This is a genomic window from Pseudoclavibacter sp. CFCC 13611 (genome assembly GCF_008831225.1).
GTDB lineage: Bacteria > Actinomycetota > Actinomycetes > Actinomycetales > Microbacteriaceae > Pseudoclavibacter_A.
In genome coordinates this window covers 57,672-173,014 of record NZ_WBKE01000001.1, presented here as the reverse complement: position 1 = coordinate 173,014, position 115,343 = coordinate 57,672, and the positions used below count along the sequence as shown (strand labels likewise).

Annotated in this window: 94 protein-coding genes, 2 tRNA genes, 1 other RNA gene and 1 pseudogene (2 of these 98 cut by a window edge); 33 read left to right on the top strand and 65 right to left on the bottom strand. The window is 66.0% G+C overall.

The features are described from left to right. Positions 1-5,631: the 5' portion of a DUF5979 domain-containing protein gene (locus tag F8O08_RS00725; protein ID WP_158042318.1), read on the bottom strand. It extends 1,860 nt beyond the left edge of the window; the window shows 5,631 of its 7,491 coding nt (coding positions 1-5,631); its start codon is at positions 5,629-5,631; its stop codon lies off the left edge, out of view. 219 nt (positions 5,632-5,850) lie between these two features. Between F8O08_RS00725 and F8O08_RS00720 the strand changes: the two genes are divergently transcribed. The 4 genes from F8O08_RS00720 to recR all read left to right on the top strand — a co-directional run bounded on the left by F8O08_RS00720 (position 5,851) and on the right by recR (position 9,006). Next, a tRNA-Ser gene (locus F8O08_RS00720) sits at positions 5,851-5,935 on the top strand. A 16-nt stretch (positions 5,936-5,951) separates the two neighbouring features. After that, positions 5,952-6,048, top strand: an RNA gene (ffs, locus tag F8O08_RS00715) — signal recognition particle sRNA small type. A gap of 111 nt (positions 6,049-6,159) precedes the next feature. Beyond that, entirely contained in the window at positions 6,160-8,364 is a 2,205-nt protein-coding gene (locus F8O08_RS00710; protein ID WP_158042317.1) for a DNA polymerase III subunit gamma and tau, read from the top strand. Positions 8,365-8,418: 54 nt separating this feature from the next. Next, complete coding sequence (recR, locus tag F8O08_RS00705) at positions 8,419-9,006, top strand: recombination mediator RecR (protein WP_158042316.1); 588 nt, start codon at positions 8,419-8,421, stop codon at positions 9,004-9,006. Positions 9,007-9,101: 95 nt separating this feature from the next. Here the strand turns inward: recR and wecB are convergent, their stop codons facing one another. Both wecB and F8O08_RS00695 read right to left on the bottom strand, forming a co-directional pair. Then, on the bottom strand, positions 9,102-10,295 hold the full coding sequence (gene wecB / locus F8O08_RS00700; RefSeq protein ID WP_158042315.1) for a non-hydrolyzing UDP-N-acetylglucosamine 2-epimerase: 1,194 nt from the start codon (positions 10,293-10,295) through the stop codon (positions 9,102-9,104). Between the two features lie 46 nt (positions 10,296-10,341). Then, positions 10,342-11,703, bottom strand: coding sequence for a glycosyltransferase family 2 protein (locus F8O08_RS00695; protein ID WP_192497675.1), 1,362 nt, complete (start codon positions 11,701-11,703; stop codon positions 10,342-10,344). Between the two features lie 219 nt (positions 11,704-11,922). On the opposite strand from F8O08_RS00695, the gene F8O08_RS00690 reads away from it, so the two are divergent. From F8O08_RS00690 to F8O08_RS00670, 5 genes are all read left to right on the top strand, one after another. After that, entirely contained in the window at positions 11,923-13,188 is a 1,266-nt protein-coding gene (locus tag F8O08_RS00690; RefSeq protein ID WP_158030637.1) for an aspartate kinase, read from the top strand. Then, on the top strand, positions 13,185-14,264 hold the full coding sequence (locus F8O08_RS00685; protein ID WP_158038573.1) for an aspartate-semialdehyde dehydrogenase: 1,080 nt from the start codon (positions 13,185-13,187) through the stop codon (positions 14,262-14,264). Before F8O08_RS00690 ends, F8O08_RS00685 begins: the two co-directional genes overlap by 4 nt. Positions 14,265-14,370: 106 nt before the next feature. Then, the gene (locus F8O08_RS00680) at positions 14,371-15,855 is read left to right on the top strand and encodes a malate:quinone oxidoreductase (protein WP_225733481.1); all 1,485 of its coding nucleotides are present in this window, start codon (positions 14,371-14,373) and stop codon (positions 15,853-15,855) included. 119 nt (positions 15,856-15,974) lie between these two features. After that, positions 15,975-17,321, top strand: coding sequence for an MFS transporter (locus F8O08_RS00675; RefSeq protein ID WP_225733482.1), 1,347 nt, complete (start codon positions 15,975-15,977; stop codon positions 17,319-17,321). Positions 17,322-17,778: 457 nt separating this feature from the next. After that, complete coding sequence (locus F8O08_RS00670) at positions 17,779-18,042, top strand: isoaspartyl peptidase/L-asparaginase (RefSeq protein ID WP_158038574.1); 264 nt, start codon at positions 17,779-17,781, stop codon at positions 18,040-18,042. Between the two features lie 43 nt (positions 18,043-18,085). Here the strand turns inward: F8O08_RS00670 and dcd are convergent, their stop codons facing one another. The 4 genes from dcd to F8O08_RS00650 are packed head-to-tail and all read right to left on the bottom strand — an operon-like array spanning position 18,086 to position 23,881. Further along, entirely contained in the window at positions 18,086-18,691 is a 606-nt protein-coding gene (gene dcd / locus F8O08_RS00665) for a dCTP deaminase (RefSeq protein WP_158038575.1), read from the bottom strand. A 42-nt stretch (positions 18,692-18,733) separates the two neighbouring features. Beyond that, a complete protein-coding gene (gene chrA / locus F8O08_RS00660; RefSeq protein WP_158042313.1) occupies positions 18,734-20,020 on the bottom strand; it encodes a chromate efflux transporter in 1,287 nt (428 codons plus the stop codon). A gap of 46 nt (positions 20,021-20,066) precedes the next feature. Then, positions 20,067-22,793 (bottom strand): energy-coupling factor transporter ATPase, encoded by a 2,727-nt coding sequence (locus F8O08_RS10770; RefSeq protein ID WP_192497674.1) that lies wholly within the window; start codon positions 22,791-22,793, stop codon positions 20,067-20,069. Between the two features lie 38 nt (positions 22,794-22,831). Continuing rightward, on the bottom strand, positions 22,832-23,881 hold the full coding sequence (locus F8O08_RS00650) for an enoyl-CoA hydratase/isomerase family protein (RefSeq protein ID WP_158042312.1): 1,050 nt from the start codon (positions 23,879-23,881) through the stop codon (positions 22,832-22,834). A 287-nt stretch (positions 23,882-24,168) separates the two neighbouring features. On the opposite strand from F8O08_RS00650, the gene F8O08_RS00645 reads away from it, so the two are divergent. Beyond that, positions 24,169-24,648 (top strand): acyl-CoA thioesterase, encoded by a 480-nt coding sequence (locus F8O08_RS00645; protein WP_225733497.1) that lies wholly within the window; start codon positions 24,169-24,171, stop codon positions 24,646-24,648. A gap of 41 nt (positions 24,649-24,689) precedes the next feature. Here F8O08_RS00645 and F8O08_RS00640 read toward each other — a convergent pair whose 3' ends face one another. The 6 genes and pseudogenes from F8O08_RS00640 to F8O08_RS00615 all read right to left on the bottom strand — a co-directional run bounded on the left by F8O08_RS00640 (position 24,690) and on the right by F8O08_RS00615 (position 30,333). After that, positions 24,690-25,628: a lipid II:glycine glycyltransferase FemX gene (locus F8O08_RS00640; protein ID WP_158038580.1), complete on the bottom strand. Its 939-nt coding sequence runs from the start codon at positions 25,626-25,628 to the stop codon at positions 24,690-24,692. Positions 25,629-25,631: 3 nt separating this feature from the next. Continuing rightward, on the bottom strand, positions 25,632-26,912 hold the full coding sequence (locus F8O08_RS00635) for a hypothetical protein (protein ID WP_158042310.1): 1,281 nt from the start codon (positions 26,910-26,912) through the stop codon (positions 25,632-25,634). A 219-nt stretch (positions 26,913-27,131) separates the two neighbouring features. Continuing rightward, positions 27,132-27,659, bottom strand: a pseudogene (epsC, locus tag F8O08_RS00630) (serine O-acetyltransferase EpsC); the annotation flags it as partial. 81 nt (positions 27,660-27,740) lie between these two features. Further along, positions 27,741-28,676, bottom strand: coding sequence for a cysteine synthase A (gene cysK / locus F8O08_RS00625; RefSeq protein WP_158042309.1), 936 nt, complete (start codon positions 28,674-28,676; stop codon positions 27,741-27,743). Between the two features lie 113 nt (positions 28,677-28,789). After that, positions 28,790-29,479, bottom strand: a complete 690-nt coding sequence (locus F8O08_RS00620) for a uracil-DNA glycosylase (protein WP_158038583.1) — start codon at positions 29,477-29,479, stop codon at positions 28,790-28,792. After that, a complete protein-coding gene (locus F8O08_RS00615; protein ID WP_158038584.1) occupies positions 29,476-30,333 on the bottom strand; it encodes an SDR family oxidoreductase in 858 nt (285 codons plus the stop codon). The genes F8O08_RS00620 and F8O08_RS00615 overlap by 4 nt, the downstream gene beginning before the upstream one ends. Before the next feature lie 125 nt (positions 30,334-30,458). Between F8O08_RS00615 and metX the strand changes: the two genes are divergently transcribed. Next, positions 30,459-31,664, top strand: a complete 1,206-nt coding sequence (metX, locus tag F8O08_RS00610) for a homoserine O-acetyltransferase MetX (protein ID WP_412973465.1) — start codon at positions 30,459-30,461, stop codon at positions 31,662-31,664. Here metX and F8O08_RS00605 read toward each other — a convergent pair. Both F8O08_RS00605 and F8O08_RS00600 read right to left on the bottom strand, forming a co-directional pair. Beyond that, positions 31,612-32,952: a glycosyltransferase 87 family protein gene (locus F8O08_RS00605; RefSeq protein ID WP_158038586.1), complete on the bottom strand. Its 1,341-nt coding sequence runs from the start codon at positions 32,950-32,952 to the stop codon at positions 31,612-31,614. The two genes, metX and F8O08_RS00605, sit on opposite strands and share 53 nt — an antisense overlap. A 118-nt stretch (positions 32,953-33,070) precedes the next feature. Beyond that, entirely contained in the window at positions 33,071-33,337 is a 267-nt protein-coding gene (locus tag F8O08_RS00600) for a DUF1049 domain-containing protein (RefSeq protein WP_192496930.1), read from the bottom strand. Positions 33,338-33,532: 195 nt separating this feature from the next. Here F8O08_RS00600 and F8O08_RS00595 point away from each other — a divergent pair, with 195 nt between their 5' ends. Continuing rightward, positions 33,533-34,348, top strand: coding sequence for a DUF2510 domain-containing protein (locus F8O08_RS00595; RefSeq protein WP_192497673.1), 816 nt, complete (start codon positions 33,533-33,535; stop codon positions 34,346-34,348). 159 nt (positions 34,349-34,507) lie between these two features. Here the strand turns inward: F8O08_RS00595 and metE are convergent, their stop codons facing one another. Together metE and F8O08_RS10765 are read right to left on the bottom strand one after the other, a co-directional pair. Continuing rightward, positions 34,508-36,856 (bottom strand): 5-methyltetrahydropteroyltriglutamate--homocysteine S-methyltransferase, encoded by a 2,349-nt coding sequence (gene metE / locus F8O08_RS00590; protein ID WP_158038588.1) that lies wholly within the window; start codon positions 36,854-36,856, stop codon positions 34,508-34,510. Beyond that, positions 36,808-37,959: a methylenetetrahydrofolate reductase gene (locus F8O08_RS10765; protein WP_192496932.1), complete on the bottom strand. Its 1,152-nt coding sequence runs from the start codon at positions 37,957-37,959 to the stop codon at positions 36,808-36,810. The genes metE and F8O08_RS10765 overlap by 49 nt, the downstream gene beginning before the upstream one ends. Positions 37,960-38,718: 759 nt before the next feature. Here F8O08_RS10765 and F8O08_RS00580 point away from each other — a divergent pair. Then, a tRNA-Gly gene (locus F8O08_RS00580) sits at positions 38,719-38,792 on the top strand. An 85-nt stretch (positions 38,793-38,877) separates the two neighbouring features. Here F8O08_RS00580 and F8O08_RS00575 read toward each other — a convergent pair. After that, positions 38,878-41,016, bottom strand: coding sequence for a DUF6541 family protein (locus tag F8O08_RS00575; protein WP_158042306.1), 2,139 nt, complete (start codon positions 41,014-41,016; stop codon positions 38,878-38,880). A 164-nt stretch (positions 41,017-41,180) separates the two neighbouring features. On the opposite strand from F8O08_RS00575, the gene F8O08_RS00570 reads away from it, so the two are divergent. Continuing rightward, positions 41,181-43,166, top strand: coding sequence for a polysaccharide deacetylase family protein (locus F8O08_RS00570; RefSeq protein ID WP_192497672.1), 1,986 nt, complete (start codon positions 41,181-41,183; stop codon positions 43,164-43,166). A gap of 21 nt (positions 43,167-43,187) precedes the next feature. Here the strand turns inward: F8O08_RS00570 and F8O08_RS00565 are convergent, their stop codons facing one another. From F8O08_RS00565 to F8O08_RS00460, 22 genes are all read right to left on the bottom strand, one after another. Continuing rightward, the gene (locus tag F8O08_RS00565) at positions 43,188-44,663 is read right to left on the bottom strand and encodes an ATP-dependent DNA helicase (RefSeq protein ID WP_158042304.1); all 1,476 of its coding nucleotides are present in this window, start codon (positions 44,661-44,663) and stop codon (positions 43,188-43,190) included. After that, the gene (locus tag F8O08_RS00560) at positions 44,660-46,687 is read right to left on the bottom strand and encodes a cytochrome c oxidase assembly protein (protein WP_225733520.1); all 2,028 of its coding nucleotides are present in this window, start codon (positions 46,685-46,687) and stop codon (positions 44,660-44,662) included. The genes F8O08_RS00565 and F8O08_RS00560 overlap by 4 nt, the downstream gene beginning before the upstream one ends. 111 nt (positions 46,688-46,798) lie before the next feature. Then, positions 46,799-47,086 carry an HU family DNA-binding protein gene (locus F8O08_RS00555; RefSeq protein WP_158030617.1) on the bottom strand — a complete coding sequence of 96 codons (288 nt, stop codon included), beginning with the start codon at positions 47,084-47,086 and terminating at the stop codon, positions 46,799-46,801. 105 nt (positions 47,087-47,191) lie between these two features. Continuing rightward, on the bottom strand, positions 47,192-47,497 hold the full coding sequence (gene rpsN, locus F8O08_RS00550; protein WP_158030616.1) for a 30S ribosomal protein S14: 306 nt from the start codon (positions 47,495-47,497) through the stop codon (positions 47,192-47,194). 5 nt (positions 47,498-47,502) lie between these two features. Further along, positions 47,503-47,670 carry a 50S ribosomal protein L33 gene (rpmG, locus tag F8O08_RS00545; protein WP_158030615.1) on the bottom strand — a complete coding sequence of 56 codons (168 nt, stop codon included), beginning with the start codon at positions 47,668-47,670 and terminating at the stop codon, positions 47,503-47,505. Beyond that, on the bottom strand, positions 47,670-47,906 hold the full coding sequence (gene rpmB / locus F8O08_RS00540) for a 50S ribosomal protein L28 (RefSeq protein ID WP_158030614.1): 237 nt from the start codon (positions 47,904-47,906) through the stop codon (positions 47,670-47,672). Before rpmB ends, rpmG begins: the two co-directional genes overlap by 1 nt. 205 nt (positions 47,907-48,111) lie before the next feature. After that, positions 48,112-49,932 (bottom strand): phosphonate ABC transporter, permease protein PhnE, encoded by a 1,821-nt coding sequence (phnE, locus tag F8O08_RS00535; RefSeq protein ID WP_158042303.1) that lies wholly within the window; start codon positions 49,930-49,932, stop codon positions 48,112-48,114. Then, positions 49,932-50,828, bottom strand: a complete 897-nt coding sequence (gene phnC, locus F8O08_RS00530; protein WP_158042302.1) for a phosphonate ABC transporter ATP-binding protein — start codon at positions 50,826-50,828, stop codon at positions 49,932-49,934. Before phnC ends, phnE begins: the two co-directional genes overlap by 1 nt. Before the next feature lie 147 nt (positions 50,829-50,975). Next, the gene (locus tag F8O08_RS00525; protein ID WP_158038595.1) at positions 50,976-51,917 is read right to left on the bottom strand and encodes a phosphate/phosphite/phosphonate ABC transporter substrate-binding protein; all 942 of its coding nucleotides are present in this window, start codon (positions 51,915-51,917) and stop codon (positions 50,976-50,978) included. Between the two features lie 219 nt (positions 51,918-52,136). Continuing rightward, on the bottom strand, positions 52,137-53,111 hold the full coding sequence (locus F8O08_RS00520) for an EamA family transporter (protein ID WP_158042301.1): 975 nt from the start codon (positions 53,109-53,111) through the stop codon (positions 52,137-52,139). Positions 53,112-53,345: 234 nt separating this feature from the next. Then, positions 53,346-54,425: an alcohol dehydrogenase catalytic domain-containing protein gene (locus tag F8O08_RS00515; protein ID WP_225733519.1), complete on the bottom strand. Its 1,080-nt coding sequence runs from the start codon at positions 54,423-54,425 to the stop codon at positions 53,346-53,348. Continuing rightward, positions 54,422-55,117 (bottom strand): phosphonatase-like hydrolase, encoded by a 696-nt coding sequence (locus F8O08_RS00510; protein WP_158042300.1) that lies wholly within the window; start codon positions 55,115-55,117, stop codon positions 54,422-54,424. The genes F8O08_RS00515 and F8O08_RS00510 overlap by 4 nt, the downstream gene beginning before the upstream one ends. Before the next feature lie 48 nt (positions 55,118-55,165). Continuing rightward, a complete protein-coding gene (locus F8O08_RS00505) occupies positions 55,166-56,395 on the bottom strand; it encodes a TIGR03364 family FAD-dependent oxidoreductase (protein WP_225733518.1) in 1,230 nt (409 codons plus the stop codon). Positions 56,396-56,520: 125 nt separating this feature from the next. Then, on the bottom strand, positions 56,521-56,937 hold the full coding sequence (locus F8O08_RS00500) for a Fur family transcriptional regulator (RefSeq protein ID WP_192496934.1): 417 nt from the start codon (positions 56,935-56,937) through the stop codon (positions 56,521-56,523). A 36-nt stretch (positions 56,938-56,973) separates the two neighbouring features. Beyond that, positions 56,974-57,849 carry a metal ABC transporter permease gene (locus F8O08_RS00495; protein ID WP_158038598.1) on the bottom strand — a complete coding sequence of 292 codons (876 nt, stop codon included), beginning with the start codon at positions 57,847-57,849 and terminating at the stop codon, positions 56,974-56,976. Next, the gene (locus F8O08_RS00490; protein ID WP_158042299.1) at positions 57,846-58,712 is read right to left on the bottom strand and encodes a metal ABC transporter permease; all 867 of its coding nucleotides are present in this window, start codon (positions 58,710-58,712) and stop codon (positions 57,846-57,848) included. Before F8O08_RS00490 ends, F8O08_RS00495 begins: the two co-directional genes overlap by 4 nt. Beyond that, positions 58,709-59,554, bottom strand: coding sequence for a metal ABC transporter ATP-binding protein (locus F8O08_RS00485; RefSeq protein WP_158038600.1), 846 nt, complete (start codon positions 59,552-59,554; stop codon positions 58,709-58,711). Before F8O08_RS00485 ends, F8O08_RS00490 begins: the two co-directional genes overlap by 4 nt. A gap of 231 nt (positions 59,555-59,785) precedes the next feature. Further along, on the bottom strand, positions 59,786-60,775 hold the full coding sequence (locus F8O08_RS00480) for a metal ABC transporter substrate-binding protein (RefSeq protein ID WP_192497671.1): 990 nt from the start codon (positions 60,773-60,775) through the stop codon (positions 59,786-59,788). Positions 60,776-61,048: 273 nt separating this feature from the next. Then, entirely contained in the window at positions 61,049-62,302 is a 1,254-nt protein-coding gene (locus F8O08_RS00475) for a hypothetical protein (RefSeq protein WP_158042298.1), read from the bottom strand. Beyond that, entirely contained in the window at positions 62,283-63,071 is a 789-nt protein-coding gene (locus tag F8O08_RS00470; RefSeq protein WP_158042297.1) for a TIGR03943 family putative permease subunit, read from the bottom strand. Before F8O08_RS00470 ends, F8O08_RS00475 begins: the two co-directional genes overlap by 20 nt. Beyond that, on the bottom strand, positions 63,058-64,269 hold the full coding sequence (locus F8O08_RS00465) for a permease (RefSeq protein WP_225733517.1): 1,212 nt from the start codon (positions 64,267-64,269) through the stop codon (positions 63,058-63,060). Before F8O08_RS00465 ends, F8O08_RS00470 begins: the two co-directional genes overlap by 14 nt. A gap of 86 nt (positions 64,270-64,355) precedes the next feature. Next, on the bottom strand, positions 64,356-64,988 hold the full coding sequence (locus tag F8O08_RS00460) for an ECF transporter S component (protein ID WP_192497670.1): 633 nt from the start codon (positions 64,986-64,988) through the stop codon (positions 64,356-64,358). A gap of 171 nt (positions 64,989-65,159) precedes the next feature. On the opposite strand from F8O08_RS00460, the gene ykgO reads away from it, so the two are divergent. Next, the gene (gene ykgO / locus F8O08_RS00455; protein WP_028245785.1) at positions 65,160-65,282 is read left to right on the top strand and encodes a type B 50S ribosomal protein L36; all 123 of its coding nucleotides are present in this window, start codon (positions 65,160-65,162) and stop codon (positions 65,280-65,282) included. A 146-nt stretch (positions 65,283-65,428) separates the two neighbouring features. After that, positions 65,429-66,238, top strand: coding sequence for a hypothetical protein (locus F8O08_RS00450; RefSeq protein ID WP_158042295.1), 810 nt, complete (start codon positions 65,429-65,431; stop codon positions 66,236-66,238). 47 nt (positions 66,239-66,285) lie between these two features. Here F8O08_RS00450 and F8O08_RS00445 read toward each other — a convergent pair whose 3' ends face one another. The 4 genes from F8O08_RS00445 to F8O08_RS00430 form a co-directional block, all read right to left on the bottom strand. Continuing rightward, positions 66,286-67,782, bottom strand: coding sequence for a dihydrolipoamide acetyltransferase family protein (locus tag F8O08_RS00445; RefSeq protein ID WP_158042294.1), 1,497 nt, complete (start codon positions 67,780-67,782; stop codon positions 66,286-66,288). Positions 67,783-67,843: 61 nt separating this feature from the next. Beyond that, positions 67,844-68,848 carry an alpha-ketoacid dehydrogenase subunit beta gene (locus F8O08_RS00440; protein WP_158030605.1) on the bottom strand — a complete coding sequence of 335 codons (1,005 nt, stop codon included), beginning with the start codon at positions 68,846-68,848 and terminating at the stop codon, positions 67,844-67,846. Then, positions 68,845-70,038 carry a thiamine pyrophosphate-dependent enzyme gene (locus F8O08_RS00435; protein WP_158042293.1) on the bottom strand — a complete coding sequence of 398 codons (1,194 nt, stop codon included), beginning with the start codon at positions 70,036-70,038 and terminating at the stop codon, positions 68,845-68,847. Before F8O08_RS00435 ends, F8O08_RS00440 begins: the two co-directional genes overlap by 4 nt. Positions 70,039-70,067: 29 nt before the next feature. After that, a complete protein-coding gene (locus F8O08_RS00430; protein WP_158042292.1) occupies positions 70,068-71,168 on the bottom strand; it encodes a histidinol-phosphate transaminase in 1,101 nt (366 codons plus the stop codon). Positions 71,169-71,340: 172 nt separating this feature from the next. On the opposite strand from F8O08_RS00430, the gene F8O08_RS00425 reads away from it, so the two are divergent. Then, positions 71,341-72,555 carry an MFS transporter gene (locus F8O08_RS00425; protein ID WP_158030602.1) on the top strand — a complete coding sequence of 405 codons (1,215 nt, stop codon included), beginning with the start codon at positions 71,341-71,343 and terminating at the stop codon, positions 72,553-72,555. Between the two features lie 36 nt (positions 72,556-72,591). On the opposite strand, the gene F8O08_RS00420 is transcribed toward F8O08_RS00425, so the two are convergent. From F8O08_RS00420 to F8O08_RS00410, 3 genes are all read right to left on the bottom strand, one after another. Beyond that, on the bottom strand, positions 72,592-73,050 hold the full coding sequence (locus F8O08_RS00420; RefSeq protein WP_158030601.1) for an Lrp/AsnC family transcriptional regulator: 459 nt from the start codon (positions 73,048-73,050) through the stop codon (positions 72,592-72,594). A 26-nt stretch (positions 73,051-73,076) separates the two neighbouring features. Then, positions 73,077-74,249 carry a pyridoxal phosphate-dependent aminotransferase gene (locus F8O08_RS00415; RefSeq protein WP_158042291.1) on the bottom strand — a complete coding sequence of 391 codons (1,173 nt, stop codon included), beginning with the start codon at positions 74,247-74,249 and terminating at the stop codon, positions 73,077-73,079. Positions 74,250-74,351: 102 nt separating this feature from the next. Further along, positions 74,352-75,743, bottom strand: coding sequence for an NAD-dependent succinate-semialdehyde dehydrogenase (locus F8O08_RS00410; protein WP_158042290.1), 1,392 nt, complete (start codon positions 75,741-75,743; stop codon positions 74,352-74,354). A 279-nt stretch (positions 75,744-76,022) separates the two neighbouring features. Between F8O08_RS00410 and F8O08_RS00405 the strand changes: the two genes are divergently transcribed. Both F8O08_RS00405 and purB read left to right on the top strand, forming a co-directional pair. Continuing rightward, positions 76,023-76,796, top strand: a complete 774-nt coding sequence (locus F8O08_RS00405) for a nuclear transport factor 2 family protein (protein WP_158042289.1) — start codon at positions 76,023-76,025, stop codon at positions 76,794-76,796. 74 nt (positions 76,797-76,870) lie between these two features. Further along, a complete protein-coding gene (gene purB, locus F8O08_RS00400; RefSeq protein WP_158042288.1) occupies positions 76,871-78,250 on the top strand; it encodes an adenylosuccinate lyase in 1,380 nt (459 codons plus the stop codon). A 3-nt stretch (positions 78,251-78,253) separates the two neighbouring features. On the opposite strand, the gene F8O08_RS00395 is transcribed toward purB, so the two are convergent. Beyond that, positions 78,254-78,916, bottom strand: coding sequence for a GntR family transcriptional regulator (locus F8O08_RS00395; RefSeq protein WP_158042287.1), 663 nt, complete (start codon positions 78,914-78,916; stop codon positions 78,254-78,256). Positions 78,917-79,140: 224 nt separating this feature from the next. On the opposite strand from F8O08_RS00395, the gene F8O08_RS00390 reads away from it, so the two are divergent. From F8O08_RS00390 to F8O08_RS00370, 5 genes are all read left to right on the top strand, one after another. Next, on the top strand, positions 79,141-80,448 hold the full coding sequence (locus F8O08_RS00390) for an NRAMP family divalent metal transporter (protein ID WP_158042286.1): 1,308 nt from the start codon (positions 79,141-79,143) through the stop codon (positions 80,446-80,448). A 164-nt stretch (positions 80,449-80,612) separates the two neighbouring features. Next, positions 80,613-81,389, top strand: a complete 777-nt coding sequence (locus F8O08_RS00385) for a LamB/YcsF family protein (RefSeq protein ID WP_158042285.1) — start codon at positions 80,613-80,615, stop codon at positions 81,387-81,389. Then, a complete protein-coding gene (locus tag F8O08_RS00380) occupies positions 81,386-82,183 on the top strand; it encodes a putative hydro-lyase (RefSeq protein ID WP_158038624.1) in 798 nt (265 codons plus the stop codon). The genes F8O08_RS00385 and F8O08_RS00380 overlap by 4 nt, the downstream gene beginning before the upstream one ends. A gap of 1 nt (position 82,184) precedes the next feature. Continuing rightward, entirely contained in the window at positions 82,185-83,867 is a 1,683-nt protein-coding gene (locus F8O08_RS00375) for a carboxyltransferase domain-containing protein (protein WP_158042284.1), read from the top strand. A 2-nt stretch (positions 83,868-83,869) separates the two neighbouring features. Beyond that, positions 83,870-85,669, top strand: a complete 1,800-nt coding sequence (locus F8O08_RS00370; RefSeq protein WP_158042283.1) for an acetyl/propionyl/methylcrotonyl-CoA carboxylase subunit alpha — start codon at positions 83,870-83,872, stop codon at positions 85,667-85,669. A gap of 124 nt (positions 85,670-85,793) precedes the next feature. On the opposite strand, the gene F8O08_RS00365 is transcribed toward F8O08_RS00370, so the two are convergent. The 6 genes from F8O08_RS00365 to F8O08_RS00340 all read right to left on the bottom strand — a co-directional run bounded on the left by F8O08_RS00365 (position 85,794) and on the right by F8O08_RS00340 (position 91,967). Further along, the gene (locus F8O08_RS00365; RefSeq protein ID WP_158042282.1) at positions 85,794-86,135 is read right to left on the bottom strand and encodes a P-II family nitrogen regulator; all 342 of its coding nucleotides are present in this window, start codon (positions 86,133-86,135) and stop codon (positions 85,794-85,796) included. Between the two features lie 52 nt (positions 86,136-86,187). Continuing rightward, positions 86,188-87,453: an ammonium transporter gene (locus F8O08_RS00360; RefSeq protein WP_158042281.1), complete on the bottom strand. Its 1,266-nt coding sequence runs from the start codon at positions 87,451-87,453 to the stop codon at positions 86,188-86,190. An 18-nt stretch (positions 87,454-87,471) separates the two neighbouring features. After that, positions 87,472-88,095 carry a HutD family protein gene (locus F8O08_RS00355; protein ID WP_158042280.1) on the bottom strand — a complete coding sequence of 208 codons (624 nt, stop codon included), beginning with the start codon at positions 88,093-88,095 and terminating at the stop codon, positions 87,472-87,474. Positions 88,096-88,099: 4 nt separating this feature from the next. After that, positions 88,100-89,239, bottom strand: coding sequence for a tyramine oxidase subunit B (locus F8O08_RS00350; protein WP_158042279.1), 1,140 nt, complete (start codon positions 89,237-89,239; stop codon positions 88,100-88,102). Between the two features lie 288 nt (positions 89,240-89,527). Next, positions 89,528-90,757, bottom strand: coding sequence for an allantoate amidohydrolase (locus tag F8O08_RS00345; protein ID WP_158042278.1), 1,230 nt, complete (start codon positions 90,755-90,757; stop codon positions 89,528-89,530). A 46-nt stretch (positions 90,758-90,803) separates the two neighbouring features. After that, positions 90,804-91,967 carry an FAD-dependent oxidoreductase gene (locus tag F8O08_RS00340; protein ID WP_158042277.1) on the bottom strand — a complete coding sequence of 388 codons (1,164 nt, stop codon included), beginning with the start codon at positions 91,965-91,967 and terminating at the stop codon, positions 90,804-90,806. Positions 91,968-92,106: 139 nt separating this feature from the next. Between F8O08_RS00340 and F8O08_RS00335 the strand changes: the two genes are divergently transcribed. Next, the gene (locus F8O08_RS00335) at positions 92,107-93,057 is read left to right on the top strand and encodes a LysR family transcriptional regulator (RefSeq protein WP_158042276.1); all 951 of its coding nucleotides are present in this window, start codon (positions 92,107-92,109) and stop codon (positions 93,055-93,057) included. 79 nt (positions 93,058-93,136) lie between these two features. Here the strand turns inward: F8O08_RS00335 and F8O08_RS00330 are convergent, their stop codons facing one another. After that, on the bottom strand, positions 93,137-94,777 hold the full coding sequence (locus tag F8O08_RS00330) for a helix-turn-helix domain-containing protein (RefSeq protein WP_158042275.1): 1,641 nt from the start codon (positions 94,775-94,777) through the stop codon (positions 93,137-93,139). 228 nt (positions 94,778-95,005) lie between these two features. Here F8O08_RS00330 and F8O08_RS00325 point away from each other — a divergent pair, with 228 nt between their 5' ends. The 4 genes from F8O08_RS00325 (at position 95,006) to F8O08_RS00310 (ending at position 100,317) form a co-directional block, all read left to right on the top strand. Then, complete coding sequence (locus F8O08_RS00325) at positions 95,006-95,239, top strand: hypothetical protein (protein ID WP_158030564.1); 234 nt, start codon at positions 95,006-95,008, stop codon at positions 95,237-95,239. Then, a complete protein-coding gene (locus F8O08_RS00320; protein WP_158030563.1) occupies positions 95,236-96,711 on the top strand; it encodes a sodium:solute symporter family protein in 1,476 nt (491 codons plus the stop codon). The genes F8O08_RS00325 and F8O08_RS00320 overlap by 4 nt, the downstream gene beginning before the upstream one ends. A 5-nt stretch (positions 96,712-96,716) precedes the next feature. Continuing rightward, positions 96,717-98,273, top strand: a complete 1,557-nt coding sequence (locus F8O08_RS00315; protein ID WP_192497669.1) for an amidase — start codon at positions 96,717-96,719, stop codon at positions 98,271-98,273. Positions 98,274-98,346: 73 nt separating this feature from the next. Beyond that, on the top strand, positions 98,347-100,317 hold the full coding sequence (locus F8O08_RS00310; RefSeq protein WP_158042273.1) for an amidase: 1,971 nt from the start codon (positions 98,347-98,349) through the stop codon (positions 100,315-100,317). On the opposite strand, the gene F8O08_RS00305 is transcribed toward F8O08_RS00310, so the two are convergent. Further along, positions 100,283-101,923: a PucR family transcriptional regulator gene (locus F8O08_RS00305; protein WP_192497668.1), complete on the bottom strand. Its 1,641-nt coding sequence runs from the start codon at positions 101,921-101,923 to the stop codon at positions 100,283-100,285. The two genes, F8O08_RS00310 and F8O08_RS00305, sit on opposite strands and share 35 nt — an antisense overlap. Before the next feature lie 302 nt (positions 101,924-102,225). Here F8O08_RS00305 and F8O08_RS00300 point away from each other — a divergent pair, with 302 nt between their 5' ends. The 3 genes from F8O08_RS00300 to F8O08_RS00290 all read left to right on the top strand — a co-directional run bounded on the left by F8O08_RS00300 (position 102,226) and on the right by F8O08_RS00290 (position 105,640). Then, complete coding sequence (locus F8O08_RS00300; protein WP_158042271.1) at positions 102,226-103,572, top strand: aminotransferase class III-fold pyridoxal phosphate-dependent enzyme; 1,347 nt, start codon at positions 102,226-102,228, stop codon at positions 103,570-103,572. A 67-nt stretch (positions 103,573-103,639) separates the two neighbouring features. Further along, positions 103,640-104,044: a tautomerase family protein gene (locus F8O08_RS00295; RefSeq protein WP_158042270.1), complete on the top strand. Its 405-nt coding sequence runs from the start codon at positions 103,640-103,642 to the stop codon at positions 104,042-104,044. A gap of 303 nt (positions 104,045-104,347) precedes the next feature. Beyond that, entirely contained in the window at positions 104,348-105,640 is a 1,293-nt protein-coding gene (locus F8O08_RS00290) for an MFS transporter (protein WP_158042269.1), read from the top strand. 34 nt (positions 105,641-105,674) lie between these two features. Here the strand turns inward: F8O08_RS00290 and F8O08_RS00285 are convergent, their stop codons facing one another. The 7 genes from F8O08_RS00285 to F8O08_RS00255 all read right to left on the bottom strand — a co-directional run bounded on the left by F8O08_RS00285 (position 105,675) and on the right by F8O08_RS00255 (position 112,796). Then, positions 105,675-107,060 (bottom strand): NAD-dependent succinate-semialdehyde dehydrogenase, encoded by a 1,386-nt coding sequence (locus F8O08_RS00285; RefSeq protein WP_158042268.1) that lies wholly within the window; start codon positions 107,058-107,060, stop codon positions 105,675-105,677. 47 nt (positions 107,061-107,107) lie between these two features. After that, on the bottom strand, positions 107,108-108,280 hold the full coding sequence (locus tag F8O08_RS00280; protein WP_192497667.1) for a pyridoxal phosphate-dependent aminotransferase: 1,173 nt from the start codon (positions 108,278-108,280) through the stop codon (positions 107,108-107,110). 83 nt (positions 108,281-108,363) lie between these two features. Further along, on the bottom strand, positions 108,364-109,290 hold the full coding sequence (locus F8O08_RS00275; RefSeq protein WP_158038634.1) for an NAD(P)-dependent oxidoreductase: 927 nt from the start codon (positions 109,288-109,290) through the stop codon (positions 108,364-108,366). Between the two features lie 64 nt (positions 109,291-109,354). After that, complete coding sequence (locus F8O08_RS00270; protein WP_158042266.1) at positions 109,355-110,098, bottom strand: SDR family NAD(P)-dependent oxidoreductase; 744 nt, start codon at positions 110,096-110,098, stop codon at positions 109,355-109,357. Positions 110,099-110,101: 3 nt separating this feature from the next. Next, positions 110,102-110,863, bottom strand: coding sequence for an amino acid ABC transporter ATP-binding protein (locus F8O08_RS00265; RefSeq protein WP_158038636.1), 762 nt, complete (start codon positions 110,861-110,863; stop codon positions 110,102-110,104). Next, complete coding sequence (locus tag F8O08_RS00260) at positions 110,860-111,762, bottom strand: amino acid ABC transporter permease (RefSeq protein WP_158038637.1); 903 nt, start codon at positions 111,760-111,762, stop codon at positions 110,860-110,862. Before F8O08_RS00260 ends, F8O08_RS00265 begins: the two co-directional genes overlap by 4 nt. An 83-nt stretch (positions 111,763-111,845) precedes the next feature. Next, on the bottom strand, positions 111,846-112,796 hold the full coding sequence (locus F8O08_RS00255) for a transporter substrate-binding domain-containing protein (RefSeq protein WP_158042265.1): 951 nt from the start codon (positions 112,794-112,796) through the stop codon (positions 111,846-111,848). Between the two features lie 262 nt (positions 112,797-113,058). On the opposite strand from F8O08_RS00255, the gene solA reads away from it, so the two are divergent. Continuing rightward, complete coding sequence (gene solA, locus F8O08_RS00250; protein WP_158042264.1) at positions 113,059-114,186, top strand: N-methyl-L-tryptophan oxidase; 1,128 nt, start codon at positions 113,059-113,061, stop codon at positions 114,184-114,186. Here solA and F8O08_RS00245 read toward each other — a convergent pair. Then, a complete protein-coding gene (locus F8O08_RS00245) occupies positions 114,167-115,072 on the bottom strand; it encodes a LysR family transcriptional regulator (protein WP_158038640.1) in 906 nt (301 codons plus the stop codon). The two genes, solA and F8O08_RS00245, sit on opposite strands and share 20 nt — an antisense overlap. 69 nt (positions 115,073-115,141) lie before the next feature. After that, positions 115,142-115,343, bottom strand: the 3' portion of a protein-coding gene (locus tag F8O08_RS00240; RefSeq protein ID WP_158042263.1) for an aspartate ammonia-lyase. 1,250 nt of this gene lie beyond the right edge of the window; 202 of the gene's 1,452 nt are visible here — the last part of the coding sequence; its start codon lies off the right edge, out of view — the gene reads right to left on this strand; its stop codon occupies positions 115,142-115,144.

The following is a 115,343-nucleotide window of genomic DNA, read 5'->3' as shown; positions in this document are numbered from 1 at the left end:
TGTGCCGACGAGACTCGGCGCGATCTTGTCGGTCTTGTCACCGGTGTAGAGCAGACCGAACTGGTTCCAGGCGAACTGGTCGAGAGCGGGAATGTCGGTGGCGGCACCAGTGACGTCCGCGGCGCTCTTCGGTGTGTTGCGGCTCGAGTAGGTGACGTCGGCACCCTGCCCTGGCTTCAAAGCGCCCTGGGAGGAGGTCGTGAAATCGAGTGTGACTCTGATTCCGCTGACTTTCGACCAGTCGGTGTCTCCGTCGGCCGCTGTCCAGTTGTTGGCCGCACAGGCGCTACCCGCTGCGGGAAGGGTTCCCCAGGTGGCGACACACGCATTCGCGTCGCTTGTGACCTCGACGGTCTGCGTCGTACCGGCCGGGGCGCCGATGACCTGCAGATCATCCAGGAGCTGCGGGCGATATGCGCTGCCGCGGTCGTTGCCGCTGGCGACCAGGTACTTGTCACCCGGAACCGGCAGCTGGTCGAAGAACTGCGCCCGCTTCACATCGGTCGTACCCGCGTTGACCATGTGCAGAACCCATTGGTCAGTGCCGTTGATCGTGCTGTTGGCCGCACACGGTGAGCGGTAGTAGCTGCGCCCGTTGTACCCCTGCAGAGACGACGTGCAGTTCTGCGTCGGGTCCAGAGTGTTCACCGCTCCGTCCAGAGCGCCGTTGACGCCCTTGACCACGTAGAGGTTCTCACCGAGAGTCGGCGATACGTAGTCCGAGGTCTGAGCCCCGTCCTCTCCGTCGGCAGTGACCGCACCGGCACCGTTGTTGGGCTTCGCGTCGCTCACGCTGTCCAAGGTCTGCTCGGTGAACGCCGAAACGTTGTTGGTGACTCTCTCGCCGGATGCCGGTCCAGGCTGCAGTTCGAGCCAGATTCGGATCACAGCTGTCTCACCAGGCTGCAGGCGAGAATCGCCCTGCGGCCAGGTGAACACGACTTTGCCTGCCGCGGAGGAATCCGTGGTCGGAGCAGTCTTCAGAGATCCAGGTGATCCGTCCGGCAGGGTTCCGGGGGTGAACTGCACTGGATGCCCCGGATCTGCGGGACTGCCCGAACCGGTGAATTTGAGCGCTGCTGGCAACGTGTCAACGACCTGAGTGAGATCGAGGAAGCCCGTGCCGGCGTTGCTGATCGTGATGTCCCACGGCACCATGGATCCGACAGACGCCGAACGCGCACCGCCATTCGCCAGTTTGTCGATCGCGAGCTTCGCGGTGCCTGTCGTCCAGGTGACCGGAGCCGTCGCAGGCTTCTCATCGCTGGTGTCCAGCAGGCCCGTGCTCCGCGCGGTCACCTTGTCTGTTGCACTGCCCGGGAAGGCGACAGCGGCATCTCCTCCACGCACGGTGTCACGCAGCACGGCGGTAAACGTCGCACCCGCGCTCCAGTTCGGCGTCGTCGTCGAGAACACCGAGCCGTCGGCTCTCGTGAAGGTGAACTTCAAGCCCTGAATCGCGCTGTAGTCGGCTGCGTCGACGGGAACGGCGAACGTGCCCGCCGTCTTGGGCTGCGGCTCGCTGTCCTTCCAGCTCAGAGCGTTGCCCGCGCCGAACGGCCCGTAGGCCGAGACGACCACACGATCGGCACCAGCCGGGAATGTGACTGCGCCGAGCCCGGTGAAGTCGAAGTTCGTCCAGAAGCCGTCCGAGCCGTTGTCTCCGTCAGGCTGATCGGTGATGTCCACGCGAGTCGGAGACACGGATGACGCCCCCTGATCTGCTGTCAGCGTCACAGTCTGGGCAGCCTTCGGATCAACGGCAGTGATGCTGCCGCTCGTGATCGACTTCCCCGGCTTCACATCGATCGTTCCGGTGGTGTAGTTCACGGTTGCATCGTCTGTGTCACCGGTCTTCGTGTCTGGCGCGAGCACCGGATCATATGACTGTGCGAACACACGGTTCTTGGAGACCTTCAGTTCGTCCGCCTTCGGCACGAATTCTGCACCGGTCGTGCGCAGCGTGTCACGCACCTGCGTGTCAATCGTGATCGACAGTGCGTTGCCGGCGCTGATCGTCCCGCCCGTCGAGACGGGGTCGGTGCCCTGATAGGTCACTGAGATCCCGACGACGTCGGCGAGGCTCCCGGCCGGAAGCGCGTTCACCTCGGCCGCGGTCGACTCGCTGAACGAGTATTGTCCGGTCTCGCTGCCCGGAGCCCCGGGGGTGAAGTGCAGCAGCCAGACCTTCGACTTCGTCAGATCCACCTCGTCGGCGACCGAAGCGCTGACGGTGATCTTGGTAATGTTCTGCCGATTGAAGGGGTTGGGCGTGCCCGGGTCGGTGTCCATCGCACCAGACTGCACATCGGCGTTGTCCAGAAATGGATTCGCCAATGCGCCCGCCGCGTCGCCCGCTGACGGGCAGGCGGAGAGATTCGTGTCATCACAGGGAGTCGGGTCGGTCACCCGCACGTATGACGCACGACTCAGAGCGTTGTTGTGAGCCGTCAGCGTGTAGCTGTTGGTCGGGTACTGGGCAGCAGGAACGGTTGCCGGCGCAGGCACCTGAATCGGCTGCTGAGCCCTGGTGTCTTTGGTCACCGCCACTGACGGATCGTAGTTTCGAACGACGATCGTGTCGTCATCTTCGTCGTGCGTGGTGCCGTTGGCCGTCGTTCCGTCGATCGCGACGGAATTGTCGACGGCGCCCAAGCCGTTGTTGAGTGCGCTGTTCGCCGTGACGAACGACCCGTCTGAGCGAGTTTTGTTGCGCAGCGTCCAGACGAGGTCGAACGTGCGATCAGCGCTCGATGCTGCCACGCCCGACCCCGGTGCCGGGGCGTAGGGGTCGGTACCGTTCTCAAGGGCTGCTGTTCGAGCGACGTCGTTCGGCACGACCGTGATCCGCACGGCCGTGGAGTTCGCTTTCTCGTCGGGGGTCAGGCGGTAGCCCTTGAAGCTGCCGTCGGGCTGCTGCCAGGCGCCGCCCGTCGGGGCGACCGTGTGCCACGCTCCGTTGGAGTACAGCTCGATCGACGCGACCGTGTCGTACTTCATGAACCACCCGTTGGAATAGGCGTCGTTCGAGACCTGCACGCCGTTGACAGCGGTGAGGTCGAACGCGTCGAAGACGGTGTTCTTCGGCGTTTCGAGGTCACTCTGCGGGTCTGTGATTCTCGCCTGTGTGATGCCCTTGCTGACACGCCAGTTCAAATGCGTGGTGGCGACGTCACCGGACTGTGCGGCAACGGAGTCACGATCCCACACCTTGCTGATGTGGCTGGCCGGCCCGGTTCCGTGGTCTCCCGGGTAGACGATGACGCCGGTATCGGCCTGGGCGTCGTCGGTGCCGGAGATCTCTGTGCCGTCGTCCGTCGTTCCGGTGCCCTTCGTGGTCGCCGAGTTCTGATACTTGGTCGACTTCTGCTGGGCGTCGTCGTCGCCATCCGTTTGATCCGTCGGCGTCGAAGCATCGAGTCGCGTGTTCTCTCTGGCTGTATAGCTCACGTACGGGCGCACTGTGGCACTTGCGGGGAACGGATCATCGGCAGGCTTCTCGAACGTGAATCGGATGCCGGTCAGAGAGTCGGCGGAGACTCCGTTCAGCTTGGCCGCCAGATCGGCGGCGCTCAGCTGGTACAGCGACGCGTCGGTCTGTGCGTCTTTGGTGTCCAGGGTGATCCAGCTCCCGTCGGCCTTCTGCACCTCGACCGTCAGTGATGCTCCGGCAGGTACCTGGGTCGGCTGAATCGAGGCAAGGTCGAAGGCGTTCCAGAAGCCGTCTGCAGGCTTGTCGTCGGCCCATGAGTCCTCGACGACGATCTTCGTCGGCTTGACGTAGTCAGAACCCGACTCGGCAGTCGACTTCAGCTCGGCGACCACTTCCTGGCCCGGCTCGACGTTGTCGGCCGGCTTCAGAGTCTTGTCGAGATGAACGTTGACAGCGGGCTTGATGATGGTCAGGTCGGCCGAGTCGGAATCGGTGCCGGTCTGGCCGTTCGCTGCCTCGACGTTCGACGTGGCGGTATTGGTCGAGGTCAGCGTGGTCTCGTCTCCGAAATCGACGTCGCTCGTGGTCGAGACCCTGAACTTCACAGTGGTCTGACCATTGCTGATGATGCTGTTCGTCTCTGCGCCGAACACGACGTCGAATCCGGTGACGACGCCAGCCGGAGTCTGCGGGGTGTCTCCGTCGGCGAAGGCGACCTCCTTCGTCGTGCCGTCGCTCATGTGGAAGACGACCTTGCCGCTCGTGGCGCTGTCGGGGTAGGCGATCGGATCGGTGAATCCGGAGAACTTCGTTGTGTCGGAGAAGAACCCGGAGTTGTCCGAGATCGTCAGAGTCTTGACCGGTGATGCGGTGTTCTTCGCCACGATCGTGCCGGTCGTGGTGTTGCCGGCCGGCAGGCGGCTGGGCGTGAACGACTTGTCGACGCTCGTGGCGATCGCGCTCGGAGCCACCGTGTACGTGGCGTCATCGGTCTTGACCTCGCTCTTTGCGTCGCCCTTGGCGGTCTGCGCCTGAGCCACGTTGGCGATGGTCGACGTCTTCGTCGACAGATCGCTGTCGTCGTTGCGGTCGGTCGCTCGCTGCACCAGCTGCAGCTGGATGTCGTCAGCCGCACGGGGCGCGAGGGCACCCTGATATGTGAAACGCAGGCCGCCGACCTCGTCGTTGGTCACACCTGCGGGCAGCACGAAGTCGACGCCGGGTGTGCCGGTGACCCAGTGCCACTGTCCGTCCTCGCCCTTGACGTAGGCATCGACCTGCACGGTATCCGCCCCGGCCGGTTTCTGAGAAGTGCCGAACCCCGTGAAGTCGGTGATGCGGAAGGGATTGTTCTCGGCGAGAGCAGCGGCGCCGTCGGTTGCGTCAGAGGACTGCGGCTCCTGCACGACGAGGCTGTCGACCGTGACGTTGGAGGTGTTCGACGACTTGAGCGTGATGGTCGATGCATCACCAGGATTGTATGAGGCCTTGGCGGGCGTCCAGCCCTTATCGACTGCCGCATCGATTCTCTGATCGACCTTGACGACGACATCGGCGGAGTCTTCGTCAGCGCGTGAGTTGTCGGCGGTGCTCTTCGCAGTGTTGGTGATCGTCTGGCCGTTGCGGGGGTCGTCGGGCGAGAAGTCGGCCGGCACCTGCAGCGTGACATTGATGTGGGCGGTCGTGCCGTCGGCCAGGCCCTTTCCACCGGGGAACGCCTGATTCAGGTCGAGGACGAATCCGGTGTCGGCGCCCACAGTCTGGGGCTGCGGCACGGTGCTCTCACCGTCTTTCCAGGTCACCACACCGCCGACCTCGTTCGGAGTCACCTCGACACCATTGATCCTGAAGCCCTGGAGTTCGGATGGCAGTCGGTCGACAGCCTGAGCGTTCAGGCAGTTGCTCTCAGAGCACTTGAGATCGATCTGATAGGTGAATGACTGGCCGGGCTCAAGCGTCCTGAGATCTGCTCCGTCGACAGACTTGCTGATGGCCAGGTATTCGGGCAGTTCGTCAGCGACCGCTGGCAGTGCCTGCGCCAACGAGCCGATCGCCGGCGCGAAGCCGCTGACGACGAGAGCGAACGCACTGACGATTCCCAGCATCCCGCTCAGGAGGCGTTTGCGCCTTCCACCGTTCGTCGCAGGCTGTTCCTGCACGTGCCTCTTCGCCCCTATGCCCATGTCTCTGTCCTTCATATTCCATCCCCGTGCACGCCAAGGCGCCCTCACTGTCCGAATCCATCGGCTGCGGAGAGGGCAGACGCACTGTGCATGAGAATAGGCAGCGGTTCTCCAACAGAAGTCGGTTTCTGGAAGAATTCACCCCAAGAATCACCCCGCCTTGACAGCTGTCATTCACGGGGTATGGCTATTGGGTATACTCGCAGAGTTGCCGTCTTCGGATGCGCGACGCCTGGAGGATTCGCCTAGTGGCCTATGGCGCTCGCTTGGAAAGCGAGTTGGGTGCAAGCCCTCAGGGGTTCGAATCCCCTATCCTCCGCTGTGCTAATGTTGCAGTCGGCTCCTCGTGTGACGACATCCAGGCCAATTCCCCCAGGGCGGAAACGCAGCAAGGGTAACCGGGCTCTGTCGGGTGCGCGAGGAGTCTTTTCTTTTCTCAGCACACCGGCCCTCGTCTCTGCACACCAGTACGACGTGCGCGTGTTCGCTCACAGATGTACTGCATCCACCGTTCGTGTCGTACCCGACGGGTACTCTTGACACGTGGTCACCGCACTCTATCGACGCTATCGCCCAGACACCTTCGCCGACCTGATCGGTCAGGAGCAGGTGACGGCTCCCCTGTCCACCGCGCTGCGCACGAATCGTGTGAACCATGCCTATCTCTTCTCCGGCCCGCGCGGCTGCGGCAAGACCACGTCGGCACGCATTCTGGCCCGTTGCCTGAACTGCGAGCAGGGCCCCACCGACACCCCATGCGGCGAATGCGCCAGCTGCCGCGAACTCGCGACCGGCGGGTCCGGCTCACTCGACGTCATCGAGATCGACGCGGCCAGTCATGGTGGCGTCGACGACGCCCGCGACCTTCGCGAGCGCGCCGTGTTCGCCCCGGCCCGTGACCGATACAAAGTCTTCATCATCGACGAGGCCCATATGGTCACGGCAGCCGGCTTCAATGCGCTGCTGAAGCTCGTCGAAGAGCCGCCGGAGCATGTGAAGTTCATCTTCGCGACCACCGAGCCAGAGAAGGTCATCGGCACGATCCGGTCGCGCACGCACCACTATCCCTTCCGGCTGGTGCCCCCTGCCACGATGCTGCCGTTTCTCGAGAAGATCCTGTCTGCCGAGGATGTCTCGGCTGAGCCCGGCGTGCTGCCTCTGGCCGTGCGTGCGGGCGGCGGTTCGGTGCGTGACACCCTGTCGGTGGTCGACCAGCTCATCGCGGGCTCTGAGACCGGCACGATCTCGTATGCACGCACCATCGGACTCCTCGGCTACACGCCCGGCGATCTGCTCGCCGAGGTGATCGACGCCATCGGGCGGCAGCAGGCCGAGCAGCTGTTCCTCAGCGTCGACAAGGTGGTGCAGACAGGTCAGGATCCGAAGCGCTTTGCCGAAGACGTGCTCGAACGACTGCGCGATCTCATCGTCGTGCAGGCCGCCCCTGACCAGGCGCAGGCGATTCTGCGCGGCACGAGCCAAGACGAGCTCGATGTGCTGCAGCGCCAGGCTCGCGAGTTCGGCACGGCCGAGCTGTCGCGCGCTGCAGACATCGTCAATCACACGCTGAACACGATGGCGGGCACCACGAGCCCGAGGATGCAGCTCGAACTCATGTGCGCACGACTGCTCGTCCCAGCCGCCGATGCGAACGAGCTCGGCGCCCTGAGCCGCATCGACCGCCTCGAACGCCGCATCGGCGTGCAGGGTGCCGCCGCAAATGGTGCCCCGAGCAATCGTGGAGGTGCACCACAGACTGCTTCGCCAGAGCCCGCAGCACCTCAGAGGGCGCAGCCGGGGCAGGAGACTGCCCCGCAGCCTGCGGCACAGGCCGAGGCTCAGCCTGCAGCCCGACAGTCGGTGCCAGCGCAGAGTGCCGAGCAACCGAAGGGGCCAGCCCGGCTTTCCCCCGCTCCGTCCGAGAGCCCAGCGGGCAAGACCTCAGCCCCGGCCAGCGCTCCCGCGCCCTCGACGACGCCGCCGGCTCCCCCAGCCGGCGCTGCCGCCCCTGCCTCTGGCGAGAGCACGACCGCCCAGCAGCAGCCGAGCGCACCGGCAACTGTGCTCACGCTCGATCAGATTCGAGCCAGTTGGGATCAGGTGCTCGCGCATTTGGAGGGTACGAACCGTCGCGCTTGGATCGTTGCGATTAATGCCAAACCGGTGGCTTTCCACGACGACGTCCTGACTCTGAGCTTCGCTTCGTCGACAGACGCCGAGAGCTTCCGCGGCAGCCGCACCGGGTCGAACCCGGCCGCAGACGGCGTACGCGATGCGCTGCAGCAGATCTTCGGCATCCGGATGCGTTTCATCGCGCACAGCGGCAGCACCCGACCCGCCCCGCAGGTGACCGGCAGTCCCGTCCCTCGCGACGCCGGCACCCCCGGGTCTGCCCCTGCAGAGCCGACGAGTCCGACAGCGGGCGATACAGCCGCATCACCCTCAACAGCGACGGCGCCAGCGAAGAACTCCGCAGAGCCTTCGGCCCCGCCGTCGACCACTCCGCAGCCCGCCTCCGCTGCCGCCGACGCTCCTTGGCCAGAAGAGCTCCCGCCCGAACCTCCCGAAGACGAGTACGGTGGTGCTCCTGCCCCGGACGATCTCGATTCCGAGACCCCGCAGTCGGCCGAACCGCCCACCCCGCCTCCTGCACCGACGCAGCAGTCGACCACCCCACACCACCGAGCGCAGTATGGCGAAGCCGTGATTCGCCAGATGCTGCATGCGAAGCCGATCGACGAGCGCTGAGCGCCCGCCACGCGCCGGGAGTCACCTGTCACGAAGCACGAACAGTAGGAGCACATGTACGAAGGTCTGATCCAGGATCTGATCGACGAGCTGGGGCAGCTGCCCGGCATCGGCCCGAAGTCTGCCCAGCGCATCGCGTTCTTTGTCGTGCAGGACGAGCACTACAATCCGACCAAGCTCGCGCAGACGCTCGCGGCCGTGCGCGAGCATGTGCATTTCTGCAGCATCTGCGGCAACCTCACCGAGACCGACGTCTGCAGCATCTGCAGCGACGCTCGACGTGACCAGACGGTGATCTGCGTCGTCGAAGAGCCCAAAGACGTGGCCGCGATCGAGCGCACCCACGAGTTTCACGGTCTCTATCATGTGCTCGGCGGCGCGATCAGCCCGATCGACGGCGTCGGCCCCGATCAGCTGCGCATCACGAGCCTGATGCCTCGGCTCGCCGACGGCACCGTGCAAGAGGTCATCATCGCGACCGACCCCAATCTCGAAGGCGAGGCCACGGCCACCTATCTCTCCCGGCAGCTCAGCTACCTCGACATCTCAGTGACCAGACTCGCCTCCGGCCTGCCCGTGGGCGGCGATCTCGAATATGCAGACGAGATCACGCTCGGCCGCGCGTTCGAGGGGCGACGCTGACGCATCAAGGCCCCGGCCACACACAGGCCTCGTGAGCGCGCAGCGCAGACGTCCGTCTCACCGCCTGTCGCCGGAGGCGAGAGTCGTCGACTGGCTCACTCGCTTCGTGTGCGAGTGAGCAGGTCGGCAAGTGCAGCCGCCGAGAGTTCGGCTGCGTGCCCGTCGCCATAGGGGTTCGAAGCATGGGCCATCCTCGCCCACGCCTGCGAATCGGTCAGCAGCTGCTCGGTCTCGGCCACGATGCGGTCGCGATCTGTGCCGACGAGCCGAACCGCGCCCGAGGCCACCGCCGAGGGGCGTTCAGTCGTCTCGCGCAGCAGCAGTACCGGCACGCCGAAGGTCGGCGCCTCCTCCTGCACCCCTCCAGAGTCACTGAGGATGACATGGGCTCGGCTCATCGCGTGCACGAAATCGGGATAGCTGAGCGGCGTGGTGACGATGATGTTCTCGCAGCTGTCGATGAAGGGTGCAAGCGTGGCATGAATCATCGGATTGCCGTGCAGCGGAATGAAAATGTCGATCTCAGGATGCGCCGCTGCCAGCGCCGCGAGCGCCGCCCCGATGTGCCGCAGAGGTTCGCCCCAGTTCTCGCGGCGATGCGTGGTCACCAGAATGTACGGGCGCCCGCTGTCCAGCAGGGCTCGCAGCCGCGGGTCTGTGACGGGCAGATCCTTGGCTGTGATGTACTTCAGCGCATCGATCACGGTGTTGCCGGTGACGATCACGCGGTCAGCTGGGATCCGCTCCCCCAGCAGGTTGTGTCTCGCGCGCTCTGAGGGGGCCAGGTGCAGCGATGCCACGAGCGAGATCAGGCGCCGGTTGGCCTCTTCTGGAAAAGGCGAGCGGATGTCCCAGCTGCGCAGCCCGGCCTCCATGTGCACCAGAGGCACATCCCTGTTGAAGGCTGCGATCGCGGTGCCCGCCGCCGTTGTCGTATCGCCCTGAACGACGATGCAGTCAGGCGGTTCCGGCGCCTCGACGATGAGTCTGTCTACCCCGGCGATGACCTTGCTCAACAGCTCGTTCACGCCCTGCCCGTGCTGGAACACGTCAAGATGGTCTGTCAGCGCCGGGTGCAGATCGAGCACCTCGTTGACCTGCTCGAGCATCTCTCGGTGCTGTTTCGTCGAGATCGCGACTGGTGCGAAGAGCGGCGAACGTTCGAGCACGTGGACGAGCGGGGCGACTTTGATGCCTTCGGGCCGCGTGCCGTAGATCACCCAGACGCGCAGCGGATGGTCAGCTGCCGCTGCAGTCGCTGTCACTGTCGTCGGGTCGGGCTGCGTCATGGCGAGAGGATTCCTTTCGATGGCTGATGCCTCGTCCAGGGCGCGGTCAGACGGACAGACTGAGCGCGGGGTCGTCGTCGATCGGCTCTCTCGCCGTCTTCGACCAGGACTGTCTGTGCAGCAGCTGCCGCAGGGCGGCCTGATACACCACCGGATAGATTATCCAGCTGTAGATCACGAAGCAATGCGCCAGCGCGATGGCCAGCAGCACTCGCCACGGGCCGTTTCCACGAAGCGAGGCGAGCATGGCGGCCACGCCGGGCGCGAATGACATGAGATAGAACATGACCCCCGTGATCACTGCGATGTGCAGATGCTCGATGTCGATGGCGACGTAGACGACGCTGAGCGCGACGGTGGCTCCGACGAGCGCCTGGGTGCATGGGGTGAGCAGATACCAGATCTGGTCGGCACGTGCGAGCGGCCTCATGCCGGTGCGCGGCTGGGCGATCAGGCGAAGCGCCTGCCAAGTGCCCTGAGACCAGCGCACACGCTGTCGGTAGAGTCGGCGAAGCGAAGACAGCCCCTGCTGCGACACCCACGTCGAGTTCTCCTGGCGCCCTTTCCATCCCTGTTCCAGAAGACGCACGCCGAGATCCTGGTCTTCGGTCAGACGGTTGCGCCACGGGCCGCACTCGTCGGCGATCGACTGCAGAGCGCTCAGACGGTTGAACTGCCCGTTTCCGCCCATGTTGGCGGTGTCGAGCGCCGAACGGCCGCGTTGATAGACCCAGCCGAAGACGGCGAACTCCAGATCCTGCACCCAGGGCAGCACACGAGCGCGGTTGTAGATGCGCACGAGCACCTGCACGCCGCCGACACGCGCGTCGTCGAAATGAGGAGTCACCGCCCGGGGAGCGTCAGGCTCCAGACGACCGTCGGCGTCGACGATGACGATGACGGTGTGCGCCTCGTCGAACTGCGCGAGAGACGAGGTCGGGTCACTGCGCTCGGCCAGCAGATGGCGGTAGGCCGCGTTGAGCGCTGCTGCCTTCCCTTGGCGGGCACTCGGTGGTCTTCTGGTCAGTACCAGCACGTCGTCAGAGGCCGAGGTGATCTCGTCGAGCACCGCGCCTGTGCCGTCCTCTGACCCGTCGTTGACCACGAGGATGCGTCGGTGCCGCACGTCGACCGCCTGCAGCCGCGTGACCGAGTCGCGAATGGTGGTCTCCTCGTTGAGTGCGGGGACGACGAACACCCAGAGATAGTCGTCGGTCGCCTGGGCCGGCCCTGAAGAGCCGTGGCGCGAGGTCGCCCGAGCCCCCTTGGCCATCAGCCACAGCTCCGAGAGGATCGATATCAGAATCGTGACGAAGACCACCCAGTAGACCGTCTGAAGAATCGGAGGCAGCCCGCTGAAGGGGTTGATCGCGACAAGAATGTCACGCAGTGACTCCAGCTGCGACATTTCGGCACCGCCTCGTCGATGTTCTCGGGGCACAGGTGTCATGCCCCTCATCACAATAGTTGCTCAGTATGAGAAAGTCGTGTGCGACGACCCACCCTGCCGTGGGCGTGCAGCACCGGTTAGACTGGAGTTCGGCAGTCATCCGACGCGTGGGGCCTCGACGGCGCTGCGCGCAGAGATCTCGGCCACCGCAGACTCAGACAAGGCAGGGAAGACCGCGTGGCACTCGTCGTACAGAAGTTCGGGGGATCATCCGTCTCGGACGCAACGGGCATCAAGCGCGTCGCCAAGCGCATCGTCGAGACGAAGAAGGCCGGCAACGACGTCGTCGTCGTCGTCAGCGCCATGGGTGACACCACCGACGAGCTCATCGACCTCGCACACGAGGTCTCGGTCACTCCCAGCGGCCGCGAGCTCGACATGCTGCTCACCGCCGGCGAGCGCATCTCGATGTCGTTGCTCGCGATGGCCATCATCGCCCTCGGGCAGGAGGCCCGGTCGTTCACCGGGTCGCAGGCCGGCCTGGTCACCGACGCCATTCACGGCAACGCCAGCATCGTCGACGTCACGCCCAAGCGCGTGTTCGAAGCCATCGAAGACGGGGCCATCGCCATCGTCGCCGGCTTCCAGGGGTTCAACCGCAGCACCGGCGACATCACCACGCTCGGTCGAGGCGGCTCGGACACCACCGCCGTCGCGCTGGCCGCGGCCATGCACGCCGACGTCTGCGAGATCTACACCGATGTCGACGGCGTCTTCACCGCAGACCCGCGCGTCGTGCCCACCGCGCACAAACTCGACTTCGTCACCAGTGAAGAGATGCTCGAACTCGCCTCGTCGGGCGCGAAGGTGCTCTACATTCGCGCCGTGGAGTTCGCCCGCCGTCATCACGTGACCCTGCACGTGCGTTCGTCGTTCAGCAACAAGGCCGGCACCATCGTCGCCGAGCCCGAAGAGGGAGAGACCGTGGAAGCACCCATCATCACCGGAGTCGCCACTGACAAAGACGAGGCGAAGATCACCGTCATCGGGGTTCCCGACAAGATCGGTCGCGCCGCCGACCTCTTCAAGGTCGTCTCTGACGAGGGCACCAGCATCGACATGATCGTGCAGAACATCTCGGCCGCGGCGACTGGTCGCACAGACATCTCTTTCACCCTGCCGACCGGCGACGGCCCCCGGGTGGTCGCATCGCTGCGTCGTCATCAGGAGGCGCTCGGCTTCGAGTCGATCCAGTACGACGACCAGATCGCGAAACTGGCAATCGTCGGCGCGGGGATGCGAACGCATCCCGGTGTCTCGGCTCGCTTCTTCTCTGCGCTGGCTGACAACGACATCAACATCGAGATGATCTCGACCAGTGACATTCGCGTGTCAGTGGTCACCCGGCTCGACAGCCTCGACGAGGCCGTGCGCGCCGTGCACACCGCTTTCGGCCTTGACGCCAACGGCGAGGCCGTGGTCTACGGAGGAACAGGACGATGAGCACCTACACACATCCCACCCGCCCGCTGAACGTCGCCGTGGTCGGCGCGACCGGCCAGGTCGGCGGTGTCATCCGACGCCTGCTCGACGAACGCGACTTCCCGGTCGATCAGCTGCGCTTCTTCTCGTCACCACGCTCTGCCGGCAAGACCCTGACCTGGCGCGACCGCGAGATCATCGTCGAAGACGTGACCATTGCATCCGCCGACGATCTCGCCGGCATCGATCTGGCGCTCTTCTCGGCAGGCGGCGCGGCGTCACGCGAGTACGCGCCGAAGTTCGCAGCCGCCGGTGCGATCGTGGTCGACAACTCATCGGCCTGGCGTGGCGATCCGGATGTGCCGCTGATCGTGCGCGAGGTGAACCCGCATGCGCTGGCTGGGCTGCGCAAGGGCATCATCGCGAACCCCAACTGCACGACCATGGCGGCCATGCCGGTGCTCAAGCCGCTGCACGATGCGGCCGGGCTCAAGAAGCTCGTCGTGAGCACCTACCAGGCGGTGTCGGGCTCCGGTCTCGGCGGCGTCGAAGAGCTCGCTTCGCAGGTCGAGGCCGTGGTGAAGCAGGACTTCCGCCAGCTCACCTTCGACGGCGACTCGGTGGAGTTTCCGACACCTCAGAAGTACGTCGCGCCGATCGCCTTCGATGTCGTGCCGCTGGCCGGCAACCTCGTCGACGACGGCTCGCTCGAGACCGACGAAGAGCAGAAGCTGCGCAACGAGAGCCGGAAGATCCTCGAGCTGCCCGAGCTGCGTGTGGCGGGCACCTGCGTGCGCGTGCCGGTGTTCACAGGCCATGCGCTCTCGATTCATGCCGAGTTCGAACGCCCGATCTCACCAGCGGATGCCGAGCGCGTTCTGGCAGCCGCGCCTGCCGTCGAGCTGAGCGCGGTGCCGACCCCGCTGCAGGCCGCCGGAGCGGACCCGAGCTTCGTGGGTCGCATTCGGCAGGATCAGACCGTCGACGACGACCGTGGCCTCGTGCTCTTCGTCACCAACGACAACCTGCGCAAGGGCGCGGCCCTCAACACCGTGCAGATCGGCGAACTGATCGCCGACGAGCGCTTCGGCGCCTGAGCAGCGCGATTTGACCCGGCGCTATGATGGATGAGGTGTCGGCGTGCTCGACACCCCGTCGGCGAAGAGGCCGGCACGAGGCCGAAGTGAAACTGGAGACCCGTCAGTGACTACACCGCTTTCCCGCAACGACCGCGACGTGATTCTCGTCGGGGCGGGCATCATGAGCGCAACGCTCGCCACCTTCCTGAAGATTCTGCAGCCCGATTGGTCGATCGAGGTGTTCGAGCGCCTGCCCGGCGCTGGGCGTGAGAGCTCAGACCCGTGGCACAATGCGGGTACCGGCCACTCGGCGCTGTGCGAGCTGAACTACACACCGCAGGCCGCAGACGGCACCGTCAGCATCGACAAGGCCGTCAACGTCAACGAGCAGTTCCAGCTTTCGCGCCAGTTCTGGGCGCATCTCGTGAACGAAGGCCACCTCGAGGCCGACCGTTTCATCCACACCGTGCCGCACATGAGCTTTGTCATGGGCAAAGAGCACAGCGACTTTCTGAAGGCACGCTATGAGGCGCTGAAAGACCACCCGCTGTTCCAGGGCATGGAGTTCACCGGCAACAAGCGCACCATCCAGCAGTGGGCGCCCCTGCTGATCAAGGGCCGCGACGGCGAACAGCAGGTCGCTGCGACGCGCACCGAGGCCGGCACCGACGTCGACTTCGGCGCACTGACCAAGAGCCTGCTCAGGTTCGCCGCCGAGCGCGACACCTCGATCACGTACAACGCCGAGGTTCGCGACGTCCAGCGTCGGGGCGACGGCCGTTGGTCGCTCAAGGTCAAGAACCGCGGCAACGGTGCAACCGAGACGTTCACCGCGAAGTTCGTCTTCATCGGGGCCGGCGGCGGTGCCCTGCACCTGCTGCAGAAGAGCGGCATCCCCGAGATCGCCGGCTTCGGAGGGTTCCCGATCAGCGGTGAGTTCCTGCGGGCCAAGACCCCAGAGATCGCCAAGCGACATCACGCCAAAGTCTACGGTCAGGCTGCTGTGGGCGCACCGCCGATGTCGGTGCCCCACCTTGACACCCGCTACGTCAACGGCGAGCAGCATCTGATGTTCGGCCCGTACGCGGGCTGGTCTCCGAAGTTTCTGAAGAGCGGCTCCTGGACCGATCTGCCCGGCTCGATTCGCTTCGGCAACATGGTGCCCATGATCGACGTCGGCCTGCACAACTTCGACTTGGTGAAGTACCTCGTCGGCGAGGTCGCGCAGAATCACACCAAACGTGTCGAGGCCCTGCGCCAGTTCTACCCCGAGGTGAACGGCGACGATTGGGAGCTCATCGTGGCCGGCCAGCGGGTGCAGGTGATCAAGAAGAAGGGCAAAGGCGGCGTGCTCCAGTTCGGTACCGAGGTCGTGGCATCGTCAGACGGCTCGATCGCCGGCCTGCTCGGGGCTTCGCCGGGCGCCTCGACGGCAGTGCCGATCATGCTCAAACTGCTGAAGCAGGCGTTCCCGTCTGAGTTCGACGGCGCCTGGGCCGAGCAGATCAAGACCCTCGTGCCCACCTACGGCACGAACCTGAGCGATGACGCAGATCTGGCGGCGAAGACGTTCGCGTCGACGGCGGAGGTGCTCGGACTCACTGCGTAGCCCCTGACCGCAGTCTCTCAGCACGTCCGACGGGGGCGGCCCGCGATGCACATCCGCGCCGCCCCCGTCTCGTCTGTTCCGTTTCCACACCTGTAACAGCGACGGTCTACACTTGGCGGGTGACTTCCACACCCCCAAACTTCTCTGAGAACCCAGACGCCCAAAAACGCGCTGGAGAGGCTCCCCTGCCGTCAGAGCCGCCGACCACGACCGGTGCGTTCGACATCCCCATGCACACCCGTGTGCTCAGCGGGCCGATGCGCACCATCGCCCTGCTCTCGCTGGCCCTCGGCGGGTTCGGAATCGGCATGACCGAGTTCGTCACCATGGGCATCCTGCCGCAGCTGGCCGAGGGCCTGCTGCCCGATCTCGCCGCCAGCGACCCCGAGGCCGCGAACGCGAGCGCGGGACATCTCATCTCGGCGTATGCGGCCGGCGTCGTGGTTGGGGCTCCGCTGATCACCGGGCTCACGGCCCGCTGGCCGAAGAAGCGTCTGCTGCTGGTGGTGCTGACCTGGCTCGTGCTCTCGAATCTTGCCGTCGCACTGCTCACCACGCTCGGGCAGGTCGCGATCGCGCGTTTTCTCTCGGGCCTGCCGCACGGGGTCTACTTCGGGGTGGCGTCGATCATCGCCGCGCGACTGATCGGCCCGGGAGCGCAGTCGCGCGGAGGCGCGTTCGTGCTCGGCGGCCTCACGGTGGCCAACGTGATCGGCGTGCCGCTGGGCACGTTTCTCGGGCAGCAGACCTCATGGCGCTCGGCATATCTCGTGGTGGCGGCGACGTTCACGCTCACATTCGCCTGCATCGCCGTCTTCGTGCCCAGCGACCGGGGCAATCCGGATGCCAGTCTTTCGACCGAGTTCAGTGCCTATCGCCGTGTGCAGGTGTGGCTGACGATCGGCATGGGTGCCGTCGGGTTCGGCGGATGGTTCGCGTTCTACAGCTACATCTCGCCGATCGCCACAGAGGTCGCCGGCATCGAGCCGGTGTGGGTGCCTGCGGTGCTGGTGGTCACCGGGTTGGGCATGACGTTGGGCAACATCCTCGGTGGGCGCTTCGGCGACCGCAGCATCTTCTTCACGATCCTCGCGTCGTTCGCGCTGATGCTCGTGCTGATGTTCGCCGGTCAGTTCGTCTTGGGGCTGAAGTACACCGGCAGCTTCTTGATGCTCTTCGCGTTCGTGTTTCTCATGGGCATTGGGTCTTCGATGCTCGGGCCGGCCGCCCAGTCGAGGCTCATGCAGGTCGCACCGGGCAGCGAGACGATCGCGGCGGCCAGCCATCACGCGGCGTTCAACATGGCCAACTCGATCGGTGCGTTCTTAGGCGGGCTCGTGGTGGCATCCGGCGCCGGCTATCTGTCGACGCTGCAGCTGGGCATCTGGCTGACCCTCGGCGGCATGGTGTTCATGTCTGTGTCGTTCGGGCTCGATCTGCGACCGCGACGGCAGCGTCTGGCCTGACCACTCGGGATGCCCCGGCAGTCGGGAGCCCGCCAGCGTCAGGTGCAGGTGCGTTCAGCGTTCAGCGTTCAGCGTTCAGCGTTCAGCGTTCAGCGTTCAGAATTCAGAATTCACGGTTCACGGTTCACGGTTCACGGTTCAGAGTTCAGAGTTCACGATTCAGAGTTCATGGTTGACGGACACCGGCCCCGACCGGCATCCAGACATGGCAGATGTCGTCTCCCTCACATCTAGACATGCCAAATGTCGCCCCCACGCATCCAGACATACCAAGTTCCATGTCTCGATTGTTGTAGCTGACATTTGGCATGACTGGATGCCCCAGCCGGGCGTCGTGGGGGCTGACAAGCGACATTTGGCATGACTGGATCACAGGGACCGTGACCGTGTGCGCCACGCCATGCCCGCCGACCATGCCGTTTGCGCTCAGCGGCCCACGAGGTGGAAGAATGTGAGCATGACTGAGAACTACGCCAACGATGAAGCCGTCGAGAACGCCCTGCACCGGTACAAGCAGGTGCTCTGGAACGCCGTCGACGAGGGTTCGACGGTCGATGACGCGATTGAGGCCGGTCTTGAGGCGATGGAAGACAACGACACTTTCCAGGAGCTGCTCACCGACGACCCAGACGACCTGATTCAGGCGGTCGATGCCGAACTGGCTCGCGATGCCGAAGAGGACGAGGGCGACGATCTTGACGACTCACTCGACGACGAGTGACCTCGGGGGCCAAGCCGCTCGCACCAAGTGACTTGGCAGTACCTCAGGCGCCGAGCGAACCTGCATCGGTCGTGCTGACGTCGATGCGCGAGAAGTTCAGCCATGACCGCGACGCCGTCGGCCCACGCTGTCCCTGGTAGTGCGACCCGTAGCTCTTGGAGCCGTACGGGTGCTCCACCTCGCTCGACAGCCTGAAGAAGCAGAGCTGTCCGACTTTCATGCCCGGCCACAGCTTGATCGGCAGCGTCGCCATGTTCGACAGCTCGAGCGTCACGTGGCCGCTGAACCCGGGGTCGACGAAACCGGCCGTCGAATGCGTCAGCAGCCCGAGACGGCCCAGCGAACTCTTGCCCTCCAGCCGGGCGGCGATGTCGTTCGGCAGGGTGACCTGCTCGAATGTCGCCCCCAGCACGAACTCGCCGGGGTGCAGCACGAACGGCTCGTCACGATCGACCTCGATCAGCCGGGTCAGCTCTGACTGTTCCTCGGCCGGGTCGATCACTGGATATTTGTGATTGTCGAACAGACGGAAGTATCGATCGAGACGCACATCCACGCTCGCAGGCTGCACCAGTTTGTCTTCGCTGGGCTCGAGTTTGATGCGCCCTTCGGCAAGTTGACGGCGAATGTCGCGATCGGAAAGCAGCATGTCACCAGTGTAGACGGCGCATTCCCCATCGCTCTCCACCGATCAGCCGATCGCCTGGAGCAGGATGCCCCCGACTGCGCCCAGAATCACCACGGCCCACGCCGGGGTCTTCCACGTCATCAGCAGTGCGAAGCAGACCAGCGCGAGCACGAACGAGGTCGGGCCGGTCACCCCGGTGATGAAGACCGGGCTGTAGAGCGCGGCAGCGAGGATGCCGACCACTGCTGCGCTGGCACCGCGCATCAGACCGGCCGCCCAGGCACGGGTGCGCAGGCGATCCCAGAACGGAATCACACCGAGCACCAGCAGCATGCCCGGCAGGAAGACGCCCGACAGCGCGATCACACCGCCGACCACGCCGCCAGGGCCGAACGACGAGATCGCTCCCAGATAGCCGGCAAAGGTGAAGAGGGGACCCGGCACGGCCTGCGCGGCACCGTAGCCGGCGAGAAACTGCTGCCCGTCGACCCACCCCGGGTCGACCACACCGGCCTGCAGCAGCGGCAGCACGACGTGGCCCCCTCCGAACACCAGGGCACCCGACCGGTAGAAGACGTCGAAGAGCGACACTGCGGCCGACCCAGTCGTGATGGCGACCACTGGGCCGAGCACGAAGAGCAGGGCGAAGATCACCAGGCAGCCCGCCCCAAGACGGCGCGACAGACGCAGCCCGCCCACCGTCGATGTCGTGCGCACCGCGTCACGGCACCACAGCATCCCTGTGACGGCGCCCATCGCCAGCGCCACGATCTGCCCGAGCGACCCGGCCAGCAGCAGCGCACATCCTGTCGCCGCGACCGCCACGCCCACGGTTCGGCGGTCGACGAGCAGCGACCGGGCCATGCCCATCACGGCCTGAGCCACGATCGCGACAGCCACGATCTTCAGCCCCGAGAGCAGCCCAGCGCCCAGCGGCCCCGTGAACCACTGTGCGCCGAAGGCGAAGGCGATCATCAGCGCAGCCGAGGGCAGCGTGAAGCCCACGAATGCCGCGAGGCCCCCGAGCAGCCCCGCACGCCGCACGCCCAATGCGAAGCCGACCTGGCTGCTCGCCGGCCCGGGCAGAAACTGACAGAGCGTGACGAGATCGGCGTATTCGCGATCGCTGACCCACCGTCTGCGCTCGACGAGGTCGGCGCGAAAGTACCCGAGGTGCGCGACCGGGCCGCCGAATGAGGTCAGCCCAAGGCGCAGAAACGCCCAAGCGACCTCCCAGACGCCGCCTTCAGCTGTCGAGCGAGCGGGCGCGTGACCAGAGGCAGCGTCGTCAGACGACGAGTCATCAGCAGCAGGGCGGTCGGCGTCGAAGTCACAGGCGTCAGGGCTCACCGCAGCATCGTGCGACACGCAGATGAACGCCCGCTGAACGATCCGCTCACACCGAGATCGGCAGCAGCACGGCGCCGGTCAGCAGCCCGGCCACGACGAGCGCCCAGAACCCGACGACGAACGTCAAGTCGCGGGTGCGCCACGGAATCTCATATCGCTCGGTGCGCGAAGATCCCGCACCGAATGCGCGCGCATCCATCGACAGGGCGACGCGCTCGGCATGGCGGATGCCGCTGGCCAGCAGGGGCAGCGCATACCCGGCCGCCCGACGCAGCACGGCGATCGGCCCGCGACCGTTCGAGACGCCGCGCACCCGATGCGCCCGCCTGATCTGCTCCAGCTCCTGCCCGAAGCGCGGTACGAAACGGTAGGCGGCGAGCGCCGTGTAGCCCAGCCGATAGGGCACGTGCAGCCGCCGCACCAGCGCCCGAATCGTGTCGACGCCGGTCGCCGTCAGCCCCGGCAGCATGCCGAGCGCCGCCACCGTGCCGACGCGCAGGGTGACGCCCAGGCCGATCAGCCACATGCCGGTGGTGAACCGCCAGTCGCCGATCTGCCAGAGCGTCTGCTGCTGCTCGGCTTTGGTGGGATCCATCCACAGCCCCACGCTGATCGAGAGCGCCGAGACGCCCACCACGATGCCGCCGATCACCGCGGTCAGCCGCCGCCAGCCCGCACCGGATCCGACGATGACGACGAGCAGCACCACGGTCAGCATGCCGAGCAGCGCACCGATGTCGTGCAGGGCGAGGGCGACGACGGTCAGCGGCAGCATCGCGATCAGCTTCGCCACCGGGTTGAGTGTGGCCAGCGGCGCCCAGCGGGGTCGCTCGCTCGCCGGAACGGCCGGGTCGAACATGCTGGTCGTGGTCGGTCGCGGCCGCGGCCGTCGTCGCGGCCGTCGTTCGGCGGATGCCGTGGTCGCCTCGTCTGGCAGCGACGGGCCCGACGATGATCGGCTGATTCTCGCCGCTGCCGGCAGCGAGAGCCCGTTCCTGCCGGTCGGCCCTGTCTGCAGCTGCTCGAGCTGCTGCAGCCTGGCGACCATGTGCCAGCCCGGAGCGCGCACTGCGGCCATGGCTCGTGCCAGCGGCGGTCGCAGCAGACCCGCACGTTCGAACGCATCACCGGCCAGCACCTCGGCGGTCGGGCCGAAGGCCTCGAGCCGACCGTCGTTCATGACCGCGACGTGGGTCGCCTGCTCTGTCACGAGCTGCATGTCATGGGTCACGATCACCACGGTCGAGCCCGCATCGACGAGTTCGCCCAGCAGCGCGACGAGTTCGGCCGCCCTGGCCTGATCCTGCCCGTAGGTGGGTTCGTCCAGACAGAGCACGGGAGCACCGGTGATCAGCGCGGTGCCCACCGAGAGGCGGCGTTTCTGCCCGCCCGAGAGCAGATACGGGTGCATCTCGCAGAGGTCTTCGAGCCCGAGGCGTCGCAGCATTGCGTCGACTCGCGCTGCGATCGTGGGCTCGTCGAGTCCCTGCAGATGCAGGCCATGAGCGAGTTCCTCGCGCACCGTGGGGGTGATGAACTGATGCTCCGGGTTCTGGAAGACGAAGCCCACTTCACGCGCGAGTCTCCGGGGTGAGGCCGTCGCCACATCGAGCATTCCCCGATCGGAATATATCCGCACGCTGCCCTTCGGCGGCGACACCACTCCGGCCATGCGGTGCAGCAGCGTCGTCTTGCCTGCGCCGTTGCGGCCGACGATCGCCACCAGCGAGCCGTGGGGCACCTGCAGCGACACGTCGTCGACGAGCGGCTCGTCACGTTCGCGAGCATGTACGCTCAGATGCCGCACGTCGAGTGCCACGCCGGCGGCGGCCGCGTCTTCGCCGACGGCAGTGCGGGTCTCCACCGTTTGCGACGCCGCACTCGGCTCTGCCGGCAGCGCGCCGGAGGCGACCCCGGCATCCACCGCGGCCGTCAGCTCGGCCGGAGTCAGCGGCAGCGGCCGCAGCCCGAGCCGTCGACCGGCCACCGTCGAGACGGGCAGCCAGACGCCCAGTCGGTCGATCTCGTCGGCATGGGCCTCGAAGACGCTGCGTGCGGGCCCGTCAAATCGCACGCGTCCGACCGCGTCGAGCACGATCACCCGGTCGACGATGCTCATCGCCTCGTCGAGGTTGTGCTCGATCAGCAGGATGCCGTGGGTGCGTTCAGCGGCGATCTCACGCAGCAGCGCGTAGACGTCGACCACGCCCTGCGGGTCGAGGTTTGCGGTGGGCTCATCGAGCACGATCACCGGTGAGCCGAGCGCCAGGGCGCAGGCGATGGCCAGCCGCTGCCGGCCTCCCCCGCTGAGGTCGCCCGGGTCGTCGCGGCGGCGATCCCACAGGTCTACGCGACGCAGCGCGCTCTCTGCGGCGACCAGGATCTCTGCACGAGGTCGCTGCAGGTTTTCGAGTCCGAAGCAGACCTCGTCGAGCACGGTGGCGGCGACGATCTGCGCGTCTGAATCCTGAAAGACCATCGCCACGTCGGTGGCGATCTGCGCGACACGAGCACCGGCGACGTCTGTGCCCGACACAGTGACCGAGCCGGTGACCGTGGCCGACACTTCATGCGGAATCAGGCCGTCTAGCGTGAGCGCCAGTGTGGACTTTCCCGCACCGGAGGGCCCGAGCAGCAGGGCCACCTCTGCGGTATGCAGATCGAAGGTGACGCCGTCAGGCGCAGCCTGTGCGCGCTGCGGGTATGTGACGCCGAGGTCGTGCACCTGCACGATGGTCTCGCCCCCGACGAACGGGGAGGACCGGGCACACATGTCTCAATGGTCGCAGCGCCGGCCGCTGCGCACAAGTGTCAGCTCTCGGCGTCTCCGAAGAGCGCATCGATGTCGGCCTGGTCGACGTCGATGAGACGAGACGGGTTCCAGACGGGGTTGCGATCTTTGTCGATGACCTGGGCCCGCACGCCCTCGCGGAAGTCGGGCCGAGCCGTCAGACCGGCGCACAGCCGCAGATCGGTCTCGAACACCTGCTCAAGCGTGCTCTCGGCTGCCAGTCGCAGCGCCCTCTCGGTCACGATCAGCGAGAACGGGCACATGCCGGCGATCAGATCGGCTGCCTCGTCGGCGGAGTCTTCGCCGTGGTCGTGCAGCGCGGCGATCACCTTCGACGGCGACGGGTCGGCGAAGGCCTCGTCGATGCCGGCCTGGTTGCGCACGAGCACCGATGCCGGCGGCTCGACCGCCGAGGCGCCGATGATTCGACGCGTGTTCTCGACTGCCTCGTCACCGCTTCCGACGCCGGCGATCAGACCGTCGACGACGTCGCCAAGGTAGTCGCTCGGTACGAAGTGGCCGGCAAAGCCCATCGCCATCGCATCTGCTCCGGTCATCTCTCCGGCGGTGTACGCCAGCAGGTGGCCGAGCCGCCCGGGAGCCCTGGCCAGCAGCCAGGTGGCGCCGACGTCGGGCATCAGCCCGATGCGCACCTCGGGCATCGCCACCCGTGAGCGCTCGGTCACCACTGGGAACGCGCTGTGCACGCTGATGCCGACGCCCGCCCCCATCGTGATGCCGTCCATGAAGGCGACGACGGGTTTGGGATACCGTGCGATGCAGAGGTCGAGCGAGTACTCGGCCTCGAAGAAGTCGTAGCGTTCGAAGGCGGATGCCTGCGAGAGCGCTCGGATGTCTGCACCGGAGCACAGGCCTCGCGCACCGGCACCGCGAATCAGCACCGCCTGCACCCGGTCGTCGTCGATCCATGCGTCAAGCTGGCTGTGAATGGTCGCGATCATGTCGGCGGTCAGCGCATTGATGGCCCGTTCACGGTTGAGCAGGATCTCGCCGAGGCGGCCGCGCACAGTGGTCAGCACATCTGTCTGTGTCGTCTGAACAGTGCTCATGACCCCGATTTAAGCACGTGCTGCCGAGAAGCGCTGCACCAGCCGATGATGATATACGCTCACCGGCATGCCCCGGCTCAACGCCGCTGTCTCACCGCGGCGTCCGTCGATGCTCGTGCAGCGCTCACGACTTCATCCGAACGTCACGTGTGTGGGCTAGGTTTAACCGCATGAACGCACACACTCCCGACCACGACGCCTCCTCGCGGCGAGGCGGCACCGGCGCTGCCTTCGACGCCCACGACGCCGAGCACTACGACGATCGCCCGCTGGGCAACCGCCATCACATGAACTTCTACACCCGCCGCTGGGTACGCCCCGAGGATCTCAACGCGAACGGCACGCTCTTCGGCGGGTCGCTGCTGAAATGGATCGACGAAGAAGCCGCCATATATGCGATCGTGCAGCTCGGCAACGAACGCTGTGTCACGAAGTTCTACTCCGAGATCAACTTCGTCTCGAGCGCCTGGCAGGGCGATCTGATCGAGATGGGTCTGGTCGCCACGAAGTTCGGCCGCACCTCGCTGACGATGAGCTGCATCGTGCGCAACATGATCACGCGCAAGACGATTCTCACCATCAACGAGATCGTGTTCGTGAACCTCGGCCCCGACGGCAAGCCTGCCCCCCATGGCTACACCGAGATCACGTATCTGCGCGACCGCATCCCCAAGCGCACCGGCGGGTCGATCCCCCGCGCACCCATCACCGAAGTGCTCCCGGTCATTCATCCCGAAGACGCGCACTCAGTCGATCTGGATCAGTAGGGCTGAGCTGCTGACGAGACGGCGATCCCGCCGGGTTGCCGCTACTTGTGTGCGATCAGCTTTCGCCCTGTCTCATAGATCCAGTAGTGCAGAGGCCTCACGGGCTTCTCCCAGGTGCCGAGGTAGTGCCGCGCCTGGCCGCCGAATGACTTCTTGAACTTGGTGAATCCCTGCCACGGGTGATCCGCGGGCGCGTCGTCCGGCGCGATCCCATAGAAGTCGAACCACTTCTTGCCGTCTGCCTGGGCGTCGAGGATCATCTGCACGAGCAGCACTACGTTCGCTGCCTGTTTGCGGTACTGATAATCGGCACCAGCATGTGCGTAGTAACGGGTGTCTCCGTGGTCATAGGCCAGTGAGGCAGCGGCGATGGCGCCGTCGACGGTGGCCAGATACAGCTTGGCCGTGCCCGACGGCATCAGGGCGGCCGCCTGATCGGCGATGTACTCGGCGTCGCGCAGATGAATGTCTTTGCGCTCGGAGACCTGCCCCATGAGATCGGTCAGCAGACGCACGTCGTGCGGATCGGTCGAAGCCCGCACGACCACGCCATGTCGTTCGGCCGACTGATAGGCGCGCCGCTGCCCGCCCCGGATGCCTTTCAGAATCGCATCATGACCGACCGAGAGATCCAGCCGCCAGGTGTCTTCGGGCTGCACATGATGCACGCGGTGATAGCCGCGACGCGTCAAGACCTGCTTCGCGTCGGATTCGGCCTGCTCGTCGACGCCGACCGGCTCGACGCGCACGAAGACGGCGCCGCGGCTTCGGCTCTGACTCTCGAGCGCCTCGAGCCCCGCGTCGAGGCCTTCTGCCGAAGCGAAGCTGGGGCCGTAGGGGGCGTACACACGCCGAGTCCTCATTGGCCCGGTCTCGACCAGACCGCTCACGCTCCAGTCGTTCCCGGCAGCGGTGAGGCCGTTCACGCCCTCGCTGCGCTGAAAGGCCGCCCAAGCAGCTGACTGCAGTACATGTGTCATGGTTCAGAATCCGGTCTCAGTCGTCTCGGGGTAATACTTGCGATACTTGCGCCGCTGGTTGGCCGACGCGAGCATCAGGTAGAGCCCTCGCCTCAGCGAGCGTTCCACCCGAGGATACTTCAACGGTTCGACCACCTGTTTCGTGCGCAGCAGCCGCCGTACCTCCTCAGACTGTGCCCCCGTCAGATACTTCAGCAACAGACCTGTCGGCACTGTCGTGTACAGCACCCGTTGCGAGACGACGTCTGGGCTCTGCGGGGACTCACCGGCGATGACGTCACGGACGACGGCGGCAGCGGGACTCGTGCCGCCGGCGCTCACGTAGTAGTTGTTGCGACCGATGCGCGGGTTCACCTCGAAGAAGACCGCGCTGCCGTCACGCGGGTCGATCTTGGCGTCGAAGTTCGCGAAGCCGTGATAGTCCACGTGCTCGAGAAACCGTCTGGCCTGGTCGAGCAGTTCGTCGTCGCGATCGCTGATCATCGCGGCGGGGATGCCCATGCCTGCCGGGGTGTGGTCTTCCAGAAGCACCCGTGCGCCAGAGAGCATCGTGACCCGGCCCTCGCCGTCGACGTAGGCGGTCACCGACCGTTGGGTCGTGTCGTCGCCGGGAACGAGCTCCTGAACGAGGAACTCGCCGCGGAAGCCGCCCGTGCGCAGGGTCTGCCAGAGTCGTTCGAGCTGCTCCGCAGTCTCGACGAAGTAGATCTTCTTCTTGCCGTCGAACGACATTGTCTGCCAATACGAGCTGACCGCCGGCTTGCAGACGAGAGGGTAGCGCAGAGTCACCGCCTCCGGCTGCCAACCGGCGTCGTCGGCCGGTGAGAAGTCAATGGTCTGAGTGGTGGGCACACGCATGCCGACCTCGCCTGCGATCCGCGCGAACTGCTGCTTGTCCGAGACCTCTTCGAAGGTCTGCAGCGACGGAAACGGCAGCTTGTAGCCGGCGTTCTCAAGCTCGTCGCGAGCGCCGACCAAGAGCCGTGCATACCAGTCCGAGTTCGTCAGCAGCACCAAGTCGACCTGGTCGGCGCCTGACGCCTCCTGCTGTTCACGTGCGCAGGCCACCAGGGCGTCGATGAGTCTCTCGGGATGCTGCCCGACCGTGATGATGCGCAGGTCGATGATCGAAGATTGCCCCACTGCGCCGGTCTCAGCCTCGGCGAGAACGATTGAGCGCACACCATAAGTCTCATGGAACGAGCGGACGAGTGCGTACACCCCGATGTCTCCGCCGACGATGACTGGCTGCAGTCGTCTCGCAGCCGTCTGATTCGAATTCATCCCTGCCTCCCGGTCGCCACGATGGCGGTGACCAGTCTAACCGAGGGGTCTGACCGTTCAGATGTACATCGCCGGGTCGCGGAACTGCTCCATGTCTTCGGGTTCGACATTCGCCGACGAACGGCCCGACCCCGTCGCTGCGCCGGTGAGCCCGTCGGTCGTGGCCCGGTGCGCGGATGCCGCGCCGAGCCCGTCGCGCAGACTCCCCTCGTCTCGCGGTCGGGTCTGCGGACGCGGGCGCGGTTTGGCCGGAATGCCGACCAGCAGCGAGTCGGGCGGTGCGCCCTTGACGACGACGGCGTTGGCTCCGATCGACGAGTGCGAGCCGATGGTCACCGGCCCGAGCACCTTGGCGCCCGCGCCGATCAGCACATGATCGCCGATGGTCGGGTGCCGCTTCTCGGCTGCCAGGCTGGTGCCGCCGAGAGTCACCCCGTGATAGATCATCACGTCATCGCCGACCTCAGCCGTCTCGCCGATGACCACGCCCATGCCGTGATCGATGAAGAAGCGACGCCCGATGCGTGCGCCAGGATGAATCTCGACACCGGTGAGAAAACGGCTCAGCTGTGAGACGAACCGCGCAGGCCCCTTCGCGTGATGGTTCCACAGCCAATGGGCGAGACGATGGTTCCAGATCGCGTGCAGGCCCGAATAGAGAAAGAAGATGCCGGCCGCGGACCGCGCCGCAGGATCGTGTCGACGAGCGTTGTCGATGTCTTCGCGAAGTCTGCTGAACACGCCCACGACTCTATCTGCTGTGCCGTCGACCTGGTCAATCGACTCGGCAGACGCAGCACCGGTCACGACCGGCATCTTCGCATCGACTCAGTCGACCAGGTCGCTGTAGAGCGACGTCGACAGGTAGCGCTCCCCGAAGTCGGGGATGATCACCACGATGGTCTTGCCCGCAGCCTCGGGACGCTTGGCCACCTCGAGCGCCGCCCATGTCGCGGCCCCCGCCGAGATACCGGCGAGGATGCCCTCCTCGCTGGCCAGCGCGCGTGCGGTCGCCGTGGCGTCGGAGAACTCCACGTCGATGATCTCGTCGTAGAGCTCGGTGTCGAGCACATCGGGCACGAAGTTCGCTCCGATGCCCTGAATCTTGTGCGGCCCGGGCTTTCCGCCGTTGAGAATCGGCGAATCGCTGGGCTCGACGCCGATCACCTTGGCCTCAGGGTTGGCTGCCTTGATGATCTGGCCTGCGCCGGTCAGCGTGCCGCCCGTGCCGATGCCTGCGATGAAGTAGTCGACGCGCCCCTTGGTCGCCTCGACGATCTCGGGGCCGGTGGTCGCACGGTGCACGGCGGCGTTCGCAGGGTTGGCGAACTGGCTCGCAAGAATGGCGTTGTCGCTCTGCTCGACGAGCTCCTTGGCCTTTGCGACAGCACCTTTCATGCCCTCGGAGCCGGGCGTGAGCACGATCTCGGCACCGTAGGCACGAGCGAGCACGCGGCGCTCGACCGACATGGTCTCAGGCATCGTGAGAACGACATGGTAGCCCTTGGCAGCGCCGACGAATGCCAGGCCGATGCCCGTGTTGCCGCTGGTGCCCTCGACGATGGTGCCACCGGGTTTCAGCTCGCCGCTGCGTTCGGCGGCCTCGACGATCGCCGAGGCGAGGCGGTCTTTGACGCTGCCTGCGGGGTTGGTGAACTCGACTTTGGCGAGCACGTCGGCAGCGCTGTCGCCCGGCAGCCTGTGCAGGCGCACCAGTGGGGTGTTGCCGATTGTAGAGAGGATGCTGTCGTGGATCTCAGCCATGTCGTGATGCCTTCCGCCGGTCTCTTCGCACACGCCGAACGGCGCGCCTCTCGCAGACTATCGAGCGCCTGCGGCATCCCGACGAACCGGCCGTCGCACTTCGTAACAGAGAGTCAGACCGGCAGCGTCCAGTCGACGCCCTGGCCCTCCTGCTGCTGCAGCCAGTCTGAGGCGCGGCTGAACGGGTGCGATCCGAAGAAGCCTCGGTAGGCCGAGAGCGGGCTGGGGTGTGCCGACTCGATCAGATGTGCGTTCGGCAGCATCGGCGCCGCGCTGCGCGCGTCGCGGCCCCAGAGAATGGCGACCAGCGGGCGATCGCGCTCACCGAGCGCCCGAATGGCGCGCTCCGTGACCTGCTCCCAACCGATGCCGCGGTGCGACGCCGGTCGGCCGAGTTCGCAGGTGAGCACGCGGTTCAGCAGCATCACGCCCTGACGCTCCCATGGCGTGAGGTCGCCGTTCGCCGGGGCCGGCGCACCGATGTCGTCGTGCAGCTCGGTGAAGATGTTCTGCAGTGACTTCGGCAGCGGCCGCACGTCGGGCCGAACCGAGAACGAGAGCCCCATCGCATGACCGGGCGTCGGATATGGATCCTGCCCCACGATCAGCACCCGCACGGCGTCGAGCGGCTGCTGAAAGGCCCGGAACACGTCGGGGCCGCCGGGGGCGTAGTGGCGCCCGTCGAAGACCTCGCCGCGCAGGAACTCGCCGATGTGCGCGATGCGCTCAGTCTCAGGGGCGAGCACCGGTGCCCATGACGGGTCGACGAGGTCGGCGACCGGATGCGGCTGAGGGTCGGTCACGACAGTTTCGGGCGCAACGGGCCCCGATGCAGCTTGTGCTGCGCCGACTGGGCGACCGGACGCACCACGACCAAGTCGAGGTTGATGTGCGGCGGCAGCTCGATCGTCTGCACGTTCACCAGAGCGACGTCTTCGGCGCTCAGCGGATGATCCACATCGGCGTAGACGTCGTCGGCCTTCGCCTGGTCGCCGTGCAGCCGCTTCAGTGAGAACTCCTCAGTGTGCACCAGCCCCGGAGCAATCGCGATGACACGGATGGGCTCGCCGCTGAGCTCGAGCCGCAGCGTGTCGACGAGCGCCTGCTCGGCGTGCTTGGCGGCGGTGTACCCGCCACCGCCTTCGTAGACGCCGAGCCCGGCCGTCGAGGTCAGGGTGAGGATGCTGGCCCAGCCGTGCTCGGCGGCGGTGCGTCGCAGCACCGGCAGCAGCGCCTGCGTCACGCGCAGCGTCGCGACGGTGTTGATCTCATACATCTGCACCCAGTCTTCGACACGACCGCGCTCGATCGGGTCGACGCCGATGGCTCCACCGGTGATGTTCAGCAGTGCGTCCAGCCGACCATGCTCGTCGACGAACTCGGCAAGCGCCTGCACCTCGGCCGGCGACGTCAGGTCGGCGGCGAACGGAATCGCTCCGGTCTGCGCCGCAAGCTCGTCGAGCCGCTCGGCACGGCGAGCCACGGCGATGACCTGCCAGCCGTGTTCACGCAGCAGTGCCGCCGTCGCGCGCCCGATGCCGCTGCTGGCGCCGGTCACCAGTGCCGTGCGCTGTCGGTCGTCGGTCTCGTCGAGCTCGACCACGCTCGCGCTGAGCGGAGGATGGGATGCCTGCGGTTCTGGAGTCGCTGGTGTCATGCAGAACATCCTAGATGCTGCCCTTCGCAGAATTGCCGACTTGATAAAATACGGTGATTCACCCATTCGGCAGAGGCGGCCTTCACATGCAGCAGTACGGCGACGGCCGAGCACACGCGCACCGCATCGATCGGGCACGCGACAACGACAGCGACCTCTTCTCGCCGGTCACCGACCGCATGATCGCGCGTGTCGCCGGCAAGCCGCCGGTGACCGGGGCCTGGCTGGTCGGCGATCCTCCGGGGCGCCGACAGTTCGTGCACGTCGGCAAGCAGGATCTCGAGTTCGGCGGGCGCCTCGACTGCGTGCGCGTCGCATACGAGACGTGGGGCGAGCTGAACGCCGACCGCAGTAACGCCGTGCTCATCCTGCACGCGCTGACCGGTGACAGCCACGTCGCCGGCGTGCGAGAACTCGGGCATCACACCGCCGGCTGGTGGGCCGATCAGATCGGCCCTGGGCGCCCGATCGACACCGATCGCTTCTATGTGGTGTGCGCGAATGTGCTCGGCGGCTGTCAGGGTACGACGGGCCCGAGCACGATGCGTCCCTCGGGCCAGCCGTGGGGGTCGCAGTTTCCGTATGTCTCGATCCGCGACATCGTGCACGCGAGTCACAACTTCTCGACCACTCTCGGCATCGACCGCTGGCACACCGTGATCGGCCCCTCGATGGGCGGCATGCAGGCGCTGGAGTGGGCGATCATGTACCCCGACGACGTCGAACGACTCGTGGTCATCGCCGCGCCAGCGGTCACGAGCGCCGACCGCATCGCCGTGAACTCGGTGCAGGTCGACATGATCCGCAGCGACCCCGACTACCTCGGCGGCGACTACTACGACCTTCCTGAGGGCCGCGGCCCATGGCATTCGCTCGCGCTCGCCCGCCGGGTCGCCGTCACCAGCTACCGCAGCGCCGAAGAGTTCAACACCCGTTTCGGCCGTTCGGCCCAGTCCGGCGTCTCACCGCTGGGCAAAGGCGGACGCTTCGCCATTGAGTCATATCTCGACTTTCACGGCAACAAGTTCACTCGGCGTTTCGATGCGAACACCTACATCACCATGCTGGAGGCGATGAACTCGCACGACATCGGCCGTGACCGCGGCGGGGTCGTCGAAGCGCTCGGCAGCATCACGGCGAAGTCATTGGTCGTCGGCATCGACTCCGACCGCCTCTACGGCATCGACGAGCAGCACGCCATCGTCGCAGGTCTGCGCACGCACATCGCCGGCGACGAAGCGGTCGTGGTGCACTCCCCCTACGGGCATGACTCGTTCCTCATCGAGCGAGAGGCGATCGGGGCGCAGCTCGAACGGATCCTCTCGGCCTGAGCTCGACCACGGCCCAGATCAGCAGCGCGACCAGCAGCAGGTTGCGCACGGTGATCACCCACAGCATCCACGCGCTCAGATTCAGCAGGTAGCCGTACCATGACGGGTAGATCACCTGTGTGAGCACTCCGATCAGGGACGTCAGCGCCATCGGCACCCACCAGCGCGGAGGACGCACCGCGGCGAGCAGCAGCACGGGCGCCACCAGCCACGCCTCGAACTGCGGCGACCCCACCTTATTGCACACGATGAAGGTCGTCACGAGCGCAAGCGACGCCCAGGCGAACACCTGCAGCCGGTCGACGCCTACGCGCTGCAGCCGCCAGGCCAGCAGCGCGATCGCCAGCACCATGATGCCCATCAGCACTGTGACGGTCGTCGCGATGACGGGTGACGACGCACTGATCAGCTCGTTGGTGTATATCTCGTGGTTGTAGACGACCGCACCGTCGCCCGAACGCGCCCTCCAGAGTCCGGCGGTCGCGCCGACCGCCTCGATCTGCAGGTTGCGCGAGGCCTGGCCGCCGACGAAGCCGAGCAGGTTGGCGACGTCTGCGAAGCCGCGCCCGCTGACGAGGGATGCGATGGCGGCCACGACGGCGAGGCCTCCGGTCAGCGCGACGCCGGGTGCGATCAGCGCGCGCAGCATCCGGCGGCCCCGCCCCCAGAACGACGAGACGGCAGCCGCGAGCACAGCCGCCGGCCAGACCTTGACCCACGTGCCGACGGCCAGCAGCAGCCCGGCAAACGCCGGGCGGTGTTCGAGCAGTGACAGCGCGATGACGACGAGGGCGAGCGCGACCGTGTCGACGCGCCCCAACGCGACCGGTCCGAGCAGCAGCAGGTAGACCGCCCACCACCATGCGGCACGCATGCGGCGCTCGTTGCGAAACCCCTCGGTGAAGACGCCGAGCGCGACGACGTTCAGCAGAGTGACCATGATCAGCCAGCTGAACGTGTAGTCCAGCCCGGTCGAGGCCCAGAGCGTCAGTGGCAGGAGCATCGTCACCAGAGCGAGCGCCGGATAGACCCATGGGTCCGTGATGCCGTACCAGGTGCCGTTCCGGACTGCGTCGAACGACCAGAGGTGATAGACGCTGGTGACGTCGCCGAAGGGTGCGCCGTACTGATGGCGGCCGCTCAGTGCGAGCCAGAGGTGCACCACGAGGAACGCCACGATGAGCACGGTCGGTCGTGCGGCAACTCTGCTGACCACGGTCATGAGTCTCGGTCGCCGGGACGCGGCCGTCTCTTCGGTCGAATCCGTCTTCGGTGCGCTGCTGGTCATTGAAGGTCGAGTTTACCGGGCGCTGCCGACGTGCTCGTCTGGCAGCGCCGTCTCAGGTTCCGTGCTCTCCACCCCAGCGGCGTCTGACGACCTGATGCGGGTGAGAGCAGGCAGCTGGTCAGTTCTTTCGGTCAGCTCTGCCGCCGCGGCCCAGCAGCCAGCCGATCAGAATGCCGATGAGCAGCAGGATCACCGTGAAGATCCAGAAGGAGCCGCTGATCTGCATGCCGAAGAGCACCAGCGTCACCGTCGAGGTGTTCTGGAAGATGAAGATCAGGGCGAGCACGACGAGCACAAGCGCGGGCCACGTCTTCTTGAGCCACCCACCGACCCGCTCGCCTGCGGTGACCTCGTGATGCGGTGTGGGGTTTCTCTTGTCAGCCATGGTCTCTTCCTGCCTGTGTCTGGAGCTGATCGCTCGATCACCCCACAGTTCCCTGTGCTCAACAGTATGACCGTTCCCACGCTCTTGCACAGGAATACTGTCGTATGCGATGCGCTCTGCGAGCGACGGCTTTCGATACACTGTGGATCAGAGACGTATGCCGTCCGTCATGTTCGCCAGATGAGAAGGATCACGATGAGTTCCGTTCCCCCTGAAAACCCGACGACTCCGCCGGCGAACTGGTATCCAGACCCGGCTCAGACCGGCTGGCTGCGCTGGTGGGACGGCTCCCAGTGGACCGAGCACACCGCACCCGACCAGCCGGCGGCCGCTCCAGGATACGGCTCGCCCGCCCCGCGCAAGGGCAAGACCGGGCTCATCGTCGGCATCGCAGTGGCCGGTGTGCTGCTTCTGGCCGGAATCACCATCGGCCTGTTCGCGGTGATCGGCAATGCCACGAGCAGCCCCAAAGAGGTCGTCGCGAAAGCCATCGCATCGGCCGAGAGCGGAGACTGCGACGGCGCCGCCGAGTACTACACGTCGTCTATGGCCTCGCAGCTCAAGGCAGGCTGCAGCCAGATCGGCAGCCTGCCGAACGGTCTGAACGACAGCGGCTCGGGCTCTGGCACCACGAACGGCATGAACATCTCGAACGACTTCTCGTCAGAGAACATCACCGGCGACTCCGCCACGGTGACCTACGCCGTCGACGGCGAGTCCGGCTCCGGTCTCACGAAGGTCACCGTCTCAGGCACGTACGACTACAAGCTGGTCAAAGAGAGCGGCAGCTGGAAGATTTCGGGCATCGACACCTCGAACATGAAGATCGACACGCCGGGACTGGGCGACCTCAGCAAGCGCTACGGCGACCTGGGCAGGCAGTACAACAACGATCTGAACGATGACTACGGCGACCTGGGCGATTTGGGCGACCTGGGTCAGTACGGCAGCGGTTCGGGCTCCGGAGCAGGCACCGGAGCGAGCTCCACCCGCCTCGGCGCCACTATCTGACCGCAGGCCGCAGAGCCGGCGCACCCACCGCATCCGCCCAGACCGCGACAGCAGAGACGACGCGGCAGAGACGGCGACAAAAGACGAGCAGGGCCGCACCCACCGCATGTGGGTCGCGGCCCTGCTGTCATCTCAGCCGATCAGGCGACCGGCCAGCGCTCAGGCCTCGACGCCGAGCTTCTCACGCTCGGCACGGGCGGCGGCGACCATGTCGGTCAGCGCAGGCACCACCTCTTCGTATCGACGCGTCTTCAGCCCGCAGTCGGGGTTGACCCACAGCAGCTGGTCGGGAATCGACTCGAGCGCGATGTCGAGCAGCCCCTCGATGTCGGCCTCAGTGGGCACGCGCGGCGAGTGGATGTCGTAGACGCCCGGCCCGACCCCGCGGCTGAAGCCGGCGGCCTTGATGTCGCGCACGATGTCCATCTTCGAGCGCTCGGCCTCGACCGAGGTCACGTCGGCGTCGAGCCCGTCGACGGCGTCGATGACCTGGCCGAACTCCGAGTAGCAGAGGTGGGTGTGAATCTGCGTGCGGTCGGCGGCGCCGGCGGTCGCCAGACGGAACGACCCGACCGACCATTTGAGATAGTCGGCGTGGTCTGCCCGCTTCAGCGGCAGCAGCTCGCGAATGGCCGGCTCGTCCACCTGCACGATGTCGATGCCCGCGGCCTCGAGATCGGCGATCTCGTCGCGCAGCGCCAAGGCGACCTGGTCGGCGGTGACGCCCTTCGGCTGATCGTCGCGCACGAACGACCAGGCCAGAATCGTCACGGGGCCGGTGAGCATGCCCTTGACCTGCTTCTCGGTGAGCGACTGCGCATAGCTGATCCACTCGACCGTGAACGGCTTCGGGCGCACCACGTCGCCCCAGAGGATGCTCGGGCGCGTGCAGCGCGACCCATACGACTGCACCCACCCGTTCTCGGTCACGTCGAAGCCCTCGAAGTTCTCGGCGAAGTACTGCACCATGTCGTTGCGCTCGGCCTCGCCGTGCACGAGTACGTCGAGACCGATCTCTTCCTGCAGCTTCACGACGTCGGCGATGTGCCCCTTGATCTGCTCGTTGTAGGCGGCCTCGTCGATCTCGCCCTTGGTGAACTGCGAGCGCGTGCGGCGGATCTCCGGCGTCTGCGGGAATGATCCGATGGTGGTCGTCGGCAGCAGCGGTAGGCCCAACTCGGCCTGCTGCACCTGCGCGCGCTCGGCATACGGTGTGCGCGTGAAGTCGGCGTCGGTGAGCGCTGAGATGCGTGCGCCCACCTCGGGGCGGTGCACGCCGGCATGCTCAGCGCGGGATGCCAGCGCGGCAGCCGCTTCGTCGAACGCTGCCTGCACCCCCGCTTTGTCGCCGTCGTAGGCGCGGGCGAGCGTGACGATCTCGACGACCTTCTCTGCGGCGAAGGCCAGCCAGGAGCGCAGTTCGTCGCTCAGCTTCGACTCGTCGTCGAGCGTGTGCGGCACATGGAACAGCGACGTCGAACTCGAGGCCACGACTCGACCCGCCAGCGGACGCAGCTCTTCGAGCTTCGCGAGCGCGGCATCCAGATCGGCACGCCAGATGTTGTGGCCGTTGATCACTCCGGCGACCACCACTTTGTCTTTGAGCCCGGTCACGCCGGGGGTGTCTGCGGCAGGCACGTCGCCTTCGACCAGATCGAGCGCGATGCCCTCGATCGGGGCCTCGGCCAGTGCAGGCAGTGCCTCGTCGAGAGCGGCGTACGACGCCTGGGCGAGAATCTGCGGGCGCTTCTCGAGCGCGCCGAGCACCTCGTAGGCGTGCTTCGCCGCTGCGATGAGCTTCGGGCGGTCACTGGGCAGCAGCTCGCTGACCAGCGCCGACTCGTCGAGCTGCACCCACGGCGCATCGAGCTCGGCGAGGCCGGCAAGCACCTCGGCGTAGACCGGCAGCAGGTCGTCGAGGCGGTCGAGCGGGTCGAAGCCCTCAGGGGCGTCGGCCGTCGGCTTCGCCAGCGCGAGCAGCGTGACCGGGCCGACGATGACCGGGCGGGTCACGAACCCGTGCGAGAGCGCCTCGGCGAAGAGCAGGGCCGGCTGATCGCTGCCCTGGCGGAAGGTGGTGTCGGGCCCGATCTCAGGCACGAGGTAGTGGTAGTTCGTGTCGAACCATTTGGTCATTTCGAGCGGCTGCACGCGGTCCACCCCACGGGCGGCGGCGAAGTAGCCGTCGAGGCTCAGGCTGCCGTCTTCGTCGACCCACTGGTCGAAGCGCTTCGGAAGGGCACCCACGAGCACGGTGGCGTCGAGCACCTGGTCGTAGTACGAGAAGTCGCTGGGGATGCTGGCGTTGTGCGCCTCGAACCCGAGATCGTGGAGACGGCGCCAGTTGGTCGCACGGATCTCGGCTGCCGTCTCGGCCAGCTCCGGTGCCTCGATGCGGCCGCCCCAGTAGCGCTCGAGCGCCTTCTTGAGCTCTCGGCTGCGACCGATGCGCGGGTAGCCTAGTGCAGTGCCGCCTTCAAGGCCGGCCCCTGTGTGTTGAGTAGCCATGGTTCTCTTCCTGTGTTCTGGCCGAGCGCGCCTGCAGGCGAAGAGCTGAGGGCGTCGAACACCCTGAGCGCGGTCGGCTCGTCATTCATGGTGAACAGCTGTATGCCCGGGGCTCCGGCTCGCGCCAGCTTCTCAGCCAGCTCAACTGTGTTCTGCACCGCGATGTCGCGGCGAGTCTGTGCATCCGGTGCGGCGTCGAGCGCTGCAGCGAGCGCAGGCGGCGGGGTCAGCCCGGAGAGTTCTGAGATGCGCTCAAGACGGCGCACCGTGGTCGTGGGGGTGAGCCCGGGAACGATCGGCAGCGTCGCACCCGTCGCAGCGACCAGGTCGAGAAAGCGTGCGTAGTCTTCGGCGTCGAAGAAGTGCTGCGTGATCGCGAAGTCGGCGCCCGCCTGCTGTTTGCGGGCGACGTTTTCGGCGTCTTCGCGCAGATCTCGGCTGTCTGGATGCCCGGTCGGGAACGCTGCGACGACGATGCGGATGCGCTGCCCCGCCGCTTCGGCACGCTGGCTCACTCGCGCGATCAGGTCGGTGGCGTGCGGCAGCACCAGGCCGCTGCCGTCGTCGCGGGCGTCGCCGCGCAGAGCGAGGATGCCTGTGACGCCGGCTTCGAGCAGCTCGTCGATCGTCTCGTCGAGCTCACACAGGGACGCGGCCTGGCAGGTGAGGTGTGCATAGGTGGGCACCCCGGACTGTGCGATCCAGGTGACCAGCTCTTTCGTGCCAGCCTGACGGCTGCCTGCTGCGCCATAAGTGACCGTGACGAAGTCAGGACCGAGCTTCAGGAGCTTGCGCACAGCGGTCACGTTGCGACGCAGCTGAGGCACTCCCCTAGCCGGAAAGACCTCGAGCGAGAGCGTGGGCGCCGCGACGGTCGGCAGAGTGTCCCAGGCGGGCGCGACGTGTGGTGCGGGCTCGTGCAGAGCATCCGCCGCATCGTCACCGTCGTCAAAGGCGTCATCGACCGACAGACCGAAGCGACTCGCGCTGAAGCGGCGCTCGGCGACAGGCTCTTCGGCGCTGGCCTCGGTCGAGACGGCAGCATCGTTCGACCGCGCGACCTGGGGTCGACGATCTGCTGCGGGCTGCGCACTGGCGGTCATAGTGGCTCCATCGTATTCTGCGTCGCTGCGCCGACGCCACACGTGTGACGTCACGTTACATCGCGGGGCGCTGCTTGTGCGCAGATTTCGGGGACCTGGTTTCGGTGCGGTTGTCGGCGAGGTCGTCTCAGTGCGATTCGGGCACAGCACTTGTGCGGCCCTGCTGCAGAACCTGTATTTCGACCGATCAGTGCGATTCGGGCATCGAGAGCACAGAAGACGCTGCCAAAACCGATTGATACGCACGTCTTCTGCACTCTCGCCGACATCGAACAGGTTCTGCACTCTCGAGGAGGCACCCACGGGGCTCAGCACAGGTTCTGCACTCTCGGGGCGGCATCCCCGGGGCCCAGCACTGGTTCTGCACTCTCGGGAGCTGCCGCGATCGCACCGCGCCGCCACGGATTGGCAGAAAGGGGGCATTTTCGAGCGATCCCGGTACATTCCGTGCAATCCGTGGCGGCTACACTCTGGGCGATCCGTGCGGCTGTATTCCGTGCAATCCGTGCGCCTACATTCCGTGGAATACGTGCGCCTACATTCCGTGCAATCTGTGGCGGCGCCGACCAGCCGAGGCAGCTCAACAACCGAGTTTCTGAGCAGACAGAGTGGCCTGTAGCTGAACATCTGAACTGTTGCGCGGCTGAACGCCGAAGCTTGAGGCACAAGGCCACGGCTGCCGGAAGAGCGACCAGAGAAAACGCGCAGGTGGCTGAGCGACTCACGGTTCTGATACCCTTACAGGCGGTCACAGACCATGCGGCTGTAGCTCAATGGTAGAGCGCACGCTTCCCAAGCCTGATACGCGGGTTCGATTCCCGTCAGCCGCTCCATTCCGCCCCATCAGCAGCAGCATTCGCATCGGGCAGCCGCTCAGATCGTTTCCGCAGGTGCGCTCGTACCAAGCAGTCACTCCGCTCACTCCCAGCATCCGGTCAGCTCGACCAGTCGCGCCCTCCCCTGCGAGTACACCACTGTGCCCACTTCGGACGGAATGTCGCTCAACCCGGGCTTCTTCACGTTGTCGACGATCGCGTCGCCGAAGTCGAGCACGAAGTGCAGATCGTTCGCACGCACGATCGGGCAGGTGCGATCCTTCCAACTGGCATCGCTCAAGTGCCAGTCCAGCGTCTGCAGGTCGTCAGACACATCGCTGAGAATGTGCACGCGCGTCACCGGCACGTTTTCAAAGGCGTAGGCGAGCGCACCTCCGTTGCCCGGGTCGACCAGCACGGTCTGCCCCGCCGGCACGAAGTCACGAAGATGTGCGAGAACATCACGCTCATCGGTGTTCAGCAGTTTCGACGTGGGCGAGATGACATAGTCACGCTGCGCCCAGCTCACCACCTGCGCGATCGCCCCGTTGCGAATCGGCAGCACGAGCACCGCGGCCAGCATGAGCAGGACCACCCCCACCACCGCCCGCCGCATGGCCTGCGCCGATCGTGACAGTCGATGAGAGTGCTTCGGCCCGATGCGCATGACCACGATTGTCACCAACGCCCAGACCGTCGTGAAACCGATGACGGCCAGCGGCAGAAAGCCGAACACCGTGAGCCCGGCGATGCGCTTCGGGTCGCGGTAGAACCCGGCGGTGAGCACGTCGCGCAGTAGCGGAATCGGCGACGCCACCACCACCAGATACAGCACCACTGTGAAGCCGAACACGATGATCGGCCACCACCGCCGCGAGCGCAGGCAGCGCACCAGCCCGATCAGTGCCAGCACGCTGACTGCGATGGCCGCGGGACGGTCGACCGGCCCGTTCGTCACGATGTCTGCCAGAGCGTCGCGCAGGTTCTCGTCAGCCTTCCACGGTGCCACGTCGAGCCCGGTGCGCAGCACGCCCCACAGCAGCACGAACACGCCGGCGACCGACCAGATCGCGATGCGGGTGCCGCGCACGCCCAGCCAGTCGACGAGCGTTTCGGCGGATGCCCCGCTCACTCCCGCCTCTGCGCCGCCGGCCCGCAGTCGGCGCAGCTGCGGTCCCAGCGTCGCGAAGACGATCATGGCGGCGAATCCCACGGCGGCAAGCAGCGAGTTCGGGTGTGCGAGAGCGAGCCCCGGCAGCACGAGCAGCAGGGCCGCTGCCGCATTCAGACGGTGCTGCACCAAGTCAGGCCGCTGACGGCAGATCGAGAGTGTGAGCGCCAGCGCCGCGGCGATCAGCGAGTTGCCCAGCAGGTTCGGGTAGAGCGGCCCCCAGTGCAGAAACAGCCAGGGGAACGCAGGAAAGCACGCGCTCAGCAGACCGCCGGCCAGGCTGCTTGCCAGGTTTGGGCCACCGATGGCCTGTGCAAGCCAGATCACGCCGAGCGGCCAGATCACGGCGCTCACCACAAGCGCCACGACGTTCGTGGCCTGCGGCACGCCGATTCCGCTGAGCTGTGCGACCAAGGCCACCACGTCGTGCCAGGCGGCCGGGTAGAACGACGAGTTGTTGGCCTTGTTCGTGATCGACCACAGCGTCAGCGACGAGCCGTCTCCGCTGTCGAGAATCGCGCGCACGGCGTTGAGATGAAACGTCGTGTCGAACAGCTGCATGATGTACTCGGCGTCGGGCACCAGCCTGAAGAAGGTCGTCGAGATCAGCACCACCGCGGCGACGAGCGCAAGCAGCCCGGGGATCACACCGCGGCGCCAGGCCCCGGTCATGAGCCGTGATCTGCCCCGCTGCGTCGAGCCAGTCGACCCCCTCGAGGCCAGGGCCACGGCGTTCTCCGGTGTCGAGACGCTCCGGGCACCGACCGCCACCGACGCCGGACGACGAGCCAGCATCCACCGAATGACACGACGAAGCACGACGACCAGCGCGAGAGCGACCGCCCAGCCGATCAGCAGGCACCACAGCGACCAGTGCAGGCCGAGCCGAGGTGTGACGATCGCACTGACCGCGATCACCGAGACCGATATTGGCGCGGCGGAGCCCCAGACAGCCATACCGCGCAGCCCGAGCACACGGGCGAGCACTGCGCCCGGCACGAGCAGCAGTGCGACAGCGACGAGCATGGCGGGCACCAGCTCGACCCAGGTCTGCGCCTGTGTGAGGTCCATCGTCGTTCTCTGCTCTCGTTCGCTCCCTGAGCACCTGCTGTGCACGGTCTTTCCATTCTGCCCTGCACGATACGCTGATGTATGCAAGCGCGCGTGAACGCGCAGCCATGCACAGCACCACCACAGAGCTCGAATGGCTTCTGCATTCGAAAGGCGATTCACACATGACCGACAGCTCGACCGACGCGTCCACCGACCAGCCGGAACTTCCTCGGCGACGGTTTCTCGGGCTCGTCGTGGGCACGCTCGTCGTCGGATCCGGAGTCGCCGCAGGCGTCGTGACCGCGGTGCAGAACCATCAGCGAGGCGCGCTCGGGTTCGTCCAGACCGGCGACACTGCCGATGTCGACGCCGCGCCGGTGGTCGACGCAGGATTCGGCGAAACGGTGCCGGTGATCGCGGCAGCGGTGACCGGCCTCGGTGTGCAGCGCACCTTCACGCTCGATCCCTCAGTGTCGTTCGCCGGCCGCTGGCCCGTGCTCACCGGGCAGGATGCGTTCAACGGCCGCGTCGAGGCCTGGGTTCGCCGGGCGCTGCAGGACTACGCCCACGAGTACGCCCGTTCCGGCGACTTCTCTCCAGTGCTCACGCCGGTGCCCGGCCATGCCGACGACGGCTCATACGTCGCACCGGCAGAGGCGGTCGACACCGCCGATGCACTGCGCGCCGGCACCTCGACCGCTGGCTCGACCTGGAGCCGCCCCGACGCCGCCCAGGTCGTGGGCTTCAGCGCGGGCAGCCTGCTCGACACCGTGCCGCTGCCCGGATCAACGCGCAGCGATGCCAACTCCAGGCTCACCGACCGTGCCGAGTTTCCCGAGCCACAGGCGCACGGGCACCTGCTGGCCGTCAGCTGCGACACGACGCAGGCCACCGGCTCCGTGCTCGGCGTGCAGCTGCGCGCCACCCGCGCCGCCACCGTCGACAACGCTCATCACACGCTCTTCGAGCAGCGACAGAGCGTGTTCGTCGACATCTCGAGCGGCACCGCCGGAGTCGGCGGCAGCCTGCTCACCTCCGCCGGGCGCAATCGCGCCATCGCCGCCCTCGCCACCCTCTTGGGCACCGATCTCGATGCACCCATCGGCTCGTCGAAGAAAGACGCGCCGGGCTACGACCCGCTGCGCGACGCGATCGACCGCGGCACCCTGCTCGACGATGTCTCGTTCGACCACAGCGGACAGCTCGTGCTGCGTCTGGCCGTCGAGACCGGGCGCCTCGGCGACGAGCAGCGCGAGCAGTGGGCGGCCGGTCTCGCCACGCCAGGCCTGCTGACCGTGCGTGTGGCGGTCGCAGACGACGACTGCACCGAGTTCGGTCGTGTGGTTCGGCAGGCGGCCGTGCGGCGGATGCCGTGGTCGGGCCCGGCTCGCACCGGCGCGACCGATGCGCAGGCGGCTCGAACGCAGGTGTCGTTCGTCGCACCTCTTGCGGCGGAGGTGACCCTGGCATCCGCCGTCAGCACGCTGAGCGCCGACCAGAGCGCGCAGGCCGAACCACACGACGACGGGCCGGTGCGCCCCAGCGCATACGTCTGGCCGACGCCGGCCGACCTCGTCGCATGTGCCGCGGTGACCTTCGACGACGGGCCGAGCGACTACACCGACACGATCATGGGCGACTTCGCCGCGGCAGGGTCGCACGCGTCGTTCATGGTCGAGGGACAGCATGCCGTGATCTACCCGCAGCAGATTCGCGACGAGATCGCGCAGGGGCACACGGTGTGCAACCACACATGGGATCATCCTGCGCTGACCGATCTCACCTCGGCGCAGGTTCGAGACCAGCTGACCCGCACCGATGACGCGGTCGAACGCATCTGCGGGGTGCGCCCAGCCCATGTACGGCCGCCGTACGGGTTCTACGACGACACGGTCGCGCAGGCGTCACCGCACCCGTTGGTGCTGTGGGACGTCGACTCGCTCGACTGGAAGGAGCCCGGACAGAGCGTCGTGCACGACAAGATTCTGCGCGAGGCGAAGGCCGGGTCGATCGTGCTGATGCACGACGTGCACGAGCCGACGATGGAGATGATGCCGAAGCTGCTGCACGATCTGCGCGCCTCGGGCCTCACTCTGGTGAATCTCGACACGCTGCTGGCCCGCGTGCCCGAGCAGCAGACGCAGAACGTCATTCACCGTCTCGGGTAGCTCCGCGGTGTGCCGGCCCGGTCAGAACATCGGAGCGGATGCCGTGCGCATGAACTCGAGCACGCGACGGTCGACGATGATGTCGCCTCGTCGCACCGGCCGCGCCAGGTAGAGCCCGTCGAGGCTCGTCAGCCGACTCAGCGCGACGTAGGTCTGCCCGGGGCTGAACGCTCGCGTGCCTAAGTCGATGACCGCGCGGTCGTAGGTCTGCCCCTGAGACTTGTGCACGGTGACGGCCCAGGCGAGCCGCAGCGGAAACTGCGTGAACTCGCCGATCTGATCCTGCTCGATCGTCTTCTCGTTCGGGTCGAAGGTGTACTCGTAGCGTTCCCAGACCACCGGCTCGACCTCGACGTCCTCGCCGTCGAGCTCGACGACCACAACGTCGGGGCGGATGCTCACCACTGTGCCGATCGACCCGTTCACCCATCGGCCGTCGGGGTCGTTGCGCAGAAACATCACCTGCGCGTCGACTTTGAGCTCGAGCTCGGGGTCGGCCGGGAACGCGTTGCCGAACTCCCCGTCGATCTGCGCCCGCGCGACCTTGGTGCGCCCGGGCAGCCGCGCGAGCTCGGTGGCGTTGCGCTCGTCGACGATGCGGTTCGTGGTGGCCAGCGTGATGATCGGCTGATCGGGATCGGGGTCGCGGTGGCCGATCTGATTCAGCCTCGCGATCCAGTGATCGGGCACCGTGCCCTCGCGCACCGCGTTCAGCAGCTGCTTGAACCCGTCGTGGTTCTGTCGGTGGATGTTCGTCAGTTCGTAGACGCTCACCGTCGCCTCGGCCCACACGTGAGCGTCGAAGAACCACTGGCTCGCATAGTGCTCGGTGTAGAACGCACGCTCGTCGGTCGAGCGCGGCGGCACCGGCGCCAGCTGGTAGGGGTCGCCGAACATCACGATCTGCGCCCCGCCGAACGGCGTTCGACTGCGCTTCTTGGCCAGCCGCAGACTGCGGTCGATTGCATCGAGCAGGTCAGCCGACACCATCGAGACCTCGTCGATGATCACAGTGTCGACGGCAGCGAGCACCTCACGGGTCTCGCGGCTCATGTACCGCGCGATCTTGGCGACGTCCTGCACACCGACGCGCAGCCCGAAGAGCGAGTGGATCGTCTGACCGCCCACGTTCAGCGCCGCGACACCGGTCGGGGCGCACACCACGACTTTGCCCGGCAGCTCGCGCATGAGCCGCGCGAGCAGAGTCGACTTGCCGGTGCCCGCCCGCCCGGTGACGAACACGCTCTGCCCGCGCATGGCAGCGTCGATGACGGCCTGCTGTTCGCCGGTGAGCGTGATGCCGTCGGCGGATGCCGCAGCACTCTGATGCACCCCGGTCGCGTCTGTCGTCGGGTCGGCTTCCGAGCCGGCTCGCCCGCCGGTCGTCGTCTCGGACGCCGTCTCGACTTCTGTCTCAGCGCTCACCGCAGTCGCCGCGACGTCGTCTGCCTCGCTGCTCTCGGTCGTCGCGCCTTCGCTCGCTGCGGGGTCGCTCATGCTCTGCTTCCCTTCGAGCTCTCAGCCTCTGCCGACGCCTCGTCAGCAGACTTGTCGGGCTCGTCAGAGACCGGGCGCCTCAGACCGGCCAGCATCTCGTTGTAGGCGTTGAGCTCCGCCTCGTCGGTTCGAGCCGCATTGCGGTCGCTGCGCCGGCGCTCTTTGGCATCGCTGCGTGACCACAGCAGCCCGACCAGCAGAGCCAGGACGATCGTCGGGAACTCGCCCAGCCCCCACGCGATGGCACCGCCGATCTGCTGGTCACGAATCGCGCTGTCTCCCCAGGTGCGACCCATGGCCCCGTACCAGTCGGCCTCCTGCAGCCCCGTGCCCATCATCATGAAGATGCCGAAGAAGGCGTGGAACGCCATCGTGACCACCAAGAAGAGCAGCCGCACGGGATACGGCGGCCGGTTCGGCCCCGGATCGATGCCGATCAGCGACTGCACGAACAGGTAGCCGCTGATCAGGAAGTGCACGATCATCCACTGATGACCGAGATGGTCGCGAGTGGCCCAGCCGAACAGCGGCGTGTAATAGAAGACCACGAGTGAGAACGCGAAGATGAACGCGGCGACCACAGGGCCGGCCACGAACTGCCCCCACGGGCTGTGCACGGCCCAGAGAATCCACTCGCGACCTCCCCTGGAGCCGTCGGTGCGTCGGGTGATCGCCCGCATGCACAAGGTCACCGGCGCCCCGAGCACCAAGAAAAGCGGAATCAGCATGGTGAGCATCATGTGCATCGTCATGTGCACGCTGAACAGATACGTCTGGTAGAGGTTGAACGCACCATTGGTCGCCCAGAAGAGGAAGAGCACGCCGATGCTCCACAGCAGCGTGCGATGCCACGGCCAGCGGTCGCCCCGCCGATGCAGGCGCCACGCGCCGATGAAGTACAGCACGAGGGCGAACGCGCACACGACCAGCCAGATCGGGTCGATGCGCCAGACCGTGATGTACGTCAGCCAGGTGGGTTCGGGCGGCACCGGCTCGCCGGTGAGCAGCTCGGCCGGCGTCGGATCGCTCGACAGCTGCTGCGGAATCGGCGTCGCCGTGCGGCCGAGAGCAGCGGAGAAGCCGCTGACCATTCCCATCAGCGCGAACTCGCAGGTCACGATCCATCCAAAGGCCCGCTTCGCAGTCTCAGACGCGTTCAGTCGCCTGATCAGCCGCAGACGGTTGACCGCACCTGCGGCGCCGAGCAGGATCAGCCCGATCGCCTTCCAGATCACGATCTGGCCGTAAGCGGTGCTGAACAGCTGATCCCAGGTTCCGACGCGCAGCACGGCGTTGGCTACGCCAGAGAACGCGACGAGCAGGAATGAGACCAAGGCGAGCGACGAGTAGCGTTCGGTGACCGCCTGCAGATGTCGCCCCAGCTTCGGCGACACCGCAGCGAGGACGACGAGACCGCCGATCCAGATGGAGGCTCCGCCCAAGTGCAGCAGCATCGCACTGACCGCCAGGTTGTGGCCTGCGGTACCCGCAGCGTGCCCGGCAGAGGCCAGCGGGATCAGCCCGGCGAACGCGGCGAGGAGCACGAAGAGCACGCCGATCTGGCCGCGTACGCCGGCTGTCAGCACCGTGACGACTGCGGCGATGCAGATGCTCCACAGAGCGAGCTGGCCGACCTGCACCTGCGTGAGGAACAGCCAGAGTCTGGCCCCGAAGGTCTCTGAACCCCAAGAGTCAGGGTCGAGCGAGATGTACGTGAGGATGGTCGACAGCGCACCGCTGATCGTCCAGAGTGCGGCGGCGACCGCCGCGATGTTCAGCGATCGGTTGTAGGCGCTCTTCCATTTCGGCGACAGCGCCCAGACTGCCATGATCAGGCCACCGATCGTGACACCGATCGAGATGTTGTTCAGAGCCTTGGTCGCGGGCAGCCCCCACCGCACGACCGCACCGGGGTCGAGCAGCACGGACGTCGCCGCCGCACCGCCATGCACCAAGGCCAGAACGAGCCCGATGCCGGTGGCGACGACGCCGAGAAGAAGAGAGAGAAGGGTCTTGCGCTGCACCACACCAGCCTAGTGCCACCCGCAGACGCACGCAGATCGGGTGCAGCCCTCCTGCAGACGCAGAAAGGGCGCATCCCAGAGGATGCGCCCTTTCGAACGAAGCGGTGCAGACTACTTCACTGCAGCCTTCAGCTTGCTGCCTGCCGAGATCTTGACACCCTTGCTTGCGGGGATGTTCAGGGTCTCGCCGGTCTGCGGGTTGCGGCCGGTGCGTGCGGCACGGTTGGTGCGCTCGACTGAGAGCCAGCCGGGCACGCTCACCTTGACGCCATTGGCGATGTTCTCTGAGATGGTCGCGAAGACGGCATCGAGAACGCCGTTCACAGCGGCCTGGGTCTCGCCGGTCTTGTTCGCGACCTCAGCGACGAGCTCGCTGCGGTTCAGGGTGTTGTCAGCCATGAGTGCTCCCTAGTGTTCAGTTCGATTTTGGCTACGGACAGTTCGTTCTGTGCTTGAGATCCGCGGTCCAGCGCCGAAACGCTGCAGAACCGGCGGATCATCAGGCTACCAGCTGGACTTGGTGATGCCGGGAAGCTCACCGCGGTGAGCCATATCACGGAAGCGCACACGAGAGATACCGTAGGCGCTCAGGTGGCCGCGGGGGCGACCGTCGATGGCGTCGCGGTTGCGCACGCGCACCGGCGATGCGTTGCGGGGCAGCTTCTGCAGGCCGACGCGGGCCTCTTCGCGCTGCTCGTCGGTCGAGTTGGGGTCGACCAGCTGCTTCTTGAGCTGAGCACGCTTCTCGGCGTACCGCTCGACGATCACTTTGCGCTGCTCATTGCGCGCGATTTTGCTCTTCTTAGCCATGCTTCTTAGCGCTCCTCGCGAAACTCGACGTGTTTGCGAACGACTGGATCGTACTTCTTGAGCACGATGCGGTCAGGGTTGTTGCGGCGGTTCTTGCGAGTCACATAGGTGTACCCGGTGCCTGCGGTCGAACGCAGCTTGATGATGGGACGAACATCAGACTTCTTAGCCATCAGAGCTTCACCCCTTTAGCGATCAGTTCCTGCACGACGGCATCGATACCGCGGCTGTCAATGACTTTGATGCCCTTCGCCGAGACGTTCAGCGTGACCTTGCGGCGCAGTGAAGGAACGAAGTACGTCTTCTTCTGCACGTTGGGGTCGAATCGGCGCTTGTTACGCCGGTGCGAATGCGAGATGCTGTGTCCGAAGCCCGGCGTGGCTCCAGTCACCTGGCAGACTGCTGCCATGGTTTCCTCCTGTACCGTGACCGCCCCAATGGCGCTCACCCAAGATCTCTTGTCGGCTGTGATGCGGGGTTCCGCATCACGCGATGCAGACGTGGAAGATCTGCAACCTATTCAGTCTATTGGTTTTCAGGCCCAGACCGCAACAGACACCAGTGTTCCGACGGCCGTGCGTCGTCTGCGTCGTCTGCGCCGTCAGCGGCGCAGATCAGCGAAAGACCCGGCGCAGCCAGATCGACAGCGCCTCGACCACCAGCACGACGCCGAACACCAGCAGCACGATGACTCCAACCAGCCCGTAGTTCGCACCCTGTGAGGCGTTCAGCAGGTAGTAGCCGACGCCACCGGCGCCCACGACACCCAGCAGCGTGCCCGCACGGATGTTCGTATCGAGCATGTACATCGTGTGCGCGATCAGCGAGCGCCGCCCCTGCGGCAGCGTAGCCGCCGTGTAGACCTGAGTGCGCGTCGCACCGGTGGCCGACAGTGCCCGCTCAGGCCCGGCATCCACCTCTTCGAACGAGTCGGCGATGAGCTTGCCGAGCAGGCCGATGCCGCAGAAGCCCAGCGCGAGCGCACCGGCCTGGCCGCCCAGACCCGTGACAATGATCAGCATGATCGCGAGAATCGTCTCAGGAATGCCCCGGATCACCACCAGCAGAAACCGGTTGAACCCGCGCACTCCCCCGTTCGGCGCCACGTTGCGAGCGGCGAGCGAGCCGATGATCACCGAGAAGAGCAGGCTGATCAGCGTCGCCGCGAGGGCGATCGCGATCGTCTCGCCGAGCGCGCCGGCGATAATCTGCGGCCCGTACGAACCGAAGTTCAGCGGCCAGAACTTCGCCAGCGTCGCCGGCAGTTTGGCCCAGAACGTGGCGAAGTCGCCCCACTGGATGTCGCTGACGATCACCGCGAGCACAATGACCACGACAGCGACCCAGCCCCAAATCGTGTTGCGCACCCGCGAACGGGTCCACGGGCGCCGCAGCGCTGCAACGACCGTCGGGCTGGCACCGCGCTGGCGCAGCGACCCGGCGGGCTCGGCGACGGCGGATGCCCCGCTCTCCCCCACCTGAACGCCGCCGGCCCGTGACGTCGTCGGCTGCGTTCTCGACCCGACGATTCGATCGAGCAGACGGTCGATCACACTGCGGCGCTGAGCTGCCGCGCCCAGCATCACTTTGCGGATGCTGCTTGAGATGATCTCCATCACCACGCAGAGCACGAAGATCACGATCGCGATGCCGACGCCCTTGGAGTAGTCGAGCTGCGAGAACGAGTTCGCCATGTCGTAGCCGAGACCGACGATGCCGACGTAGCCGAGAATGACCGAGCCGCGCAGATTGATGTCGTTGCGGTGCAGGGTGGTGGCCACCCATGAAGGGGCGACCTGCGGCAGAATGCCCGAAACGAACTGCTGCATGCGTCCGCCGCCAGCGGCGCGGATGGCCTCGACCGGCCCCGGATCGATCTGCTCGATCGCATCGGCGAACATCTTCGAGATCATGCCGACCGAATGCAGACCGATCGCGAGGATGCCGGGAAGCGCCCCGATCGAGAACATGAGCACGAAGACCATCGCGAGCACGACATCCGGCAGCGCGCGGGCGAACACACCGATGAACCGGCCGAGCACCTGGCAGAAGCGGTTCGGAGCCGTGTTCGACGCGGCGAGATATGCGACTGGAACCGAGATCAGCGCCGCCATCAGTGTGCCGAGAATGACGATGCCGAGGGTGATGCCGGTCAGAAAGAGCAGGCGGTCGGGCGCGGGAAAAGTGATCGACCCAACCCGACGCAGAAAGCGCTGAGCGTTGGGGCCGCTCTCGAGAAAGGTGCTGACCGAGAGGTTCAGCCCGAAGATCGAGGCGATGGCCAGCACCAGCAACACGGCCAGCGCGGTGATGGCGAGGCCCTGTGAGAGCGCCTGCGACAGCGGGCGACGTGAGCCGCGCGCACGGTCCCGCAGCGTCTGGGCGTCGGCCTCGCTGAGCGTCGCCCGTACTGAGGCGGGAGTGAGCGCGGTCATCAGCGCACGCCCTCGGGGGTGCTCTCGACCAGCGGATGCGACTCGTCGGGCTTCGCCGCCACACCGGTCGCGATGAGCTCGTGTTCGATCGCGTGCAGTTCGGTCGTCGAAGTGGCAACGCGGCCGTAGATCTCCATGACCTCGGCCTTGTCGAGGCCAGCGGCCGGGGTGTCGAGCACGATCTCACCTGAACGCAGGCCGACGATGCGGTCGCCCCAGCTGAGCGCGAGGTCGACCTGGTGCAGGCTGCAGATCACGGTGAGCCCCTCGTCCAGGGCGATCTCGCGAATGAGGTTCATGACCTGCTCGCTCGACTCCGGGTCGAGTGAGGCGACCGGCTCGTCGGCAAGCAGCACCTCGGGATCCTGCATGAGCGCCCGGGCGATCGCGACGCGCTGCTGCTGGCCCCCCGAGAGCGTGTCGGCGCGCTGGTACGCGCGCTCGAGCAGACCGACGCGTTCCAGGTGCACGAGGGCCTTGAGCCGCAGCTGTTTGGGGTATCCCCAGAGCCCGAGTCGAGGGCCTTTGATCTTCGAGAGCGCACCGGTGAGCACATTCTCGAGCACCGTCAGCGAGCCGACCAGCTCGAACTGCTGGAAGATCACGCCGACGCGCGCGCGCAGCGACCGCAGCGCCTTGCCCTTGAGCGAGCTCACCTGCTGTCCGAGCACCGTGACGGTGCCGCTGGTGGGCTCTTCGAGCGCGTTGAGGTGACGCAGCAGCGTCGACTTGCCCGAGCCCGACAGGCCCAGCAGCACGACGACCTCGCCCTGCTCCACTGTCACGTTCACGTCATGCAGGGCAGTGTTCGTTCCGAAGCGCTTCGTGAGGTCTCGCACCTCGACGACCGTCTCGCCGGCGTGCGGCCGGTGCGATAGAGCGGATTGGCGGGTCATCGTGTTCTCCTTGAGTCTGCGCCGAGTGAGATCTGTCTCGCGCGGTCGTCGATGGATGTTTGTTGCGTTGGTGTCTGAGACACGAGCGCGTCGGCCGGTGGCGGAGAGCCGCACCGGCCGACGCCGTCGTGATCAGAACTCAGGGAGTCAGCCCTGGCACTGCTTCGCGTTGGTCTTCGAGCAGATGTCGCGAATCGTGTCGTAGTACTTGTCGTCGACCGGCTTGGTCTCGTAGAACGCCGAGGCGAAGCCCTCGCTGGTCGCATCCTTGATGCCGGCGTCGGCGATCTGCTTGATCGTGACGTCGCTGAGCGTCTTGGTCAGCGAGTCTTTGACATCCTGCGGCAGCGCGTCGTTCATCACGATCGGAGCGCCGGGCACGAGCACCTTGTCGATGACCCTGACCTTGTCACCGGCTTTCTCGACCTCGCTGTCCTCGGCGAAGCCCGCCTCGCACTCAGTGCCCTCTGAGACCTTCTGCACGCTGACATCGTGCTTGCCCGCGAACACGGCGGTGACATCTGACTGCGACGGGTCGTCGGCGTTGACCTTGATGTTCTGGTTCAGCAGCTCATAGCTGGGGAACAGGAAGCCCGAGGTGGAGCTGGGCGAGACGAAGCAGACCTTCTTGCCCTTGAAGTCGGCGACGCTGTTGATCGACGAGTTCTGAGGCACGATGGCCTCAGAGTAGTAGCCGGGCTCCTGGCCTTCTTTGGTCACGATCGACGAGATCGGGGTGAGCTCCGCACCGTTGTTCTTGGCGGTCACGTAGGTGAAGCCAGAGAACGATGCGACGTCGATCTTGCCCGAGACCGCGGCCTCGATGAGCGCTGCATAGTCAGTCGACTGCTTGTACTCGACCTTCTTGCCGGTCTCTTTGGCGATGTAGTCCATCAGCGGCTGGTAGTTGGTCTCGGTATCGGCTGAGTCAGGCACGGCTCCGAAGACGAGCGTGTCGGAGTTCTCGGCGAAGCTGCCACCGGCATTCGACGACGAAGCCGAGTCCGATGAGCTGGAGCAGGCTGCCAGGCTCAGTGCCGCGGTGGCAGCGAAGCCCAATGCCGCGACCTTGGTGAACAGTTTCTTCATGGAGAATCCTCATCCGATCTGCGCCACAGGGCGCGCTCTTACTGGTGAACGACTCGAATCTAAGGACGCCATGTGAACAGACCTCACCGCAGGAGTGAACGCACACCGCAGCAAAAGTGAACGGGGCACGTCACGAGGTGAATGCCGGGTGAACCTGACGGGGTACCGCTGACGATGCCGAGGTGCCGTTCGGAACGTGAGGTCGACGGCCACATGGAGTCAGAACGCCAGCACCATCACACCGGCGAGCACGACCATCGCGCCGATCAGCCGGCGCACTGGGCTCGGCTCGCGAAAGATCAGCCACGAGGCGAGTGCGACGAAGACGACGCTCACCTCTCGGGCAGGTGCGACGAGCGACACCGGTGCGATGCGCATGGCCATCAGCGCGGCCACATATGACAGCGGCGAGAGCACGCCGAACACGAGCGCCGACCCCCACGAGCTCCGCACGATCGCGGCGATCTGACGCCGGGCGTCGTCAGCTCGTGTGCACAGGCGGTCTCCCTTGCCGCCGCCGAGAGCCGAGAGTCTGCCTGCGTCACTCCTCGACGACGCATCCGCGCTGCGGGCCGGGCGTGATGGGCGGCGACCGAGCAGCATCCACAGAAAGGCGATCGACTCGCCGAGGCTGCAGCCGACCATCAGCGCGACCGGAGGCACCCCTGCGCCGTTGACCATGTGAGCGTCCCAGATCGTGTACATGGCGATGGTGACGCCGGTGAGCGTACCGAAGACGACGCCGACGCGGGTACGTGCGGCGTTCGTCGTGCGCAGGTCGCTCAGCCCGATGAAGAGCACGCCTGTGATGATGAGCGCCACGCCGATCAGCGCCGATGCGCCGGGCCGTTCGCCGAAGAGCACGATCGCGAAGATCACCGAGAGCAGCGGCCCGGAGCCCCGTGCCGTCGGGTACACGACCGAGATGTCGCCCACCAGGTAGCCGTGCTGCAGCAGCAGCATATAGCCGACGTGCAGCAGCGCCGAGACCGCGCTGCCGATGAGCAGAGCAGTCCACGAGGTCGGGGTTGCGACGAGCGTCCAGACCGCGACAGGAGTCCAGACGAGGGTCGACGCAAGCGCGCCGACGAGCAGAAAGGCGACGCCCCCGGCGGCCGCGCGCTTCGAGATGAGGTTCCAGGCGGCGTGGGCGAGTGCACCGACGGTGATGAGGGCGATGGCGAAGAGAGACAAAACGGGAACCCAACTGCACGGCGCGGGCGCGCCGAACGGGCTCCTCCGGGCTTTTGTCCTGTCAGATGACGACGTTCGATGGCGACCGTCGTGGTGCCGCTCGGACCAGTCGTGCGCGATGCACCGGAACCCTAGGCACTGTCGCTCGCAGACTAGTTGGCAAAGGTGAACGCCCGGCAAACGGGTTCCGGCGGGCGTGGTCGCGGGTGCCCGCAGCCTCCGACGCCCGAATCCTCAGCTCTGAGCGTCAGCTGCCACGGTGCGCCGCAGCACACGGGGGTCTGCAGCGGGCTCAAGCAGCGCGTCGTGCAGCTGCGTCAGCGGCAGTGGCGTTTCGACCAGCTCTTCCCAGAGCGGGTCGCGCGCCAGAAGCTCGACCGCGCGGACCAAATGCCGGGGTTCGTAATTGTGCACCCCGGTGATGGTCAGATGGTCGCGCACCACGTGTTCGGGGTTGAAGGCGACCTCGCCGATCGGAGAGACCGCGCCGACCAGCACCATCACACCGCCGAGACGCAGGCCTGCGAGCGCGCTTCGCACGCCCGACGGGGTGCCGGAGAACTCCAGCGCGACGTCGAAGCGCTCATCCGCGTCAGATTCCGAATCGTGCACTCGAGCGCCGAACCGACATGCCGTGCCCAGCCGCTCGGCAGAGAGGTCGGAGACCGCCACCGCACCGCCGATCGCGACGGCAGCAGCCGTCGCGATCGTGCCGAGCCCACCAGCGCCGACCACCAGCACGTCGAGACCTGAGAGATCCGCACGTCCGAGCATCCGCGTGGCTGCTTCGATCGCCGCAACGGCCGTGCCACCGGCGCACGAGGCGAGAGATGCGGCCCGATTCCCGAGGCCGTCGGGCACGCGTGTGATCGCGGTGCCCACCGGCAGCAGCATGTGCGATGCATAGCCGCCGGAAAGAGGCCATCCGCTGTCGACACGCTCGTGGCCGACTTTGCGCAGATGACGACACTTGGCGGTGATGCCGGCTCGACAGCGATCGCAGTGTCCGCAGGCGACCGTGACCGACCAGACGACGCGGTCGCCGATCTGCAGACCGCCGCCGCAGACGTCCGTCGGAACCGGGGCATCCGGCGCACACGGCCCCACCGCCACGACCTCGCCGACCGATTCGTGCCCGAGCACCGAGGGGCACGGCGCGTCACGATGACCGAGCACGGTATGGCGGTCTGAACCGCAGATACCCGCGACGAGAACGCGCACCAACACCTCGCCGGGTCGCAGCTCGGGAAGATCGACCCGATGTGCGTCGAAACGATCTTCGCCGAGCCAGACCATCTCTGTCGCAGCGGTCATCTGGTCGCCGCGGTCGCAATGTCAACGGACAGATCGATCACTGAGTCGACCACGACGTCAGCCCCGGCCGCCTCGAGCTGCTCTCGGCTGCCTGCACCGCTCAGCACGCCGACGGCGCGCACACCCGCGTGACGAGCGGCCAGCACGTCGGCCGCAGTATCGCCTGCAGCCACCACCTGCACGACGTCTTCGACACCGGCGAGTTCCATGGCGTGCTGAATCAGATAGGGCGCAGGTCTGCCGGCACGCACTTCAGTGGCACAGATCAGGCCATCGAGCGTCGCATCCGCGTCACCCGCTTCGACCCGCCAGCCCAGCCCCTCGAGAAGCGCATCGGCGACGGGGCGAGCGAAACCTGTGGTGAGCACGACGGCGGCTCCGGCGTTGCGCGCCTCGCGCATCCACGTCTCGACGCCGGCCACCGGGCGCGGCGGAGTGTCTCGGTAGGCGCGCTGCAGCATCGCGGTGAACGAGGCGAACACCTCGGCGACCCTGGCGTCATCGTGATCGGCCCCGCCGAGACGCAGCAGGTTGCGAATCGCCCACTGCTTTTCGACGCCGGTCCAGTCGGCGAACGCACTCTCGTCGATCGTGGCGCCCGCTTCGGTCACTGCCCGGCGCAGCACGTCATAGACGATGTTTCCTTCGTCGACGGTGGTTCCTGCGATGTCAAGAGCGAAGAGCCCGTGCATGATGGTTTCCTTTCAATGGTCTGCTGCTCGAGATTGGTGTGTTGGGTCTCAGAGATCGAGCGTCACGTGTGCCAGACCCAGCGCCGTGGTCATGCCGATGCCGGTGGTCACCGTCGAGACCTGCACGCCCGCGCACGGAGACTCCACGAGATACTCGCGCTCCGGTGCCGAGGCGTACACGCCCTGCCACCGCTGCTCGACGTGGAGATCGTCGACCCCGAACAGGTCGCGAGTGAACGCCAGCAGCGTCTCGAAGCCACTCTCTGGTTGGAACGGTTGCGGCGCGACGGTGCGCAGGTGTGTGTCGCCGATGTAGAGATGGCCGGTCGAAGACATGGTGTGCATGTGGTTCAGATCGAGCTCGGCGGCGACCGGATGCTCGGCATGCAGCCGCGAGCGTACGGCAGCGGCCGCCTCGCACTCGGCGAACGCCGAATAGCGCAGCATCGACCAGCCGGTGAAGAGCGGATGCTGCAGCGCGAAGCGCAGACGCGGTCGAGCCCGAATCATCTGCAGATGACAGCGCAGCACCCCGGTGCGCTCGGCCATCTCGGGAAAGAGTTCGTCAATGTCGTGATTGACCGCGACCACGATGCGATCAGCGTGCACTTCGCCACGCGAGGTGCTGACGACTCCCTCGGCAACGCCGGTCACTGCAGTGCGCTGCAGAAAGCGCACACCCTGCGAAGCGAGCCAGCGGGCGATCGCTGGCGCGGCGGTGCGGGGGTCGACCTGCAGATCGAGCGGCAGCAGGGCGCCGCCCACAGTGGGCTCCGGCCGGACAGGAACCAGTTCGTTCGTCGCAGCTGCGTCAAGCAGCCGGACTTCGCCGTCGCGCGTCGCTGCGAACTCGTCGAGCAGCGCCCGCTCTTCGTCGCTGCGGGCGACGACCACGGTTCCGGACTCCGCCGCTGCGAAGCCCGCCTCGCGCGCGAGACGCAGCCAGCGAGGTCTGGCCAGATCCGCGTACTCGCGCGCGATGCCCGACTGGGCGGTGATACACGCGTGGCCGAAGTTGCGCACCGAGGCGCCGCAGATCTCGGCGGCACGGTCGATCACCATAACCCGGGCACCTCGCTGCAGCCCCTCGTAGGCGTATGCGAGACCCACGATTCCCGACCCCGCGACCACGAGGTCGAAGTGGTCTGCGTCTGCTGCCGACAGAGAGCGAGCACCAGCGTCATCGATGAGGGCTGGCTGCTGTCGCATCGAAGTCGTCGTGCCGGAGCCGATGACGCCGAAGTCGGTGGAATCAGTTGCGAAGATGTCGGGGGTCACAGCAGAACCATGCCACCGCCGGCCGGGCAGACACTGCCGATCGTGACTCTCTTCGTGAACACTTCGCCGAACAGTCACCTGCTGGTCACCTGGGGGCAGCCTGTTCGTCCGACAGGCTGCAGTACTCAGCGCAGCTGCCCAGCGCGCTCCGCGGTGCACTTGGGGCACAGACCGATCACGTCGATCACGTGCGCCTCGTCGGTGTATCCGTGTTCGGCGGCCACGGTATGCGCCCAGCGCTCGACTGGAGGAGCCGAGATCTCGACAGTGGCCCCGCACTGCCGGCAGATCAGGTGATGATGGTGAGCTTCGTTGCCGCAGGCCCGAAAGAGCTGCTGCGCATCGGCGTCGATGTGCACGTCGGCCTCGCCGTCTTCAGCCATACGGCTGAGCGCACGGTAGACCGTGGCGACGCTGACCGTCGACCCGGCATTGACCATGCGCAGGTGCAGCCCCTGCGCGCTGATGAAGCCGTGCTCGCGTTCGAGGGCTTCGCGCACCGCGGTCTGCTGCCAGGTGTTTCGCCGTTTCACATCGGTCATGATGCCTCCATTGTGCCACCCGAACACGTTGTGTCGTCAGTGATTCGTCGACGCACCCTCTGGCAGCGGCGTCCTCTGCAACCGCCTCAGACCGCTTTGGCGCACCAGCCCGAGTGCTCGGCGCACCGCCCACGACACCAGCAGAATTCCGGTGGCGCTGAGCACGATCGCCGGCCCCGCGGGCACCGGCCACCGTGCCGAGATGAGCAGCCCGATGACTCCGCTCGCCGCGCCGAGGATCGGAGCGACGAAAAGCATCCCGCGCATGCTCACGGTCAGCTGTGCTGCCGCGAGAGCCGGGGCAGCCAGCAGCGCGATCGCTAGAATCGCGCCGACCGCGGGCATCAGCGCCACCACGGTGGCGGTGATCAGCACGAGCACCACCGCATCGATGCGCCAGCCGCGGAACCCGGCCGCCTCGTAGCCCGCCGGGTCGAAGGTCGAGAACAGCAGCTGCCGTCGCAGCAGCACGACCGCAAGAATCGAGATCACCAGCAGGATGCCGGCGAACTGCACATCAGGCAGGGCCACCGACAGAATCGACCCCGTGAGAAATGTCTGGACCCGAATGGGCAGCGACGGGTTCAGCCCGGTGAGCACGGTGCCCAGGGCGAACCCGCCGGTGAGCACCACACCGCTGGCGACGGCGGCTCGCTGACGACACCAGGTCGTCAGCGCGAGCATCACCAGTGTGAGCACGACGGCGAAGATCGCGTTGCCGATGAGAACGTTCCAGCCGAGCAGCACGGCGATGATGCCTCCGGGAAAGGTGGCATGCGTCAGCGCCGTCGCGAAGAAGGTGCGCTTGCGCAGCACCACCAGCACGCCGACCAGCCCGGCGAGCGCGCCGACCAGCACCGCCTCGACGAGGGCTTGGCCGAAGAACCCGATGGCGTCGGTGAGCACGTTCATGATGCACTCCCCCGTCGCAAACGGTGCAGCCCGGCCCGGCGCACGGCACCGATGATGAGCGACGCGGCATAGATCGCCACGAACGCCCCGACCACCGCGCCGCTCGGCGACAGATTCACACCGCGTCCCACCGAGACGTCGAAGGCGACTGCCAGCCCTGCCCAGCCGGCCACCAGCGTGAATACCCCGGAGAGCACGACCATGCCGATGATCCCGGCGCCGAAGTTGCGCGCAGACGCGGCCGGAATGATCAGCAGCGCAAGCACGAGCAGGTTGCCGAGCACCTGCGAGCCTGCGACGACCGCTACGGCCAGCGACATGTTCAGCACGAGGTCGGTGGCGACAGGTCGAAAGCCCGCTGCACGCGCGCCCTCTGGGTCGAACGCCCGATAGAGCTGCCCACGTCGCGTCACGATCATCGCGACCACAGCGACTGAGGCGACGATCGCGATCGACCAGAGCTGCGCCGGACGAATCGCGAACATCTGCCCGAAGAGCAGCAGCTCGAGCTGCCCGGGAAAGCCGCTCGCCGAGACGGCGATCACACCGATGCTGAACGCCGTGGTCAGCACCACCGCGACCGGAGCGTCCGCCTGCCTCACCCGGGTCGCAGTCAGCGTGAGCACAGCGGCCGCGATCGCCCCTGCGATGATCGCTCCGGGCAGCGCGCCGTCACGACCGAGCGCGAGCGCCCCGATCGCCAGCCCGGGAAACACCGCGTGCACCAGGCCGTCTGAGACGAACTCGAGGTCGCGCAGAGCGACGAATGGGCCGATGGCGGCGGCCAGCACGGCCAGTACGACGAACGCGAGCAGCGCGCGCAGCATGAAGTCGTACTGCAGAAACGGGACGATCAGATTCATCGATGGTCTCCGAGCGGCGCGATGTGCGGATCGGCCCCGGTGTCATGCGTGCCCGAATCCGGGTGGTGGGGGCGCCAGCTCGACGAGAAGGCCTCTGCCACGTCGCTGCCACCGCTGTAGGCCTCTTCGATGACCTCCGGGGTGAGCACCTCGTCGATGGGCCCGAAGGCGACCTGTCGTCCGGCGAGCACCGCCACGTGCGAACACACCACTCGCGCGAGGCCGATGTCGTGTGTGGAGAGCACGACAGAGAGACCGTCTGCGAGCAGGGTCTCGAGAATGCGTTCGAGGGCGGTGCGGTTGGTCTCGTCGAGACCGTTGAACGGCTCGTCGAGCAGCAGGATGCGCGGGTCGCCCGCCAGCGCACGTGCCAGCAGCACTCGCTGCTGCTGGCCGCCGCTCAGCAGGCCGAAGCGCCGACTCGCCAGCCCGGTGAGCCCGACCCGGTCGAGGCTGTGCTCGATGACCGCGCGGTCGGCCGCGCTCGCCCGACGCACCCACCCGAAGGCCCGACCGGTCTGTCTGCGGTAGCGCCCCATCGCCACCACCTGGCGCACCGTCACCGGAAAGGCCGCATCGATGTCAGTGGTCTGCGGCAGGTAGCCCACGTCTTCTCGCGCCTCGGCCGGGCGGCGACCGAGCACGGTGATCGAGCCGTGCTGCACGCGAATCAGTCCGAGAACGCCTTTCAGCAGCGTCGACTTGCCTGAGCCGTTCGGCCCGATCAGCGCGAGCGCCTGCCCCTCGCACAGCGTGCCGTCGACGTCGGCGAGCGCGGCGGTGGTGCTGTCGTAGCCGAGATCGACATGAGAGAACTGCAGGGTCGGCTTGGGGGCGTGCATGGTGTTCACTGTATCGGCACTCGGTTCTGATCTGCTGAGGGGTCGGTACGCCACGTCGCCGTGGCGTCGAAATGGTCGCCGGAAAGCGCAAACCGCCCGGTCGCGCGCAGTGCTGCGCGTGATCGAGCGGATGCGCTCACCAGCCGCGAGCGCATTCGCGTCGCGACGATGGCGGTGTGACGAGCATGAAGACCATGCCCGTCAGGCGCGGGGCAGAGACCCCGATGACGTTCAGAGGCCCTCGGGAGCCTTGGGGTCGAGCCCCCACGACTGCCCGATGAGCGTGACGTTGTGCACGGTGGCCTTCAGGTAGGTCTCGCCCTCTGAGCCGGCCTCGCCGAGCGAGTCGCCGTAGAGTGCGTCATCACCCGAGTAGAGCTTCACGCCCGACTCGTCGGCGATGCGCTGCACGATCTTCGGATCGACCGAAGCCTCGGCGAAGACGGCCTTGACCCCGGTGCCCTTGATCTTGGTCACCAGAGACTGCAGCTCGGCTTCGCTGGGCTCGGCGTGGTCGTCGAGGCTGTTCAGCACTGAGTCGTCCTGCGTGATGTCGAAGGCCTTCACGAAGTAGGCGAATGCGTCGTGCGTCGACACGAACTTGCGTGCATCGGGCTGCACCGGGGCGAAGGTGTCTTTGATCCACTTGTCGACATCGTCGAGCTTGGCCTCGTAGGCCGAGGCGTTGCTCTTGTAGGCGTCGGCATGGTCAGGGTCGGCTTTGGCCAGCCCGTCGGCGATGTTCTGCACCTGGATCTTGGCGTTCGCCGGGTCTGTCCAGATGTGCGGATCGTTGACCAGCTCGGTGTGGCTGTGGCCCTCCTCGGCCTCCTCTTTCTCATCGTCGGTCGCAGGAATCGGCGTGACACCCGTGCTGGTGTCGATGATCTTGTCAGCCGGTGCGGCATCGCTGACGACCTGGTCGAGACCGAATCCGTTCACGATGACCGCGCCCGAGTCGGCGAGCGCAGCCGAGTTGGCGGCAGTGAGCTCGAGATCATGCGGGCTCTGGTTCGGAGCGACGATCTGCGTCACTTCGGCACCGGTGTCACCGACGACCTGCTTGGTGAAATCGCCGAGCTGCGTGGTCGAGACCGTGATCTTCAGATCGCTCTTGGCCGGTGCTGCCGACGGGCTGCTGCTCTGGCTGCTGCAGCCGGCGAACAGCAGAGCGCTCGCGGCGACGACACCGATGACTGATGCGGTGCGGGTGTACTTCATCGAGACTTCTCTCCAAAATGCTGGTGTGAAATGTGCGGTGCCGTTCATGACGATGCGAATGCTCTGCGGGCCAGCTTCTGCCGCCCAGAGCGCAGCACCGTCAGAGTCGAGACCGAGTCTGACGACAGATGTGCCGCCCCGACGCAGGCCGCCGAGCAGAGCATCCTCGATGTCTGCGGCAGGCCGGCGCCGGAGCGACGACAACCACGCGCCCACTCTAAGCGCTAATGGGAATCGATGTCAATTAGAGGCGGCGCGCGTCGTCGCCTGCGCTCAGTACAGCCCGGCGGGCACCCGCTGATATCCCTGACACCAGCTCGGGCGAAGCCCGGGCAGAGTGCCGATCGACACCGGCTGATCGGCGGCGAAGATCTCGGTGTTCGCACCGGTCACATTCGGCATCATCACATAGCCGTCGTCCGCGGCGTCGTCAGGCGCCGTCGTGACTGCGATGAACCTTCCCGATGGTGATGCGCACGCCCCAGAGACCGACCCTCGCCCAGGCGATGTGGCGATGCGACGAGCACCGTCGCCGGTGAGTGCGTAGACGGTGTCTGTGGTCTGGTCTCCAGAGCTGCTCTCGTACACCGCGACAGCGCCGAACGACGCCGGCGCGAGCTGCACGAGCCGTGACCCGCTGTCGACGCCCTTCGGCTGCGAGGTGTCCAGGTGCTGGCGCCCGCCGCTGACCGGGTCGACCAGAGCGAACGTCCCGTTCTGATCCGACATCAGCAGCCGCTGCTGCGCGGCCGACCCGAGCACCTCGGTGTAGCTGCCCAACGGCAGCGGGGCCTGTTCTTCGTCGTCGTACTGCTGGTCGGTGCGCACTTCGAAGAGCGCGACGCGCAGCATGGTGTTGTCCCACTGCCGAACGACCGCGAACCGACCGTCTTCGGTGAGCACGACCTGGTTGCCCTGCACCAGCTCGCCGCCCGGAGTGTGCACAGGTGTGCCCGGCACCGAGTCGTCCGCACCGGCCAGATTCCAGGCGACGACCTGCCCGCCGGGCTCGCCGTAGTCGAGGGGGTTGATCGTCGCCGAGACTGTGTCTCCTGAAAGAGCGAGACCGATGACTGTCGCCTCCAGCGGAAGCACGAGCTCGCGGGCATCATTGGAGGTCGCGTCCGAGGCCTGACGATCGAGCAGCTCCAGCTTCGTGGCAGCCGTCCTGCGATCGGCCACGGCGACCACGATCCAGCGGTCGTCCACCACGAACGTCTGAATGCGCGGCGCAGTGAACACGGTCTGCATGCCCGTGTCGCTGATGCCGGAGCGCACGATCCGGTCGTCGCCGCGCAGTGCGCTGTCATCCTGGTATCCGCCGCCACGCCGCAGCGAGAGCACCGGTGCCTCGTCGGCGACAGCCGCCGCGTTGGCATCGGTCAGCACGGTGTTCTCGCGCTGCCCGTACCATTGGGCGCCGACGAACACCGCGACGAGCAGCACAATCGTGCCGATGACCCCGAGTCGCCAGGGCCAGCGTGCACGATGCGTCACACCAGAGCGGTCAGTTGAGATACGGGTCACCGGGCTCCTCGATGCTGTGCAGATCGGTCGGCGCGAAGACGACGGCATACGGACTCGACTGGCTCGCGTTCACCGCGAAGCCGCCGCTGCCCTCAACCCACGACTGCGGCGGATACGTCGCCTGCCAGCCGGGATGATAGACAGGAATCGACACCGGCTGAGCGTCGAGCGTGCAGCAGGTGACCATGAACCGCGTCACGAGCATGACGTTGTCGGGATCCTGTCGATCCGGCGTCACGAAGCCCGAGAACGTCGCATTGTGTCCGTCGTAGAACGACAGATCGCCACGCAGCTGCATCGTCGACGCCCAGTCCGACATCGTGAACGACTCGGGGCCGGCGCCGACCGTCGCGATGTCGCCGGTCATCGTCTGGGCGAGCGTGGTGCCGCCGACGGCGGCGTCTCGCGTCACAGCCTGCGAGGCACTGAGCGTCGTGGGCTGCGCGACGGCCAGCATGGCCACGATGACGGCGGTGGCGACGCCGCTCACCACAGGCCAGCGTCGGATGTTTCGCGTGGGCGGCCGCGCATCGTCGCCTTGACTGTGGTCGTCGTGGTCGTGATCGTGATCGTGATCGCGGTCTGGCAGCACGACCGCGACCACGCCCAGCAGCAGAGCGACCGCAGCCATGGCCACGGCGAACCAGACGTACCGCGGGTTCACATAGAGATCGAGATGATGCTGCGCTGCCAGCCACAGGATGAAGCCTGAGAGCGCGACGGCGATGACGACGCCGTGCCAACGTCGAAAGTGCTCAGGCCAGTGCATTCATCCCCGATCCGAGTACCAGGACGAACAGTGCCACGATCGCCGTCAGCCAGATCAGCGTCCGCGTCGAGAAGGTGGTGCGCAGCAGCGCCAGCATCTTGATGTCGATGATCGCGCCGAACACGAGAAACCCGACCAGAGCGCCCGGCAGGAACGTCGAGCCCAGTGCGAGGATGAAGAAGGCGTCGACGTTCGAGCAGATCGAGACGATGAATGCCAGCAGCATCAGGGCGACGACGCCCCAGACCGGGTCGGCGCCGAGATCGACGAGCACATGACGCGGCACGAACACCTGAATGGCCCCGGCGATGAACGCGCCACCGATCAAGGCGACCAGCATGGCCTGCGTCTCAGTGCGGAAGACACCACCGCTGGAACGCAGCCGCCCGACGAATCCGCCCCCCGCATGCTCGTGCGCGTCAAGTCGGCAGGCCTCGTCGAAGGCAGGGGTCAGCAGACGGCGCTGCTCGGGATAGAGGCTGAACAGCCAGCCGACCAGATTGGCCAGCGCCAGGGCACCGGCGACACGACCGACAAGCACTCCGTTCTGCCAGCCGAAGGCCTGATAGGTCGTGATGATCGTCACCGGGTTCACGATCGGGGCGGCCACCAGAAACGTCAACGCGTCGCCAATGTTCATGCCGCGACTCAGAAACCCTCGGGTCACCGGAACGTTGCCGCATTCGCACACCGGCAGCAGGATGCCGAACAGCGAGATGATGATTCGGCGAATGAAGCCGTTGCGCGGCAGATGATCGAGCAGCAGGCCCTGCGGCAGCCAGAAGCGCAGCGCGATGGCGATGATGATGCCGAGCACCACGAAGGGCGTCGACTCCACGAGCACGCTGAGCGACAGAGTGACCCAGTCGCTCAGCGCATCGCCCAACGTCACATCCTGCAGCGGACTCGCGATGCGGATGACGATGAAGACCGCCAACGCGAGCAGCGCGATCAGCGGCCAGAGCATCCGTCGTCGAACGGCGCCAGCACTCTCGCGACTCGAGCTCGTCATGTCTTCGTCGTGGGCGGGCCCGGCAGCCGGCTCTGCGGCGAATCGCTGCGCCGCGACCGCACGCTGCTCCTCTGCGTGTTCGGCAGCCGTCCGCAGGTCGACCTCGACCGGAGGCTCTCGAAGAGCGCTGCGGTCGCGGCGAGTGGCGGGCCGAGACCTGCTCTCACTATCGGATGCGGCTGACACGGCGCTCATTATTCCACGGGATCCTGTGCACAGCCCAGCGGCGTCAACGTCGGTTCGTGCTCAGGCTCGGGCCGCCTGCCCAGACGTCAGGGCTGACGCGTGCGCACCGCCCGAGCCGTCGAGGCCAGCCCGGCGCGACGCAGCGCCGCTGCGAGCCAGACGCCGATCTCTGCCCAGAGCAGCTGCCCGACCAGCAGCGAGAGACCGGTGCCGATCTGCACCCAGAGCGGAGTGCGCGCCAGATGCCACACGAACCAGTGAATGCTGAAGAGGAACGCCGCATTGATCAGGGCCGCAACCACACAGCTCAGCAGACCGAAGCGTCGGTACCGTCCGATGAGCAGAGCAAGCTCGACCGCGATCGCGACCACGAGCGCCGCGACCATGTTTCGCGGGTTGAAGCCGCCGAACGGCGTCACCACCACGGCGGCGACGAAGCCGGCCACCAGCGCCGCTCCCGGGCGCCGAATGAGGCTGGCCGCCAAGACGCCCACGAACAGGGCCGTGCCGGTCATCGGGGCGGCGAGCATGGGCGAGACGGCATAGAGGGCAACCGCCGCGACCTTCGTCGCCGCAGTGATGGCGGCTCCGAATGCCCCGATCACCGCGGCGACGAGCAGCTCGCGTGTCGACCAGTGCCAGAGTCCGCGCGCAGAGCCAGCCTCGACACCGTCGACGTGCTGTGATCGAGAAGAACGAGAAGAGCTACTGCGAGTCATACTCACTAGCATAGGGGTGCAGTCAAATCGAGACGACCGTTCGCCCGCTCATTGCATCATGCACCGAGGCGGTTAATGGGCTATGCTTGAGCGTCGGGTTGCATACCCACACAGCTTTGACGTATTTGCCGCCTCGGTAAATGACGTACAACCGAGAAGAGAGGAGTGACCATGAAGGTGCGCGCATCGCTCAAGTCACTGAAGAACAAGCCGGGCTCGAAGATCGTTCGTCGCCGCGGCCACACCTACGTGATCAACAAGAAGAACCCGCGCTGGAACGGCCGTCAGGGCTGACCCACACGAGACTTCGTCATCGGCTTCGCCGGTGACATGATGAACCCCCGATTCATTGGATCGGGGGTTCATTCGTGTCTGGCCTCGCCGTCGAAGCCTGCACGTCAGAACCAAGGCGGTTCACACTATCGACAGGAGCCAATTCGATGTCATCCATCCCACCTCGCATTCCGCCGCGCATTCACTCACCCTCGAATGGCGGTGGGCCGGCTCGCCCAGAGGTCGCGCTCGAACAGCAGCTCAAGAGCGACCCCAAACGCTTCGGCGACGTCGTGGCCCCGAGCTCGGCGTGGAGTCTCGTGGTCGGCATCGGCATCATCGCAGGCCTCGTGCTGCTGGTGCGCAACGTCATCTCGGCGTTCGTCTCGCTTGGCAATGCCAGAAACAAGGCGGCCGGAGCCACGTTCTTCGACCTGTTCGCCTCGACCACCGGCCGCGACGGCAGTTTCTCACCGGGGCTCTGGCTGCTGGTCTGGGGCCCGCTGATCCTCTTCGCTATCGCGATCGTCGCCGCGCTGATAGACAAGGCCACATCGGCCGGCCGACTGCAGCGCGCCCAGCAGGCATTCGCACAGAGCGGCTTCGTCGTCGACCCGATCGTGATTCCCGTGCAGCTGACCCGCACCAACGACGCTTCGGTCACTCCCCTGCTGCTCGTCGGGCCCACGGCCTCGGCGCAGCAGGCCGAGGCTTGGGTCGCAGCCTTCGCGAATCGCCTGCAGACCTCGCCCGACGAGTTCGCAGCCTTCTCGAAGGCGGCGTTCTCGGCGCTCGGATCCAGCGTGAAGAGCGGAGACTGCGAGAAGGCCGTCGCCGCCGACACCCTGGTGCCCGATGCACCGGCGGGCGCGTTCTTCAAGATCAGCCGGGAGAAGGGTCTGAAGATCGGCCGCTACGTGGCAGTGTGGGCGTCGAAGCCCTCGGGCCCGTTGCGGGCCGTGCACATCGCCGCCTGACCGTCGTCTGCGCGGTCGGTGCGAAGCCTTCGCGCCGACCGCACCGCTCAGACGTCGAGCAGCAGGGCAGGCTCTTCGAGCACTGAGGCGACGTCTGCGGTGAATCGGCTGGCGACATCCCCATCGACGCAGCGATGGTCGAATGAGGCCGACACCGTGGTGACGAAGCGCGGCCGCACCTCTCCGTCGACGACCCACGGCTTCTGCCTGATCGCGCCCATCGCTGTGATCGCGACCTCGCCCGGGTTCAGAATCGGGGTGCCCGCGTCGACGCCGAAGACGCCGATGTTGGTGATGGTGATGGTACCGTGCTGCATCGCCTCCGGCGGTGTGCGCCCGGCACGAGCGGTCGCGGTCAGATCGCCGAGCGCCTGGGCCAGCTCGCGCAGGCTCAGCGACTGAGCCTCTTTGATATTCGGCACCAGCAGCCCGCGGGGGGTCGCCGCTGCGATACCCAGGTTCACATAGTGGTGAATCGTGATGCGTTCGTCGTCGAAGCTCGAGTTCACCTCGGGGTTGCGCTGAGCAGCCCAGATCACGGCCTTGGCCATGATCAGCAGCGGCGAGACCTTGACGCCGGCGAACGCCGACGAGTTCTTCAGCCGACGAACGTACTCCATGGTACGAGTCGCATCGACGTCGACGAACACGGTCACGTGCGGCGCGGTGAACGCCGATGACACCATCGCCTTGGCGATCGATCGGCGCACCCCGTGCACTTTGACCACTTCGTCACGGCCGCTGGTCGGCACCACCTGCTCGCGACCGGCCGGCCACTCCGGTGTCTCAATGTTGCGGAACACGCTCATCTGCTTCGCGTTCGCGACGACATCCTGTCTGGTGACCTCTCCGCCGTGCCCGGTTCCGGTGACCTCTGAGAGCGTCACACCCAGGTCTTTGGCGAGCTTGCGGATCGGCGGACGGGCGATCGCGGGCAGGCTCGGACTGCCCGTTCGCGGATGCTGTGTGTGCACCCCGGCAGTCGACGCACGGGAGGCGGCGGCTCCGTTGTTGGGCGAGCCTCCGGTATGCGCATCCGTCTGTGTGTGCTGCGAGGTGCTGTGGGCCGCAAGACGACGTGTGCGTCGCGACTTCGGCCGTTTGCTCGCGCCGTAACCGACCAGATTGGCGCCGCCCTCGTCGGCGTCGGCAGATCGACCGGCCTTCGGTGCGACCGCGGCCGCGGTCGCAGCCGCAGACCGTTGCTCTGCGCGGGGCGATGAGGATGTGTCGGCAGTGGCGGGCACCGGCTCGGCTGGCTGCGGCTCGCTTGGCTGCGGCGCCGATGCCGACGGCGCGGCCGCTGCTGTGACGCCGACGGTGACCAGAGGCTCGCCGACCTCGACGATGTCGCCGACGTCGGCGTGCAGCTGCTCGATGGTGCCGGCGAACGGCACCGGCAGCTCGACGACTGACTTCGCCGTCTCGATCTCGACAACCGCCTGGTTCACCACGACAGAGTCGCCGGGCTTGACCAGCCAGTTGACGATCTCGGCCTCGGTGAGGCCCTCTCCCACGTCGGGGAGCGCGAAGGTCTCGCTCATGCGTCGTTCCTCACTTTTTGTCTGCTGCCGACCGCCAGCGTCGTCTCGCACTTCACGTCGATCAGTACTCCAGCACACGATCGACGGCGTCGAGCACACGATCGGCGTCGGGAACCTGAAAATGTTCGAGCTTCGCGGGCGGGAACGGCACGTCGAAACCGGTGACGCGGGCAACCGGCGCCTCGAGCGAGTAGAACGCCCGTTCCCCGAGCTGGGCGGCGATCTCGCTGGCGACCGACACCGACCCCTGGGCCTCGGCCACGACGACGGCGCGCCCGGTGCGCTCGATCGACTCCACCAGAGGCCCGTAGTCGATCGGAGAGATGGAGCGCACATCGACCACTTCGAGGCTGACGCCCTCTTTCGCGGCGATCTCTGCGGCATCGAGCAGCACGGGCAGCATCGCACCGTAGCCGATCACCGTCACCTGATCGCCCGGACGCACGATGCGCGAGCCATGCAGTTCGCCGGGAGCGGCATCCAGCGAGACCGGCCCCTTCTGCCAGTAGCGACGCTTCGGCTCGAAGAAGAGCACTGGGTCGTCGCTCGCGATCGCCTGCTGAATCATCCAGTAGGCGTCGTTCGCGTTCGAAGGCGCCACCACGCGAAGACCCGGGGTGTGCGCGAAGTACGCCTCGGGGCTCTCTTGGTGATGCTCGATGGCGCCGACCCCGCCGCCGTACGGCACGCGGATCACCACGGGCATCGACAGCGTGCCTTCGTGACGGTTCGTCTGTTTGGCCAGCTGGCTGGTGATCTGATCGAACGCAGGAAAGATGAAGCCGTCGAACTGGATCTCGACCACCGGACGATAGCCACGCATGGCAAGACCGATCGCCGTGCCCACAATGCCCGCCTCAGAGAGCGGCGAGTCGTAGACGCGACGCACGCCGAACTCCTGCTGCAGCCCGCTGGTAACGGTGAACACGCCGCCGAGTGCGGCGACATCCTCGCCATAGAGCAGCACGCGGTCGTCATTCGCGAGCGCCTCACGCAGCCCGGCGTTGATCGCCTTGGCCATCGGCAGCTCGCGCACGCGCTTCTGCGTCTCGGTCTGGGCGCTCATGCCTGCTCCTCCTCGTCTGCGAAGCCCGCCTCGTAGTCGGCCAGCCAGGCGGCCTGCGCCTGCATCACCGGGTGCGGTTCGCTGTAGACATGGGCGAACATGCTCGCAGGTTCGGGCTCGGGCAGGTGCAGCACGGCCTCGCGCACGCGTGCGGCCTCATCGCCCGCCTGCTGCTCGACCTCGTCGAAGAACGCCTGCGGCACATCGCGATCGGTGCGCAGCCAGGTCTCGTAGCGAGTGATGGGGTCGCGGTCGGCCCAGCACGCCTCGAGCTCCCGGGTGCGATACTTCGTCGGGTCGTCGGATGTCGTGTGGGGCCCGCGACGGAAGGTCACCGCCTCGATGAACCCGGGCCCCTCGCCCGAGCGGGCGTCGTCGAGCAGGCTGCGAGCGACGGCATAGCTCGCGAGCACGTCGTTGCCGTCGATGCGCACAGCGTTGAGTCCGAAGCCCGCCGCGCGGTCGGCGAGGGGACGTGCGGCCTGGATGCCCACGGGCACCGAGATGGCCCACTGGTTGTTCTGGCAGAGAAACACCTCGGGCACGTGCAGGCTCTCAGCGAAGATCATCGCTTCTGAGACGTCGCCCTCGCTGGTCGCGCCGTCGCCGAAGCAGGTGAGCACCGCAGTGTCGCGGTCGAAGTCGCCGGTGCCGACCAGCCCGTCGAGCGCCACACCCTGCGCATAGCCTGTGCCGTGCAGTGACTGGGTGCCGATGACAAGCGTGTAGAGATGAAAATGCGTGCGCTGCCAGTCCCAACCACCGTGGGTGTTGCCGCGCAGCATGTCGAGCATGTCGACGAAGTCGACGCCGCGGATCATGCCGATCACATGTTCGCGGTATGACGGCATCACCCAGTCTTGGGGACGAGTCGCGCGACCGGCGCCGACCTGCGCGGCCTCCTGCCCCACTGACGGCACCCACAGCGCGAGCTGCCCCTGACGCTGCAGCGCGGTTCCCTCTGCATCGAGACGACGCATGATCGCCATGTCTCGGTAGAACTGCTGCAGCTCGTCGAGCGACAGACCGTCGACGAGGCCTTGGTAGGGCTCATTGCGGTCGTTCCGCTGTCGTGCCCCTGAGGGGTCGAGCAGCTGCACTCCGGTCGCTGAGTCGAATGGCGCATCTGACGTCGCGGTGTGCTCGGCCTCAGCCGGGCGAAGCGTCGAAGCGGACGAAGTCGAAGTCATGCTCCCCAATCTAGGCGCGCACTTCTGTGTTAATTCTCCAGACCACGCACAATTTCAGCGGTGGCGCTTAGGAGGGGTTCTATAGACTGGCGTTCTCCGACCGTCACACGAATGCCCTCGGGAAAGACTCGCGCGATGATGCCGTGCCCTTCGAGGATCTCAGCGGCTGACTCGGTCTGGTCACCGGTCGGCAGCCACACGAAGTTTCCCTGTGACTCGTGCACCTGCCAGCCCTGGTCGACGAGACCGGCCTCGATCTGGTTGCGCCGGCTGACCAGAATCTCGAGTCTCTCGTCCAGCTCTTCACGGGCGTCGAGCGCAGCCTTCGCAGCCTCGATCGTGGCGGTCGTGAGTTCGAACGGGAGCCCCGAAGCACGCACTGCGGCGATCACGATGGGATCGCCGACGGCATAGCCGACACGCAGCCCGGCCAGCCCGTACGCCTTGGACAGGGTTCGCAGCGTGACCACGTTGCGGTGGTCGGCGATGATCGCGAGCCCGTTGACGGCGTCCTCATCACGGACGAACTCGGTATAGGCCTCGTCGATCACGATCAGCACGTCGCGTGGGGCGGACGCCACGAAGCGCTCGACCTCGTCATGAGTCAGCGTGGTGCCGGTCGGGTTGTTCGGGCTGCACAGCAGCACCGCGCGAGTGCGGTCGGTGATCGCATCGAGCATCGCATCGAGATCGTGCCGACCGTCGTCAGTGAGCGGCACCTGCACCGAGGTGGCGCCGTTGAGGGTGACCACCGAGGGATAGCCCTCGAACGAACGCCAGGCGTAGACGATCTCGTCGCCGGGCACGGCCACCGCGGTGATCAGCTGGCGCAGCACCGAGATCGATCCCGGGCCTACCGCGATCTGATCGTCGTCGACGTGGTTCAGCGCCGCCAGGCGGCGCACCAAGTCGGCGGCCGAAGAGTCAGGGTAGCGGTTGATGCTCTCGGCAGCTCCTTCGATGGCCGCCACGACTGAGGGCAGCGGGGCAAAGGGCACTTCGTTCGAGCTGAGTTTGAACCCGCCGGTCGGAGCGGGGCGTCCCTGTCGATAGGCAGCTGCGCTGGCGATCTCGGGTCGAATCTTCACTGGAGCCGTCTCGACGGACGGCTGTTGTCGCGGGTCATCCATTCTTTCAGTGTATGCCGTCTGCGCACGATTCGCCCGCCCCACACGCACCGAAGCCCTCTGTTCTGTGCGACAATCAACAGCGTCATGCCGATCCGAGCCGCGGCTCCTCGACCTGATCTTCCCTTTCAACTGAGTGATCTGTGGTTCACGCTGTCGTGTCTGCGAGGTTTTGATGGCTTCTCTCAGCGAGGTCGTGCGCGTCGACGGCCTGGTGCGCCTGATGGGCTCGCAGCTGATCGCACGCATGCCGCAGGGCATGCTGAGCATCGCGCTGCTCATGCACGTCGAGCACGTCCTCGGACGATATACGGACGCCGGACTCACCGTCGCCGCCTTCTCGATCGGCGCGGCGGTGTCCGGCCCTTTGATGGGGCGCTGGATGATCGTGTTGGGCGCCAGGCGCCTGCTCGGGGCCACGCTGCTGCTCAACGCGGCGGCCATGACGGCCATCGCCTTCGGCCCGCATCGGCTGTGGGCGTTCATGCTGTTGGCGATCGTGCTCGGCTTCTGCACGCCGCCGATTCTGCCGATCACGCGCAGCCTCTATCCGGTGCTGGTGCCGCCCCGGCTCAGTGCGCAGGTCTATTCGCTCGATTCCATCACGCAGGAGCTGATCTGGGTGGTGGGCCCGGTGCTGGTCACGGCGGTGGCACCGCTGGCCGGCACCAGCATCGCACTGGCACTGGTCGCCGCCCTCGGCTTCGTCGGCGGCGTGCTGCTGCTGACGGCTCCGGCGATTCGACTCGCGACTTTTCCCGTCAGCGGCAAGAGACTCGGCGGTGTGCTGCTCAAATGGCCGGTGCTGATCGCCATCGTCTCGTGTGCGCTGCAGAACGCCAGCTACGGCGCCGTCGAGGCTGCGGCGGTCGCCATGTTCGACGGGCAGCAGTTCACCGTGGGCATCATCATCGCGGTGTTCGCGATCGGCTCGATCGTCGGCGGCATCGTGATGGCGCGGGTGGCCATGCGGCCCTGGTCGATGGCCACGCGGCAGAGCGCCCTGGCGATCGGAACGCTGGCGGCTGCGCTGTCGCCGAACCCGTGGTGGGTCGGGGCCGCGCTCTTCGTGGCCGGACTCGGGACCGCCCCTTCGCTTGCGGTGATGTACAACGTGGTCTCGTCGAGCCTGCGCAGCGGGGATGCCACAGAGGCCTTCGGATGGATGTCGAGCGGGCTGCTCGCCGGCATTGCCATGGGCAGCGCCGGTTCAGGCGTGTTGGTCGACCACGTCGGGGCGCAGTCGGCGATGCTCTTCGGTGCGGGGCTCGCCGTCCTGGCGGTGCTGCTGCCGGCGTTCGGAACGTCCAAGCTGCCTGATCTCACGGTGCGCTCAGGGCCGCTGCTCGACACCAGCGCTGTGCCGGTGATTCATATCGGCGAGCGCTGACCGCGCTCGGACCTCACCGGCACGGCAGAGGCGACCTCAGTCGCGCTGCGGCTCGCCGACAGGCTCGGGCTCACCCTCGAAGTACGTGCGCAGCACCACCATGGTGCGTGTGCTGACGTTCGCCACACTGCGAATCTGCTGCAGCAGCTCTTCGAGCACACTCGGAGCCGCAACCCGAACCAGCAGCAGATAGCTGGCATCCCCCGCAATCGAATAGCAGGCCTCGATGCCCGCGACGCCCCGCAGACGTTCGGGGGCATCGTCAGGGGCGGCCGGGTCGAACGGCGTGATCTCGATGAAGGCGGTCAGCGGCCGCCCCACAGCCTCGTGGTCGATGACCGCTCGATACCCGCGAATCGTGCCGTCTCGCTCGAGACGCTGCACCCGCGACTGCACAGCCGAGGTGGAGAGCCCGGAGACCTCGGCGAGGCGCGCGAGGGTCGACCGCCCCTCGGTCAGCAGTGCGGTGACGATGGCTTGGTCGATGCTGTCCATGACTCCGAGTCTACGGCTCGCACCGCTCAGCCAAGCTGATTGGCGAACCTGACCAGCCGTCCCATGCCCTCGACGATCTCATCGAGATCGCCCGCATATGAGATGCGCACGAACCCCTGCCCGAGCGGCCCGAACGCCTCACCCGGCACGACGGCCACGTGCTCGTGCTGCAGCAGACGGCTGCTGAACTCGGCAGAGTCCAAACCGCTGTCGCGCACGTCGACGAACACGTAGAAGGCGCCGTCGGGCGCGACTGCGCGCAGGTTCGGCGCATCCTGCAGAGCAGAGAGCACCGCGTCACGGCGCACGGCATATGCGTCGCGCATGCGTGCGATGTCGGCGTCGAGGCCGTTGAGCGCCGCGACGCCGGCGAACTGCGCAGGGGTGTTGTTCGACGAATGGATCAGCTCGGCGATCTTCGCCGTCTCTTCGACCAGAGCGCTCGGCCCCAGCAGGTAGCCGATGCGCCACCCGGTCATCGCATACGTCTTCGACAGACTGTCGACGATGACGGTCTGGTCGCGCATGCCCGGGCACGACGCGATTGACGGGGCGACCGGGGCGTCACCGTAGACGAAGGCGTGGTACACCTCGTCCGAGATCACCCACAGACCATGCCGCTGACAGACCTGGGCGATACGCTCCAGCTCGGCCGCCGAGGTCACCGCACCGGTTGGGTTTCCGGGCGAGTTCACGATCACGACCTTGCTTCGTGAGGTGACCGCGCGCTCGATGTCTTCGGCGTTGAGCCTCATGCCGTTCTCAGGCCGGAGCGGCACCGTCACCGGCCGCCCCTCGCAGAGCAGCACCTGCGCATCGTACGAGGTGAAGTGCGGTGAAGGAATGATGACTTCGTCACCGGGGTTGAGCAGCGCCCGCAGAGCGAGATACAGGCCGAAGGTCGCTCCAGGCACCGCCTGGGCCTCGGTCTCGGCGTCGTACTCGAGGCCTTTGGCGCGTTTGGTGTATGCGACTGCGGCGGCGCGGAATTCGGGCACGCCGAGCACGTTGGTGTAGTGGGTGTCGCCTCGGCTGATCGCCTCGCATGCGGCCTTGGCCGCGCGTTCGGGCACCGACTCCGCCGGCTCGCCGACGGCGAAGGTGATGACGTCGGGAATCAGCTCGCAGTCGTCGAAGACGTCACGAATTCCCGAGCGCGGCGTGCTCTGTGCGACGAGCGAGAGATCTCCCGGAACCATCTGCGTCCTCCTGAACCTGCGAATGAGTAAACAACCACATTCAGATTACGGAAGAATTCCGGTGTCTGCAATATCTGCCGGATATTTTCCGGCCAACTGTGTTCAGCTCAGCAGATCGGCGTCTCCAGAGCGGATCAGCTTCTTGTTGACGAACTCCTGAATGCCCAGCGAACCGAGTTCGCGGCCGTTGCCTGAGCCTTTGACCCCGCCGAACGACAGCTCAGCCGAGTCGGCGCCCACTTCGTTGATGTACACCATGCCTGCGTCGATGCGATCTGCCACGCGCAGCGCCTGGGCGCGATCCGTCGTGAACAGGTAGGAGCCGAGGCCGTACTCCGTGTCGTTGGCGATCTGCACCGCCTCGTCTTCGTCGCTGACGCGATAGACCTGCGCCACCGGGCCGAAGAACTCCTCACGATAGGCGTCGTTCTGAGGCGTCACCCCGGTGAGAACTGTGGGATCGAAGTAGGCGCCGCGGTGTTCGGGGCCGCCGAGCACCGCAGTGGCCCCCTGGTCGAGTGCTCGCTGCACCTGATCGCTGAGCAGCTCGGCAGCCGACAGCGAGCTGAGCGGCCCGAGCGCGATGTCCGGCGCCACTGCGGGGTTCTGCGCATGCACGTCGCTGAGCGCCGCGACGAAGCGCCGCAGGAACTCGTCGTACAGGTCGTCGACGATCAGAAAGCGCTTCGCCCCGTTGCACGACTGCCCGTTGTTGTCGAGTCTCGCGGCAACGGCAGCTTCGACCGTGGCATCGAGATCGTCGGTGCTGAGCAGAATGAACGGGTCGGAGCCTCCCAGCTCCAACACGACTTTCTTCACGTGCTGCCCCGCGAGCGCAGCCACCGCCGCACCGGCACGGGCAGAGCCGGTCAGCGAGACTCCGCGCACACGTGGGTCGGCGACGACCGATTCGATCTGCTCATGAGTGGCGAGCACCGAGACGTACGCCCCGTCGATGACTCCGGCTTCAGCCATGATGTCTTCGATCTGCTGCGCCGACTCCGGGCACTGCAGAGCGGGTTTCAGCAGGATCGTATTGCCGATGATCAGGTTCGGGCCGGCGAAGCGAGCCACCTGATAGTAGGGAAAGTTCCACGGCATGATGCCGAGCAGCGGCCCCAGCGAGGCCTTGCGTACGAACGCCGTGCCGGGATTGGCCGGCTCGATCGGGTCATCCGCCAGGAACGCTTCGGCATGGTCGGCATAGTAGTCGTAGATGTCGGCCGAGAAGTCGACTTCGCCCAGCGACTGCTCGAGTGGCTTGCCCATCTCGCGGGTGGCGATCTCAGCCAGCCGATCTCGGCGTTCCCGATGCAGCGCGGCGACGCGGTGGATGGCCTGGACGCGCTCGGCGATCGAAGTCGTGCTCCAGCGTGCGTGCGCCTCGGTGGCTCGACTGATCGCCTCGGCGAGCGCGGCGTCCTGGATGGCCGGGTACTCGGCCAGCTTCTCACCCGTGGCGGGATTGGTCACAGCGTATGTCGACGTTGACATAGTGAGGTCTCCTTGTCGTTGGGGTCGGTTGGCGGCCATCCTATCCGCCGCGTCATCGGAGTGGACGGAATGGGAGGAATCGCCGGTGATCGTATACGTACCGCCTCGGTCGAGGGAGCATCGCTTAGGCTGGCCGCATCCGGGCAGCCCGCTGACGTGCCACCCGGCCCACATCTCGGTCGCCTCATCGACGATTCGTGCAGGGCCTTTTCACACAGCAGGCGATGCCTGAGCACCAGCAGCTCGCTGTGCCGCGGATTCTTCTCAGAAAGGCCCGACATGACTGCAGCAGAGACCCTCGAGCTCGTCGTCACCGCCCACCAGCGCCTGTTCGGCGACCGAGACACCAGCGTGCTCGACACCGACGCCTTCGCTCCAGACTTCATCGAGCACTCCCCACTCGTCGCCGACGGCCGAACAGGGCTGAAGCAGCTGGTCGAAGAGGCACCGACGCTCAGGTATCGACTCGTCCGACAGTTCGTCGACGGCGACCTCGTCGCGCTGCACGGCCGATACACCGGGCTGGACGACGAACCGCTGATCGGATTCGACATCTATCGGGTGGCCGACGGGGCAATCGTCGAGCACTGGGACGGCCTCGTTCCCGAAGCGCCCCCGAATGCGAGCGGCAGAACACAGCTCGACGGGCCGGTGCACACCGACCGAAGCGTCGACACCGAGACCAGCCGCCGCCAAGTCGCTGATTTCTTCCAGACCGTGCTGATCGAACAGCGGTATGACGAGTGGGCGACGTTCAGCAACGGCGAGGGCTTTCGCCAGCACAGCCCCGACATCGCCGACGGCACCGAGGCCGTCGTGGAGTTTCTTCACCAGCTCAAAAGCGAAGGCACTCCCCTCGTCTACGACCGCACGCACCGACGCGTCGCGCAGAACGACTTCGTGCTGACCCAGTCAGAGGGCAGCATCGGCGGAGTCAGACACGCTTTTCTCGAACTGTGGCGCGTGGCCGACGGCAAGATCGTCGAGCTGTGGGATGCGATCGCCGAGATTCCGGCAGACAGCGAGGCTGTGCATCCCTACGGTCTGTTCTGACTGCCTCGCACGGCTCCCGCACTAAGCTGGTCATGTTCACGCAGACCAGCCATCGCATCCACAGGAGCCACCTCTTGAGCACTCTCGACCACCAGCCACTCAGCCCTCTCGACGGCCGCTACCAGAAGGCCGTCAGCGGCCTCGGCGAGTACCTCAGCGAGGCGGGCCTGAACCGCGCGCGCGTGCACATCGAGGTCGAGTGGCTGATCTTTCTGACCGAGAACGGTCTGTTCGGCACCAGCCCGCTCACCGCGGATCAGAAGGCCGGTCTGCGAGCGCTGGTCACCGACTTCGACCAGAACAGCATCGATGAACTCGCCAAACTCGAGGCCGTCAAGAAGCACGATGTGAAGAGCGTCGAGGTGTTCATCCGCCAGCATCTGCCTGCCCTGGGGCTGGCCGATCGCGCCGAGCTGGTGCACATCGCCTGCACCAGCGAAGACATCAACAATCTCTCCTACGCCGTGATCGTGCGCGACGCGGTGCGCGAGGTGTGGCTGCCGAAGGCGGATGCCGTGGTCGCCCAGATCGCGGAGCTCGCCGAGCGCTACGGCGACGTGCCCCTGCTCGCCCACACGCACGGGCAGCCGGCGACGCCGACCACGATGGGCAAAGAGCTGGCCGTGTTCACCCATCGACTGCGTCGCCAGCTGGGGCATGTGCGCGAACAGCAGTACCTGGGCAAGTTCAACGGCGCGACAGGCACCTACGCCGCGCACGTGGTCGCCGACCCGAGTGCCGACTGGCCCGACGTCTCACGCGACTTCGTCGAGGGCCTGGGGCTCACCTGGAACCCGCTGACCACGCAGATCGAGTCGCACGACTGGCAGGCCGAGCTCTACTCGACGGTCGAGCACTTCAACGGCATCCTGCACAACCTCGCCACCGACTTCTGGACGTACATCTCGATGGGGTACTTCCATCAGATCCCGGTCGCAGGAGAGGTCGGGTCGTCGACCATGCCGCACAAGGTCAATCCGATTCGCTTCGAGAACGCAGAGGCCAACCTCGAGCTCTCGAACGCGCTGCTCTCATCACTCGCTCAGACGCTCATCACCAGCCGCATGCAGCGCGACCTCACCGACTCGACGACCCAGCGCAACATCGGCGTGGCCTTCGGGCACTCGCTGCTCGCGCTCGATAACGTCGCCAAGGGGCTGAACACGGTCGAGCTGGCTGCGCCGACACTGCTCGACGATCTCGACCACAACTGGGAGGTGCTCGCCGAGGCCATTCAGACCGTGATCCGCGCCGAGGTCGCCGCCGGTCGCTCGAAGATCGACGACCCCTACACACTGCTCAAGGGGCTCACTCGCGGGCATCGCATCGGTCAGGCCGATCTCGAAGAGTTCGTACAGGGCCTCGACATCGGCGACGAGGCGAAGCAGCGCCTGCTCGCTCTGCGCCCCGAGACCTACATCGGGCTCGCGCCTCAGCTGGCGAAGACGCGGTGAGGGTCAGACCGAGGAGACTCGCCCGGAGACGTAGGCGTTGACGATCTGCTCTTGGGCGTCGTGCAGGTATGCGCGCATCTCTTGCGCCGCATCCGCTGAGTCGCCCCGCTGAATCAGGCCGACGATGTGCTCATTGCGGTCGATGTACTGCTCATGCATGTAGCGCGGGCTGCCGATCAGCCCGAACATCAGCCGCAGCTGCGCGGCGAGCGACCGATACAGGTCTGCGAGTATCGGGCTGTCGGCGAGGGCGATCACCGCCTCGTGAAACGTCACATCGGCCGTGCCGACAGCGCGCCAGTCATCGGCCTCGGCCGCGGCTCGAGCACGCAGCACGCAGTCTCGCATGCGCTCGAGCGACGGATGCCCCGGTGCGGCACCGGCGATCGCCTCGGGTTCGATCAGCTGCCGCACCCGGAAGACGTCGAAGACCTCGGGAAGACCGGGACGGCTGACGAACACTCCGCGATTGGGAACGTGCTCGACCAGGCGCTCGCGAGCGAGCAGGCGGAAGACCTCTCGCAACGTGTTGCGAGACACGCCCAGTCGCTCGGCCAGATCGGCCTCTGGAAGCTTGTCTCCGGGCGAGACCTCGCCGTCGGTGATCAGTACGCGCAGAGCCTGCGCCGCCTTCTCAGGCACGGAGAGTGGGAGCGCTTGGGTCACAGCAGAAATTCTACCCGCCCCGTTTCGGCTCCCGGCTGCGCCCTGGTGGCACGTGCAGCGCGTCCGGCCTCAACGGGTCGGTAATTGTTCACTTCACCTACTTGTAACATGAACGAAACTCCGATCATATTTCAAGTGTTCATGCTCTTTGTTGAACAACCTGTACGATATCGCACAGTCAACGACGACCGCGGGCCGACGCCCGCCTGTTCGAATGGAGCACCATGAGCGCAGAGACCTCCCCCGGGTCGGAAACCCGAGAGCCCTCATCATCGAGCGTCAGTCCTTCTGCCTCGAAGGGCAGCCAGACCGCTCAGTTTCTGAAAGAACGCCGAAGCTCCCTGATCGGCGCGGTCTTCCTGATGGCCATGTCTGCAGTCGGCCCCGGCTTCATCACGCAGACGGCGACCTTCACCGTGCAGCTCGGCGCAGCCTTCGGATTCGGCATCCTGCTGTCGATCGTCATCGACTTCATCGTGCAGCTGAACGTCTGGCGCATCATCGGGCTCTCGGGCAAGACCGCCGGAGAGCTCGCCAACGCCGCCATTCCGGGCACCGGCTACGTGCTCGCCGTGCTGGTCATCTTCGGCGGGCTCGTGTTCAACATCGGCAACATCGCCGGCATCGGCCTCGGGCTGAACGCCGCGATCGGGCTTGACCCGAAGATCGGCGGGCTCATCGGCGCGCTCTTGGCGATCGGCATCTTTCTGTACAAACGCGCCGGAAAGGTGATGGATCGCGTGGTCATCGCCCTCGCCGCGGTCAAGGTCGCCATCGTGGTGGTCGTGCTCTTCGTCGTGCAGCCCCCCGTCGGTCACGCGCTCACCGAGACCGTGATGCCCGACAACGTCAACCTCGCCGCACTGACCACGATCGTCGGCGGCACCATCGGCGGCTACATCACCTATGCCGGCGCGCATCGTCTGCTCGATGCGAAGATCACCGGCAGCGAGAACATCAAGGCCATCAGCACGGCATCGTTCTGGGGCGTCACCATCACCGGCGTCATCCGCTACCTGCTGTTCCTCGCCATTCTCGGCGTCGCAGCCAGCGGAGTCACGATCGATCTCGCAAGTCACACCGCCAACCCCGCCGCGCAGGCCTTCCAGGTCGCGCTCGGCGAATGGGGATTCCGCATCTTCGGTGTCATCTTCTGGGCGGCCGGCACGACGTCGACCATCGGCGCCGCGTACACCTCGGTGTCATTCTTCAACGTCTTCAGCCCGAAGTTCCTCGAACCGCGTCTGCGCAACATCACCACGATCGGCTTCATCGCCGTCTCGCTGGTCGTCTACCTGCTGCTCGGCACGGCTCCGGCAGCGCTGCTGGTCTTCGCCGGCGGCTTCAACGGACTGATCCTGCCCATCGGCCTCACGCTGATGATCTACATCGGCTTCGCCCGGCGCGATCTGCTCGGCAACTACCGCTACCCGATCTGGCTGCTCATCCTCGGAGCGCTCGTCTGCGTCTTCACCTGGTGGATGGGCATCTCGTCGATCCAGCCGATCTTCGCTCTGCTCGGCCTCTCGTAGCCTGACCGTTCAGACCCGACATCAGACCGGGTCGGTGGGTGCGCTTCCCCTCCCCCAGCGCATCCACCGGCCCTCCATCACCGCGGTGACCTCGCAGCATCATCACCGCAGCACCACACCTGCACCGCCCGTCGTCGAGACTTCGGGCGCAGAATTGGAGCATCATGACAGCAATAGATCTCAACAGCGACATGGGCGAAGGCTTCGGCCGGTGGTCGCTCGGCGACGACGACGCCATGCTCGACATCGTCACCAGCGCGAACATCGCCTGCGGCTTTCACGCCGGCGACCCGATCGGTCTCATACACACGACGAAGTCGGCCGTCGGCCGAGGCGTCGTCATCGGCGCCCACCCTGCATACCGAGATCTCGCCGGCTTCGGGCGTCGCGCGATGGATGTCGCCTCGCCGGAGCTGACCGCCGACGTGCTCTATCAGATCGCCGCGCTCGACGGCATCACGCGTTCGGCCGGCGGGCGCATGCGCTACGTCAAGCCGCATGGCGGGCTCTACAACCGCATCGCCGTCGATCCGGTGCAGGCTGCGGCTGTGGTCGAGGCGATCCGCGAGTACGACTCAGACCTGGCCGTGATGGCACTGGCCGGCTCGGTCTTCGCCCGTGTCGCCGACGAAGCGGGCCTCCGGGTGATCGCCGAGGCCTTCGCCGACCGGGGCTACCAGCCCGATGGCACGCTCGTCTCACGTCGCGAGCCCGGTGCTGTCCTGAGCGATGCGGATGCCGTGGCCGATCGCATCGTTCGTCTCGCCGAGACCGGCACGCTGATCGCCGTCGACGGCAGCCAGCTCCATCTCGATGCCGAATCGGTCTGTGTGCACAGCGACTCGCCGGGTGCCCTCGACATGGCCCGGGCGATTCGTGACCGCTTACAGCACGAAGGAATTGCCGTTCGTTCCACGCTTGACCCTGAGGAGGCCGCATGAACTCCCCCATCGCATCCGCGCAGCTCGAAGCCCGAACGGCCCGCGAGCGCTACCGCGCCGGCGAGTGCCTGCCCACGGCGGGCGTCGCCCCAGGCATGGCGCAGGCGAACCTGCTGGCCGTGCCACGCGAGTACGCCTACGATTTTCTGCTCTTCGCCCAGCGCAACCCGAAGCCGTGCCCGGTGCTCGACGTGACCGATCCCGGCTCGCCTCGCACGGTGCTGGCGCCGACCGCCGATCTGCGCACCGACCTTCCGAAGTATCGGGTGTGGCGCGACGGCGAGCTGGTCGACGAGCCGACCGATGCGACGGAGGCCTGGGCGGAGCACCCTGATCTGGTCGCATTTCTCATCGGCTGCAGCTTCACCTTCGAGACGCCGCTGCAGCGGGCGGGCATCGAGGTTCGGCACATCGCAGAGGGAACGAACGTTCCCATGTATCGCACGAATCGGCAGTGTCGCCCCGCGGGGGCCTTCCACGGCGAGATGGTCGTGTCGATGCGGCCGATCCCCTCGGATCGGGTGGCCGAGGCGGCGATGATCTCGGGTCGCTATCCGGCGGTGCACGGCTCGCCCGTGCACGTCGGCGACCCGGCCGGCCTGGGCGTCGCCGATCTGGCGCGACCCGACTTCGGCGATGCAGTGCCCGTGCATGACGGCGAGGTGCCGGTGTTCTGGGCGTGCGGCGTCACTCCGCAGGCGGCCGTCATGGCCTCGCGGCTTCCGTTCGCGATCACGCACGCCCCGGGATACATGTTCGTCTCAGACGTCTCCGACACGACGTACGAGGTCTGAGATGCGCGTGCTGCCGGTCAACACCGATGTGCTGTTAGTCGAGCTGGACGAGCTCTCGCAGGCGGTGGCTCTCAACCAGTCGCTGCTGGACGATCCGATTGCGGGAGTGCACGAGCTCGTTCCTGCCGCTCGAACGGTGCTCGTGCGTTTTCACCCGACCCGCATCGATGCCGCCGAGCTCACCGCGCTGCTGCTGGAACGCGACGTAAGTGCGCCGCTCGGTGCCGACGGAGAGATCGTCCAGATGCCGGTCAGCTACGACGGAGACGACCTCGCCGAGGTGGCGGATCTGCTCGGCGTCACTCCTGCAGACGTCATCGCCATGCACACCGCCTCGACCTACACCGTCGCGTTCACCGGATTCGCTCCCGGCTTCAGCTATCTGGTCGGCGGCGACCCGAGGCTGAACGTGCCGCGCCGAAGCACCCCGCGCACTGCCATTCCCGCCGGAGCCGTCGGTCTGGCCGGTACGTACAGCGGGATCTATCCGCGCGTCAGCCCCGGCGGCTGGCAGATCATCGGCACCACCGAGCTGCCGATGTTCGATCTGCGCCTGGATCCTCCCGCGACCCTGCGCCCCGGCATGCGCGTGCGCTTCGTCGAGGCCGAGAGATCGACGCGGCAGCAGCCGACTGCACCCCAGACCGCTGCCGTCGCAGGCGACGACAGCGGCTCGCGAACCGCACTGGAGGTCGTCGAGCCCGGGCTCGGCTCGACGCTGCAGGATCTGGGGCGACCGGGGCACGCCGATCTCGGCGTCTCACGTTCCGGTGCTCTCGACCATGACAGCGCCCGGCTGGCGGCCCGTCTCGTCGGCAACGCCTCCGATGCCGCAAGCATCGAGACGCACGGCGGGCTGCGACTGCGAGCGATCGGCGAACTGGTGCTCGCCGTCACCGGCGCGCAGGTGTCGGCCACCGTCCGCCCCGCGTCGACGCCGGAGACGGAGACGGAGACGGACGCTGAACGCCCGGCTGCCCGGATGCCGGCTCCCCGCTCGGCTCCCGAGCTGCAGGCCTTCGCTCTGCGCGACGGCGAGACGCTCGAGCTCGGCTTTCCCACGCGCGGCAACGTCGCATACGTCGGCGTACGCGGTGGGTTCGCCGTCGCCCCGGTGCTCGACAGCCTCTCGACCGATGTGCTCTCGGGCCTTGGGCCGGAGCCTCTGCGCGCCGGTGACGTGCTGCCGGTGCGCCGTGCCGCAGTCGCTGCGGTCGCACAGATCTGGGGTGCGGATGCGCCCGACGACACTCTGCACAGCCGTCTGCCCGCCCCGGGCGACGTGGTCACTCTCGATGTGGTGCTCGGGCCGCGTACCGAGATGTTCGCCGATGACGCGGTGCAGGCACTCTTCGATCAGCAGTGGGAGGTCACGGCGCAGTCGAACCGCGTCGGTCTGCGCCTGCACGGGCCGACGCCGCTGGAGCGCCGCGACCACCGAGAGCTCGAGTCTGAGGGCACCTCCTCTGGTGCTCTGCAGGTGCCGCCCAACGGGCAACCGGTGCTGTTCATGGCCGATCACCCGCTGACCGGCGGCTACCCCGTCATCGGCTCGGTCGCCTCGTATCACCTCAATCTCGCCGGGCAGGTGCCGATCGGCGCCAGCATTCGCTTTCGTGCGGTCACCGACCCTCAGGGGCAGGCATCCGCCACCGACGACGCATCTCTCACGAAGGAGAACTGAACATGATCAGCAGAGTGCTCATCGCCAACCGCGGCGAGATCGCCGTGCGCATCGCTCGAGGCTGCGCCGCCTATGGGGTGACCTCGATCGCGGTGTACTCCGACCCCGATGCCGATGCGCTGCACACCCGCGTCGCCGACGAGGCCTATGCCCTGCCCGGGGCCACTGCCGCTGACACGTACCTCGACATCGACGCCCTCATCGACGTCGCACGACGTGCGCATGCTGACGCCGTGCACCCCGGTTACGGCTTTCTGTCAGAGAACGCCGACTTCGCTCAGGCCGTCATCGACGCAGGACTCATCTGGATCGGCCCGCGGCCGCAGACGATCCGCTCGCTCGGCGACAAGGTGACCGCTCGCCAGCTGGCCTCCTCGGTCGGGGCCCCACTCGTCGAGGGCACTCCCGGGCCGGTCGCCGACGGTGCCGAGGCGCTGGCGTTCGCACAGCAGCACGGTCTGCCGATCGCGATCAAAGCCGCGTTCGGAGGCGGCGGACGAGGCCTGAAGGTGGCTTGGAGACTCGACGAGGTGGTCGACCAGTTCGAGTCGGCCGAACGAGAGGCGGTCGCCGCGTTCGGCCGCGGAGAATGCTTCATCGAGCAGTACGTGCCTCACCCGCGACACGTCGAAGCGCAGGTCGTCGGCGACGCCGACGGTCACGTCGTCGTGGTCGGCACTCGTGACTGCTCGCTGCAGCGACGCAATCAGAAAGTCGTCGAAGAGGCACCGGCGCCGTTTCTCACCGACGAGCAGCGCAGCGCGATCGAGTCGGCGGCGAAGCGCATCTGCGAGGCCGCAGACTATGTCAGCGCCGGCACGGTCGAGTTCCTGGTCGGGGCGAACGGCACGGTCTCGTTTCTCGAAGTGAACACCCGCCTGCAGGTCGAGCATCCGATCACCGAGCTGACCAGCGGCGTCGATCTGGTGCGGCAGCAGCTGCGAGTCGCCGACGGGCTGCCGCTCGAGATCGACCAGACTCCGCTGCCACGGGGCCATGCCTTCGAGTTCCGCATCAACGCCGAAGACGCCGGGCGTGGGTTTCTGCCGGCACCCGGGAGCATCAGCCGCTTCGACGCTCCGGGCGGCGAGGGCGTGCGTCTCGACTCCGGGGTCGTCGCGGGCAGTGTGGTGAGCGGGCTGTACGACTCGCTGCTGGCGAAGCTCGTGGTCTGGGGTGCCGATCGCGACGAGGCACTGCGCAAGGCCCGCCAGGCGCTGCGGGAGTTCCAGGTCGACGGTGTGCCGACGCTGCTGGACTTCGACCGGCGCATCGTCGACGATCCGGCGTTCGCCGCCGCCGATGCTGACGACTTCGCGGTGCACACGAGGTGGATCGAGACCGAATGCTCCTGGCTCGACGAGCTGCACCAGCCCTTCTCTGACCCGATGCCAAGCGAACCGCTGACACGCACCTGGATCGAGCTCGACGGCCGCCGTGTCGAGCTCGGGCTTCCGGCACAGCTGGTCGGCTCGCTGGCAGGCGGAGTCTCTGCGGCCGCCGTGCTGCAGAGCGGCCCCGGCGACGAGGCGGTCGCAGGCAGCGCATCCGCCGCGGATGCCGCAGCCGACGGCGTCGGCTCGAACGAGCCCGGTGCGGTGTGCGCGCCGATCACCGGAACGCTCGTCGCGTGGAAGGCGGAAGACGGAGCGTCGGTCGCCGAAGGCGAGGTGCTCGCCGTCATGGAGGCGATGAAGATGGAGACACAGGTGCTCGCGCCGTGCGCGGGGGTGCTGCACCGCGAGGCAGAGGTCGGCAGCGCGCTGATCAGCGGCGGAGTATGCATCGCTCTCGTGCGGTGAATACCGGCCGCGGGCGGGCATGTGCTGCTCACCCCGCAGACGTCGGAGGGGTGCCGCGGAAAGGTCGGTCAGACTTCTCAGCGGCACCCCAGTCGACAGCGCGGCTCTCTGGTGTCGGGGACGATCAGCTCACAGCTGCGTCGCCCTGCTCACCGGTGCGTACGCGTACGACGTCGAGCACCTCGGTGACCCAAATCTTGCCGTCACCGATGCTGCCGGTGCGCGCAGTCTCTTGAATGGCGTCGATCGCGGCAGTGGCCTGCTCGTCTGCGACGATCACTTCGATGCGAATCTTCGGCACGAAGTCGACGCGCACCTCACGGGCGCGATAGACCTCAACCTTTCCGGCTTGTGCCCCGTATCCGCGGGCGTCCACAACTGTCAGGCCTTTCACCCCGACGTGTTCCAGCGCACTCTTAATCGGCTGCAGCGTTCCAGGCTGCAGAACTGCGGTGATGAGTTTCATAGTGTTTGTGTTCCTTTCGACAGGACGTCGGTTCGGCGATGCCGCCGGAGGATCAGGCGTCCTCTTTTTCGTAGGCGGTCTCAACGTGCAGCGATGAGTCGAGACCGGCATTCTCTTCAGCGTCGGTGACGCGCAGCCCCATGGTGACCTTGAGCACCCAGGCGATGAGCGCGGTGACTACGAACGTGTAGGCGAAGACTGAGACGACACCGATGATCTGGGGGGCGAACAGCTCACCGCCTCCGCCGTAGAAGAGCCCTGCGGCACCCGCTGGGGTGGCGGGATCGGCCAGAAAGGCGATCGCGATGGTTCCGAAGATGCCGGGGAACATGTGGATGGCCACGGCGTCAAGTGCATCGTCGTAGCCGAGCTTGGCCTTCAGCGACAGCGCCCAGTAGGCGATGGCTCCGGCGATCAGACCGATCACGACCGCTCCCATGACCGACACGGAGTTCGCTGCCGGAGTGATGCCGACAAGGCCGGCCAGCACGCCCGAGATGGCTCCGAGCGAGGTGGCATGCCCGCCGAAGATGCGCTCCACGATCAGCCACCCGAGCATGCCGACACAGGCGGCGACGAGGGTGTTGGTCAGAGAGAACCCAGCTGCCTCGTTGATGCCGCCGGCAGAACCGCCGTTGAACCCGTACCACCCGACCAACAGCAGGCCGCCGCCGAGGATGGCGATCGGCAGGTTGCCCGGTCGCCCGACGGCCGGGAACCCTTTGCGCTTGCCCAGAAACATCGCGAGGACGAGCGCGGCGACGCCGGCGTTCATATGCACCGCGGTGCCTCCGGCGAAGTCGAGCGCACCAAGCTTGTTCGCGATCCAGCCACCGGTCGTACTGCCATCAGCGGCGTCGAAGGCGAACACCCAGTGTGCGACCGGAAAGTACACGAGTGTGGCCCACAGCCCGGCGAAGACCAACCAGCTTGAGAACTTCATGCGCCCCTCGACTGCACCGCCGACGATGCCGACGGTCAACCCGGCGAAGACCAGCTGGAAGCCGGCGATGAGAATCCCAGGAACGGCGCCTTCCGGAGTCTCGGCACCGATCAGATCGACCAGTCCGAAGAGTCCGCTCGGGTTGCCGATCAGACCAGCTCCGCCCACGGAGTCGCCGAGGGTGAGGCCGTAGCCGAACAACACCCAGAGCAGCGCGGTGACGGCGAAGCCGCCGAACACCACCATGATCGTGTTCAGAATGTTCTTCGTTCGTGAAAGGCCGCCGTAGTAGAGCGCGAGCCCCGGCAGCATGAGCGTGACCGCGACGGTCGCCGCGAGCATCCAGGCGGTGTTCACCTGTGAAGTGATGTCCATAGTGTGATCCTGTTCTTGTCACAGTGAGTGTGGTGCCGACGGTTTGCCTCCGTCAGCCAGGGTGATGTGCACGTGCAGCACATGCGTCGGAGCAGTCGCTGCGAGATCACTCCTGGTCGGCTCTGTCACGAGACTCCAGGGGGCGACCTCGCCTGATGCGCCGGTGAGCCAGCCGTCGAGAACGACCAGCGCATCCAGCTCGCCGGGGTGTTCGTCACCGCTCGGTCTCGCCGAAAGCGGTGTCAAGCGAGGCCCGAGAGCCTCCCCCGGTTCGAGTGTGTGCCGATGCAGTCGCATGTCGACGACATCGGTACGCGCCATGATGTTGAGATTGTGTGTGGTCTGCTGGTGCTGCCGGGTGCTGACTTGGTCAGCTCCGTTGAACGAGAGCACGTCAAATGGGGGCAGGCGATTGTGCTGCTCGCCGACGGTGACCTCGATCTCATCGGTCAGCGGAACGAACCAGCGGCTGAGCCCGCGAAACGTCGAGAAGGCAGACGAGCCGACGATCTCGGCGACGCTGAGCCTCCAGATGACCTCGGTCTGCTCGGCATGCGCCGGATGCTGCAGCAGGGTGACCGTGTGGCCGCCTCCGTTTGACCATGGAGTGGTCGTCTGCTCACCGAACCGGATCACCCACATGGCGTCAGACCAGCTTCGGCGTGTTCCAGAGGTTCAGCTTGGTGCCGATTCCTTTCTCGACCGCGTGTTCATAGACGGTTTTGCCCCAAGCGACGTCTTCGACACCCATGCCGCCGACGCTGAACAGCACCGGCTGCTCCGGGAACTCGCGCCCGGGTACTTTGTCAGCAAAGACATCGCCGATGTTGACGACTCGGTCTGACTCCAGCTCGCCGGCCACGATGAGATCCTGCCAGTTGAGTCCGATCATTCCGAACGCGGTCTCATGGCACGGTGCGGGGTACTCTTCGGCCCAGGCCTCGTAGATGGCCTTCGCGTCGGCTACCAGACGGGCCTTGCCACTGAGGGTGTAGTCCTTATCCATCTTCAGGTTGGCCGGCAGACTCAGGAACGCGCCTGGCTTGATCCAGTCGCCGTTGATGTACGGATAGTTCTCCGAGCCGACCATTCCGGTCACCGCGACGCTGACGATGTCGGAGTCGCGCACGGCTCTCTCAGCGCTGTCGACGATTTCGATGGTGGTGAACTGCGGGAAGTTCTCGCGCACCCACTCGGCATACTTCTCAGACGTCGAGCGACGACGTCCGTTGATTCGCACGGTGTCGAGTGTGGGCCGCAGTCGCGAGAACGTGTCGAGGGCACTCTTGTTCATCGCTCCCGGACCGATCAGGCCAAGCGACTTGGCATTCTCTGGTGCCAGCTTGCGAGCTGCGGCGCCCGGAACTGCGGCAGTGCGGTATGCGCTCTCCAGGTTGCCCGACATGATGGCGAACGGCGCTCCAGTGTCTTTGTCGTTGAGCACGATGAGGTGAATCGAGCGCGGGAGTCCTTTCTCCCTGTTCTCGATGTTCGAGCCGTACCACTTGACGCCAGCGGTGTCGAAGCGACCGCCAAGGTAGGCGGCCATGGCCATGAAGCGACGGTCTTCAGTGTCTTTGGGAAACTCAGGGAACGGCGAGTGCTCCGGAAAGGTCACCATGGCCCCATGAGAATTGGCGCTGCTGCCAGCCATGCGGTACTGACCGTTGGCCACGAGCACCAGCACTTCTTCCATCACGTCGATGCATTCATCGATGTTCATCACACCGGCATCGATCACATCCTGCTCACTCAAATACAGCATGTCGATTTTTGTATCGGTCATTCTGAGAGTCTCCTTCGGTCGACTGTCACATCCTGAAGGCACGTCACCGCCGTGTGATGTGTTTACAGAGACAAGTACAAATGAGAATTGTTTCTTCGGTGTATCGCACCAGCGTCTTTTGCGTGAAAACACGTTTCGTTTGCATGAGATACCCGCAGACGAATACCTGTGCCATACAGTCGTTTTATGGCAGAAATCCGCGAATGCCGAACACCAGAATGATTGTCGTCATTCGTCGTGTTCAGCGCTCACACCAGCAACGCCGGCAAGGCAAAACTCTCGCCTGAATCAGTCTTCTGTCAACAGTCCCTGCAGAACATCGGCGAGCGCAACCGCGCCAGCATCAGCGTCTTCAGGATCGCAGTGTTCCAGCGGAGAATGCGACGTCCCAGTCATATTTCTGACGTAGAGCATGCCAGTGGGCAGCATCGTGGAGAGCACTCCAGCGTCATGCCCCGCCCCAGTGTCAAGCATGGGAGCCAGAGGTAAAATGGCCCCAATCTTCTCACGAATTCCTTCATGAAATTGAACCGTGGGACTGAACGACTCACGCGTTATTTGAAACACACATCCATCACGCTCTGCAGCCGTGTTCACATGTTTCGCAATCGATCGAACGATCTCAAGAGTCTGATCATCATTGAAGTGGCGAACATCAAGCCAGAGCTCGACACTCGAGGCAATAACGTTTGTTCCACCAGGAACGGCACGGATGCGTCCGATGGTGCCGCGCGCGCCTTCGACGGCCAGGGCCTCACGACGTACGATGCCGATTGCCTCCCCAGCCACGACCATGGGATCTTGACGGTCCGCCATCCGAGTGGTGCCTGCGTGATCTCCGCGTCCCGTGATGACCAAGTGCCAGCGCCCATGCCCCAGAATCGATCGACCGATTGATACCGGCTGGTCGAGTTCGGCCAGCCCTCGCCCCTGCTCGATGTGCAGCTCGACGAACGAACGAAGTCGGGCAAACCCGTGAGGGTCTGCCCCGATGCCACTCGGGTCGATCCCAGCGGCTCGGCTCGCCTCGGCATAGCTGACGCCATCGGCGTCTCGCAGACCCCGGACGTACTCTGGATCGGCGACCCCGGCGGCCAGCCGCGAGCCCAGGCATGCAAGCCCGAATCGAGACCCCTCTTCTTCAGGAAAGACCATCACGGCAAGCGCCCGCTTCGGCTGAACGCCGCGCGCGCGAAGGTGATCGACAGCGCTCAGCGCCGAGACCACGCCAAGAGGTCCGTCGAACGCCCCGCCGCCGGGCACTGAGTCGAGGTGGCTGCCGGAGCCGATCGCGTCTGTTCGCTTACCTCCGGGAACATCCCACCAGGCCCAGGTGATACCGTTGCCGTCAGTCTCGACATCGAGTCCACGTCGCCGTGCCTGATCGACGAACCACTCAGTGAGTTGCCGTTCGGGCTCTGAGAACACTGGCCGGGTGTATCCCCCGCGTTCGGAGTCTCGACCGATCTCGTGGATCTCGGCGAGCAGGGCGCTCGGTGTCGCGACGTCATGGCTCATCGTCGGTTCGTCTCTCTGTCGTCTCGGCCTTTGGCGTGCATAGCTGTCAGAAACGCTGCCCGCGAGCGCGGAACTGATCGGGAACCCCGCGAGCGCCAGTCACCAGATCGGTGATGAACTCGCCGAGCAGCGGCGTGAACTTGGCCCCCTGCCCTGAGCACGGCGACACGATCGTGACGCCCTCGCACGAGTCGATGAGGATGTCTTCGTTCGGCACGTTGGTGAAGAGGCAGGTGGTCTCGGCATACGGCTCAGGAACGAGCCCGGGCGCGAAGCGCTTGACGAACTCGATGACGCGCTTTCGATTCGCAGGATCAATCTGGCCGTCCTGGTCAAGCGCGGAGGGCAGCACCTTGCCGCCGTTGTACTCAGCGACCTTCTGTCCACGGAAACCGGCATCCCGACCGCCAGGCAGACCGTAGGTCTTGATGTCAGCGCCCTTGTAGATGAATGTCGGCCACGAGGTGTGCCCACCAGCCGGGATCTCACCAGTGTCAGCCGAATCACGGTACGGAAAGTGGTACGCGTTCTCCTGCCGCACCTGGAACTCCGGCACACGGTCGACGAAATCGGCCGGCAGATCCAACTGACCGAGCAGAGCCGGCAGCCACCCTCCGGCAGTGACGACGACTTTCTCTGCTGAGACGGTGCGCCCGTCGGCTCCGGTCAGCACATAGCCAGCGCCACTGCGGCTCACGCTGGCAACCTCCCAGTCGCTGATCACCTGTGCGCCGGCATCCGCAGCGAGGCGCAGCAGCGTCCTGACCGTGGTCTCTGCGTCGATCACGCCGGCTCCCGGGTGCCAGAGTACTTCGGTGTCGAACGTGAGCTGAGGCCAGCGTCTGCTCGCCTCATCGACAGACAGAAGTTCGTGCTCGACGTCCTCTGCCCCCAGTATCTCCGCGAGACGCCGTGGGTTGCGCACAGCCCCCGAGTCAAGCGAGCCAGCCGGTGTGATCAGACGCGTTCCTCCGGCGGTCTCAAGCTCGTCCCAGCCACGGCGCGACTCAACGACGAGATGGGTGTAGAACCGGTCGAGGTACGGGTACCGAAAGATGCGGGCCGATCCATGAGAACTTCCCGAGGCGTTGGCCGGCTGGGTGCGCTCGAGCACCAGCGTTTCAATGCCCTGCTGCGCCAGCCGCCACGCTGCTGACGCACCCGCAAGTCCTGCACCAACGATGACGACCTTGGCTGACTCCACACCCATTCTGGTTCTCCGTCCGTGACCTGCCACGGCCTTTTCGTGGCATGCCACCAGTCAAGTCGCGCTTCTCTTTCACGTCCAATACTTATTGGAGCGCTATTATTAGGCAATTCCTATCAGTCTCACGATCGGGTTGGTCTCAGTGGAGCTTCGACAACTGCGTTACTTCGTCACTGTGGCCGAGGAGCTCCACTTCGGGCGGGCGGCGAGGCGACTCCACATCTCGCAGCCGCCCCTGAGCGTGCAGATCCAGAAGCTCGAAAGCGAACTCGAAGTCACCCTGTTGCGCCGCTCAACGCGGCACGTGGAGCTTACGCCGGCCGGAACGGAGCTGGCCTCCAGACTCAGGCCGGTACTCGCCGACCTCGATGAGTGCTTCGTCGATCTGCACGAGCTCGAGAATGGGCAGCGCGGCCGACTCAGCGTCGGCTTCGTCAGCTCAGCGAACTACACGTTGCTGCCGGCTGCTGTCCGGCAGTTCCGCAGTCGGCTGCCTCGGGTCGCACTGGAGCTGCGCCCGCTGACCAGTGCCGAGCAGATTGATGGGCTCTACAACGGCGACATCGACCTCGGAATCGTCCGCGACACCCCGCCCTCAGCCACGTTGGCCGTCACGGAGCTGCTCGCCGAACGACTGGTCGCTTGTGTTCCGTCCGCACACCCATTCGCGACACGAAGCCAAGTGCGTGCTGCAGAGCTGCTGGCCCTTCCCATGATCACGTTTCCGCACAGCATGATGCCCGGGTACGTCGATCAGGTCAGGTCGTTGTTCGGTTCGGCCATCGGTGATCTTCGCGTAGCCCAGCAGGTCATTCATCAAGAGACCGCGCTGAGCTTCGTCGCCGCAGGCGGCGGCTTCACAGTGCTCCCCGAATCCGTCACCCACCTGCAGCCGGCATCCATCTCGGCGGTGCCCATCTGCGAAGCTCCCCTGACATCATTGGGATTTGCGACCCTTCCCAAACACGAAGCGCCCGCCACTGCAATCTTTCTCGACTGTCTCAGAAACTCATCAGCACACCTGAGTGAGACGACCGTCCCGGAGACCACCGCGCTGGAGGGTGCAGACGGTCATCTGTCTGCGCCGCACTGACCGGGCAGCTCAATATCATGCACGCCTCAGGCCGGTTCCAGTTCGACCCTCGACGAACCTCCCATGGAGCGGGTCTGTCTCATGCAGTGAGCGCCTGCAGCGCGAGCCACAGCTCGTGTCGCACCTTCGGATCGCGCAGATCCACATCGAGCACCCGCGCGCACTTCTCGATGCGGGCTCGCAGTGTGTGACGATGCACCTGCAGCCGCGCCGATGCCGCCTCCCACTGTCCCCCGGTCTCGAGCCACACACGCAGGGTCTCGAGAAGCGCGTCTGACCGACCGCGGTCGACATCGATGAGCGGCTGCAGCAGGCTGCGGGCAAGGTCTTCCATGCCCGGCACCCGCTGCACGGCGGTGAGCACATCGTCCAGCACCGCCGGCTCGTAGCGCACTGTCGGCTGATCGCCCGCGAGCGCTCGTCGAAGCGCATCCATCGCCTGATCGAGGCCGCCGCTCATCGAGTCGTAGAGCACCGGCTGAGAGACCCCGAGGCGCAGGTCTTCGTGCGTGTCACCGTCGACGTTGAGATCGTGGGATGCGACGACCAGCAGAACCGTTCCCTCGTGCACCGTCGTCAGCGAGCGTGTGCCGCGATGCGCACGCCCGAGCAGGCTCGCCACCTGGTCGACAGACATGGTGTTCGAGCATCCGGCAACGACGACGACTGGGGAGTCGGGCAGCGGTGAGAACGACGCCGCGGTGTGGTGCGCCGCCTCGACCGCGCCGCTGAGCAGCAGCCGCAGCACTGCTGCGCTCAGCCCGGACTCGGCCCGACGCACCTCCTGTGTGCGCACCAGCGACAGCGACAGCAGTGCGCGGGCTCTCGAGAGAAGGTGCCTGCCCGCGTCGCGACGGTCGGCGTCCGCCCAGTCGACAGTGCCGACTGCCACCACTCCGACGAGCCCGTGCGAGGGGCCCAGCGTCTGAAGCTCTCCCTGCACATCGCTCACGTCGAGGCGCATCGCGCCTCTGAGACCGCTGCCGAGCACACGAGCGGCCGCCGACTGCAGGGCCTCGAGCTGTGCCCCGGTCAGGTCATCGGCACGAGCTGAGCGATACCGGGCACGTGCCATGTCGTCGAAGCACACCACCCACGATCCGAGCTCTTCGGCCAGCTGCTCGACCACAGCGGCCGGGCCTCCGTCGGTCAGCGCGGCGTCGGTGATGCGCTGCTGCGCGTCGGTGAGCCAGGCATCGGTTCGATGCTCATCGGCTCTGATCAGGGCGCCGAGCTCGCGTGCGAACTCGATGAACACGGTGTTCCTGCCCCAGAGCAGCGGCATCCCCTGCGCAGCACAGGCGTCGATCAGGTCGTGCCACTGACTCTCGAACAGCCGTCTCGCCTGTTCGTGCTCCCCCGACGACGTGTCGCCTCCGTCCGGATGCACCGGGCCGACCACGATTCCGGCAGCACCGACTTCTCGAAGACGCCGAACGTACTCCCGGGCCTGAGCCCCCTGCAGAGTCGCAGATCGGCGGATGCCGTCCTCCGCTGATCCCGATGCGCTCGAATCATCGTCTGCGTCGCCAGGAATCGGCCCCGTGGTGAGCACCAGCTCTCCCGCTCTCAGATACGGAGCCGGGTCGATCAGGTTGGTGTATGTCGTCCATCGAACAGGGCTGTGCATCGCCTGCTGCCACTCCGGAGCTGCACTGCCGACGATTGGCTGCAGCTGCCTGGCGAAATGTGAGATCACGTCGCTGATGCACAGGGTCATGGGGCACACCGTACGGTGTGAATTGTTTCAACGGTGTAAAGCTCCCGTAACAGGTGTTCAGAGGTGCCGTTTGACGAACCCCTGATCCGTAGGCATGGAGTCTTCTCACTGGACATTTCGGCGTGTCAGGGCAGTGAATCCGAACAAAGCGTCCAGATTCGCCTCCGGCCAGGCCCGTAAGTTCGTCAGCAATCACGCAGCACAGATGAGAAAGCCCAGGAATCCACCATGCATCTCACGAAAGCGCACCTGGCGCTGATCCTGCCGATCGCCGCCTTGGTCCTCACCCCGTTCTTCCCGTTCATCAACACTCCGGCCAGCGTGCTCGGCCTCCCACCGATCCTCTTCTGGGTCGGCGGCTGGGCGATCGCCACCACGCTCATCCTGTCGATGCTGTACCGCAGCGAGCCTGAGCTCGACGACACCATCGCAGACACTGCCGAACAGGAGCCCCACGCATGATCTTCGCAACAGTTCTCGGTCTCGCCGTCATCGCGACGCTCGGCTTCCTCGGTCGACGAAGGTCGCTGAACACCAACAGCGGCTGGGCGATCGGCGACCGCGGCATGAGTTCGCTGACCACCTTCTTTCTGCAGGCGGGCGCGATCTTCACCAGCTTCACATTCCTCGGAATGTCCGGCCTCACGGTGCTCGGCGGGGTCTCTGCCGCCTACCTGCCGGCTTACCTCGTCATCGGCTACATCGGCATGTTCCTGCTCGGCCCGATCGTGTGGAAGCTCGGCAAGGTCTTCAACTACCACACCAACGCAGACATGGTCGGCCATCAGTTCTCCAGTCCCTTCCTCGGGCGCCTGGTCGCATTCCTCGCGGTGGTCTTTTTCATGCCGATCGTGCAGGTGCAGATCGTCGGGCTCGGAACCATGGTGTCGTTCGGCACCGGGTACAAGCAGGCCGGCACGCTCAGCATGATCGTTGCCACCGTGCTGATTCTGCTCTTCGTCTCGTGGGCGGGCCTGCGCGGCGTCGCACTGACCGCGTACTTCAAAGACGTCGCGATGGTGGTCGCTCTCGTGATCATCCTGATCGGCTCCCTTGCGACGTACCACGCGGGTGACGTGATGGCCGACGTGATGACCAACGCCGAGAAGCTGCTTGTGGTCAGCCCGGGAACGCAGACCTACGGGATCGTCTGGTTCGTCTCGAGCGTGATCATCAGCGGCATCGGGCTCGGCGCGATGACTCTTCCCGAGAGCTGGCCGGCGGTGCTGGCTGCGAACAAGTCTCGTGCAGTCTCGAAGAACCACATCATGCTTCCCCTCTACACCCTCGCAACGTTCATTCCGATCGTGCTCGGCTTCTTCGCCGTCAGCCACCTGCAGATCAACAAGGGCGAAGAGAACTCCGCGATTCTCACCCTGGCGTCAGACTCGCTGCCCGGGTGGCTCATGGGCCTCGTGATCATCTCGGGTCTCGCCTGCGCCATCGTTCCCGCAGCGCACTGTGTGCTGGCGATCGCCACGCTCGTCTCGTCGAACCTCACGCCGACGGGCATCAGCGAAGAGCGCAAACTGCTCGTCGGTCGCGTCTCCTCCGGGGTGATCCTGCTCCTGTCGCTCGGCCTTGCGCTCTCACGGCCCGATCTCATGGCGAACCTCTATCTGCTCACCTATGCGGGGCTGGCCCAGCTCGCTCCCTCGAACGTGCTCTCGGTGACACGGCAGAAGTTCGTGAACGCCCGGGGCCTGATCGCGGGTCTGATCGTCTCAGAGACAGTCGTCATCGTCTGCACATTCGGCAAGATCGGCATCTTCGGTCTGAACATCGGCGTCGTCGCCCTGGTCATCAACATCATCGTGATGCTGGCGGTGTCTGCCGCCACCGGCCCGGCTGTGCGCCCGGCATGGCCGCAGGATCGCGGGGCCGCACGACCGTCCGCGAACCGTACACCGCAGATCGCTGACTTGGAGGCATGACCGTCATGAGTGATTCCAGATCTGCTGAGCCTGCGGCGTCGCACATCGCGTCATCGCACGAAGAAACGGCGGTCGGCCGCACGTCCCGGGCCGACGAGGCGCAGATAGCCGCAGCAGGCGCGGCAGATCTGGTGCGGGCCTATCGCAGCGGAGCGCTGCGGCCTTCGACCGTCGTCGACACTCTGCTGCAGCGTGTCGACCGTCTCGAACCGCAGCTGAACGCAGTCACCGAGGTGCTCGCCGATTCGGCTCGAGCGCGAGCGGCCGAAGCCGACCGATGCTACGCACAGGCTGACGGCGGTCAGGCCGATCACGTGGATGCCGAGGCCGCGAAGACGAGCAGGCTCGCGTCACAGCCTCTGTTGGGTGTGCCGGTCATTCTGAAAGAGAAGCATGCGCTGGCAGGCCATGCGCTGACCCAGGGCGTCATCGAGCTGGCCGAGACGCCCACCGCCGACCATCCGATCGTCGAGCGACTCATCGCGGCCGGCGCCGTGCCGATCGTTCGTTCGACGGTGCCGGAGTTCTGCGCCGCGACCGTCACCGAGTCACGTCAGTGGGGCGTCACGCGCAACCCGTGGAACGGCGAGTGCACCCCGGGTGGCTCATCCGGCGGCTCAGGTGCGGCGCTCGCTGCCGGATATGCCCCGCTCGCGACGGGCTCGGACATCGGAGGCTCGACGCGCATCCCGGCCTGCTACTGCGGCGTCGTAGGTTACAAGGCGCCATACGGCGTCGTACCAGGCCTGCAGCCCTCGAGCATGGACTGGTACCGGAGCGACAGCGCCATGGGACGAACCGTCGATGATGTGCGCGTGATGCACAACGTGATCGCCGGGCAGCATGCGGCAGACCAGCTCTCGATACCGTCGACGCCGGTCGCCGCGCTTCCTGGCGACTCAGCCGAGCTGCAGACGCAGCTCGCCGGCCGTCGTGTGGTGCTCAGCTCGCACCTGGGCGACTACGACGTCGACGCCGACACCCTTCGCGAGCTGCATGCCACGGCTGAGGCCCTGGCGAACTTCGGCGTCGACGTCGTCGAGCGCGAGCCCGCCTGGCACGCCGATGCGCTGATGGAGCTCGCCTTCGCCCACTACGGGCACATGCTCGCTCCGTCGATGAGCGACGAGATCGACCGTGCACACGCCGCAGTGTCTCCGTACATCACGCAGTTCGTGGAGCACGCGCTCGCAACCGCGGCGCGCATCCCGCTGCACGAGACGCTGCGTCGCGAAACGGCCGTTCGAGACGAGCTGAGCGCCACGATGAACGGTGCGATCGCCCTGCTCGCACCGGTTACGGCGCGAACAGCGCTGCCTGCGCAGGCTCCGATAAACTCGGTCGACGAGCATGGCCGCCATTACTGGCAGCAGCAGATGGCCGTGCCGTTCAACATCAACAATCGCTGCCCCGTGCTTGCGGTGCCGACTGGCATCGGTGACGCAGGCGTACCCACCGGCCTGCAGATCGTGGCGCACCCCTATGCGCAGAACGACGCCTTCATGATCGGAGCCGCCGTCGAATCGGTCCGTCCCTGGGCCGGTCGCCACCCGGCGCTCTGACCCCGACTGACGCGCTCGGCGCGCCGCACGGCATCCGACCTCACCACCACCCATCGTTGAAAGGCACACGCCCATGACCCGTTTCGACATCGTCGAGAAAAGCATCGCCGAACTGCTCGCCGCGCTGAGCAGTGGGGAGGTGAGCAGCGTCGATCTGGTCTGCGCCTATCTCAACCGCATCGCCTACTACGACCGCACCGGCCCGTGTCTGCACGCCGTCCCGGTGCTCAACCCGAACTGCCTCGCCGAGGCAGAGGCATCAGACCTCCGCCGAAGCGAGGGGGTCGCAGGGCCACTCGAAGGCATCCCCTTCACGATCAAAGACAGTTACAAGGCGAAAGGGCTGACCGTCGCCTCTGGCAGTCCGGCATTGGCAGATCTGATCGCGACTGAGGATGCCGCCTCGGTCGCACAGCTGCGAGCGGCCGGTGCGGTGCTTCTCGGCAAGACGAACATGCCGCCGATGGCGGCCGGAGGCATCCAGCCCGGGGTCTACGACTACGCACGCAGCCCCTACCATCCCGAGTATCTGACCGCAGCCTACGGCTCAGGGTCGTCGAACGGCTCGGGCACCGCGACGGCTTCGAGCATGTGCGCCTTCGGCATGGGCGAAGAGACCGTGTCGTCGGGCCGCTCGCCTGCATCGAACAACGCCCTGGTGGCGTATACGCCGTCTCGCGGCGTGCTGTCGCTGCGCGGCAACTGGCCGCTGCGTCCGACCTGCGACGTCGTGGTTCCGCACACTCGGTCGGTGCACGATCTGCTGCTGCTGCTCGATGTGCTCGCCGTCGAAGACCCCGATACGACGGGCGACTTCTGGCGTCAGCAGAGCGCGGTTGCGCTGCCCTCGCCGAAGGAGGTCTTCGACCACCCCTCGGCACGCGAGCGCCCCACAGATCTGCGAGGCGTGCGCATCGGCGTGCCGAAGCTGTACATCGGCGAGGATGACACGACGACCGATGCTCCGGCGATTCGCGACTCGGTTCGCGCACTGTGGGATCGTGCCGCCGACGATCTGCGCGACCTCGGCGCCGAGGTGGTCGAGGTCGACTTTCCGGTCGTCTCGAACTACGAAGAAGACCGTCCGGGAGCTCGCGGGCTGCCGGAACGAGGGCTGGTGCCTGCGAGCTGGCGCGCCATCGAGGGCGACACTCTGACGGCGATGGCTCTCGACGCCTTTCTGCGCACGAACGACGATCCCGACCTCAGCACTTGGGCCGATGTCGACGGCGACGATGTCTTCCCGTTGGAGGACGAGCCGGTGCCGCTCTGGGTCACTCGCACGCGCGGCGGCTTCGACTGGCAGCGACTCGCCGAGTTCGTCAAGCAGGGCCTGCCCCAGAGCTACGACGACGTGCCCGAGCTCGATCATCTGCTGAAGGGCCTCGAGCAGGCGCGCAAAGACGACTTCGAGGCGTGGATGGCGCAGTTGGAGCTCGACTTCGTCGTGTTTCCCGCCGCAGGTGACGTGGGCCGAGACGACCTGTTCACACGCCCCGAGAGTCTGCAGGCGGCGTCACGAAACGGCGTGGCGTATTCCAACGGCAATCGGGTGATTCGTCACCTGGGCATTCCAACGGTCACCGTGCCGATGGGCGTCATGGCCGACATTCGCATGCCTGTCGGGCTCACCTTCGCCGGGGCGGCGTACAGCGACGACCATCTGATCGATGCCGCCTGGGCATACGAGCGAGCGACACGGCGACGCGAGCCCGCATTCCTCACCCCGACCCTGCCGAGCGACCAGATCGAGGTCGGCACGACGAGTCGAACGCCCGCATCTGCGGCCGACGTGGTGCCCGAGGTGAGCATCTCACGGCACGCACGATTCTGGCAGGTGGAGGTGCGGCTGCCCGCAGATGCGGATGCCCAAGTGTGGGCCGACGGGCATCTGCTTCGCCCTGTCGCCGATGGCGAAGGCACCTATCGTGGCACCATCTCAGTGCACCGGCCACGTCTTGACGACCAGGTCATGATCGTCGTCAAGGCCGGGCATGCCTCGGCCTCGCTCACGTTCGAGGCGCTGCCGACGCAGGACCGCTGAGCTCGGCCTGCACCGCAAGTGCGAGCCACGTGACCCGACAGGCGTCGGCGTCGTGTTCCAGGTCGCATCCGAGTGCGGCGCCTAAGGTGCGCACGCGACGCACCACGGTGTTGCGGTGCACGCCCAGCCGGTCGGCAGCCGCCTGCCATTCGTACATGCAGTCGCACCAGACCGTGAACGTGGCTGCCAAAGCGGGATCGGCCATCGTCGCGACACGCTGCAGCACCGCGGCGGCATCCGCATCAGTCGACAGCGCACGCAGCACGGCTGTCTGGCCGGCATCGAGACGTTCGATCACTCCTGCCGCGTCAGGCAGCTGCCGGTATCGCCAGAGTGCGGCGGCGAACGAAGCCGACAGGCCATGGATCTGCGCCGGACCGAATGCGGGCAGGTCGACCGCCACCACCGGCGCACGCCGGGCCGCGCTCTCGACCGGCCCGTTCGAGTTCACCCGCGCGAGCCGACGCAGCGTGTCGTCGGGGTCTTCGTTCAGCGGCGTCGCGACCAAGGTCACCCAGACACCGGCGGCGACGTCGCGAACGCTGAGCGCAGGTTCGCCCCGCGTCGCCAGCGCACGCCCCGAGCACACCAGCTGCCACTGGTGCGCCCCAGCGTCGAGTCGACCTCCGTCGGCGAATGAGCGCTCGAGCAGGGCGCGGCCCGTGCCCACTTCGTCAGTCAGCAGCGCGCGCAGCCCCAGCTGAACCACTTCGTCATGGTCGACGCCCCCCGGCGGTCGGCTGGTCAGCGCCAGCTGCAGCATGGCGACGGCCGTGTTGACGATCATGCGCTCATCACGATCGTTCGCCTCGGCGCTGCGCCGCTGCGAAGGTCGCCTGGCGAGCCGCCCTGCTGCCGGTGCGGCCCACAGCAGGGTGAGAGCCCCGATGGGCGCGGTGCTTTCGGGCGCGTTGAGCATGTGGATGATCAGGTGCTGACCGTCGTGCTCCTCACGTCCCGACTGACGGCGACGCCGGGCGTCATGCATCCGATCTCGCACAAGCGGCTCCACCCAGCTCGGCGGAGGGTCGACCGGGGCGACTCCGAGCAGACGAGCTCCGCCTCCCCAGAGCCAGACGGAGCAGCCCAGCAGCAGCGCGAGCTCACGAACGAGCGCCTGTGCGGGCATGCGCTCGAGAGAGGCGAGGGTGAGGGCGTGCTGCGCATGCAGCACCTTGCGCAGGCTCTCGCGCTCGGGATCCGCACGCCCGGAGCTGATGGCCTCGCTGATGCTGATGAAGGGGGTCGAGAAGGGGGCTTCGAGCAGCGGCATGCCCGCTGCGACGCAGCTTCGCCGCAGCACAGCCTCCCATCGGGGGTCAGGGTGCTCAAGGGTGTACACAAGACCGACCGCTCCGCCCCGTGCGATGCGCTCGACATAGTCGCGCGTCACGGTCTCGACGTCTGGTGCCGACAGCAGCTGCTGCCCTGTGGTGAGAATGAGTTCGCTGCCTCGCAGGAAGGGGGTGGGATCGAGCAGATCGGTGCTGTACCCCCATCGAATCGGGTGATCGAGCGCGCCGTTGCCCTCGTCGGTGATCGCGCTCACCAGCTGCAGCGAGAGATCCTGACGCTGCAGCAGCCCGCGCAGAGTGATGGCGTTCATGCGTTGCTCCTCTGACTGCCTGCACGTGAGCGCGGCATCGAGCGGTCCGACGGCACCCTGTAACCCAGCCTTCATATGCCGAGGTGGGTCTCACCCCCGCTGTTGTGGCGTGACTTGCCGCGCTTTTTCGCCCGACCAGCACCCCAGATGCAGCATATCGCTTATATTACAGCACCAAGACGAACGAAATCATGCGCGTCATGACACCTCAAGCCTCATATCGTTGACAGCAATCAGCCCGCGCAGCCGACACGCCACAGGCACTGTCCCACTCGCGATGCACCACACAGAGAGGTTCACTCATGACTGAGCTCGATGCAGCAACCGTCGTCGAAGAGGATGCACGCTACGTGCTGCACTCCTGGTCGGCGCAGAAGAAGATCCACCCCATTCCAGTGAAGACCGGGCATGGGGTCTACTTCAGCGATTACGACGGCAACGAATATCTCGACTTCGCGTCACAGCTGGTGAACCTGAATCTCGGCCACCAGCATCCCGATCTCATCCAGGCCATCATCGACCAGGCTCAGACCCTGGCGACCATCGCCCCGGGATTCGCCAACGACAAACGCAGCGAACTGGCTCGCCTCATCGTGAGCAACGGCCCGATCAACGACGGCAAGGTGTTCTTCACCAACGCCGGAGCAGACGCCAACGAGAACGCCGTTCGACTGGCCCGCGAGTTCACCGGCCGCAGCAAGGTGCTGGCCAGCTACCGCAGCTACCACGGGGCGACCGGCACGGCCATCGCGCTCACGGGCGAGGGCCGCCGCACGATGCAGCCTGTCGTTCCCGACCCCTCGGTCGTGCATTTCTGGGGCCCCTTCGCCTACCGCTCGGCGTTCTACGCCGAGACCCCGGAGCAGGAGACCGAGCGCGCACTCGCCCACCTCGAACAGACCATCCTCTCTGAGGGCGCCGACACCATCGCGGCCGTCATCCTCGAGACCGTCGTCGGCACCAACGGCGTGCTGGTGCCGCCGCCCGGCTATCTGCAGGGCGTGCGCGAGCTCGCGACCAAGTACGGCATCCAGTACATCGCCGACGAGGTCATGGTCGGGTTCGGCCGCACCGGCTACCTCTTCGCCGTGCAGGGCTTCGACGTGACACCGGATCTGCTGACCTTCGCCAAGGGCGTCAACTCGGGATACTCGCCTCTGGGCGGCGTGATCATGAACGGCGCCATCGCCGCGACGTTCGACGAGCGCAAGTACTCAGGCGGCCTCACCTACTCGGGGCACCCGCTCGGCGCGGCCATCGGCGTCAAGACCTTCGAAGTGTTCGAACGCGATCACCTGCTCGAGCATGTGCGCGAGCTCGAGAGCACTGTGCTGGTGCCGTGGCTCGAGCAGATGCAGGCGAAGCATCCCTCAATCGGCGAGTTCCGCGTCAAAGGCCTGTTCGCCGCGATTGAGCTCGTGAGCGACCGCACCACCCGCGAGGCACTGCCCGCAATCGAGGCCGGCGGCGAGAACAACCCGCTGGTCGCTATCGAGAAGGCTGCGATCGCGAAGGGCCTGTGGCCGGTCGTGCACGGCAACCGCGTGCACATCGCGCCTCCCCTGATCATCACCGCCGACGAGCTGAAGAAGGGCCTCGACATCATCGACGAGACCCTGTCGATCGCCGACGAGGCCGCTCAGGCCTGATCAGCGGGCCGCACACCACTCACGTAATTCCGCATCCGTTCGAACATAGAGAAAGAGAATCCCCAACATGCCCCTCGTCAGAATCGACGTGAACAAGACCCGCGACGACGCCAGCGTGCGCGCCATCGCCGACAGCATCCACAGCGCCATCGTCGACGTCTACAAGATCCCGGTGCGTGACCGGTTCCAGATCATCACGAAGCACGAGCCGGGCGAGATCATCGCCGAAGATGCCGGGTTGGGCTTCGAGCGCAGCGACGGCGTCGTGATGATTCACGTGTTCACGCAGGGCGGCCGCACGCCAGAGGCGAAGCAGGCGCTCTACGCGAAGATCGCCGAGAACCTCGCGGCTGTCGGAGTGGCAGGCGAAGACGTCTTTCTCGGCTACTTCGAGAACACGCCCAATGACTGGACCTTCGGGTTCGGGCGTGCCCAGTATGTGACGGGCGAGCTGGGGGTGCCGAAGCGCTGACGCGCGACGCCTCGGCAAAGCAGCTGCCGGCCTGCTGACGACACAGCCGGCTGGGATACAGCCAGCTCGCTGAAAGAGCCGTCGGCATCACCTCGATGCCTGACCGCCTTTCACGCGGCTGGCTGTATTCTTTTCGGCCAGGTGTGCCGAGAGTTCATCGCCTGCCGCAGCCAGTCGACAGGGCGGAATGCGGCAGAGGCGTGCCGCTTGTCACACCGCAGAAACACAACGGCAGTATGATCGTGCCGGTTCGCGAATCAGAATGTCTGCGTGCGGGCCGCGCACTCTCACACAGGAGCTTTCATGCCCGCCAAATCGCGGCCAGACGCGACCGACGCGCTCTTCCACCGCATCGTCTTCGCACTCTTCGCAGCCGGCTTCGCAACTTTCGCCCAGCTCTACAGCGTGCAGTCGGTGCTGCCAGAGATCTCAGCCGACTTCGGTGTCGATCCCTCCCAGGCCGCGCTCACGATCTCGATGGCGACCACGGGCATTGCGATAGGCGTGCTCCCGTGGGCATTTGCGGCAGACCGCTGGGGGCGAGTGCGTGTGATGAAGGTGTCGGCCGTGTCTGCCGCCGTCATCGGTCTCGTCACTCCGTTCCTGCACTCGCTGCCGCTCATTCTCGGCTCTCGCCTGATCGAAGGCCTTGCGCTTGCCGCCATCCCGGCGATCGCTGTCACATACATCGCCGACGAGCTGCCCGCACGCCGCGTCACCGCAGCAGCAGGCGCGTTCGTGTCGGGAAACAGCATCGGCGGCCTGCTCGGGCGTCTCATCGCCGGTCTCGTCTCAGAGCACTTCGGCTGGCAGCTGGGGCTGATGACCGTCGCGGTGCTCTGCGTGGTCGCCTGCTCGATCTTCGTGATAGCCGTGCCTGCCCCGCACGGCTATCTGCCCTCGCGGCTGCGCACAAAGGATGTCACTGCCGCCGCCGCCGCGCAGACGCGGCAGGAACGCACCGTCGCATCCCCCGTCCCATCGCTGTCTGCCTGGCAGCGGTTCACCATGGCGCTGACCACGCCTGCGCTCTGGGGCACCTACGCGCAGCCCTTCCTGCTCATGGGATCTTTTCTGTCGCTGTTCAGCTTTCTCGGCTACCACCTGCAGGCCGCGCCATATGGTCTGAGCACTGCCGTCACCAGCATGGTCTTCACGGTGTATCTCGTCGGCACGTTCACGGCGAGGTGGTCGGGGTCAGTCGCCGGACGCTTCGGGCATCGCCGCCTGCTCTACACCGGCATCGGCATGATGATCGGTGGCGCTGCGCTCACCCTGACCGCACCATTGGCCGTCATCGTGCTGGGCGTCGCCCTCTTCACCGCAGGATACTTCGTGACCAGCCCGGTCACGTCTGCCATGACCTCGTTGATCGCCGGCCCCTGCCGCTCGCAGGCGACCGCGATCTACCAGCTCGTCTTCTACGTCGGCAACAGCGTGTTCGGGTGGATGCTCGGGCGCGTCTTCGAGGAGTTCGACTGGGCGGGTGTGGCGCTTGGCATCATCACGATGTGTCTGGTGGCGGCCCTGATCGCGGCAACCCTGCTGCCGAAGCGGCCGGGTGCGGCTGCTTCGCGGAGCCCAGCGTCGAGCTGAGCTCTCACGAGCGAGCCGCACTGCGCGATTCGGCTCAGCCGTCGATGTCGCCGACGCCGACGACCTTGAGATTCACGAACTCCAGCAGCCCCAGGTCTGTGAGCTCACGCCCGTAGCCGGAGCGCTTGGTGCCGCCGAACGGCACATCGGGGCCTCCCAGCGCCGGGCGGTTGATCGCGACCATACCGGTGTCGAGGCGCTCAGCGACTGAGCGCCCACGAGCAGTGTCGGCGGTGAACACCGACCCACCCAGCCCATACGGGCTGGAATTGGCCAGCGCGACCGCTGCGTCCTCATCGGCGACTCGGTACAACTGGGTCACCGGGCCGAAGAACTCTTCGAGATAGGCCGGGTTGTCGGCGTCGATGCCGGTGAGAATCACCGGCTGCATGAACCACCCTGTGGAGGGCACACTGATCTCGACGGTCTCGGCATGGGCCCCGTTCGCGACAGCGCGTTCCACCTGTTCGATGAGGCCCTTTCGCGCGGCTTCAGAGCTGAGCGGCGCCAAGGTCGTCTCAGGTGCGGTCGGGTCGCCCGCCACAAGCTCACGCACCGCCTGGCGATAGGCCTCGACGAAACGCTCGTACACGGCGTCGACGACGATCATGCGTTTCGAAGCGACACAGACCTGACCGGCGTTGCGATGCCGGCCACGTGCCGCCCAGCGCGCAGCCTTCTCGACCTCTGCGTCTTCGAGCACGATCAGCGCATCCGCACCGCCGAGCTCCATCGTGCTCTTCTTCAGAGATTGGGCAGCCTGGCCCGCGATCACCGCTCCCGCGGCCTCTGATCCAGTAAGCGCGACGCCACGAACACGGTCGTCTGCGATGATCCGTGCACTCTGCTCGTGAGTGACGAAGAGATTCGTGAACAGTCCCTCTGGGGCCCCGGCCCGCGTCATGAGCTTCTGCCAGGCGGCGGCGGCCCTCGGCACATTCGACGCGTGTTTCAGGATGACCACGTTGCCAGCCGCCAGCTGTGGGGCAAGCACCCGGACGATCTGATAGTACGGGAAGTTCCAGGGCTCGACGATGTAGATCACACCGGTCGCAGTGGGCACGACTTCGTAGCTTCCACCGACATATGAGCCGGACGGCCGCACCTGGGGCTGCAGATAGCCGACGGCGTGTTCGGCGTACCAGCGCAGAATGCGTTCGCAGGAGTCGATCTCTGCAGAGGCCTCGACAAGCAGCTTGCCCATGTCTGCAGTGAGGATGCGGGCGTACTCATCGCGCACGTCGTGCAGCTCGTCAGCAACGCGCGTCAGCAGCTCCGAGCGGTGTTCGTGAGAGGTCTGTCGCCATGTCTCGAAGGCGTCATGCGCCTGCTGCAGTGCAGACTCGACTTCGGCATCGGATGCGAAGGGGAACTCCTGCTCGACCTGTTCGGTAAACGGATTGATCGATCGATATGCCATGATGCTCCAGTTCTGTTCGTTCTTGGGCCAGTGACCTGCTCACTGGCTCAGCTCTGAGTTGTGCGCCGCTGGAATTGTTCCGGCACGTCTCGCAGCGCTTGTGCGATGCGCCTCACCCCTGCGCTGATCTGGTCGTCGCTTTGAGTCAGGCTCAGTCGAACATAGCGCGTGCCGACGCCGGGAATGTCGCCAAAGGCCAGTCCGGGCACGACGGCGACCTGGTGGTCGATGAGCGTCAACGCGAATTCGAACGAGTCGACGACCTCTTCGGGCAGACGGATGAGCCGGTAGAACGTGCCCGACGGCTGCCACGACTCGATTCCCTCCGCCTCAAGCAGGCGGCCTGCCAGCGCCTGACGACGCCGATAGAACTCTCGCATGCCGTCGACCCGCTCTTCGGCCAGGCCCAGGGCCGCACTCTGAGAGATCGACGACGGCGACCCCATCAGGCCCATCATCATCATCGGAAACCGTTCGCGCCATGTTTCGGGAACCAGCGCATACCCGATGCGATAGCCCGTCATCGAGAACTCCTTCGAGAACGAGTGCACGCTGATCACGCGATCTGGCGCCAAGGCGAAGGCGCTGATGGGCTGACCCGAGAACTGCATAGCCGCATAGACCTCGTCCGAGATGATCCAGGTGTCATAGCGACGGCACAGTTCTGCGATGCGCAGCACCGTATCTGCGTCGAGCACGCACCCTGCGGGATTCTGCGGCGAGTTGAGCAGCACTGCTCTCGTGCCGTTGGCGAACAGCTGCTCGATCTCATCGAGATCCGGCTGCCACCCTCGTTCCGGGTCAAGAGCATAGGTCTTCGTCGTGAAGCCGAGCAGCGGAGCCAGCGTGCGGTAGTTGGGATAGCCAGGTGTGGGAATGGCGATGGAGTCTCCCTCATCGGCCAACAGCGCCATAGCGGTGTTGAGGGCACCGGTTCCGCCTGCGCTGACGATGACCGCCTCCGGCGAGATCTCGCAGCCGAAGGTGCGCGAGTGCCGTGCCGCAAGAGCCTCGCGCAGGCGAGGCAGCCCGGCAGTCGGGGCGTAGAAGCTGCCGGCGGCGACGATGGCCGGCATGATCTCGGCGAGCAGTGGAGGCTCCGGGTAGTCCGGCTCGCCGATGTCCAGTCGAATGATGTCTGAGCCTCGGCGGTTGGCCTTCTCGGAGATCTGTCTGATGGCAGAGTACTGCAGCGAACGTGCGCGTCTGCTGAGGTGCACGATGGATTCCTTTCTCGAGGGTCGGCGATGGCCGACGCTCTGCGTCCGACGATGCGTCAGGCGTTGTCTGGTCGCTTGGGGAGTCAGCGCTCGCTGTCTCGGATGAGTCTCTCGATGCGTTCGCCGACGATGCGGTATCCGGCCACACGTGACTGGGGCGACAGCCAGGCCATATGCGGTGTCACGAAGACGTTGTCCAAGTGCAGCAGCGGATCGTTTTCGTCCGGCGGCTCCGTGGGCAGCACGTCGAGCCAGGCCTGGCTCACGATGCCGCTGTGCAGACCGTCGAGAAGCGCAGTCTCGTCTACGACCCCCGAGCGTGCCGTGTTCACTATGCTGACGCCGGGCATCGCGCCGGCCAATGCAGCGCCGTCGATGAGCCCCCGAGTCTCGGCGGTCAACGGCAGGTGTACCGAGACGATGTGCGATCGCCCCATCAGCGTGGCCAAGTCTGTCTGTTCGATCCCGAGGTTCAGGAATGCCGCAGGCAGTGGTGACCTGTTGCAGACGAGAACATGCATTCCGAGCGCCAGGGCATCCGTGGCGACGAGCCGCGCGATGTCTCCGAAGCCGACGAGACCGAGAACGGTCGATGAGATGCGACGCGGCTTCGTCTGGAGCGACCCCCAGCCACCGGATCGCACGATGTTCACCCCGTTGCCGATGTCGCGCGTCGACGCGAGCACACAGGCAAGCGTGTGGTCGGCGACTTCACGCATATTGAAGCCGTGCGGCGTGACCACCGGTATGCCTCTGCGTTCCAGAGCAGCGACATCGACATGGTCGGTGCCCACTGACGTCGTCGCGACGACACGCACGGCAGCCAGTCTGTCGATCTGCTCCTCACCGAGCCACGTGCCCGGTGGCACGACCAGTGCGACGGTTGCAGGATCGGCCTCGGCGAAATCCCGCTTCGCCTGCACCTGCCAGTTCGCACCGAGCGTGGCTTGGAGTTCTCGCAGCTGATCGTCAAGACGTGCGTCGCTGATAACAGTGGCGATGTGCATCATCGGCCTCCTTTCGGGTGGCGCTCGTGGGCCGCAGCGCTGCTCTCTCGGTCACAGCTCGGATGGGTCAGACAGTGTCTTCGAGCCTGCAGTTGACCGCCAGCTCTGCGATCGAGGCTGTGTTCGGCAGCTCGATCACCGTCGCGATGAGCTCGGCGATCGTCTCAGGCGGGGTCATCTCGGATGGGTCGACTTTGGTGACGCCTGACGTCATGTCGGTGCGAACGAAACTCGGACACAGGGCGCAGACGCGCACGCCGTCGTCCCAAGCCTCTCTGCGAAGGGTGTGCGCAAGGCCCATGACGGCGAATTTGCTCTCGGTGTAGGCAATGTGGTCGTTCCGCACTCGCCGACCTGACATTGAGGCGGTCAGCAGGATGCGACCACTGCCGCTGCGGCGCAGATCAGGCAGAACCGTCTGAGCGAGCACTGTCGGCGCCAGTGTGTTGATGCGCCACACCCGTTCGAGAGCGGAGGCGTCGACCGTGTCGAACGGGTCGTCGCCGCTGATTCCTGCGCAGTGCACCAGAGCGTCGATACGACCGAAACGCGCTCTCGTGGCCGCACGCCAAGAGGCGGGAGTCGCCAGGTCATCCGCGTCATAGTGGTCAGTCAGGATGCGGCGGTCGTCGAGATCGCGCAGATCAGGTGGAACGCGGTCCACGTCTCTCACGCCGAGTGAGAGCGCCCAGCCTCGTGCGGCCAGCAGGCGCGCTGCGGCCAGCCCGATCCCACGCGTCGCCCCGGTGACCATCGCCACCCGAGCCTCAGACCGGAGTCCGGCTGCGCCGTCAGCGGCAGGTGCGCTCATGGATCACAGCACTTTCGAGAGGAACGAACGCGTCCGGGCGTGCTCGGGCGCGTCGATGACCTGCTGAGGCTCCCCCACTTCGACGATGCGTCCCTCGTCCATGAAGACGACACGGTCGGCGACCTCACGCGCGAATGAGATCTCATGCGTGACCACCATCATCGTCATGCCCTCGCGCGCCAGGTTCTTCATGACCTTCAGCACCTCGCCGACCCGCTCGGGATCGAGCGCACTGGTCGGTTCGTCGAAGAGCATCGCCGTCGGGTGCATCGCCAGCGACCGCGCTATCGCGACGCGCTGCTGCTGGCCGCCGGACAGCTGAGCCGGGTAGTAGTCGCCGAAACCGCTGAGTCCGACGTCTTCGAGCAGAGCCTGCACCTCTTGCATGACCTCGCCCTTCGGCCGGCCTCGCACCATGAGCGGCGCCAGAGCGATGTTGTCTGCCGCAGTCAGGTTCGGAAAGAGGTTGAACCGCTGAAAGACCATGCCCATGTTCTCGCGCTGCGCGGCCAAGGCTGTGGGCGACAGCCGGGTGTAGACGTCGCCTCGTTTCGAGTAGCCCATCAGTTCGCCGTCGACGTTGATCTCGCCGGAGTCGATCTCTTCCAGACTGTTCACGCATCGCAGCATGGTCGACTTGCCAGAGCCGGAGGGCCCGATCACACAGACCACCTCACCTTTGGCGACGCTGAGATCGATGTCGAACAGCACCTGCCGTTCGCCATACGACTTGTCGACGTGCGAGATCCTGATCTGCTCGGTCATTTTGCGTCCTCCTGATCTTTCAGATCAACGGTCTGAATCGGCACGGTCATGATCTGCTCAGTCCCTGCTGCCGGCGCTTTGCGTTTGAAGTTGCGGTTCGTCAGGCTGCGCCCGAAGTACCGCTCCAGATAGTGCTGCCCCACTGAGAGAACGGTCGTCAGCACGAGGTACCAGAGGCTGGCGACGATCAGCAGGGGGATGGTCTGGAAGTTCATCGAGTAGATCACCTGCGCCGAATGCAGCAGGTCGGCAGCACCGAGCACGCTGACCAGCGAAGTGTTCTTCAGCATGCCCACGACCTGGTTGCCGGTAGGCGGAATGATCGCGCGCATAGCCTGCGGCAGGATGACTTTGCGCAGTACCTGCACCGGTCGCAGACCGAGCGCCTCGGCTGCCTCTTTCTGGCCGTTGTCGACGCTCAGCAGGCCGGCACGGACGATCTCTGCCATGTAGGCGGCCTCGTTGAGGCCGAGGCCGAGGATGGCAGCGGTCATCGGCGTGATGATCGCATTGATGTCGATCTGTGTGCTGCCGACCGACAGTGAGGGAAGCAGCGCAGAGAGGTTGTACCAGAACACCAGCTGGACCAGCAGAGGAGTGCCCCGAAAGAACCAGATGTATCCCGAGGCCAGCCACGAGAGCAGACCTGACTTCGACCTCACCATGACGGCGAGGATCACACCGAGCACCACGCCGATCAGCATCGAGACGAAGGTCAGCCAGATGGTCAGCCAGACGCCGCTCAGAATCGCGGGTGCGGTGAGGTACTGCCCCACCACCTGCCATCGGAACCGTTCGTTGGTCGCCAGAAAGACGATCAGCAGCACGACCAATGGCACAGCGATGATCCAGCCGATGACCAGGGTCTTCGGCCGGTAGGGTTTCCGGATGTCAGTCATAGGGGTCCTGTCTCGAGTATGTGGGATCTGGCAGAGAGGAGCAGGGCGTCGACGCCACCGCCGACGCCCTGCTCATGATCCCGCTACGGCTGCGTGGCGGTGTGCACGCCGACTTCGCTGACGGTCGAATCCTGCAGACCCCAGGCCGAGAAGCTCTCTTTGTACTCGGGAAGGGTGATCACATGCTTCATCGCCTCGGTGAGCGCCGGGGTCAGATCGCTGCCGCTCTTGGTCGCCAGCGTCACGGTGGTGTCACCGGACTTGTTCACCGGACCGACGATCTTCAGGTCAGGCTGCTGCTGAATGCTGTACGTCATGTTCGGGGTATCCCCGACGACGCCGTCAAGACGCTTCGAGTTCAGCTGAACCAGAGCCTCGGGCATGCTCGGCAGGGTCACGACGTTGATCGCGGGCTTCCCGTTGTCCAGGCACTGCGTCTGATTGACCTTCGGCAGCGTGGTGTTCTGCTGGAATGATCCCTGCTGCACCCCGATCTGTTTGCCGCACATGTCTTCTTCACCATTGAGGTCGGAGCCCGACGACGGCGTTACCAAAACGCTTCCCCAGTGCCCGTAGTCGATCATGTCGAGAACCTTGACGCGATCTGCGCTGGTCGCCATGCTGGCCACGGCGAAGTCGAACCGGCTCGCTTCGAGAGCTGGGATGATGCCGTCGAACTGCACGTTCTCGATGTCGACGTTCATTCCGAGCGTCTTGCCCAAGAGCCGTGCCACGTCGGGGTTCAGCCCGATGATCGTGCTTCCGTCGGTGTCGAAGAACTTCGTCGGCGCAGACCCGACGTTCATCACGACTTTCAGCGTGCCTGCGTCTTTCACGCTGGCCGGCAGCAGATCGACAGCGGGCTGATAGGCCTCGACGCTGTCGAAGGTGTTGAGCCCCTGCTTGATATCGTCGCCGCCGCTGGTCGAAGCGGTGTTGCCGCTGCACGCGGTCAGCGCCACGGTCGAGGCGACAGCCAGCCCCGCCGTGAGCATGCCGCGCAGAAATCTGCGTGTCTTCAGTGTTTGCTTCATGTCGCACCCTTCAGGTCGTGCTGTGAACGTTGATCACGGTAAGAGCGGACCTTTACCTTGAGATTTCGCTTTGTGAACACTTCATTACTGATTCCGCCGTTCGCACGCGTCGAGGCCGCACGGGCCGACCGGGCATGAGCAGACTGAATACATCTATAAGCACGCCTGCTCGCCGGCTTTGCGCTGACGTGGGATTTGGGAGGACGGTGGATACATCCACTGCCTTAGCGGCATTCCACATCGAGCGTTTCCAGGAGCACAGATGTCAGTAACAAAAGCCGATGTCGTCGTCGTCGGTCTCGGCACAGTAGGATCCATGGCGGCTTGGCGCCTCGCAGAGAGAGGTCGACAGGTGATCGGCCTCGAGCAGTTTCCTCTGATGCACCCCTTTGGCGGATTCACCGGCGAGTCGCGACTGTTTCGCACCGCCTACCATGAGGGCAGCATGTATGTACCCCTGCTGCTGCGCGCCCGGGAGCTCTGGGTCGAGCTCGAGCAGCTGTCGCACCGAGACCTGCTGCTGAAGGTCGGAACCCTTTCGGTCGGGCAGCAGGGTGCCGCCTCGATCAGCAACGTCATCGAGAGTGTGAGACGACACGACCTGCCGCATACGACGTTCGACGCCGAGCACCTCCGAGCGGCCTACCCGCAGATGCGCGTGCATGACGACGAGATAGGAGTGCTGGACTACCTGGGCGGCGGCCTGCGCCCAGAGGCGGCTGTGTTCAGCGCACTCGAGCAGGCCCGGTCTCTCGGCGCTCAACTGTGCGGCAACACTCCCGTTCGCTCGATAGAGGAGCGCGGCGACGGCGTGCTCGTGCAGACCGATGACGACACGTATCTGGCCGAGCAGGTCATCGTCGCGGGTGGTGCCTGGGGGCAGAAGCTCGACCCTCGGCTGACCGATCTGGTCAAGATCTATCCGCTCATCCTGACCTGGTTCATGCCGCAGCGCATCCAGGACTTCGCCCCCGGCGCCTTTCCCACGTTCATTCGCGACCGCGACGGTGTGCATTTCTTCGGTGCACCTGCGCTCGAGGGCTACAGCGTCAAAGTCAGCCCGGACCGCAGCCTGCCTCCTGTCGAGTCGGTCACGAGCATGCCTCGCACCCTCGATTCCGCGGTGTTGGAGAAACTGGGCCGTGAGGCGGCTGCGTTCTTTCCGTCGCTGCACCCGGAACCGGTCCATTACAGCGTGCACCCCGACGCGTTCACCGAGACGAAAGTGCCCATCATCGATCGATCCGGCTCAGGTCGTGTGGTCACGTTCGCCGGTCTCAGCGGGCACGGCTTCAAGTTCGCCCCGGTTTACGGCGAGCTGGCCGCCCAACTCACCGAGGACGACGCCCCGGCGCTCTACGACGAACGGTTCAGCGTCGCCGGGCACTGAGAACTTCGGATGCGACCGCAGCGAGTCGTTGTGCGATCTGCGTCGTGCCCGTGCTGGATGAGTCATATCTGATCGCGATCGGGCTGACGGCTTCCGGGCCCGCCATGCGAACGTACGCGATGTCGGGGCTGCGCAGTCTGGCCATGCTCTCTGGCACGATTCCCACACCGACTCGGCAGGCCACCAGTCCGAGAAGCTCGCCTTCGTCTTCATAGTGCCTGACGAACGGCTGATGCCGCCCGCTCTTCGAGAGCGCACGGATGATGGTGTCGTAGGCGACCGGTGCGACCTCGCGCGGGAAGAGCAGCAGCCGGTCGTTGGCGACATCGGACACATGGACCGCACTGGCCGTCGCCATCGGATGATCAGCGTGACAGGCCAGAAGCAGTCGCTCCGAGCCGACCGGGATGAGACCTGGCCCGGCGGTCTCCCACACGCGCTGAAAGCCGATGTCCAGCTCCCCGTGGGCAAACGCCCGTGACTGCCGCGACTCGCCCATGCGCCTGATCAGCGGCAGTATTCCATCGACCTGGCTGAGCACCTGGGGCAGAAAGCCGAGCAGCAGCGTCATGGCCACCCCGATGCGCACCGGGATGAGCCGCTCGGACGGGTCAGTGGCCGTGGTCATCGCCTGCACGGTCTCCTGCAGGTTCGACTCGGTCTGCAGCAGCCGTCGCACGGCCACAAGAACGGTCTCGCCAGCCGGAGTGAGGATGACCATCCTGGACGAACGCCGCAGCAGGGCGAAGCCGACCTTGGTCTCAAGTCGCGTGATGGTCTGACTGAGCGCAGACTGCGAGACGCCGAGCGATGCGGCGGCCTTCGTGAAGCTCAGACTCTCAGCGAGCACTGAGAAGGCATGTGCCTCTCGAATCTCGATGTGCATGACTGACTACTCTACCGGCCGTGTGAGTCGCGGCACAGTGGCAGCCCGATCGCCGTTCGCAGGGTCAGTTCACTCCTCGACCACCGGGATCCACGGGTGAATCAGGTGCTCGGGCAGCAGAGCGGCCTCAAGCTGCTCATCGCTCATGAGTCCTTCTTCTCGCACGATGTCGGGGATGCTGCGCTTCTGTTCCAGCGCTTCCTGCGCAACGCGCGTGGCCGTCTGGTAGCCGAGCACAGGCGACAGAGCGGTGACGATCGACACCGAGTTC

Excerpts from the sequence above, each read along its gene's own strand:
- F8O08_RS00555 (WP_158030617.1), bottom strand. The coding sequence starts at position 47,086 with ATGGCTGACAACACCCTGAACCGCAGCGAGCTCGTCGCTGAGGTCGCG.
- F8O08_RS10770 (WP_192497674.1), bottom strand. The coding sequence starts at position 22,793 with ATGTGTGCCCGGTCCTCCCCGTTCGTCGGGGGCGAGACCATCGTGCAG.
- phnC (WP_158042302.1), bottom strand. The coding sequence starts at position 50,828 with ATGACCCGCCAATCCGCTCTATCGCACCGGCCGCACGCCGGCGAGACG.
- F8O08_RS00305 (WP_192497668.1), bottom strand. The coding sequence starts at position 101,923 with ATGAACGCCATCACTCTGCGCGGGCTGCTGCAGCGTCAGGATCTCTCG.
- F8O08_RS00615 (WP_158038584.1), bottom strand. The coding sequence starts at position 30,333 with ATGACACCAGCGACTCCAGAACCGCAGGCATCCCATCCTCCGCTCAGC.
- F8O08_RS00635 (WP_158042310.1), bottom strand. The coding sequence starts at position 26,912 with ATGAATTCGAATCAGACGGCTGCGAGACGACTGCAGCCAGTCATCGTC.
- F8O08_RS00430 (WP_158042292.1), bottom strand. The coding sequence starts at position 71,168 with ATGGATGACCCGCGACAACAGCCGTCCGTCGAGACGGCTCCAGTGAAG.
- rpmG (WP_158030615.1), bottom strand. The coding sequence starts at position 47,670 with ATGGCTAAGAAGTCTGATGTTCGTCCCATCATCAAGCTGCGTTCGACC.
- rpsN (WP_158030616.1), bottom strand. The coding sequence starts at position 47,497 with ATGGCTAAGAAGAGCAAAATCGCGCGCAATGAGCAGCGCAAAGTGATC.
- F8O08_RS00460 (WP_192497670.1), bottom strand. The coding sequence starts at position 64,988 with ATGACTCGCAGTAGCTCTTCTCGTTCTTCTCGATCACAGCACGTCGAC.
- F8O08_RS00485 (WP_158038600.1), bottom strand. The coding sequence starts at position 59,554 with ATGCACGCCCCCAAGCCGACCCTGCAGTTCTCTCATGTCGATCTCGGC.
- F8O08_RS00490 (WP_158042299.1), bottom strand. The coding sequence starts at position 58,712 with ATGAATCTGATCGTCCCGTTTCTGCAGTACGACTTCATGCTGCGCGCG.
- F8O08_RS00575 (WP_158042306.1), bottom strand. The coding sequence starts at position 41,016 with ATGGACCTCACACAGGCGCAGACCTGGGTCGAGCTGGTGCCCGCCATG.
- F8O08_RS00440 (WP_158030605.1), bottom strand. The coding sequence starts at position 68,848 with ATGAGCGCCCAGACCGAGACGCAGAAGCGCGTGCGCGAGCTGCCGATG.
- F8O08_RS00650 (WP_158042312.1), bottom strand. The coding sequence starts at position 23,881 with ATGAGCACTGTTCAGACGACACAGACAGATGTGCTGACCACTGTGCGC.
- F8O08_RS00445 (WP_158042294.1), bottom strand. The coding sequence starts at position 67,782 with ATGAGCGAGACCTTCGCGCTCCCCGACGTGGGAGAGGGCCTCACCGAG.
- metE (WP_158038588.1), bottom strand. The coding sequence starts at position 36,856 with ATGGCTACTCAACACACAGGGGCCGGCCTTGAAGGCGGCACTGCACTA.
- F8O08_RS00565 (WP_158042304.1), bottom strand. The coding sequence starts at position 44,663 with ATGAGCGACCCCGCAGCGAGCGAAGGCGCGACGACCGAGAGCAGCGAG.
- F8O08_RS00350 (WP_158042279.1), bottom strand. The coding sequence starts at position 89,239 with ATGACCGATACAAAAATCGACATGCTGTATTTGAGTGAGCAGGATGTG.
- F8O08_RS10765 (WP_192496932.1), bottom strand. The coding sequence starts at position 37,959 with ATGACCGCCAGTGCGCAGCCCGCAGCAGATCGTCGACCCCAGGTCGCG.
- F8O08_RS00605 (WP_158038586.1), bottom strand. The coding sequence starts at position 32,952 with ATGACCAGCAGCGCACCGAAGACGGATTCGACCGAAGAGACGGCCGCG.
- F8O08_RS00385 (WP_158042285.1), top strand. The coding sequence starts at position 80,613 with ATGACAGCAATAGATCTCAACAGCGACATGGGCGAAGGCTTCGGCCGG.
- F8O08_RS00340 (WP_158042277.1), bottom strand. The coding sequence starts at position 91,967 with ATGGGTGTGGAGTCAGCCAAGGTCGTCATCGTTGGTGCAGGACTTGCG.
- F8O08_RS00515 (WP_225733519.1), bottom strand. The coding sequence starts at position 54,425 with ATGACCGCTGCGACAGAGATGGTCTGGCTCGGCGAAGATCGTTTCGAC.
- F8O08_RS00330 (WP_158042275.1), bottom strand. The coding sequence starts at position 94,777 with ATGACCCTGTGCATCAGCGACGTGATCTCACATTTCGCCAGGCAGCTG.
- ykgO (WP_028245785.1), top strand. The coding sequence starts at position 65,160 with ATGAAGGTGCGCGCATCGCTCAAGTCACTGAAGAACAAGCCGGGCTCG.
- F8O08_RS00600 (WP_192496930.1), bottom strand. The coding sequence starts at position 33,337 with ATGGCTGACAAGAGAAACCCCACACCGCATCACGAGGTCACCGCAGGC.
- F8O08_RS00265 (WP_158038636.1), bottom strand. The coding sequence starts at position 110,863 with ATGACCGAGCAGATCAGGATCTCGCACGTCGACAAGTCGTATGGCGAA.
- F8O08_RS00380 (WP_158038624.1), top strand. The coding sequence starts at position 81,386 with ATGAACTCCCCCATCGCATCCGCGCAGCTCGAAGCCCGAACGGCCCGC.
- dcd (WP_158038575.1), bottom strand. The coding sequence starts at position 18,691 with ATGCTGCTTTCCGATCGCGACATTCGCCGTCAACTTGCCGAAGGGCGC.
- F8O08_RS00290 (WP_158042269.1), top strand. The coding sequence starts at position 104,348 with ATGCCCGCCAAATCGCGGCCAGACGCGACCGACGCGCTCTTCCACCGC.
- F8O08_RS00435 (WP_158042293.1), bottom strand. The coding sequence starts at position 70,038 with ATGACTTCGACTTCGTCCGCTTCGACGCTTCGCCCGGCTGAGGCCGAG.
- F8O08_RS00500 (WP_192496934.1), bottom strand. The coding sequence starts at position 56,937 with ATGACCGATGTGAAACGGCGAAACACCTGGCAGCAGACCGCGGTGCGC.
- F8O08_RS00285 (WP_158042268.1), bottom strand. The coding sequence starts at position 107,060 with ATGGCATATCGATCGATCAATCCGTTTACCGAACAGGTCGAGCAGGAG.
- F8O08_RS00355 (WP_158042280.1), bottom strand. The coding sequence starts at position 88,095 with ATGTGGGTGATCCGGTTCGGTGAGCAGACGACCACTCCATGGTCAAAC.
- F8O08_RS00405 (WP_158042289.1), top strand. The coding sequence starts at position 76,023 with ATGACTGCAGCAGAGACCCTCGAGCTCGTCGTCACCGCCCACCAGCGC.
- F8O08_RS00470 (WP_158042297.1), bottom strand. The coding sequence starts at position 63,071 with ATGCACTGGCCTGAGCACTTTCGACGTTGGCACGGCGTCGTCATCGCC.
- recR (WP_158042316.1), top strand. The coding sequence starts at position 8,419 with ATGTACGAAGGTCTGATCCAGGATCTGATCGACGAGCTGGGGCAGCTG.
- F8O08_RS00260 (WP_158038637.1), bottom strand. The coding sequence starts at position 111,762 with ATGACTGACATCCGGAAACCCTACCGGCCGAAGACCCTGGTCATCGGC.
- F8O08_RS00670 (WP_158038574.1), top strand. The coding sequence starts at position 17,779 with ATGACTGAGAACTACGCCAACGATGAAGCCGTCGAGAACGCCCTGCAC.
- F8O08_RS00695 (WP_192497675.1), bottom strand. The coding sequence starts at position 11,703 with ATGTCGCAGCTGGAGTCACTGCGTGACATTCTTGTCGCGATCAACCCC.
- F8O08_RS00595 (WP_192497673.1), top strand. The coding sequence starts at position 33,533 with ATGAGTTCCGTTCCCCCTGAAAACCCGACGACTCCGCCGGCGAACTGG.
- F8O08_RS00685 (WP_158038573.1), top strand. The coding sequence starts at position 13,185 with ATGAGCACCTACACACATCCCACCCGCCCGCTGAACGTCGCCGTGGTC.
- F8O08_RS00390 (WP_158042286.1), top strand. The coding sequence starts at position 79,141 with ATGAGCGCAGAGACCTCCCCCGGGTCGGAAACCCGAGAGCCCTCATCA.
- solA (WP_158042264.1), top strand. The coding sequence starts at position 113,059 with ATGTCAGTAACAAAAGCCGATGTCGTCGTCGTCGGTCTCGGCACAGTA.
- wecB (WP_158042315.1), bottom strand. The coding sequence starts at position 10,295 with ATGACGCAGCCCGACCCGACGACAGTGACAGCGACTGCAGCGGCAGCT.
- F8O08_RS00360 (WP_158042281.1), bottom strand. The coding sequence starts at position 87,453 with ATGGACATCACTTCACAGGTGAACACCGCCTGGATGCTCGCGGCGACC.
- F8O08_RS00640 (WP_158038580.1), bottom strand. The coding sequence starts at position 25,628 with ATGACACATGTACTGCAGTCAGCTGCTTGGGCGGCCTTTCAGCGCAGC.
- F8O08_RS00245 (WP_158038640.1), bottom strand. The coding sequence starts at position 115,072 with ATGCACATCGAGATTCGAGAGGCACATGCCTTCTCAGTGCTCGCTGAG.
- F8O08_RS00410 (WP_158042290.1), bottom strand. The coding sequence starts at position 75,743 with ATGTCAACGTCGACATACGCTGTGACCAATCCCGCCACGGGTGAGAAG.
- rpmB (WP_158030614.1), bottom strand. The coding sequence starts at position 47,906 with ATGGCAGCAGTCTGCCAGGTGACTGGAGCCACGCCGGGCTTCGGACAC.
- F8O08_RS00510 (WP_158042300.1), bottom strand. The coding sequence starts at position 55,117 with ATGCACGGGCTCTTCGCTCTTGACATCGCAGGAACCACCGTCGACGAA.
- F8O08_RS00270 (WP_158042266.1), bottom strand. The coding sequence starts at position 110,098 with ATGAGCGCACCTGCCGCTGACGGCGCAGCCGGACTCCGGTCTGAGGCT.
- F8O08_RS00570 (WP_192497672.1), top strand. The coding sequence starts at position 41,181 with ATGACCGACAGCTCGACCGACGCGTCCACCGACCAGCCGGAACTTCCT.
- F8O08_RS00275 (WP_158038634.1), bottom strand. The coding sequence starts at position 109,290 with ATGATGCACATCGCCACTGTTATCAGCGACGCACGTCTTGACGATCAG.
- F8O08_RS00645 (WP_225733497.1), top strand. The coding sequence starts at position 24,169 with ATGAACTTCTACACCCGCCGCTGGGTACGCCCCGAGGATCTCAACGCG.
- F8O08_RS00495 (WP_158038598.1), bottom strand. The coding sequence starts at position 57,849 with ATGAACGTGCTCACCGACGCCATCGGGTTCTTCGGCCAAGCCCTCGTC.
- F8O08_RS00255 (WP_158042265.1), bottom strand. The coding sequence starts at position 112,796 with ATGAAGCAAACACTGAAGACACGCAGATTTCTGCGCGGCATGCTCACG.
- F8O08_RS00320 (WP_158030563.1), top strand. The coding sequence starts at position 95,236 with ATGATCTTCGCAACAGTTCTCGGTCTCGCCGTCATCGCGACGCTCGGC.
- F8O08_RS00365 (WP_158042282.1), bottom strand. The coding sequence starts at position 86,135 with ATGAAACTCATCACCGCAGTTCTGCAGCCTGGAACGCTGCAGCCGATT.
- F8O08_RS00325 (WP_158030564.1), top strand. The coding sequence starts at position 95,006 with ATGCATCTCACGAAAGCGCACCTGGCGCTGATCCTGCCGATCGCCGCC.
- F8O08_RS00415 (WP_158042291.1), bottom strand. The coding sequence starts at position 74,249 with ATGGTTCCGGGAGATCTCTCGCTCGTCGCACAGAGCACGCCGCGCTCG.
- F8O08_RS00375 (WP_158042284.1), top strand. The coding sequence starts at position 82,185 with ATGCGCGTGCTGCCGGTCAACACCGATGTGCTGTTAGTCGAGCTGGAC.
- F8O08_RS00295 (WP_158042270.1), top strand. The coding sequence starts at position 103,640 with ATGCCCCTCGTCAGAATCGACGTGAACAAGACCCGCGACGACGCCAGC.
- F8O08_RS00450 (WP_158042295.1), top strand. The coding sequence starts at position 65,429 with ATGTCATCCATCCCACCTCGCATTCCGCCGCGCATTCACTCACCCTCG.
- F8O08_RS00315 (WP_192497669.1), top strand. The coding sequence starts at position 96,717 with ATGAGTGATTCCAGATCTGCTGAGCCTGCGGCGTCGCACATCGCGTCA.
- F8O08_RS00425 (WP_158030602.1), top strand. The coding sequence starts at position 71,341 with ATGGCTTCTCTCAGCGAGGTCGTGCGCGTCGACGGCCTGGTGCGCCTG.
- cysK (WP_158042309.1), bottom strand. The coding sequence starts at position 28,676 with ATGGCTGAGATCCACGACAGCATCCTCTCTACAATCGGCAACACCCCA.
- F8O08_RS00310 (WP_158042273.1), top strand. The coding sequence starts at position 98,347 with ATGACCCGTTTCGACATCGTCGAGAAAAGCATCGCCGAACTGCTCGCC.
- F8O08_RS00420 (WP_158030601.1), bottom strand. The coding sequence starts at position 73,050 with ATGGACAGCATCGACCAAGCCATCGTCACCGCACTGCTGACCGAGGGG.
- F8O08_RS00370 (WP_158042283.1), top strand. The coding sequence starts at position 83,870 with ATGATCAGCAGAGTGCTCATCGCCAACCGCGGCGAGATCGCCGTGCGC.
- F8O08_RS00345 (WP_158042278.1), bottom strand. The coding sequence starts at position 90,757 with ATGAGCCATGACGTCGCGACACCGAGCGCCCTGCTCGCCGAGATCCAC.
- F8O08_RS00300 (WP_158042271.1), top strand. The coding sequence starts at position 102,226 with ATGACTGAGCTCGATGCAGCAACCGTCGTCGAAGAGGATGCACGCTAC.
- phnE (WP_158042303.1), bottom strand. The coding sequence starts at position 49,932 with ATGACCGCGCTCACTCCCGCCTCAGTACGGGCGACGCTCAGCGAGGCC.
- F8O08_RS00525 (WP_158038595.1), bottom strand. The coding sequence starts at position 51,917 with ATGAAGAAACTGTTCACCAAGGTCGCGGCATTGGGCTTCGCTGCCACC.
- F8O08_RS00480 (WP_192497671.1), bottom strand. The coding sequence starts at position 60,775 with ATGAAGTACACCCGCACCGCATCAGTCATCGGTGTCGTCGCCGCGAGC.